This is a genomic window from Neomegalonema perideroedes DSM 15528 (genome assembly GCF_000374145.1).
GTDB lineage: Bacteria > Pseudomonadota > Alphaproteobacteria > Rhodobacterales > Rhodobacteraceae > Neomegalonema > Neomegalonema perideroedes.
This window is the reverse complement of sequence record NZ_KB893654.1, coordinates 1,057,430-1,169,734: the sequence shown is the minus strand read 5'-3', so window position 1 is coordinate 1,169,734 and position 112,305 is coordinate 1,057,430. Positions and strand designations below refer to the sequence as shown.

General features: G+C 65.9%; 104 protein-coding genes and 1 pseudogene (1 of these 105 running past the window's edge). 51 read left to right on the top strand and 54 right to left on the bottom strand.

Translation table 11 applies throughout. From position 1 onward, the window contains the following. Positions 1-103 precede the first annotated feature (103 nt). The 7 genes from paaB to B161_RS0112595 all read left to right on the top strand — a co-directional run bounded on the left by paaB (position 104) and on the right by B161_RS0112595 (position 6,362). Positions 104-388: a 1,2-phenylacetyl-CoA epoxidase subunit PaaB gene (paaB, locus tag B161_RS0112625; protein ID WP_018633783.1), complete on the top strand. Its 285-nt coding sequence runs from the start codon at positions 104-106 to the stop codon at positions 386-388. Beyond that, a complete protein-coding gene (gene paaC, locus B161_RS0112620; RefSeq protein ID WP_018633782.1) occupies positions 388-1,164 on the top strand; it encodes a 1,2-phenylacetyl-CoA epoxidase subunit PaaC in 777 nt (258 codons plus the stop codon). The genes paaB and paaC overlap by 1 nt, the downstream gene beginning before the upstream one ends. Before the next feature lie 5 nt (positions 1,165-1,169). Next, the gene (gene paaD / locus B161_RS0112615) at positions 1,170-1,694 is read left to right on the top strand and encodes a 1,2-phenylacetyl-CoA epoxidase subunit PaaD (RefSeq protein ID WP_026310406.1); all 525 of its coding nucleotides are present in this window, start codon (positions 1,170-1,172) and stop codon (positions 1,692-1,694) included. A 28-nt stretch (positions 1,695-1,722) separates the two neighbouring features. Beyond that, positions 1,723-2,799: a 1,2-phenylacetyl-CoA epoxidase subunit PaaE gene (gene paaE, locus B161_RS0112610; protein ID WP_018633780.1), complete on the top strand. Its 1,077-nt coding sequence runs from the start codon at positions 1,723-1,725 to the stop codon at positions 2,797-2,799. A 10-nt stretch (positions 2,800-2,809) separates the two neighbouring features. Next, positions 2,810-3,580 carry a Phenylacetic acid catabolic protein gene (locus B161_RS0112605; protein ID WP_018633779.1) on the top strand — a complete coding sequence of 257 codons (771 nt, stop codon included), beginning with the start codon at positions 2,810-2,812 and terminating at the stop codon, positions 3,578-3,580. A gap of 92 nt (positions 3,581-3,672) precedes the next feature. Further along, complete coding sequence (gene paaZ / locus B161_RS0112600; protein ID WP_018633778.1) at positions 3,673-5,742, top strand: phenylacetic acid degradation bifunctional protein PaaZ; 2,070 nt, start codon at positions 3,673-3,675, stop codon at positions 5,740-5,742. Further along, positions 5,742-6,362: an acyltransferase gene (locus B161_RS0112595; protein WP_018633777.1), complete on the top strand. Its 621-nt coding sequence runs from the start codon at positions 5,742-5,744 to the stop codon at positions 6,360-6,362. Before paaZ ends, B161_RS0112595 begins: the two co-directional genes overlap by 1 nt. Here B161_RS0112595 and B161_RS0112590 read toward each other — a convergent pair. The 4 genes from B161_RS0112590 to paaG form a co-directional block, all read right to left on the bottom strand. Next, positions 6,346-6,945, bottom strand: a complete 600-nt coding sequence (locus tag B161_RS0112590) for a TetR/AcrR family transcriptional regulator (protein WP_018633776.1) — start codon at positions 6,943-6,945, stop codon at positions 6,346-6,348. The two genes, B161_RS0112595 and B161_RS0112590, sit on opposite strands and share 17 nt — an antisense overlap. A 155-nt stretch (positions 6,946-7,100) precedes the next feature. Next, on the bottom strand, positions 7,101-8,414 hold the full coding sequence (gene paaK / locus B161_RS0112585) for a phenylacetate--CoA ligase PaaK (protein ID WP_018633775.1): 1,314 nt from the start codon (positions 8,412-8,414) through the stop codon (positions 7,101-7,103). Between the two features lie 35 nt (positions 8,415-8,449). Beyond that, a complete protein-coding gene (paaI, locus tag B161_RS0112580; RefSeq protein WP_018633774.1) occupies positions 8,450-8,914 on the bottom strand; it encodes a hydroxyphenylacetyl-CoA thioesterase PaaI in 465 nt (154 codons plus the stop codon). Continuing rightward, positions 8,911-9,705, bottom strand: a complete 795-nt coding sequence (gene paaG, locus B161_RS0112575) for a 2-(1,2-epoxy-1,2-dihydrophenyl)acetyl-CoA isomerase PaaG (RefSeq protein ID WP_018633773.1) — start codon at positions 9,703-9,705, stop codon at positions 8,911-8,913. The genes paaI and paaG overlap by 4 nt, the downstream gene beginning before the upstream one ends. A 389-nt stretch (positions 9,706-10,094) precedes the next feature. Here paaG and B161_RS0112570 point away from each other — a divergent pair, with 389 nt between their 5' ends. The 6 genes from B161_RS0112570 to B161_RS0112545 all read left to right on the top strand — a co-directional run bounded on the left by B161_RS0112570 (position 10,095) and on the right by B161_RS0112545 (position 16,643). Next, entirely contained in the window at positions 10,095-11,240 is a 1,146-nt protein-coding gene (locus tag B161_RS0112570; protein ID WP_018633772.1) for an ABC transporter substrate-binding protein, read from the top strand. A gap of 104 nt (positions 11,241-11,344) precedes the next feature. After that, positions 11,345-12,217: a branched-chain amino acid ABC transporter permease gene (locus tag B161_RS0112565; protein WP_018633771.1), complete on the top strand. Its 873-nt coding sequence runs from the start codon at positions 11,345-11,347 to the stop codon at positions 12,215-12,217. Between the two features lie 2 nt (positions 12,218-12,219). Continuing rightward, positions 12,220-13,176, top strand: a complete 957-nt coding sequence (locus B161_RS0112560) for a branched-chain amino acid ABC transporter permease (RefSeq protein WP_018633770.1) — start codon at positions 12,220-12,222, stop codon at positions 13,174-13,176. Further along, on the top strand, positions 13,173-13,979 hold the full coding sequence (locus tag B161_RS0112555) for an ABC transporter ATP-binding protein (protein ID WP_018633769.1): 807 nt from the start codon (positions 13,173-13,175) through the stop codon (positions 13,977-13,979). Before B161_RS0112560 ends, B161_RS0112555 begins: the two co-directional genes overlap by 4 nt. Continuing rightward, positions 13,972-14,673: an ABC transporter ATP-binding protein gene (locus B161_RS0112550; protein WP_018633768.1), complete on the top strand. Its 702-nt coding sequence runs from the start codon at positions 13,972-13,974 to the stop codon at positions 14,671-14,673. Before B161_RS0112555 ends, B161_RS0112550 begins: the two co-directional genes overlap by 8 nt. 2 nt (positions 14,674-14,675) lie before the next feature. Then, positions 14,676-16,643 (top strand): FAD-dependent oxidoreductase, encoded by a 1,968-nt coding sequence (locus B161_RS0112545; protein WP_018633767.1) that lies wholly within the window; start codon positions 14,676-14,678, stop codon positions 16,641-16,643. Positions 16,644-16,648: 5 nt separating this feature from the next. Here B161_RS0112545 and B161_RS0112540 read toward each other — a convergent pair whose 3' ends face one another. The 5 genes from B161_RS0112540 to aroQ form a co-directional block, all read right to left on the bottom strand. Next, positions 16,649-17,302 (bottom strand): 3-oxoacid CoA-transferase subunit B, encoded by a 654-nt coding sequence (locus B161_RS0112540; RefSeq protein WP_018633766.1) that lies wholly within the window; start codon positions 17,300-17,302, stop codon positions 16,649-16,651. A gap of 11 nt (positions 17,303-17,313) precedes the next feature. Beyond that, on the bottom strand, positions 17,314-17,970 hold the full coding sequence (locus B161_RS0112535; protein ID WP_018633765.1) for a CoA transferase subunit A: 657 nt from the start codon (positions 17,968-17,970) through the stop codon (positions 17,314-17,316). Positions 17,971-18,104: 134 nt separating this feature from the next. Beyond that, complete coding sequence (locus B161_RS0112530) at positions 18,105-19,349, bottom strand: saccharopine dehydrogenase family protein (RefSeq protein ID WP_018633764.1); 1,245 nt, start codon at positions 19,347-19,349, stop codon at positions 18,105-18,107. Positions 19,350-19,387: 38 nt separating this feature from the next. Further along, on the bottom strand, positions 19,388-20,500 hold the full coding sequence (locus B161_RS0112525; protein WP_018633763.1) for a carboxynorspermidine decarboxylase: 1,113 nt from the start codon (positions 20,498-20,500) through the stop codon (positions 19,388-19,390). Positions 20,501-20,912: 412 nt separating this feature from the next. Further along, entirely contained in the window at positions 20,913-21,359 is a 447-nt protein-coding gene (aroQ, locus tag B161_RS0112515) for a type II 3-dehydroquinate dehydratase (RefSeq protein WP_040789991.1), read from the bottom strand. Positions 21,360-21,625: 266 nt separating this feature from the next. Between aroQ and B161_RS0112510 the strand changes: the two genes are divergently transcribed. Next, positions 21,626-22,150 (top strand): DUF2076 domain-containing protein, encoded by a 525-nt coding sequence (locus B161_RS0112510; protein ID WP_026310405.1) that lies wholly within the window; start codon positions 21,626-21,628, stop codon positions 22,148-22,150. A 348-nt stretch (positions 22,151-22,498) separates the two neighbouring features. After that, complete coding sequence (locus B161_RS0112505) at positions 22,499-24,346, top strand: discoidin domain-containing protein (protein WP_157755625.1); 1,848 nt, start codon at positions 22,499-22,501, stop codon at positions 24,344-24,346. Positions 24,347-24,527: 181 nt separating this feature from the next. Here the strand turns inward: B161_RS0112505 and B161_RS0112500 are convergent, their stop codons facing one another. The 4 genes from B161_RS0112500 to B161_RS0112485 all read right to left on the bottom strand — a co-directional run bounded on the left by B161_RS0112500 (position 24,528) and on the right by B161_RS0112485 (position 29,378). Next, positions 24,528-25,388 carry a hypothetical protein gene (locus B161_RS0112500; RefSeq protein ID WP_157755624.1) on the bottom strand — a complete coding sequence of 287 codons (861 nt, stop codon included), beginning with the start codon at positions 25,386-25,388 and terminating at the stop codon, positions 24,528-24,530. Then, on the bottom strand, positions 25,385-27,889 hold the full coding sequence (locus B161_RS0112495; protein ID WP_018633757.1) for a fimbria/pilus outer membrane usher protein: 2,505 nt from the start codon (positions 27,887-27,889) through the stop codon (positions 25,385-25,387). Before B161_RS0112495 ends, B161_RS0112500 begins: the two co-directional genes overlap by 4 nt. 3 nt (positions 27,890-27,892) lie before the next feature. Continuing rightward, on the bottom strand, positions 27,893-28,513 hold the full coding sequence (locus B161_RS0112490) for a fimbria/pilus periplasmic chaperone (RefSeq protein ID WP_205619244.1): 621 nt from the start codon (positions 28,511-28,513) through the stop codon (positions 27,893-27,895). Between the two features lie 253 nt (positions 28,514-28,766). Next, positions 28,767-29,378 carry a hypothetical protein gene (locus B161_RS0112485; RefSeq protein ID WP_018633755.1) on the bottom strand — a complete coding sequence of 204 codons (612 nt, stop codon included), beginning with the start codon at positions 29,376-29,378 and terminating at the stop codon, positions 28,767-28,769. 317 nt (positions 29,379-29,695) lie between these two features. Here B161_RS0112485 and B161_RS0112480 point away from each other — a divergent pair, with 317 nt between their 5' ends. Both B161_RS0112480 and B161_RS0112475 read left to right on the top strand, forming a co-directional pair. Then, positions 29,696-30,502, top strand: coding sequence for an AraC family transcriptional regulator (locus B161_RS0112480; RefSeq protein WP_018633754.1), 807 nt, complete (start codon positions 29,696-29,698; stop codon positions 30,500-30,502). 75 nt (positions 30,503-30,577) lie between these two features. Beyond that, positions 30,578-31,189 carry a LysE family translocator gene (locus B161_RS0112475; protein ID WP_018633753.1) on the top strand — a complete coding sequence of 204 codons (612 nt, stop codon included), beginning with the start codon at positions 30,578-30,580 and terminating at the stop codon, positions 31,187-31,189. A 78-nt stretch (positions 31,190-31,267) separates the two neighbouring features. On the opposite strand, the gene B161_RS0112470 is transcribed toward B161_RS0112475, so the two are convergent. Then, a complete protein-coding gene (locus B161_RS0112470; protein ID WP_040789990.1) occupies positions 31,268-31,939 on the bottom strand; it encodes a type II CAAX endopeptidase family protein in 672 nt (223 codons plus the stop codon). A gap of 203 nt (positions 31,940-32,142) precedes the next feature. Between B161_RS0112470 and B161_RS17985 the strand changes: the two genes are divergently transcribed. The 5 genes from B161_RS17985 to B161_RS0112445 all read left to right on the top strand — a co-directional run bounded on the left by B161_RS17985 (position 32,143) and on the right by B161_RS0112445 (position 36,005). Next, positions 32,143-32,778, top strand: a complete 636-nt coding sequence (locus B161_RS17985) for a TetR/AcrR family transcriptional regulator (RefSeq protein WP_018633751.1) — start codon at positions 32,143-32,145, stop codon at positions 32,776-32,778. 103 nt (positions 32,779-32,881) lie between these two features. After that, positions 32,882-33,343: a MaoC family dehydratase gene (locus tag B161_RS0112460; protein WP_018633750.1), complete on the top strand. Its 462-nt coding sequence runs from the start codon at positions 32,882-32,884 to the stop codon at positions 33,341-33,343. A gap of 138 nt (positions 33,344-33,481) precedes the next feature. Beyond that, positions 33,482-33,991 (top strand): Spy/CpxP family protein refolding chaperone, encoded by a 510-nt coding sequence (locus tag B161_RS18980; RefSeq protein WP_018633749.1) that lies wholly within the window; start codon positions 33,482-33,484, stop codon positions 33,989-33,991. An 87-nt stretch (positions 33,992-34,078) separates the two neighbouring features. Further along, complete coding sequence (locus tag B161_RS0112450; protein WP_018633748.1) at positions 34,079-34,774, top strand: response regulator; 696 nt, start codon at positions 34,079-34,081, stop codon at positions 34,772-34,774. A 4-nt stretch (positions 34,775-34,778) separates the two neighbouring features. Continuing rightward, positions 34,779-36,005 (top strand): HAMP domain-containing sensor histidine kinase, encoded by a 1,227-nt coding sequence (locus B161_RS0112445; protein WP_018633747.1) that lies wholly within the window; start codon positions 34,779-34,781, stop codon positions 36,003-36,005. A gap of 42 nt (positions 36,006-36,047) precedes the next feature. Here B161_RS0112445 and B161_RS0112440 read toward each other — a convergent pair whose 3' ends face one another. From B161_RS0112440 to ssuD, 4 genes are all read right to left on the bottom strand, one after another. Beyond that, entirely contained in the window at positions 36,048-36,920 is an 873-nt protein-coding gene (locus B161_RS0112440) for an ABC transporter permease (protein WP_018633746.1), read from the bottom strand. Continuing rightward, positions 36,917-37,753 (bottom strand): ABC transporter ATP-binding protein, encoded by an 837-nt coding sequence (locus tag B161_RS0112435; protein ID WP_240471610.1) that lies wholly within the window; start codon positions 37,751-37,753, stop codon positions 36,917-36,919. The genes B161_RS0112440 and B161_RS0112435 overlap by 4 nt, the downstream gene beginning before the upstream one ends. Positions 37,754-37,757: 4 nt before the next feature. Continuing rightward, a complete protein-coding gene (locus tag B161_RS0112430; protein WP_018633744.1) occupies positions 37,758-38,777 on the bottom strand; it encodes an ABC transporter substrate-binding protein in 1,020 nt (339 codons plus the stop codon). Positions 38,778-38,904: 127 nt separating this feature from the next. Then, positions 38,905-40,074 (bottom strand): FMNH2-dependent alkanesulfonate monooxygenase, encoded by a 1,170-nt coding sequence (gene ssuD, locus B161_RS0112425; RefSeq protein ID WP_018633743.1) that lies wholly within the window; start codon positions 40,072-40,074, stop codon positions 38,905-38,907. 57 nt (positions 40,075-40,131) lie between these two features. On the opposite strand from ssuD, the gene B161_RS19640 reads away from it, so the two are divergent. The 4 genes from B161_RS19640 to B161_RS0112410 are packed head-to-tail and all read left to right on the top strand — an operon-like array spanning position 40,132 to position 42,948. After that, positions 40,132-40,326: a hypothetical protein gene (locus tag B161_RS19640; RefSeq protein ID WP_157755622.1), complete on the top strand. Its 195-nt coding sequence runs from the start codon at positions 40,132-40,134 to the stop codon at positions 40,324-40,326. Next, positions 40,323-41,315 carry a taurine ABC transporter substrate-binding protein gene (gene tauA, locus B161_RS0112420; protein ID WP_018633742.1) on the top strand — a complete coding sequence of 331 codons (993 nt, stop codon included), beginning with the start codon at positions 40,323-40,325 and terminating at the stop codon, positions 41,313-41,315. The genes B161_RS19640 and tauA overlap by 4 nt, the downstream gene beginning before the upstream one ends. Next, complete coding sequence (locus tag B161_RS0112415; RefSeq protein WP_026310404.1) at positions 41,312-42,100, top strand: taurine ABC transporter ATP-binding protein; 789 nt, start codon at positions 41,312-41,314, stop codon at positions 42,098-42,100. Before tauA ends, B161_RS0112415 begins: the two co-directional genes overlap by 4 nt. Continuing rightward, complete coding sequence (locus B161_RS0112410; RefSeq protein WP_018633739.1) at positions 42,097-42,948, top strand: ABC transporter permease subunit; 852 nt, start codon at positions 42,097-42,099, stop codon at positions 42,946-42,948. The genes B161_RS0112415 and B161_RS0112410 overlap by 4 nt, the downstream gene beginning before the upstream one ends. A gap of 25 nt (positions 42,949-42,973) precedes the next feature. Here B161_RS0112410 and B161_RS0112405 read toward each other — a convergent pair whose 3' ends face one another. The 6 genes from B161_RS0112405 to B161_RS0112380 all read right to left on the bottom strand — a co-directional run bounded on the left by B161_RS0112405 (position 42,974) and on the right by B161_RS0112380 (position 49,603). After that, positions 42,974-43,912 (bottom strand): ABC transporter permease, encoded by a 939-nt coding sequence (locus tag B161_RS0112405; protein ID WP_018633738.1) that lies wholly within the window; start codon positions 43,910-43,912, stop codon positions 42,974-42,976. Between the two features lie 2 nt (positions 43,913-43,914). Continuing rightward, positions 43,915-45,018, bottom strand: a complete 1,104-nt coding sequence (locus B161_RS0112400) for an ABC transporter permease (protein ID WP_018633737.1) — start codon at positions 45,016-45,018, stop codon at positions 43,915-43,917. Continuing rightward, entirely contained in the window at positions 45,005-46,534 is a 1,530-nt protein-coding gene (locus tag B161_RS0112395; protein WP_018633736.1) for an ABC transporter ATP-binding protein, read from the bottom strand. Before B161_RS0112395 ends, B161_RS0112400 begins: the two co-directional genes overlap by 14 nt. 91 nt (positions 46,535-46,625) lie before the next feature. Then, complete coding sequence (locus tag B161_RS0112390; protein WP_018633735.1) at positions 46,626-47,633, bottom strand: BMP family protein; 1,008 nt, start codon at positions 47,631-47,633, stop codon at positions 46,626-46,628. 64 nt (positions 47,634-47,697) lie between these two features. Continuing rightward, complete coding sequence (locus tag B161_RS0112385; protein WP_018633734.1) at positions 47,698-48,480, bottom strand: 5-formyltetrahydrofolate cyclo-ligase; 783 nt, start codon at positions 48,478-48,480, stop codon at positions 47,698-47,700. A gap of 136 nt (positions 48,481-48,616) precedes the next feature. After that, complete coding sequence (locus tag B161_RS0112380) at positions 48,617-49,603, bottom strand: LysR family transcriptional regulator (RefSeq protein ID WP_018633733.1); 987 nt, start codon at positions 49,601-49,603, stop codon at positions 48,617-48,619. 239 nt (positions 49,604-49,842) lie between these two features. Here B161_RS0112380 and B161_RS0112375 point away from each other — a divergent pair, with 239 nt between their 5' ends. The 6 genes from B161_RS0112375 (at position 49,843) to B161_RS17970 (ending at position 55,183) form a co-directional block, all read left to right on the top strand. After that, positions 49,843-50,367, top strand: coding sequence for a hypothetical protein (locus tag B161_RS0112375; protein WP_018633732.1), 525 nt, complete (start codon positions 49,843-49,845; stop codon positions 50,365-50,367). A gap of 100 nt (positions 50,368-50,467) precedes the next feature. Further along, complete coding sequence (locus B161_RS0112370) at positions 50,468-51,706, top strand: DUF4384 domain-containing protein (RefSeq protein ID WP_018633731.1); 1,239 nt, start codon at positions 50,468-50,470, stop codon at positions 51,704-51,706. A 66-nt stretch (positions 51,707-51,772) separates the two neighbouring features. After that, complete coding sequence (locus B161_RS0112365; RefSeq protein ID WP_157755621.1) at positions 51,773-53,161, top strand: serpin family protein; 1,389 nt, start codon at positions 51,773-51,775, stop codon at positions 53,159-53,161. A gap of 12 nt (positions 53,162-53,173) precedes the next feature. Continuing rightward, entirely contained in the window at positions 53,174-53,698 is a 525-nt protein-coding gene (locus B161_RS18975) for an OmpA family protein (protein ID WP_018633729.1), read from the top strand. A gap of 30 nt (positions 53,699-53,728) precedes the next feature. Further along, positions 53,729-54,313: a hypothetical protein gene (locus tag B161_RS0112355; protein WP_018633728.1), complete on the top strand. Its 585-nt coding sequence runs from the start codon at positions 53,729-53,731 to the stop codon at positions 54,311-54,313. A gap of 12 nt (positions 54,314-54,325) precedes the next feature. Then, on the top strand, positions 54,326-55,183 hold the full coding sequence (locus tag B161_RS17970) for a S1 family serine peptidase (protein WP_018633727.1): 858 nt from the start codon (positions 54,326-54,328) through the stop codon (positions 55,181-55,183). Between the two features lie 48 nt (positions 55,184-55,231). Here B161_RS17970 and B161_RS18970 read toward each other — a convergent pair whose 3' ends face one another. After that, positions 55,232-56,842, bottom strand: coding sequence for a caspase family protein (locus B161_RS18970; protein ID WP_169338279.1), 1,611 nt, complete (start codon positions 56,840-56,842; stop codon positions 55,232-55,234). A gap of 156 nt (positions 56,843-56,998) precedes the next feature. On the opposite strand from B161_RS18970, the gene B161_RS20210 reads away from it, so the two are divergent. Continuing rightward, on the top strand, positions 56,999-57,133 hold the full coding sequence (locus B161_RS20210) for a hypothetical protein (RefSeq protein ID WP_018633725.1): 135 nt from the start codon (positions 56,999-57,001) through the stop codon (positions 57,131-57,133). After that, a complete protein-coding gene (locus B161_RS0112335; protein ID WP_018633724.1) occupies positions 57,130-57,849 on the top strand; it encodes a caspase family protein in 720 nt (239 codons plus the stop codon). Before B161_RS20210 ends, B161_RS0112335 begins: the two co-directional genes overlap by 4 nt. 68 nt (positions 57,850-57,917) lie before the next feature. Here the strand turns inward: B161_RS0112335 and B161_RS0112330 are convergent, their stop codons facing one another. The 11 genes from B161_RS0112330 to nhaA all read right to left on the bottom strand — a co-directional run bounded on the left by B161_RS0112330 (position 57,918) and on the right by nhaA (position 72,322). Then, entirely contained in the window at positions 57,918-58,646 is a 729-nt protein-coding gene (locus B161_RS0112330) for a formate dehydrogenase subunit gamma (protein ID WP_018633723.1), read from the bottom strand. Continuing rightward, a complete protein-coding gene (fdxH, locus tag B161_RS0112325) occupies positions 58,643-59,650 on the bottom strand; it encodes a formate dehydrogenase subunit beta (RefSeq protein WP_018633722.1) in 1,008 nt (335 codons plus the stop codon). Before fdxH ends, B161_RS0112330 begins: the two co-directional genes overlap by 4 nt. Continuing rightward, positions 59,647-62,730: a formate dehydrogenase-N subunit alpha gene (gene fdnG / locus B161_RS0112320; RefSeq protein WP_276202282.1), complete on the bottom strand. Its 3,084-nt coding sequence runs from the start codon at positions 62,728-62,730 to the stop codon at positions 59,647-59,649. The genes fdxH and fdnG overlap by 4 nt, the downstream gene beginning before the upstream one ends. A 154-nt stretch (positions 62,731-62,884) precedes the next feature. Beyond that, complete coding sequence (locus B161_RS0112310) at positions 62,885-64,882, bottom strand: sensor histidine kinase (protein WP_018633719.1); 1,998 nt, start codon at positions 64,880-64,882, stop codon at positions 62,885-62,887. Continuing rightward, complete coding sequence (locus B161_RS17960; protein ID WP_018633718.1) at positions 64,875-66,080, bottom strand: sigma-54-dependent transcriptional regulator; 1,206 nt, start codon at positions 66,078-66,080, stop codon at positions 64,875-64,877. The genes B161_RS0112310 and B161_RS17960 overlap by 8 nt, the downstream gene beginning before the upstream one ends. Before the next feature lie 56 nt (positions 66,081-66,136). After that, positions 66,137-67,027, bottom strand: a complete 891-nt coding sequence (locus B161_RS17955; RefSeq protein WP_018633717.1) for a LysR family transcriptional regulator — start codon at positions 67,025-67,027, stop codon at positions 66,137-66,139. A 16-nt stretch (positions 67,028-67,043) separates the two neighbouring features. After that, the gene (locus B161_RS0112295; RefSeq protein WP_018633716.1) at positions 67,044-67,511 is read right to left on the bottom strand and encodes an OsmC family protein; all 468 of its coding nucleotides are present in this window, start codon (positions 67,509-67,511) and stop codon (positions 67,044-67,046) included. After that, complete coding sequence (locus B161_RS0112290; RefSeq protein WP_018633715.1) at positions 67,504-68,685, bottom strand: cobalamin-independent methionine synthase II family protein; 1,182 nt, start codon at positions 68,683-68,685, stop codon at positions 67,504-67,506. The genes B161_RS0112295 and B161_RS0112290 overlap by 8 nt, the downstream gene beginning before the upstream one ends. Before the next feature lie 3 nt (positions 68,686-68,688). Then, entirely contained in the window at positions 68,689-69,522 is an 834-nt protein-coding gene (locus tag B161_RS0112285) for a phosphate/phosphite/phosphonate ABC transporter substrate-binding protein (RefSeq protein ID WP_018633714.1), read from the bottom strand. 85 nt (positions 69,523-69,607) lie between these two features. Continuing rightward, positions 69,608-70,717, bottom strand: a complete 1,110-nt coding sequence (locus tag B161_RS0112280; protein ID WP_018633713.1) for an acyl-CoA dehydrogenase family protein — start codon at positions 70,715-70,717, stop codon at positions 69,608-69,610. 423 nt (positions 70,718-71,140) lie between these two features. After that, entirely contained in the window at positions 71,141-72,322 is a 1,182-nt protein-coding gene (gene nhaA / locus B161_RS0112275) for a Na+/H+ antiporter NhaA (protein ID WP_018633712.1), read from the bottom strand. Between the two features lie 270 nt (positions 72,323-72,592). On the opposite strand from nhaA, the gene B161_RS0112270 reads away from it, so the two are divergent. Beyond that, a complete protein-coding gene (locus B161_RS0112270) occupies positions 72,593-73,147 on the top strand; it encodes an SMI1/KNR4 family protein (RefSeq protein ID WP_018633711.1) in 555 nt (184 codons plus the stop codon). A 54-nt stretch (positions 73,148-73,201) separates the two neighbouring features. Here B161_RS0112270 and B161_RS0112265 read toward each other — a convergent pair whose 3' ends face one another. Continuing rightward, entirely contained in the window at positions 73,202-74,398 is a 1,197-nt protein-coding gene (locus B161_RS0112265) for an acetate/propionate family kinase (protein ID WP_018633710.1), read from the bottom strand. Next, positions 74,395-75,777 carry a bifunctional enoyl-CoA hydratase/phosphate acetyltransferase gene (locus tag B161_RS0112260; protein ID WP_018633709.1) on the bottom strand — a complete coding sequence of 461 codons (1,383 nt, stop codon included), beginning with the start codon at positions 75,775-75,777 and terminating at the stop codon, positions 74,395-74,397. The genes B161_RS0112265 and B161_RS0112260 overlap by 4 nt, the downstream gene beginning before the upstream one ends. 403 nt (positions 75,778-76,180) lie before the next feature. On the opposite strand from B161_RS0112260, the gene pstS reads away from it, so the two are divergent. The 5 genes from pstS to B161_RS0112230 all read left to right on the top strand — a co-directional run bounded on the left by pstS (position 76,181) and on the right by B161_RS0112230 (position 82,583). After that, positions 76,181-77,260, top strand: coding sequence for a phosphate ABC transporter substrate-binding protein PstS (gene pstS, locus B161_RS0112250; RefSeq protein WP_205619242.1), 1,080 nt, complete (start codon positions 76,181-76,183; stop codon positions 77,258-77,260). 65 nt (positions 77,261-77,325) lie between these two features. Continuing rightward, positions 77,326-79,062 carry a Na/Pi cotransporter family protein gene (locus B161_RS0112245; RefSeq protein ID WP_018633706.1) on the top strand — a complete coding sequence of 579 codons (1,737 nt, stop codon included), beginning with the start codon at positions 77,326-77,328 and terminating at the stop codon, positions 79,060-79,062. A gap of 241 nt (positions 79,063-79,303) precedes the next feature. Beyond that, positions 79,304-80,905: a vWA domain-containing protein gene (locus tag B161_RS0112240; protein WP_018633705.1), complete on the top strand. Its 1,602-nt coding sequence runs from the start codon at positions 79,304-79,306 to the stop codon at positions 80,903-80,905. Continuing rightward, entirely contained in the window at positions 80,902-81,498 is a 597-nt protein-coding gene (locus tag B161_RS0112235; RefSeq protein WP_018633704.1) for a 5-bromo-4-chloroindolyl phosphate hydrolysis family protein, read from the top strand. The genes B161_RS0112240 and B161_RS0112235 overlap by 4 nt, the downstream gene beginning before the upstream one ends. Before the next feature lie 20 nt (positions 81,499-81,518). Continuing rightward, positions 81,519-82,583, top strand: coding sequence for a substrate-binding domain-containing protein (locus B161_RS0112230; protein ID WP_018633703.1), 1,065 nt, complete (start codon positions 81,519-81,521; stop codon positions 82,581-82,583). A gap of 124 nt (positions 82,584-82,707) precedes the next feature. Here the strand turns inward: B161_RS0112230 and B161_RS20300 are convergent. Beyond that, a pseudogene (locus B161_RS20300) lies at positions 82,708-82,779 on the bottom strand (hypothetical protein); the annotation flags it as partial. A 179-nt stretch (positions 82,780-82,958) separates the two neighbouring features. Here B161_RS20300 and B161_RS18965 point away from each other — a divergent pair. Continuing rightward, the gene (locus B161_RS18965) at positions 82,959-84,296 is read left to right on the top strand and encodes a caspase family protein (protein WP_169338278.1); all 1,338 of its coding nucleotides are present in this window, start codon (positions 82,959-82,961) and stop codon (positions 84,294-84,296) included. Positions 84,297-84,549: 253 nt separating this feature from the next. On the opposite strand, the gene B161_RS0112220 is transcribed toward B161_RS18965, so the two are convergent. Next, positions 84,550-84,978 carry a hypothetical protein gene (locus B161_RS0112220; protein WP_157755619.1) on the bottom strand — a complete coding sequence of 143 codons (429 nt, stop codon included), beginning with the start codon at positions 84,976-84,978 and terminating at the stop codon, positions 84,550-84,552. Between the two features lie 30 nt (positions 84,979-85,008). Then, a complete protein-coding gene (locus B161_RS0112215; protein WP_018633700.1) occupies positions 85,009-86,160 on the bottom strand; it encodes a hypothetical protein in 1,152 nt (383 codons plus the stop codon). A 439-nt stretch (positions 86,161-86,599) separates the two neighbouring features. Here B161_RS0112215 and B161_RS18960 point away from each other — a divergent pair, with 439 nt between their 5' ends. Next, positions 86,600-87,814, top strand: coding sequence for a caspase family protein (locus B161_RS18960; protein ID WP_083922962.1), 1,215 nt, complete (start codon positions 86,600-86,602; stop codon positions 87,812-87,814). A 20-nt stretch (positions 87,815-87,834) separates the two neighbouring features. Here B161_RS18960 and B161_RS20295 read toward each other — a convergent pair whose 3' ends face one another. From B161_RS20295 to B161_RS0112180, 7 genes are all read right to left on the bottom strand, one after another. Further along, positions 87,835-88,125: a YkgJ family cysteine cluster protein gene (locus B161_RS20295; protein WP_083922961.1), complete on the bottom strand. Its 291-nt coding sequence runs from the start codon at positions 88,123-88,125 to the stop codon at positions 87,835-87,837. Further along, positions 88,122-89,765: a GTPase gene (locus B161_RS0112205; protein WP_018633698.1), complete on the bottom strand. Its 1,644-nt coding sequence runs from the start codon at positions 89,763-89,765 to the stop codon at positions 88,122-88,124. The genes B161_RS20295 and B161_RS0112205 overlap by 4 nt, the downstream gene beginning before the upstream one ends. Next, positions 89,762-91,534, bottom strand: coding sequence for a dynamin family protein (locus B161_RS0112200; protein ID WP_018633697.1), 1,773 nt, complete (start codon positions 91,532-91,534; stop codon positions 89,762-89,764). The genes B161_RS0112205 and B161_RS0112200 overlap by 4 nt, the downstream gene beginning before the upstream one ends. Continuing rightward, entirely contained in the window at positions 91,531-92,145 is a 615-nt protein-coding gene (locus tag B161_RS0112195; RefSeq protein WP_018633696.1) for a hypothetical protein, read from the bottom strand. Before B161_RS0112195 ends, B161_RS0112200 begins: the two co-directional genes overlap by 4 nt. Positions 92,146-92,199: 54 nt before the next feature. Next, the gene (locus B161_RS19260) at positions 92,200-93,153 is read right to left on the bottom strand and encodes a GTPase (protein WP_083922960.1); all 954 of its coding nucleotides are present in this window, start codon (positions 93,151-93,153) and stop codon (positions 92,200-92,202) included. Between the two features lie 334 nt (positions 93,154-93,487). Next, a complete protein-coding gene (locus B161_RS0112185; protein ID WP_018633693.1) occupies positions 93,488-93,670 on the bottom strand; it encodes a hypothetical protein in 183 nt (60 codons plus the stop codon). A gap of 21 nt (positions 93,671-93,691) precedes the next feature. Further along, positions 93,692-94,357 carry a DsbA family oxidoreductase gene (locus tag B161_RS0112180; RefSeq protein WP_026310401.1) on the bottom strand — a complete coding sequence of 222 codons (666 nt, stop codon included), beginning with the start codon at positions 94,355-94,357 and terminating at the stop codon, positions 93,692-93,694. Between the two features lie 376 nt (positions 94,358-94,733). Between B161_RS0112180 and B161_RS0112175 the strand changes: the two genes are divergently transcribed. The 8 genes from B161_RS0112175 (at position 94,734) to B161_RS0112140 (ending at position 103,555) form a co-directional block, all read left to right on the top strand. Then, positions 94,734-96,362, top strand: a complete 1,629-nt coding sequence (locus B161_RS0112175; protein WP_240471609.1) for a TIGR04028 family ABC transporter substrate-binding protein — start codon at positions 94,734-94,736, stop codon at positions 96,360-96,362. A 73-nt stretch (positions 96,363-96,435) separates the two neighbouring features. Then, on the top strand, positions 96,436-97,380 hold the full coding sequence (locus B161_RS19855; protein WP_018633690.1) for an ABC transporter permease: 945 nt from the start codon (positions 96,436-96,438) through the stop codon (positions 97,378-97,380). Next, positions 97,377-98,243: an ABC transporter permease gene (locus B161_RS19850; RefSeq protein ID WP_018633689.1), complete on the top strand. Its 867-nt coding sequence runs from the start codon at positions 97,377-97,379 to the stop codon at positions 98,241-98,243. Before B161_RS19855 ends, B161_RS19850 begins: the two co-directional genes overlap by 4 nt. After that, positions 98,240-99,868, top strand: coding sequence for a dipeptide ABC transporter ATP-binding protein (locus B161_RS0112160; protein WP_018633688.1), 1,629 nt, complete (start codon positions 98,240-98,242; stop codon positions 99,866-99,868). Before B161_RS19850 ends, B161_RS0112160 begins: the two co-directional genes overlap by 4 nt. A gap of 18 nt (positions 99,869-99,886) precedes the next feature. Beyond that, on the top strand, positions 99,887-100,939 hold the full coding sequence (locus B161_RS0112155; protein WP_018633687.1) for a putative FMN-dependent luciferase-like monooxygenase: 1,053 nt from the start codon (positions 99,887-99,889) through the stop codon (positions 100,937-100,939). Positions 100,940-100,954: 15 nt separating this feature from the next. Continuing rightward, the gene (locus tag B161_RS0112150) at positions 100,955-101,530 is read left to right on the top strand and encodes a CMD domain protein (RefSeq protein ID WP_018633686.1); all 576 of its coding nucleotides are present in this window, start codon (positions 100,955-100,957) and stop codon (positions 101,528-101,530) included. Between the two features lie 18 nt (positions 101,531-101,548). Further along, positions 101,549-102,157 (top strand): alkylhydroperoxidase domain protein, encoded by a 609-nt coding sequence (locus B161_RS0112145; RefSeq protein ID WP_018633685.1) that lies wholly within the window; start codon positions 101,549-101,551, stop codon positions 102,155-102,157. A gap of 63 nt (positions 102,158-102,220) precedes the next feature. Next, entirely contained in the window at positions 102,221-103,555 is a 1,335-nt protein-coding gene (locus tag B161_RS0112140; protein WP_018633684.1) for an LLM class flavin-dependent oxidoreductase, read from the top strand. A 264-nt stretch (positions 103,556-103,819) separates the two neighbouring features. Here B161_RS0112140 and B161_RS0112135 read toward each other — a convergent pair whose 3' ends face one another. The 6 genes from B161_RS0112135 to B161_RS0112105 form a co-directional block, all read right to left on the bottom strand. Continuing rightward, positions 103,820-104,671, bottom strand: a complete 852-nt coding sequence (locus B161_RS0112135; RefSeq protein WP_157755618.1) for a hypothetical protein — start codon at positions 104,669-104,671, stop codon at positions 103,820-103,822. Continuing rightward, a complete protein-coding gene (locus tag B161_RS0112130; protein WP_157755617.1) occupies positions 104,668-107,169 on the bottom strand; it encodes a fimbria/pilus outer membrane usher protein in 2,502 nt (833 codons plus the stop codon). Before B161_RS0112130 ends, B161_RS0112135 begins: the two co-directional genes overlap by 4 nt. Positions 107,170-107,177: 8 nt before the next feature. After that, positions 107,178-107,861 (bottom strand): fimbrial biogenesis chaperone, encoded by a 684-nt coding sequence (locus tag B161_RS0112125; protein WP_205619241.1) that lies wholly within the window; start codon positions 107,859-107,861, stop codon positions 107,178-107,180. Positions 107,862-108,005: 144 nt separating this feature from the next. Then, on the bottom strand, positions 108,006-108,626 hold the full coding sequence (locus tag B161_RS0112115) for a hypothetical protein (RefSeq protein ID WP_018633679.1): 621 nt from the start codon (positions 108,624-108,626) through the stop codon (positions 108,006-108,008). 445 nt (positions 108,627-109,071) lie between these two features. Further along, a complete protein-coding gene (locus tag B161_RS0112110) occupies positions 109,072-110,481 on the bottom strand; it encodes a sensor histidine kinase (RefSeq protein WP_018633678.1) in 1,410 nt (469 codons plus the stop codon). Then, on the bottom strand, positions 110,474-111,148 hold the full coding sequence (locus B161_RS0112105) for a winged helix-turn-helix domain-containing protein (protein ID WP_018633677.1): 675 nt from the start codon (positions 111,146-111,148) through the stop codon (positions 110,474-110,476). Before B161_RS0112105 ends, B161_RS0112110 begins: the two co-directional genes overlap by 8 nt. 175 nt (positions 111,149-111,323) lie before the next feature. Between B161_RS0112105 and B161_RS0112100 the strand changes: the two genes are divergently transcribed. Beyond that, a protein-coding gene (locus B161_RS0112100) for an ArnT family glycosyltransferase (RefSeq protein WP_051085769.1) crosses the window boundary here: on the top strand, positions 111,324-112,305 show its 5' portion. Its footprint extends 491 nt past the window's final position; only the first 982 of its 1,473 coding nucleotides appear in the window; the start codon lies at positions 111,324-111,326; its stop codon lies beyond the right edge, outside the window.

Below are 112,305 nucleotides of genomic sequence, written 5' to 3'. Positions count from 1 at the left end.
AAGCGCGACCAACGCTCTCCGGCTCCGATCTTCGCAAGCAATCACGGGCGCGGTCCAACGCGCCCGGCCCTCAACGCTATCCAGCTTCGGGAGGAAGCCAGAGATGTCCAGCGAATGGCCCCTGTGGGAGATCTTCATCCGCGGCCAGCACGGCCTGAATCATCGCCATGTCGGGAGCCTGCACGCTCCTGACGCCGAAATGGCGATCCGCAACGCCCGCGACGTCTACACCCGCCGCAATGAAGGCGTCTCCATCTGGGCGGTGAAGTCCAACGACATCGTCGCCTCCTCGCCTTCGGACAAGGGCCCGCTCTTCGAGCCCTCGAACGCGAAGGTCTATCGCCACCCGACCTTCTTCGACATTCCGGAAGAAGTGGGGCATATGTGATGGCGGATGCGGCTCCTGCGGTCGATCAGGCCGCTTTTTCCGAATGGCTCCAGAGGATGGGCGATAATTGCCTGATCCTCGGACATCGGGTCTCCGAGTGGTGCGGGCATTCCCCCGCCCTTGAAGAAGACATCGCCCTCGCCAATCAGGCGCTGGATCTGATCGGGCAATGCCAGTTCTGGCTGGGGCTCGCCGCCGAAGTCGAGGGGAAAGGCCGCACGGCCGATCAGCTCGCCTATCTGCGCGACGCCGGCGCCTTCCGCAACGTGCTGCTCGTGGAGCGCCCCAACGGCGATTTCGGCCAGACGCTCATGCGGCAATTCCTCTTCGACGCCTTCCATCACGAGCTTTTACGCGCGCTGAAGAGCTCTTCCGATCCGCGCGTGGCGGAGATCGCCGCCAAGGCTGAAAAGGAAGTCGCCTATCATCTGGAGCGCTCCGCCGATCTGGTGATCCGCCTCGGCGACGGCTCGGAGGAGAGCCGCGACCGCATGGAGAAGGCGTTGAAGGCGCTCTTCCCCTATAGCGGCGAGCTTTTCACGGACGACGCCGTGGATCAGGCCATGGCGGCGGCGGGCGTCGCCCCCCTGCCCTCCTCGCTCAAGCCCGCCTGGGACCGCACGGTCTCCGAGATTTTGGCGGAGGCGACGCTGGCCCATCCCGGCGAGGTCTATCAGCATAAGGGCGGCAAGCGCGGCGTCCATTCCGAATATCTCGGCTACATCCTCGCCGAGATGCAGTTTCTCCAGCGCGCCTATCCCGGCGCGACCTGGTGAGCGCCATGGAGAAGACGCCGCATCCAGACATCCCGGAGATCTGGCGTTGGCTCTCCGAGGTGCCCGATCCCGAAATTCCCGTCATCAGCCTGACGGATCTGGGGATCATCCGCGAGGTCGCATGGCGGGAGGACACGCTCGTCGTGACGGTGACGCCCACCTATTCGGGCTGTCCGGCCACGACGATCATCAATCTCGACATTGAAAAGGCTCTGCGGGACCGGGGAATCGAGAAGCTGCGTCTTGAGCGCCGCCTCTCGCCGCCCTGGACCACCGACTGGCTCACCGAGGAAGGCCGCGAAAAGCTGCGCGCCTACGGCATAGCTCCGCCCATCGACGGCACGAACGCCGACGGGCGTCTGGCGGGCCGGGTCTCGCGGCTGATGAACGGCTCGAACCTGACCATCGCCTGTCCGCGCTGCGGCTCGGCGGCCACCGAGAAGATCAGTCAATTCGGCTCGACGCCCTGCAAGGCGAGCTATCGCTGCACGGACTGCCTTGAGCCCTTCGATTATTTCAAATGCATCTAGCCAGTTCTAGGATGCCGAGGACACCCACATGGCGCGCTTCCATCCTCTGAAAGTCACGGACGTCCGGCGCGAAACCCGCGACGCCGTGGTCGTCACCCTCGCCCCGCGCGACGAGGACAAGACGCTCTTCGATTTCACGCAAGGCCAATATCTGACCTTCCGCCGCGATTTCGACGGCGAGGAGCTTCGCCGCTCCTATTCCATCTGCGCGGGCCGCGACGAAGGCTTCCTTCAGGTCGGGATCAAGCGCGTGGAGGGCGGCGCCTTCAGCACCTGGGCCAATGAGAATCTCGCGCCCGGCGACGAGATCGAGGCCATGCCTCCCATGGGCAAATTCTTCACGCCGCTCGATCCGGATTCCGAAAAGCAATATCTCGGCTTCGCGGGCGGCTCGGGGATCACGCCGGTGCTCTCCATCGTCAAGACCGTGCTGGCGCGCGAGCCCAAAAGCCGCTTCACGCTGGTTTATTCGAACCGCCAGATCAACACGATCATGTTCCGCGAGGAATTGGAGGATCTGAAGAACCTGCATCTCGGGCGGTTCTCGGTGATCCATATCCTTGAGCAGGAGGGTCAGGAGATCGACCTCTTCACCGGCCGCGTCGACGCCGAGAAGATGAAGGGCCTCTTCACCCATTGGCTCGACGCCACGGCGGTGGACACGGCCTATATCTGCGGCCCCGAGCCCATGATGCTGGCCATCGCCGCCAGCCTGCGCGACCATGGCCTGCGCGACGATCAGATCAAATTCGAGCTCTTCGCCAGCGGCCAGCCGGGCCGGGCCAAGGCGAAGGCCGTCTCCAAGACCGCCATAGCTCCGGGAACCGGCGTCGAGGCCACGGTGACGCTCGACGGCGCCACCCGCAGCTTCGCCATGCCCCGCACGGGCCAGACCATCCTCGACGCCGCCATCGAGGCCAAAATGGACGCGCCTTACTCCTGCAAGGCGGGCGTCTGCTCGACCTGCCGCTGCAAGGTGGTCGAGGGCGAGGCCGAAATGGCGGTCAACCACGCCCTTGAAGATTACGAAGTCCGCGCCGGCTACGTGCTGTCCTGTCAGGCGACGCCGCTGACGGACCGCATCGTCGTCACCTATGACGAGTGAGGGGAAAGCCATGTCCGACGTGACGCAGCCCGATACGATGAAGATCGAGGATTACCTCGCGCAGGGCGGAGTTCTCACCGCGCCCGGCAACGTCCCGGCCCGCTATCGCGGCGAGCTGATGCGGCTGATGTCCAGCTTCGTGGACAGCGAGCTGGCGGCTTCGGCGGGCTTCGCCCAGTCGATCAACTTCGCGCCGGGGATCAAGGAGCGCATCGCCGCCAGCCGGATCACTCTGGAGAAGGCCGACCACGCCGAGCGCGTTCTGAACGTGATGGGCGGATTCGGCACCGACACGGGCCGCTATCAGTCTCAGCATGACTGGGCGGCGCGGGTGCCGCGCGAAGCCGATCTCGGGGCGGCCCGCCGGGCGGGCGACATGCGCCTCTCGGTCTTCCATTATCCGCTGAACGGCTGGACCGACGCGGTGGTCATGAACGTGCTTCAGGGCCTCGCGACCGGAGTCCAGATGACCGAGCTCACGCGGGTCTCCTATGCGCCTCTGGCGGAGGTCTTCCGCGAGATCGCCCCCCGCGAGGCGCGTCACGCCGAGCTGGGGCTGGAGGGGCTGGAGCGCCTCGCCTCCTCGCCGGAGGGCGTGGTGGGGGCTCTGACCTCCCTCGCCTATTGGCGTCCGCGGGTGGCGGCGGGCTTCGGCGTCGCGGGTTCGGGGCGTTACGACGTCCTGCGCAAATTCGGCCTGCGCCACAGGCCGAACGAGGAGCTTCTCGCCGATTGGGAGGGCCTCGTCTCTCAGCGTCTGAGCGCCTTCGGCCTCGGTTGATTGAAAGCCGCCGGGTCGGGAGGCCCCCTGATCCGGCGAGATAAGAATTTCAGCGCCAGATTCTCACGCCAGATTTCCCAGAAGGAAACGCCATGAACGCCCCGCTTCGTCAAACGCGACGCCTCGAAAGCTACGTCTCCGGATCATGGGTGGCCGGAATCGACGAGGGCCAGACTCTCGTCGACGCCGCCACCGGCGCGGATCTGGCGGTGATCGACTCCACCGGCGTCGACTTCGCCGCCGCGCTGGAGCATGGCCGCCGCAAGGCCGGGCCGAAGCTGCGCGCCATGAGCTTTCATGAACGCGCCGCCATGCTCAAGGCTCTGGGCCTCGAATTGATGAAGCATAAGGAGGAGTTCTACGCGGAGAGCTTCCTCACCGGCGCCACCCGCGCCGACGGCTGGGTCGACATCGAGGGCGGCATAGGCACCATGCTCACCTTCGCCTCCAAGGGCCGCCGCGAATTGCCGAACGCGCGGCTGCTCACCGACGGCGAGGTGGAAGTCCTCTCGAAAGACGGCAGCTTCGTCGCGCAGCATGTCCTCACGCCGATTCAGGGCGTGGCGGTGCATATCAACGCCTTCAACTTCCCCGTCTGGGGCATGCTGGAGAAGATCGCCCCGACGCTGCTGGCGGGCGTGCCCTGCATCGTCAAGCCCGCCTCCCAGACGGCCTATCTCACGGAATTGGTCGTGCGCCGCGCCATTGAGAGCGGCCTCTTGCCGGAAGGCGCGCTGCAATTGATCTGCGGCTCGGTGGGCGATCTCCTCGACCATGTGACCGAACAGGACGCCGTGACCTTCACCGGCTCCGCATGGACGGGCCGCAAGCTCAAGACCCATCCGGCCATCGTCGCGAATTCGGTGCGCTTCACCATGGAGGCCGACAGCCTCAACGCCTCGATCCTCGGGCCGGACGCCGCGCCGGGAACGCCGGAATTCGACCTCTTCGTGAAAGAAGTCGCCCGCGAGATGACCGTGAAGGCCGGGCAGAAATGCACCGCCATCCGCCGGGTCATCGCGCCGCGCGCCCATGTTCAGGCGCTGATCGAGGCTCTGGGGGCGCGTCTGGCGAAAACTCCCGTGGGCCTGCCGAACGACGAGGCCACCCGCATGGGCCCCCTCGCCAGCATGGACCAGCGCGAGGAGGTGCGGGCGCGCATCCGCGATCTTCAGGCCGTGGCCGAGATCGTCGCCGGAAATCCCGACGAGGTTCGTCTTTCCTCCGGCGATCCGGAGAAGGGCGCCTTCCTCAATCCGGTTCTGCTCTATGCGGACAAGCCTTTCGCGGCGCAGGCGGTCCATGACGTCGAAGCCTTCGGCCCCGTCTCGACCGTGCTGCCTTACGAGGACATCGGCGAGGCGGTGGAGCTGGCGAAGCTCGGCAAGGGCTCGCTGGTCTCCTCGGTCTTCACCCATGACAAGGCCGTCGCTCAGGAGGTCGTCCTTGGGCTCGCGCCCTTCCATGGCCGCGTGCTGATCGGAGACCGCGAGACGGCGAAAAGCTCGACGGGCCACGGCTCGCCTCTGGCGCCTCTGGTCCATGGCGGGCCGGGACGCGCGGGCGGCGGCGAGGAGATGGGCGGAATCCGGGGCGTGAAGCATTATCTGCAACGCACCGCCGTTCAGGGCTCGCCGCGTCTGCTCTCGGCGGTCACGGGCCGCTGGATCGAAGGCGCCGAAGCGACGCAGGACGTCCATCCCTTCCGCAAATCCCTCGCGGAATTGAAGATCGGCGACCAGCTCGTCACCGCCAGCCGCGAAGTGACCAAAGAGGACGTCGAGCATTTCGCCGAATTCACCGGAGACACCTTCTACGCCCATATGAACGAAGAGGCCGCCAAGGCCAATCCCTTCTTCGACGACCGGGTGGCTCATGGCTATCTCATCGCCTCCTTCGCGGCGGGGCTTTTCGTCGAGCCGAATCCGGGTCCGGTGCTGGCGAATTACGGCGTGGATCATCTGCGCTTCCTGACGCCGGTTTATTTCGGCGACACCCTGCAAGTCCGTCTGACCTGCAAGGAGATCAATCCGCGCGAAACCGCCGATTACGGCGAAGTCCGCTGGGATTGCCGCGTGACCAATCAGGAAGGCGCCGTCGTCGCGCAATATGACGTGCTGACCATGGTCGCCAAGACCTGGCCGCCCGCCGGGGAAGCCTGATGAGCCGCATCTACAGCTATGACGGGATCGTCCCGGCCATAGATCCCGCCGCCTTCGTGCATCCGGAGGCGGTGGTGATCGGGGACGTGATCATCGGCCCGACGGTTTATGTCGGTCCCTGCGCGGTGTTGCGCGGGGATTTCGGCCGCATCATCCTGCATGAGGGCTGCAACGTGCAAGAGACCTGCGTGGTGCATTCCTTCCCCGGCAAAGACGTGATCGTCGAAGAATCCGGCCATATCGGCCATGGGGCGGTGCTCCATGGCTGCCATATCGGACGCAACGTGCTGATCGGCATGAACGCCGTGATCATGGACGAAGCCGAGATCGGCGAAAACTGCATCGTCGGGGCCATGGCCTTCGTGAAGGCCGGGACCAAGGTTCCGCCCAATTCGCTTCTGGCGGGCTCTCCGGCGAAGATCCTCCGCACGCTCTCCGCCGAGGAGATCGACTGGAAAAGGCGCGGAACAGGGGTCTATCAGCAATTGGCCAGAGAAGCCGCAGGCAAGATCGCCCCCGCCACGCCTCTGACCGCGCCCGAGCCGGATCGTCGCCGCGCCGAAGCCCCGGTCTATGATCCGCTGATTCTGGAGCGCCGGAGATTCACCGAACGGCCTTGATCCCTTCGAGGATCAGGGTGGTGGCGACGTCGGCGTAATCCTCGCGGCTGATGCGTCCGCCGTCCTTGAACCACATATAGACCCAATTCATCATGCCGAAGAGCGACATGGTGACCGGCATGAGCAAAGGCCGCTCCGCCGAGTTCAGTCCGGGATTGATCTGCTCCAGCACCACCGAGAAGCGGCGGATGATCCTGCGCTCCAGCGCGGTGATCTCCGCCCTTTGCGCCTCGGAGAGCGCGGCGGCGGCGTTGAGCTGCACCTTATGCTGATCATCGGCGCCGCGATAGCTCTCCAGCACCGCCCCGACGAGGCGGCGCAGGCGCTGCTGCGGCTCCATCTCCGCGTCGTCCGCCGAATCTATGGCGGCCTCCAGCTCTTCGAGATGCGTGTGGATGATCGCGTAGATCAGCGCGTCCTTGCTCGGATAATAATGATAGAGCAGGGCCTTGGAGACCTGAGCATGCGCGGCGATCTGGGCCATGGAGGCTTTGTCCATGCCCTGCTCGGCGAAAACGGCGGCCGCGTTGTCCAGGATGGACCGCCGTTTCTCCTCGAAATCCTGAGCCCGCCTCCGAGCCATGATCTTCGCTTCCCTTCGCGCTGCAAACGCCTCCGGCCCCCTCCGCGCGCGGAGAAGGCCGAGAGGTTTCGTTCGCTTTAACCTCTGGGCGCGCGGCTGTCATCCCTGATGCTGCTGCGCAACATCGGGTTTTGCGGCTCCGCGCCCTTCAGGGCTCACTCTTTCGGGCGATTATCCACCACGCGTTTGGCCTTGCCTTCGGAGCGGGCGAGGGAGTTCGGATCGCGCACCTCGATCTTCGTCGAGACGCCGACCACGGATTTAATGTGATGCGTCAGTTCTTTAGCGGATTTATCCCGGGCGGATTCCTCCGCATGGGCGGGGGCGCATTCCACATGGACGGTCATATTGTCCATGCGGTTGGCGCCCCGGTTCAGCTCGATCTGGAAATGCGGAGCCAAACCGGCGCATTTCAGAATCTGCTCTTCGATCTGGGTCGGGAAGACGTTCACGCCGCGCAGGATGATCATATCGTCGCTGCGGCCGGTGATCTTCTCGATGCGGCGCATGCTCCGGGCGGTGCCGGGCAGGAGGCGCGTCAGATCTCGGGTGCGGTAGCGCACCATCGGCAGAGCTTCTTTGGTCAAGGTGGTGAAGACCAATTCGCCCATCTCGCCGTCGGGCAGAACCTCGCCGGTGACCGGATCGATGATCTCCGGGTAGAAATGATCCTCCCAGACATGGAGGCCGTCTTTCGTCTCCACGCATTCCTGCGCCACGCCCGGCCCCATGATCTCGGAGAGGCCGTAGATGTCCACGGCGTGCATGTCGAAGGCTTCCTCGATCTCCTGACGCATGGCGTTGGTCCAGGGCTCGGCGCCGAAGATGCCCACCTGAAGCGAGGATTGGCGCGGGTCCAGCCCCTGACGGCGGAATTCGTCGAGGATCGAGAGCATGTAAGAGGGCGTGACCATGATGACGCGCGGCTTGAAGTCGTTGATCAGCGTGACCTGACGCTCCGTCATGCCGCCCGACATGGGCACCACCGTGCAGCCGAGCCGCTCGGCGCCGTAATGCGCGCCGACGCCGCCGGTGAAGAGGCCGTAGCCATAGGCGTTATGCAGGATGTCTCCGGGACGCCCGCCCGCCGCCCGGATCGAGCGCGCGATGAGATTGGCCCAATGGTCGATGTCGGCGGCGGTGTAGCCCACCACGGTCGGCTTTCCGGTGGTGCCCGAAGAGCCGTGGATGCGCGCCAGCTTGTTCTGAGGCACGGCGAACATGCCGAAAGGATAGGTGTCGCGCAGATCCTGCTTCACGGTGAAGGGGAATTTCGCGATGTCCTTCAGAGTCTTCAGATCGTCGGGATGCGCGTCGTGCTCGATGAAGCGCTTGCGGTAGAAGGACGAATTCTCATAGGCGTGGCGCAGGCTGCGCTTCATCCGATGGAATTGCAGCGCCTCGATTTCGTCGCGCGAGGCGGTTTCGATGGGGTCGAGCGTCTGTCTGCTCGGAGCCAGATCTTCCATGATGCGTCTCCTCCCTGGAGATGAACGCGGCGCCTTCAGCCTTCGACGGGCAGATGAACGCCTTTGACGACTCGCGAATGGCCGCGGAATTCGGCCACATGCTCGCCGTTTTGGTTGGTGATGCGGATGTCGTAGAGGCCGGAGCGTCCCTTGCGCGAGACCTCCCGGGCTTCGGCGGTCAGCCGGTCGCCGATGCGGCCGGGGATCAGAAAGCTGATGGAGCAATGCTGCGCCACCGCCGCCTGATTATAGCTGTTGCAGGCGAAGGCGAAAGCCGAGTCCGCCAGAATGAACATATAGCCGCCATGACAATTCCCATGGCCGTTGGACATGGCCTCGGTGATCGTCATGGAGAGCCTCGCCTCTCCGGGCGCGACGCGCTCAAGGCTCATGCCGAGCCTGCGGCTGGCGGAATCGCCGCTCCACATGGCTTGCGCCGAGCCTTCGGCGATCTCCTGCGGCGTCATCTCGGAGACGGGCTTGCTGAGATCCGCGCTCATTTCCCCTGAAACTCCGGCTTGCGCTTTTCGAGGAAGGCGGTCACGCCCTCGGCGTAATCGGCGCTGAGTCCGGCGGCGCGCTGACAATCGCGCTCCATGTCGAGCTGCGCGTCGAGGCTGTTGACGGCGGCGGCCTGAATCAGGCGCTTGGTCAGGCCGAGGCCGAGGGTCGGCCCGGCGGCGAGGGCGCGCGCCAGCTCCGTCGCCTGAATCATGAGGGATTCGTCCTCGACCGCCTTCCAGATCAACCCCCATTCGGCGGCCTTCTCGGCGGGGAGGGGCTCGGCGGTCAGCGCGAGGGCCTTGGCGCGGGGCTCGCCGAGGATGCGCGTCAGGCTCCAGCTGCCGCCCGCGTCGGGGATGAGGCCGATCTTGGCGAAAGCCTGAATGAATTTCGCCGATTTCGCCGCCAGAACGATGTCGCAGGCGAAAGCGATGTTCGCCCCCGCCCCCGCCGCCACGCCGTTCACCGCGCAGACGACCGGTTTTTCAAGGCTGCGAATCAGGCGCAGATTGGGATTGTAAAAGGTCTCCAGCGTCCGCCCGAGATCCGGCGCGGGTCCGCCTTTGCGCGGATCGCGGTCGCCGAGATCCTGTCCGGCGCAAAAGCCCCGGCCCGCTCCGGTCAGCAGCACCGCGCGCGCCTGCGGATCCTCATGCGCGCGCTGGAGCCCCGCCCGCAAGGCGAGATGCATCTCTTCATTAAAAGAATTCAGCTTGTCCGGGCGATTGAGCGTGAGCGTCAACACCCCTTCGGCGAGCTCTGTCGAAACAGTCTCGGAACCGGTCATCTGGTCCTCCCTCGTCTATTGGCCTAGCCTCTTCGGACTTATTCGTTGGATCGGCGCAAATTTGCGTTGCATAAACCGACCGGCCGGTCAATTATAAACATAGATCTGGGGAGAACGCCAGAGAAGAAGGGAGGCTCTCAAGCCATGTTCCTCGACCTTTTCAGGCCGATGTCGGGCGATGTTTCCGCTTTTGCGCGGCTATGGGATCTCCGAATCTCCTCCCCCCGGAAAATTCAGGACAACCTTCACGAAGACGCCCTCGGTCGGATCGCCTCGACGGCGAATCCCGCCTCGCGCGTCGCGCGCCCCGCCCGGCCCCGAAGGTCCGCGGCCGGGACGCGAACGAATCAAAAAACCGGACTTCAGGCCGGACTTCAGGGAGGACAGCCATGACCAAGACCACCGCCGGAGCCCTTTGCGCGCTCCTGACCGCCTTCAGCCTCGCCCCGGCGGCTCAGGCCGAAATCAGATTGGGCGCCAGCATCTCGGCGACCGGGCCCGCCGCCTTCCTCGGCGATCCCGAGGCCAAGACGCTGGAGCTGCTCGTCGAGGAGCTGAACGCCAAGGGCGGAATCGACGGCGAGAAGATCAAACTCGTCCTCTACGACGACGGCGGAGATCCCAATAAGGCCCGCACCTTCGCCACCCGCCTCATCGAAGACGACGAAGTGGTCGCGATCATCGGCGGCACCACCACCGGCGCCTCCATGTCGATTCTGGCGGTGGCCGAAGACGCCGAGGTGCCCTTCATCTCGCTGGCGGGCGCCATCGAGATCATCAAGCCGGTGCGGCCCTTCGTCTTCAAGACGCCCCACACCGACCGCATGGCCTGTCAGAAGATCTTCGAGGACATGCAGAAGCGCGGCTTCACCAAGATCGGCATGATCTCCGGCACCGACGGCTTCGGCGCCTCCATGCAGGCGCAATGCAAGGACGTGGTCGGGGATTACGGAATCGAGATCGTTTCGGACGAGACCTATAATCCCACCGACGCCGACATGACCGCCCAGCTCACCAAGATCCGCAACGCCTCCGGCGTGCAGGCGGTGCTGAATCCGGGCTTCGGACAAGGCCCCTCCATCGTGACGCGCAATTATCGTCAGCTCGCCATCGACCTGCCGCTCTATCAGTCGCATGGCGTGGCCTCGAACGGCTTCATCGAACTGGCGGGGGCGCAGGCCGCCGAGGGCGTGCGTCTGCCCGGCACGGCCCTGCTGGTGGCGGATCTCCTCGCCGAGGAGGATCCTCAGCGCGAGGTGGTGGTCGCCTATCGCGACGCCTTCGAGGAGAAGACCAAGACTCCGGTCGGCACCTTCGGCGGCTACGCCCATGACGCCTTCCTGATCTTCACCGACGCCGTCGCCCGCGCGGGCTCCACGGAGCCGGGCGACATCCGCGACGCCATCGAAGCGACTGCGGGGCTGGCCGGAACCACGGGAATCTACAACTTCTCCGCCGAGGACCATCTCGGCCTCGACCTCTCCGCCTTCCGCATGCTGGAGATCAAGAACGGCGCCTGGACTCTGGTCGAGTAAGACCCGGCTCCAGCCTGACCCTCCGCCCGGCCCTTGCGGGCGGAGGACGCCTTCGCGCGCGTCTCGACGCGCCTCCCGCAGCATGAGCAGGAGCCGGAGACTCCATGTCGGAACTTTTGCAATTCCTTTTCTCCGGGGTGACGGTCGGCGCGGTTTATGCGCTCGTCGCGCTCGGATTCACGATCATCTACAACGCCTCCGACGTGGTGAACTTCGCGCAAGGCGAATTCGTCATGCTGGGCGGGATGATCACATGGTTCGCCCATCAGGCGGGGATTCCCCTGCCCATAGCGGCCTTCCTCGCGATTTCGATCACCGCCGCCATCGGCGTGGCGATGAACAAGCTCGCCATCGAACCGGCGAGAGGCGCGCCCATCGTCTCGCTGATCATCATCACCATCGGCGCCTCGATCTTCCTTCAGGGCGCGGCGCAGCTCGTCTTCGACAAGCAGATTCATGATTTCCCGGCCTTCTCGGGGAACACGCCGATCCGCGTCGGCGGGGCGACCATCCTGCCGCAAAGCCTTTGGGTGATCGGCGGCGCCTTGGCGGTCTTCGTGGGACTCTGGATCTTCTTCACCCGCACGCTGCTTGGGCGGGCGGTGCTGGCGACCTCCAATAATCGGCTCGCGGCGCAACTGGTGGGCATCAACACCAATTTCGTGATGACCCTCTCCTTCGCCTTGTCGGCGGGGATCGGGGCTCTGGCGGGCGTTCTGGCGACTCCCATCACCCTGACGGCCTATAACGTCGGCATCGCCTTCGCGCTGAAGGGCTTCGCGGGCGCCATGCTCGGCGGGATGGGCAATCCCAAAGGCGCTTTGGTGGGCGGCTTCCTCATCGGGCTGATCGAGGCCCTGACGGCGGGCTATCTCTCCTCGCAATATAAGGATGCGGCGGCCTTCGTGGTCATCCTGCTGGTGCTGTTCGTGCGGCCTCAGGGCCTCTTCGGGCGCAAATCGACGGATCGGGTGTGACCATGAAGATGACCCCGAAACTCGCGACCCTGCTCATCTTGGCGGCGCTGGTCCTGCTGGCGCCCTTCCTCTTCCCCTCCAACTTCTATTACCGCGTCGGAGCCCTGATCTTCGTCAACTCCATCGCGGTGACGGGAATCGTGATCCTCACCGGCTACGCGGGGCAAATCAGCCTCGGACACGCCGGATTCGCCGGAATCGGCGCTTACGCCTGCGCTTTGGCGCCGGCGCATTTCGGCATTCATCCGGCTTTGGCGGTGGTTCTCGGCGCGGCGATCTCGGCGCTTCTGGCTTGGCTGGTCGGGCGCCCCATCCTGCGGCTGAAGGGCTATTATCTCGGCGTGGCCACCTTGGGGCTCGGCATCCTCATCTCGATGATGCTGAACAACGAACGCCAGCTCACCCGCGGCCCCGACGGAATCGAAGTGCCGGAGCTTGGCCTGCGCGCTCTGCTGAAAGGCTGGGGGCTGGATCTGACCAACGGCCAATTTTGGTATTATTTCTGCGGGCTCTGCATGATCCTCGGGGCTTGGCTGGCGCTGAACCTGCACAACAGCCCTTCGGGGCGGGCCCTGCGGGCGCTGCACGGCTCGGAGGTCGCGGCGCGCACGGTGGGCGTGGACGTCGCCCGCATGAAGCTGCAAGCCTTCGTGATCTCGGCGGTCTACGCCTCGGTCTCGGGCTCGCTGCTGGCGTTGCAGAATAAATTCATCACGCCGGACGTCGCGGGCTTCATGCATTCCATCGAGATGGTGACCATGGCCGTTCTCGGCGGGGTGGGCTCGGTGCTGGGCGCGATCTTCGGCGCGGCCATCCTGACGCTCCTGCCGCAAGTCCTGACCGTCTTCGCGGAATATGAGCAGCTCGTGCTCGGCCTCGTGATGATGCTGGTGATGATCTTCCTGCGCGAGGGGCTTCTGCCCTCGATTCTGCGCAAGCTGAGGAGGAAGGGCGAATGACCGCATCTCGCGACACGCAGACCACGCTCCTCTCCGTCGAGGGCTTGGGCATCTCCTTCGGCGGGCTCAAGGCCGTGAACGACGTGAGCTTCGCCGTGAAGCCCGGAGAAATCGTCTCGGTGATCGGGCCGAACGGCGCGGGCAAGACCACGCTCTTCAATATGATCTCGGGCGTCTATCAGCCGGGCGCGGGCCGCATCTCCCTCAGCGGCGAGGAGGTCACGGGCATGGAGCCTCATCTCCTCGCGCGGCGCGGCATGAGCCGGACCTTTCAGAATCTCCAGATCTTCCAGAGCATGAGCGTTCTGGAAAACGCCATCTCCGGCTTTCATCTTCAGGAGCGCGGTTCGGTTCTGGCGGATCTCCTCAGCCTCCCCGGCTCGCGGAGGCGGGCCAAGGCGGCGGAGGAAGGCGCGCGCAAGCTTCTGGCGCGGGTGCGTCTGGCGGAGGCCGCCGACCGGGAGGCCGGGAATCTCTCCTATGGCTCGCTGAAGCGGCTGGAGATCGCGCGGGCCATGGCCTCGCAGCCGAAGATCCTGCTGCTCGACGAGCCCGCCGCCGGATGCAACGCCGTCGAGACCGAGGAGATCGACCATCTCATCGCCGAGATCGCGGCCTCCGGCGTGGCGATCCTGCTGGTGGAGCATGACATGAAGATGGTCATGCGCATCTCCAACCACATCGTGGTGCTGGATCATGGCGAGAAGATCGCCGAAGGCGATCCGGCGACGGTCAGCCGCGATCCGGCGGTGATCGCGGCCTATCTCGGCGCGGAAGCCCAGACGGGAGGAGACCATGCTTAAAGTCGAAGGCCTGCGCTCCCGCTACGGGCGCATCGAGGTTCTGCATGGAATCGACCTTGAGGTCTCGCAAGGCGAGATCGTCACGGTGGTCGGAGCCAATGGCGCGGGCAAGACCACGCTGCTGCGCTGTCTTTCGGGGATTCAGCCGGTTTCAGCCGGGACTATCTCCTTTCAGGGCGAGCCTCTGACCGGCATCCCCGCCTATAAGCGCCCGGCCAAGGGCCTGACGCAATCGCCGGAGGGGCGGCAGATCTTCGGCAATCTGACCGTCGAGGAGAATCTGCGGCTCGGCGCCTATAACTTCCATGACGAGCGCGTCGGAAAGGATATGGAGGACGCTTTTCAGATGTTCCCCATCCTCCGCGAAAAGCGCAATCTCGCGGCGGGCGGGCTCTCGGGCGGACAACAGCAGATGCTCGCCATGGCTCGCGCGCTGATGGGGCGTCCGGCCTGTCTGCTGCTGGACGAGCCCTCCATGGGGCTCGCGCCGATCATCGTGCAGCAGATCTTCGACGTGGTGGAGAGCCTCAAGGGGCGGGGCGTCACGGTGCTGCTCGTCGAGCAAAACGCCTTCGGCGCCCTGCGCATCGCGGATCGGGGCTACGTCATGGAGAACGGCAAGATCGCCATGCAGGGCGCCGCCGCCGATCTCATCGCCGATCCGCGCATCCGCGAAGCCTACTTAGGGATTTGAACATGAGCGAACCTGTCGTGAGCATCGGGCGCGAGGGCGAAATCGCCCTCGTCATCATCGACAACCCGCCGGTCAACGCCCTGTCTCAGGCTCTGCGTCAGGAGCTTTGGGCGGCGGCGGATCGCCTCGACGCCGATCCGGAGATCAAGGCCGTGGTCCTGCTCTGCGCGGGCCGCACCTTCATCGCCGGAGCGGACGTCTCCGAATTCGGCAAGCCGCCCATGGAGCCCCATCTCCCGGATCTCGTGGACCGCATCGAGGACGCGACGAAGCCGTGGATCGCGGCGATTCACGGCTCGGCTCTGGGCGGCGGCTTCGAGGTCGCTTTAGGCTGCCGCTTCCGCGTGGCGCTTGAAAGCGCCTCCGTCGGGCTGCCCGAGGTGACGCTTGGGATCATCCCCGGCGCCTCCGGCACGGTGCGCACGCCGCGTCTGGCCGGAGTCGCGGCGGCGGCGGAATTGATCACGGGCGGACGGCCTCTGAAGGCCGCCAAAGCCAAAGCCGCCGGGCTGATCGACGCCGTGATCCATGGCGAGGATCCGGGCGAGGATCTGCGCGCGGGGGCCCTCGCCTTCGCCCGCGAGGCTCTCACGCGGCCCCTGCCGCCGAAAACCTCGGAGCGCCCCGTGGCCGCTCCGGAGCCGGGCTTCTGGGCGGAGCAGGAATCCGCCGCAGCCAAGCGCGCCAAAGGCGAGGCCGCGCCTTTGCGGGCTCTGGCTTCTCTGCGCAAGGCGGCGGAGGCTCCCTTCGCGGAGGCCATGGCTTTCGAGCGCGCGACCTTCCTTGATCTGCGCGGCTCGGAGCAGGCGGCGGCTTTGCGGGCGGTCTTCTTCGCCGAGCGCGCGGCGCCGCGTCCGGTTCATCTGAAGGGCGTCGAGCCGAAGGCTCTGAAGCGGGTCGGCGTGATCGGCGGCGGCACCATGGGCGCGGGCATCGCCGCCGCTCTGCGCGACGCCGGATTCTCCGTCACGCTGATCGAGCGCGACGCCGAGGCTCTGGCGCGGGGCGAGGCCAATCTGCGCGGGATCTTCGCGGGCGGCGTCAAGCGCGGCAAGCTCACCGAGGCCCAGGCCGAGGCGCGCATGGCGGGCGCGAGCTTCTCCACGGATTACGCCGCGCTCGCGGAGGCGGATCTCGTCATTGAGGCGGTCTTCGAGGAGATCGGCGTCAAACGCGCCGTCTTCGCGGAGCTGGCGCGTCATTGCCGCCCGGAGGCGATCCTCGCGACCAACACCTCTTATCTCGATCCGCGCGCCGTCGCCGAGGGCCTGTCCCATCCGGAGCGCTTCATAGGGCTGCATTTCTTCAGCCCGGCCAATGTCATGAAGCTTTTGGAGATCGTGCCGATCCCCGAAACCGCGCCGGAGGTTCTGGCGACCGGATTCGCTCTGGCGCGGGCTTTGGGCAAGATTCCGGTTCAGGCGGGAATCTGCGAAGGCTTCATCGGCAATCGGATTCTCAAGCGCTATCGCGCCGCCGCCGAGAATCTGGTGCGTCAGGGCGTCGCCATCGCGGAGATCGACGCCGCCATGCGGGATCACGGCTTCGCCATGGGGCCTTTCGAAGCGCAGGATCTCGGCGGGCTGGACATCGCCTTTCTGCAACGCGAGGGCGCAAGGGCGGCGGGCCGGAACGTCCCGGAGACCCTCGGCGACCTTCTCGTCAAGGCGGGGCGCAAAGGCCAGAAGACCGGCGGCGGCTGGTATGACTACGCCCCCGGCGAGCGCAAGCCTCAGGCTTCGGCGGCGACGACGGAGCTTCTGGCGCCGCGGATCGCGCTGGGCTCGCCGCTGGACCGCAAGACCATCGCGGAAAGGCTCGTCGGCGAGATGGCGGCGGAAGGCGAGGCCATCCTCGCGGAGGGCGTGGCGCTTCAGCCTTCGGACGTGGATCTGGTCGAGATCCACGGCTACGGCTTTCCCCGCTGGCGCGGCGGCCCCATGTTCGCCACGGGCCGCCGCTCTTCCTGAAAGCTTTACGCTAACTCCATCTCCGGGACTTCCCCGGGGATGAGGAGATCCGCCTCCGTGGCGTCGCGGATCTCCTTCAGGCTCACGCCGGGGGCGCGCTCCAGCAGGACGAGCCCTTCCTCCGTGGGCTTGAGCGCCGCCAGCTCCGTCACCACCAGATCCACCCGCCGCAGAGACGTCAGAGGCAGATCGCAGCTTTTGACGACCTTGGATTCGCCCCGCGCCGAATGCTGCATGGCCACCACCACCCGCGCCGCGCCCGTCACGAGATCCATGGCGCCGCCCATGCCCGGCACCATCTTGCCCGGCACTTTCCAATTCGCGAGCCTTCCGGCTTCGTCCACCTGAAGCCCGCCGAGGACGGTCATGTCGAGATGTCCGCCCCGGATCAGCCCGAAGCTCATGGCGCTGTCGATGGAGGCCGCCCCCGGAACCGCCGAGACGAAGCCGCCTCCGGCGTCGGTGAGGCCGAGATTCTCCATGCCCTCGGGCGGGCGGGCGCCAAGCCCGATCACGCCGTTTTCAGCCTGAAAAAAGACGCCGAGGCTCTGGGGCACGTAATTGGCCACCAGAGAAGGCAGGCCGATGCCGAGATTCACCAGCATCCCCGCCCGGATCTCGCGCGCCACGCGGCGGGCGATGAGTTCTTTCGCATCCATGGCGTTTCTCCTCAACGGCCCGCGCGGACCAACAGATGATGCACCAAAACCCCCGGAGTCTTCACCGCGTCCGGCGGGATGACTCCGACGGGGACGATGCTTTCAGGCTCCGCTATGACGGTCTTTCCCGCCAGCGCCATCACCGGATTGAAATTATGCGCCGTCAGCAGATAGCTGAGATTCCCGACGTAATCGGCCTGCCAGGCGGAGATCAGGGAGAAATCCGCCTTCAGCGGCGTTTCGAGCAGGAAGCGCTTCCCCTCCACCTCGATGATCCGCTTGCCCTCCTCGACCTCCGTGCCGAGTCCGGTGGGCGTCAGCACCCCGCCGAGCCCCATGCCGCCCGCGCGGATGCGCTCGACCAGCGTGCCTTGCGGGACCAATTCGCAGTCGATTTCGCCGGAGATCATCTTCGCCTGCATCTCGGGATTCAAACCGATATGCGAGGCGATCACGCGCCGCACGGCGCCCGCCGAGATCAGTTTCCCGACGCCCTTGCCGGGCATGGCCGCGTCGTTGCAGATCAGCGTGAGGTCGCGCAGCCTGCGCGCGACGAGGGCGTCGATCATGCGCTCAGGGCTGCCGACGGCCATGAAGCCGCCGATCATCAGACTCGCGCCGTCGGGGATCAGCTCCGCCGCGGCTTGCGGGGTCATCGCGCCTTTCATTCATCCACGCTCCTCTCCGGGGACGTCGCATATCGCGCCGCACAATCGGAAATTCGCATAGGCGAAGGCCGGAGAACAAGGCTGAAATCCGCGCGCCGCCCTCCGATTTTCGGACGGCGGCGCGGCGGAAAGCGTCAGGCGCTGGCGGTCAGAGCGCGGTCGCCCTGCTCGTCGCGGATGCGGGTGGGCAGGCCGAGCCGGTCGAGCAGCGCGAGGAAAGGCTTGGGCGGCAATTCCTCGATATTGGCCATCGTCTTGACGTCCCATTCGCCCGAGGCGATCAGCAGAGCCGCCGCCACGGCCGGAACCCCCGCCGTATAGGAGATGCCCTGACTCCCGACCTCCTCGAAGGCCTCCTTATGATCGGCGACGTTATAGATGAAGACCTCGCGGTCGCGGCCGTCCTTCACGCCCTTGACCACGTCGCCGATGCAGGTCTTGCCGCTGTAATCCGGCGCCAAAGAGCCCGGATCGGGCAGAACCGCCTTGACCAGCTTCAGCGGGATCACCTCCAGCCCTTCGGCGGTCTTCACCGGCTTCTCCGAGAGAAGCCCGAGGTTTTTCAGCACCGTGAAGACGTTGATGTAATGATCGCCGAAGCCCATCCAGAAGCGCACGTTCGGCACGCCGAGGATCTGCGAAAGCGAATGCACCTCGTCATGTCCCGTGAGGTAAGCCTTTTGCGGGCCGACCACCGGCAGATCCCAAGTCTTGCCCACCTCGAACATGGCGTTCGAGGTCCAGGCGCCCTCCTGCCAGGACCAGACCTGTCCGGTGAATTCGCGGAAATTGATCTCGGGATCGAAATTCGTCGCGAAATAACGCCCATGCGAGCCCGCGTTGATGTCCACGATGTCGATGGAGTCGATGCGGTCGAAATATTCGTCATGCGCAAGCTTGGCGTAGGCGTTGACCACGCCCGGATCGAAGCCCGCCCCGAGAATCGCCGTGACGCCCGCTTTCGCGCAATCCTCGCGGCGGCGCCATTCGTAATTGGCGTACCAAGGCGGCGTCTCGCAGACCTTCGCCGGATCCTCGTGAATCGCCGTGTCGAGATAGGCCGCCCCGGTCTCGATGCAGGCCGACAAGACCGACATGTTCAAAAAGGACGAGCCGACGTTGATCACGATCCCCGCGCCGGTCTTGCGGATGAGGGCCGCCGTCGCCGCGACGTCCATGGCGTCGAGCTGATGGGCTTCGAGCTTGCCTTCGGTCTTCAAAGCCCGTTTCTCATGAACGGAGGCGAGGATGGCTTCGCATTTCGACAATCTGCGCGAGGCGATATGGATGTCGCCGAGCAGATCGTTGTTCTGCGCGCATTTATGCGCGACGACTTGCGCCACGCCGCCGGCGCCGATGATGAGCACGTTCTTCGTCATGCCGATGGGAACCTCTTGAGTTTTGAGTGCGATGTTCTTCAGGACAGGCTGGATTCGTAATCCGCGTAGCCGAATTCACGGACGACCCGGATGGAGCCGTCCGGCTCGCGAATCGCGATGGAGGGCATGGCCACGCCGTTGAACCAGTTCTTCTTGACCATGGTGTAGCCCGCCGCGTTCAGCACCGAGAGCCGGTCGCCGGGCTTCAGAGGATGCGGAAAGCGGAATTCGCCGAAGACGTCTCCGGCGAGGCAGGATTTGCCGCAGATCATGACCTCATGATCGCCCGTCCCGTCGCCGATCTGCGCCTTTTCGCGATAGATCAGCAGATCCAGCATATGGGCCTCGATGGAGGAATCCACCATGGCCAGATGTTTGCCGTTATACAAAGTGTCGAGGACCGTCACCTCCAGGGTGGCGCTCTGGGTGACGGCGGCCTCGCCGGGCTCCAGATAGACCTGAACGCCATAGCTCTCGGAGAAGCGCTTCAGCCGCGCGCAGAAAGCCTCCAGCGGATAGCCCTCGCCGGTGAAATGGATGCCGCCGCCGAGGCTCACCCATGAGGCGCGCTTCAGAAGCTCGCCGAATTTCTCCTCGATCTGGGTCAGCATCCGGTCGAAGAGGGCGAAATCGCCGTTTTCGCAGTTATTATGAATCATGAAGCCGCTGATCAGATCCATGACCGGCAGAACCCGCGCCGCGTCCCATTCGCCGAGGCGGCTGAAAGGCCGCGCCGGGTCCGCGAGGTCGAAGGTCGAGGAGCTGACGCCCGGATTCAGCCTGAGGCCCCGCGCGATCCCCTGCGCGTTTCCGGCGAAGCGCTCCAATTGGCCGATGGTGTTGAAGATGATCTTATCGGCGTAGCTCACCGCCTCGTCGATCTCATGATCCGCCCAAGCCACGCTATAAGCGTGGGTCTCGCCGCCGAAGCGCTGACGCCCCAACCGCACCTCGTTGAGCGAGGAGGAGGTGGTCCCGTCCATATGTTCGCGCATCAGATCGAAGGCCGACCAGGTGGCGAAGCATTTCAGCGCCAAAAGGGCCTTGGCGCCAGATTTTTCGCGGACATAGGCGATCTTCTCCATGTTCCGCAGGAGCTTCGCCTTGTCGATCAGATAATAGGGCGTGCGCGGTTCGAGAGCTTGGGACATGCGGAATCCTGATGTGCGCGGCGGCGAAAACGCCGAAGCCGCCGGAGCGGAGCCTCTGGCTCCAGTCCCGGCGCGACGATAAGAAAGGGTCTTCCTCACAGGAGGATGACGGAGGGGAGATTTACAGACTTCTGGTCGGCGCTGGCGCGCCGCTCCCCCTATGGCCGTCAAAAGTGCAAGAGGCGGCGCCCGCGTCTTGCGGACGGAAAACGCCCCGAAGGCCCCGCAAGGGGCTCGGGCGCAAAAGGTCTTCCGTTTGGGCGGCGTTCAGCAAGGCTGAGCCCATCCCCAATTGGAAGAGGGCGTCGCTTGTCATGGCGTCCTCCCCAACCAGCAGATGCGGCCTGCTCCGGCAGGCGGGGCCCTTATAGCACCTCCGGCGAGGGGCTCAACATGAGATTGCGCAAGCGCCTCAGCCCGCGGCGGCCAGCAGCGAGGCGACGCGGCGGAGGGCCAGCCGATAGCCCTCGGTCCCCAGCCCCGCGATCACCCCGTCCGCCCGCAGAGAGACGTAGGAATGACGCCGGAAGGACTCGCGCTTATGGACGTTGGAGATATGCACCTCGATCACCGGCCCCTCAAAGGCGTTGAGCGCGTCGAGCACCGCGACCGAAGTATGGGTCAGCGCCGCCGGATTGATCACGACGCCCGAGCCCTGATCGCGGGCCTCATGGATCCAATCCACGATCTGGCCCTCCCAATTGGATTGCAGAAAGCGGATCCCATGGCCCAGCTCCCGCGCGAGGGCGACGCAATCGCGCTCCACGTCGGCGAGGGTCTCATGGCCGTAGATCTCGGGCTGACGCTTGCCCAGCAAATTCAGATTCGGCCCGTTCAGCACATAGATCGGTTTCGGCATGTCCATCTCCGGCGACGCTCCCGAGGAAGATCGGGCGGCGGCCCCGGATTTCGGAGATTTCGGGCGCGCGGGTCAAGACGCCTGCGCGGTTTTCGGCCCGGAAGCGCAGGAATCGGGCGAATCCTCTGACGAGAGATCACAAACGCGCGAGTCGAGGAAACTCCGTCGTGCATTCCGCGCTCCCGTTCTATCTGACCATCCGTCGCCTTCTCCTCCGGCTTCCGGCGGGCGGCGATCAAGCAACGCAAAACAGGGACGTCAGAGGCATGGACCAGAACGACAAGCACGCCATCGAAGGGCTCTTCGGCAAGCTCGCTCAGGTGGAGCGGCAGAATCCGCAGCGCGATTCTCAGGCCGAATCCTTCATCTCGGAGGCCGTCGCGCGGCAGCCGGGCGCGCCCTATTACATGGCCCAGACCATCGTCGTGCAGGAGCATGCGCTGAACTCCGCTCAGGACCGCATCGCGCAGCTCGAATCCGAGCTTTCCGCCGCGCGTCAGGCGCCTCAGGGCGGCGGCGGATTCCTCTCGCGCATGTTCGGCGGACAGCCCTCCGCGCCCCAGACGGCGCGCCGTCAGCAACCCATGGCTCCGGCTCAGGGCGGCGGCGGAGGCGGCTTCCTCGCGGGCGCGGCCCAGACGGCGGTCGGCGTGGCGGGCGGCGTGCTGCTCGGCAACGCCATCGGCGGCATGTTCGGCGGCGACGAAGCTCAGGCCGCCGAGCCTGAAATCCGCCCCGAGGCCGAGCCCGAGGCCGACGACGGCGGCGATTTCGGCGGCTTCGAGGAGTGACCTGCGGCGGCCCGGCCGGCGTCGCCGCCGGGCCTGCCCTCGCGCCTTGGAGGCGGGCCCGGACGGGGCCCGCCGCTGCGACTCCGGGCGCAGCGGGTCAAGCTGGCGCCGCTTTTCATCCTGCGCTAAATTCCCGCCGTGGATCGAACCGGCGACGACGTCTCAGCCTCGCCTCTTAGAGCGCCGTCCGAAAGGTCGAAACGACCGCCCGGACGGATCGCGCGGCCACACGAGAGGTTCAGGCGTTTCTCACAGATCCGATTCGATCGGGGGCGCCGTGAACCGTGAGGATGGACCCATCGCCGCGTCGCCCGAAGGCGGCGGGCCTGTTGAATTCGGAGCATGGACTTGGCCGCGGACGATCTTCAGAACGTCGCCTCAGGCAAAGAGGCGTGGCAAAGCTCGACGTCGAAATGGTCGAAGCCGCATGAGGCGAAAAGGGCTCTCGCCGATGACGGCGAACGGGATTTCGCCTTCCACACCGGCCTTGAGGACAAACCTTGGTGGAGGGTCGATCTGGGCGAGATCTATCCGATCCACAGCATCGTCGTCGGCAATCGGCGCAAGATGAATCAGGAGCAGGCGCGCACCCTCAAAGTCGAGATCTCCCGCGACGGCGAGACATGGACCGCCATCCACAGCGGCTTTCTCGTCTGGTCCGGCGATCTGGTCCTGCCGCTCGGCGGCGCGGCGCTCGCCCGCCATCTGCGCCTTTCGCTGCAGGAGAAGGCTTATCTCCATCTGAGCAAGGTCGAAGTCTGGGCGAAGCGGCCGAAGATCAAGGTGGCGGCCAATCGGCCCGACGGCTTCGGCCTGCGCATGCAATGCCTGCTGAACGGCCTTTATCTGGCCAAGGCCCTGAATTGCGAGTTCAAGCTCGTCTGGCCGGACGGCATCGCCGGACCCGCCAAGGATTTCGAAAAGAGCAAGGAGAAGGACGCCTCCAATCTGATCGGCCATTCCGTCGAGCCGCTCGCGTCGATCTTCGCCGACGAGCGCATTCTCGGCGCCCAATCGGCGGGCAGGCTCGCGATCCGATCCCTCATCGCCGAGGAGACGGGGCTTTCGGCGGCGCAGCTGCTGCAGAGCAAGCTTCACGACGAGCCGAACACCCTCTACGCCCCCTCTGGAGATCTCGGCGAAACCCTCGCGCCCGAACTCGCGCCCAACGCCGAATTCGGCTTGCCCGACATCTTCGAATCCCTGAAGTTCTCGCCGTCGATGGAGAAAGCGATTCAGGCGGCGCGCGCGGTCGATCTGGAGCGGAATTTCGCCGCGCTGCATATCCGCAGCGGCGACATCGTTTACGGCCCCTATCGGCTGCAAGGCACGCGCTTCGCCGGAAAGGCGGTTTCCATGCCGCTGGCCAGAATGGCGATCGAAAATCTGCAAGGACGCGGCCTCGACGTCCTCGTCTTCGGCGAAGACGGCGCCTCCATCGCCGAGCTGGCGCGCGCCTACAACGTTCGTCCGGCGGCGGCCTATCTCAAAGACCTGAATTACGTCGGGCCGGAGCGGTCGATCTTCGAGATCGTCCTCATGTCGCGGACCAGCGAGATTTGGGCGGCCTCCAGCGGCTTTTCGCGGCTGGCCCACAGCATCAGCCGCAGCGCTCAGGACGTCAACATCCACAAGGCTTTCTCCTCAGCGAAGAAGATCGCCTTCTTCACGAAGGATCTCGCCGAGAACGCCGGCGTCTATCACCCGATGCAGGCGGCCTACGCCTATTGGCAGCTTTACGTCGCTCATCTGGCGCATAAATCGCCCTCGGCGGAGAAGATCGCCGCGCTGGAGGCGGCGAAGCGCCATGACCCTGAAAACGTCATGTACGACATCGCTCTGGCCTCCGAACTCTACGCCGCGAAACGACATGAGGCCGCCGAAGGGATCCTTGAGCGCGCCTTGCTGCAGGATTTCTCGCCGGAAGGCGTCTGGGACTCCACCTTCGGCCTCACGGTGTTGCTGAGCGGCCCGCAGAAGAAGCCCTATCTCTCGAATTTGGCGGCCAAGATCCAGCAAAGCGCCGCTCCGCCTTATAAATACGCTCTGCTGGCTGCGGCCCTGATCGCCTATCGGAAGAAGGAGTTCGCCAAAGCCGCCGCCCTCCTCAAAGATTGCGTGATCGCGAATAAGAATCCGGCGGATCCGCGCATTCAGCGGATCGCCGAGCAGATCGGGGATAAGCTCTCCGCCTGAAGCCGACCGCCCGCCGGAGAGATGAGCATGGCCTCTCTCCGGCGCGACGACGGGCGGCGCGACAAGAAAATGGCCCCAAGCGCCGCCTCCTCAGTCACAGTTCACAATTTCCGAAATCTGAAGAATAGACTCAAATAAACATCTGGGGATTCCCGCAAATCAACTTGAATTCGGCCTGAATTTAATCATGTCCGACGATGGACACCGTCAATCTATCCGCATATTTGCCCGCATAGCGCATGCCGATGTTTTCAAGAGTCACCTCGATCAAGCCGGTTCCCTGAGCTCCCGGCTTCAAATCCACTTCCCGCCTCACGCCCAGAGCCATGGGCGCGCCATTGATCGTCACGCTGTAGCGGATCGGCGTGAACTCCGCGCCGCGCTCATGAATGAGCCGCCCATCGCCATCGGATTTGACGATCATCGTCGCGGAGCTGGTGGCCTGATACAGAAACTTGACGTTTCCGCTCACGATGACGGGCCGCCGCTCTTGCGCCGGGCCGCTCGACAAGGATCCGAAGTCGATCTCTAGAGGAATTTCCGTCGCGCGGAACAAGGCCGCCGGAGCGACGAAAACCCGAAGCTCCGGATTGAAGGCGCCTTGCGGCTTTCCGTCGATTAAAAGCTGAAAGCTCTCCGCGTAAACGCCGCTTGGCTCGAATTGATGCGGCGCGATCCGAAAAACAGGAAAGGATCGCGCTCCCCCGACGCTGCGGCCGGAGCGGGAGCCGTGAGGGGCGTCGCCGTTCGCCTCAAGCCGCAACATGCGGCCTCCCGCCCCGACGAGCCGCGCGCTTCGGCTTCGATAGGCCGCCGCAGGCGCGTCCGTCGCCGGGACGAGCGAAACCGAAGCTCTCGCGCAGGCCTCCTCATCCTTGAAGCCCACCTCCAGATAAACCGGCGAAGCCTGCGCGGAGGTGGCGTCGTAATCGCCCAGAGCTGCGAACTCCGCCCAACTCGCTTCGCAGGCTTGCGCCGCTCCCGCAGCCAGCACGCCGGATCCAAACGCGAAAGCGACGCGCAGCCGTCGAGCGCATGTCATGGGCCGCCCTCCAAAATCATGGTTCCCAAGTCGATCAGGGCGCCTTCCGGGGGCGCTTGAATCTCGATCTGTTTGCTCGCTCCGGCGATCTCCATGCGATAGGCGCCGGGCGATAAACCGCCGACGAAGAATAAACCAACCGAGTTCGTAAAGAGATCCAAGGTCGCGCCGCCCTCCTTGAGGGAGGCGAGCCGGCCATATCGCAGCGCGATGGGCTGGCCTTCGGCGTCCTGCGCCAAGCCGCGCGCCGAGTAAAAGGCGTCATGGCCGACGACGACCGACGCCCCGACCCGCGCTCCGCCCTGCACCGCATAGAGGCCGGAGCCGAAATCATATCCGAGCGGCGCTTCTTCGATCTCCAAAGCGACTTGCGAGAAATTATAATCGCCGTTGATGGGCGCGACCATAGGCCCGAAGCCGTCCGTGCGGACGATCGGCTTCCGATCGCTGGCGCTGTCGCCGATGGCGAGGGAGGCGCCCCGCAGCGTCGCATGAGGCGCGACGAGGATGAAGCCGTCTCCGACGCGCCTTCCGACGCCTACGCGCCCATCGGCGACGGCGAGGCCCGAGGCGAGGCGCAATTCGCCGACCAGCGGCGCGTCGCTGTCGAACAGACCGTCAAGGCCGTTCGCCACGTGATTGAGAGACGCGGCGGCTTCGAAGCGGTTGCCGATATAATCGGCGCGCCCGTAAATCTCCGCAGAGGAATCGCTGTGCTCCACCTGCAGAGCATAGCCATATTCCCCCACCCCGCCGCGATGACGCTTATCATATTCCAGCATGGCCCTATTGCGCGTCGTCGCGTAGGAGCCCCGGACGCGCCGATCCTCTCCGAGCGGCATGGAGCCGGAGATCAGGAAGCGCGTTTCGTCGTCGCGCCCTTGATTCCGAAGGACATGTTCGAAGGCGGCGGAAATGGTGAGCCTCTCGAAGCTCTGCGAGGCGCCGAGGCGAAGGCCGACGTCTTGGGCGTCTCCGCGGCGCGCATAGCCCGCGCCGAAACTGACCGCTCCGCGCGGGCTCAGAGCCATGCGGTAAGCGCCTGATGCGGAGAGGCCGTCATCCTCCCGCCCTCCGCCCCCATAGCCTGCGTTCGCGTAATCCTTGGAGGAGTAATCGGCGCGGAGGCTGAGCTGATCGCGTCCATGAAACGCGCCTGTGAAATCGACGTCGTAGGAGGCGGAGAGCGCGTAGCCGGACCGGTTCTCTCCGCCTTCGCCCTCGCTCCTCGACCAAGCGGCGTCCAGTTGCCCGACGCCGTAAGGCAGAGAAGCGACCGCATTCCCCGTTATGGAGAAGGATCCGTCGTCTGTGGCGGAGACCCCGGCGCCGAGGGTCAGACGCCGCGTCACGCCCTGACGATAATACCCCATGGCTCCGAAATCTTCGGCGCTCCACCCCGCCCCGCCGCCCCAGGCGCCGGTTTGCAGAGCGCCGCCCGCAAGACCGAACTCCGAAACCCCCGGCGCCAGCAGAGTCTCCCGCGAGGAGAAGGTGAAGGAATCGATCTCCCGCCTTCCCGTTTCGTCCTCGACGTAGATGCGCACGTCGTTGCCGAGATCCACAAAGGGGATGTCGTTGAGGTTGATTCTGCCCGCAGGCGCATGGAACCGACGGATCGTCGCGCCGTTCACCTCGACTTCGACGGTGGCCGGGCGGTCCAGCATGATGGAGTGTCGGCCGAGGGCGCGCGTGGAATCATAGGGGCGGATCTCGCCGTAACGCCGCTCGACGCTCAGGCCGAGGAAATCAGGCGCGACCATCATCGGCAAAGAATCCAGCCGCACGTCTCCGGCCGAATAGCGAAGGGCGCGTTCGCGGTCGTCTTTGAAGAGCGTGAGCCTTTCGCGGTCGAAAACCTCGCCGTCTCCGGAAGCGGAGAAATTCACCCTTCCTGCGAAATCCACATAAACGCCGTCCACGCCGCCTAAATTGGCGAAGCCGTCGAGATGAAGCCTGACGTCCGGAGCGCCGCCGCGATCGAAGCTCTGCGAGACGAGGAGGCCGCCGTCCACCCCGAGGGCGTAGCGCGCGGGCTCGATCAGCCGATAGCCGCTGTAATCCGCGCTCCGCGTCAGAAAGACGTCGATGTCCCGGAAAGACGAGGCCTCCGTCTCCAGCTCAAGAAGCAGGGCGTTCGGATTATAGGACACGCGCAATCCGGTTGAGGCGATGGTCTCCGGCGCGACGTAATCCGCTCCCAACCCGCGCAAACGGCTGAGCAGATCCTCGCTCATGATCTGCTCAAGGGCCTGAGCCAGACGCGAAGGATCCACGCCGAGCAGCTCTTCGCCCAGCAAACGGGCGGGCGCCTCTCCAACGGAGATCCCGCGCAGCATGAGCGGCAGGGGAAACTCGACCTGACGAGGCTGCGGGGCGAATTCCTGAGGCGCAGGCGCCGCGGAGCTCGCCGGAGCAGGAGGCGGCGTCCCCGGAATTTGCGCCGCGGCCGGAGCGGCCGAAGAAGCCGCGAGGCAGGCGAAGGTCCAAAGCCGCCGCATCGCCTACAGCCCGCCGGGCGGCGAGACGGCGGGCGCCGGAGACGGATCGACGACGAAGCGCCGCACAGAATAGGGCGGGATGATCGGATTTCCGTAATCGCGCGTCATGGCCTCGCCATAGGAGGCCAGCGCGCCCCTCGCGCCGGGGACGGAGAGCAGGCCCTCCACGCCTAAAACGGCGTGACGGCCGCCCTGATTGCGCACCAGCACCTCGACGCGCCCGTCGGGCAGAGGATTCGCTCCCTCGAACCGCAGATCCGCGGTCGCGCCGGGCGGATAAAGGTAGACCGCCGCGCCGAGCTCGTAAATCATCTGTATGCCGACGCCGAGCTCCGGGTTGATCACCGGCGCCTCGGTCACGAACAGCACATAAGCGCGGCTTCGATCCTGAAGCGCCGGGCCGAGATAACGAAATTGAATCGTCTGGGCGCTTCTGGGCGGCACGATGAATTGAGGCGGAAAGACGAGGAAATCCGCGTCGGCGGGCTCATATCTGGTTTCGCCGCTTTCGGTCACGATGCGCTCCGCCACGCGCGTTTCGATGGGCAGAGCCGTATTGCGCGGATTGCGCAGCGTCATGCGCCCTGAGGTCGTCCCTGCGGAAGTCTCCAGATGATGCCCCATGGGCGTGAGCTCGAACGCCGAAGCGGGAGAGGCTTGCGCTGCGCAAAACAGAAAAACCGCCGTCAATAAAGCTCGCATATTCTTGTAAGCCCTCAGTGATTGAAATCCAAAGCGCCGAATATCTTCACAGATCAATCTCTTTGATTTGGCGAATATTCAGTTCGGAGGCGCATCAGCCTCTCAAAGAGCCGCGCCTCAACCGCGACGTCAGCCCGGCGACGGGCTGACGCTTCTCCATCTCCCCGAACCGCTCTCACTCAAGGGCGGTGAGGGTGGCTTTGTAGACGGAGTCATAGAAGCCGGCGTGCTTGGTGTAGGCGCCGCTGGAGGTCTTGACGGCCTCCACATGGAAGCTGCCCGCGACCGAGGTGTCGAAGGCCTGATTGATGTTATGGGTGGCCTCGGCCTGATTATAGCCGATCGTGTGATGGGCGTAGCCATGCGCGAAAGGCGCCGTCTGCGCGCGGTAGTAGAAAGCGCCCCGCACCGGGATGAGATCCTGCGGCGTCAGATCGGCGGCGGCGACGCCCCTGCGGGCCAGAGGCGCGCCTTCATATTTGAGCTCGGCGCCTTTGACGGAGTTGCAGAAGGCGCGGAAAGAGGCGCTGGGCGCCTGCGCGCCGTTGGACCAATGAGTGGGGCCCACGGTCGGCGTGGCCTGAATCTCGCCGGAGGTCGCCTGAGTGAGGTCGAATTTGGCGGCGCGCTCGATGTCGTAGGCCGCAGCGGCCCCGACGTCGCCGAAACCGCAGCTATATTCGACATAGGCCTCCAGCTCGACGTTCAGAGAGCCGTTCTTATCTTCGGCGGCGAAGGCCGAGGTCGAGAGAGCCGCCAGAGAAGCGGCGATCAACAGCTTTTTCATCTTATGTTCCTTACAGAATTCACAAGGGTTCGAACATTTGCGAATGCGCTCCCATCCGGCCGCGCAGGCTCACCTTGAATAATCGTTAAGATTTTTGCAACCTTTAATTTATATGAACTCTTAATGCATATATTTAACGTTATTAAATCTCGACACTCTCCCTTTCATTGCGAAACCATAGGGAGATTTTCCCTCGAACAAATCCCAAAAGTTGATCGTTCCGGGAATTTTTCTTGACGAGCGCGATCGCGTCCCAATCCCGTCCTTGAGGTTTGCGGCCCGTTCAGCGAGATTTCGCCTCGCGAAGGAGCCGCGCGATGGCCAGAGGACGATTCAAAACCACCCGATGCGGCATGAACGGCGTGGAGGCCGTCTTCGCGGACAGCCCGCACGCCTTCGGCCGCCACACCCATGATCAATTCGGGATCGGCGTCATCCTGCGCGGCGCGCAAAGATCCTTGAGCGGGCGCGGCGTCGTGGAGGCGGAGGCCGGCGACGTGATCACGGTCAACCCCGGAGAGGTCCATGACGGCGCGCCGCTCGACGCAAGGGGCAGAATCTGGCGGATGCTCTATTTCGACCCGGCCGCCTTGGCCGATCCGATCTGCGCCCTGACGGAGGGCGGCGCCCGCAACGCCGAACTCGCGCATCCTGCGCTGCGCGACGCGGCCGCGGCGACGCGTTTTCTGTCGCTCTTTCGCGCGATGATCGATCCGCATGGCGGCCGGAGCGAGATCGAGAGCCGGGAGAACCTGCTTCTGCTGCTCGCGCGGCTCGTCGAACGCCGTCATCAGGAGCGCGCCGGAGCGCCTCGGGCGATCCGGCGGGCGCGCGAACGCATCGACGACGATCCCGCCGCGCCGCTCTCGCTTGGCGAATTGGCCGAGATCGGCGGCGTCAGCCAATTCCAGCTTCTGCGGGGCTTCTCGAAGCTGACCGGCCTCACGCCGCACGCCTATCTCGTGCAACGCAGGCTCCAGAGGGCGCGGAGAATGATCGCCGGAGGCGAGGGCCTCGCCGATGCGGCGCAGGCCTCGGGATTCGCGGATCAAAGCCATATGACCCGGCTGTTCGTCCGCGCCTACGGCATGTCGCCCGGGGTCTACGCCGCCGGGATGAGCTGATCCGCAATTTCCTTCAAGACGCGGCGCTCCGCCGCCCGGCATATGTCCCGAAAAGGCGAGAGGAGCGCATCCGTCATGACTCTGGAGTTTTTTCTGACGTCGCTGGTCATCGTCGCCTCGCCCGGAACCGGCGCGCTCTACGCCGTGGCGGCCGGGCTTTCAGGCGGCGCGCGCGCAAGCCTCGTCGCGGCCCTAGGCTGCGCGCTCGGCGTGGTCCCGCATATGCTGGCGGCGATCAGCGGGCTCGCGGCGCTGCTGCATACGAGCGCGCTGGCTTTTCAGACGCTCAAATATCTGGGAGTCGCCTATCTGCTCTACATGGCCTGGGGGATGTTCCACGCGCGCGGAACGCTCAGGCTGAACGGCGAGCCGACGGCCAGAAACGCCCGAGAGACGATCCTGTCGGCGATCCTCGTCAATTTGCTGAATCCCAAGCTCTCGATCTTCTTCTTCGCCTTCCTGCCGCAATTCGTGCGGCCGGAGGATCCGGCGCCCGTGCGGCGCATGCTGGAGCTGAGCCTCGCGTTCATGGCGCTGACCTTCGTGGTCTTCGCCGCTTATGGAGCCTTCGCCGCCGCCGTCCGACGGCATGTCGTCTCCAACCCATCGGCCCAGAGCTGGATGCGGCGAGGCTTCGCCGCCGCTTTCGCCGGACTCGCCGCGCAATTGGCCCTCGCCCAGAGATGAGGCGGCGCGGCGATCCGCCCAAGGCGAATTCGGGCTGTCGCGGACGATCTTCTCATCCTTGACCGGCCGCATGCGCCTTCATTGGAGGCTGTAGACGACAAGCCAGATCGCGTTATAGACGACATGCGTCAGCAGGCCGGGCCAGAGGGAGCCCGTCTTGCGGAAGAGCCAGCCCGTCAGAATCCCCGCCATCAGGGCGTTGAAGAAAATCACGCTGGGTCCGTGAGCGGCGGCGAAGACCGTCGCGCTTCCCAAGATTCCGGCCCAAGGGCCATAGCGGTTCAGCGAATTCGCGATCACGCCCCGAAACGCCAACTCCTCGCCCAGCGGAGTCAGGAGCGCGCCCGCGAAGATCAGCGCGAGCAGGGAGAAGGCGCCCGCCTGCGCCGCCGCCTGAAAATCGGCTTGGTTGTTGATCTCCGTGATGAACGAAAAATAGACATGTTCAATGATGAGGCTCAGGCCGAACGCGACGACGCCCAAACCCGCGCCTATGGCCAGCCATCGCCCGTCGACGGCGCGGAATCCGAAGGCCCGGAGATCGCGGATGCGCAGAGAAAAGGCCGCAAGCAGGGCGACGACGCCGACGGCTCCGTTCAACCCCATCCCGAGGATTCCGCGCCAGGCGGCTTGCTCGTCTGGAATGCGCAGCAGCCACAAGACGCTGAGGCCCAAAATCAGCGCCATATAGACGATCAGCGCGACGGCGAATTCAGGCCATCCGGGCGCCGTCAGACGTTTTTCAGGCATTCGAGCCTCCATCGCTCCCTCCTCGACGCCGCTCTTCGGCTCTTGCGGATCCCTCGGCGGGCCGCAGGGCGCTGAAGAATTCTGGCCTCCTGACTTATCTTCATATAGCATCTAAATGGCACTTTGTGCCTTTTACAAGAGCCATGACGTCGAGGGCGAGGAGATCCGTCCATGTCCGCCAAGTCGCCGGAACACGGAGCGCGATGAGCAGATCAATCCGTCCGGATGCGCTTTTAGAGGCGTCGCGATGCGCGGCGCGCCTGTTCGTCGAGCGCGGAGTCTCCGGGACCAGCGGAGAGGACATCGCCGAAGCCGCCGGAATCTCGAAACGCACGCTCTGGCGGTATTTCCGGAATAAGGAAAGCTGTCTGGCGCCTTTGCTCGCCTTGTCCTGGAAGCGCTTCTCCGAGGAATTGCGCGCCTGGCCTGCGCAGACCTCGCTTGAGGATCATCTGGCCGACTGCTTCGCTCTTGAAAATCAGACGCCGGACTTCGTCCGGGACGGCCTGCTGATCGCGCAGATCGTGGCCCGAATCTCCGAAGAGCCGGATTTAAAGGCGGTCTGGCTGACGTCCTATTTCGACGGCGAGGCGGATCTCGCCGCGATCATCGGCGACCGGCTGGGGCGCTCGGCTCAGGATTTCGACGTGCGGCTCTGCGCGGCCTCCGTGATGGCGGCGACGCGCGTCGTGGACGAGGCCCTTTGTCGGGCGGCCATCCGTCATGGCCGGTCCTACGGCTCCGGCGAGGTCGCCGCGCAGATGGCCCGCGCGATCCGCGCCGCCAGCGTCCTGCCCTTCTGCGATCCTGTGAAGCCGGGATTCCGCCATGAGGAATGAGCCCTCGGTCTCGCCGACCGGCGGCCCCGCTTGAATAGATGTTCATCATAATCTATTCTGACGCCGCCCGCGACGGGGCCGAAACATCATGGGGAGATCTTTCATGCCCTTGGAAGGAAACAAGGCTCAGCTCTATCTGGACGATCTTGCGGTCGGTCAGGAATATCTCAGCGGCGAGCACCCGCTCGACGCCGGGCAGATCATCGCCTTCGCGCGGGAGTTCGATCCCCAGCCTTTCCACACCGACCCCGAAGCGGCCAAGGAGACGTTCTTCCAAGGGCTGGCGGCCAGCGGATGGCATACGATGGCGATCACGATGAAGCTGCTGGTGGCCAGCATTCCGCTGGCTCAGGGCGTCATCGGGGCCGGGGGCTCGGTTTCATGGCCCCGCCCGACCCGACCGGGCGACGTCCTGCGCGTCAAAAGCACGATTCTCGGCATAACTCCCTCGCGCTCCCGCCCGGAACGGGCCTCCGTGGAGACCCGCAGCTTGACGCTCAATCAAGCCGACGAGGTCTTGCAGGATTTCACCGCCCGGCTGGTGGTCTTTAAAAAGCGGAGCTGAAGACGGGCCGAGCCTCAGCCGCAGACCCCGGCATGCGGCTTCACAAATCTTCACAGAGCGCAGGAACAGGCGAAAAGCGGCGGCGTCATCTTCTCCTCATCGCGGCGGACAAGCCGCCCCTCATCAGGAGACAGCAAGATGACGCAGGAAAACGCCTCCGCCCGGAGCCCCGAAGCTCCGGCCTCCGAAGCTCCGGCCCCGAAGCGCCGCGCGCGCCGATTCTGGCTGGCCGGCGGCTTCGCCCTTCTGGGCCTCGGCGCGGCGGCGGGCGCCCTCGCGGGCGGAGGCCATGGGCGCGACTTCGCAGGCCGCGGAATCGAGCGGGTTCTGCGCTCCGTCGACGCCTCCGAGACTCAGCGCTCGGAGATCCGGGCGATCTATGAGGCGACGCGCGGCGATCTTCTGCCGCTGCGCGCAGAGATGGGCGCCCGCCGCGAACAGGTCGACGCCCTGCTCAAAGCCCAGACGCTCGACCGCGCCGCCTTCGAAACGCTCCGTCAGGAGGCTCTGGCCAAGGCCGACGCCGCCTCCGCCCGCGCCCTGACCGGCTTCCTCGACGCGGCGGAGAAGCTGACTCCCGAACAGCGCGCCGAACTTCTGGAGCGGCGCGCGGGCTTCCGCCACGGCCCGGGACCGGGCTGGAGGTGACGTCCGAAGGCGCCGGAGCCCTGACCGTCTCCGGCGCTCTGCGATGTGTTAGGATCGCGCGACGAGGCTGAACGGAGGAATCCGCGCATGGCGGAGCGGCTGCTGATCATCGACGACGACGCGCGGCTCTCGGCCATGCTGAAGGATTATCTCTCTTCGGCGGGCTATGAAGTCCGGACGGCCCTGACCGCCGGGGCGGGTCTGACGGATCTGGCCCGCCATCCGCCCGAGGCCGTGATTCTCGACGTGATGCTGCCGGATCTCGACGGGCTGGAGGCTTTGCGCCGCATCCGGGCGGGCTCCGGGGTTCCGGTGCTGATGCTCACCGCGCGCGGCGACGAAGCCGACCGCATCGTCGGGCTGGAGATCGGCGCGGATGATTACCTGCCCAAGCCCTTCAGCCCGCGCGAGCTTCTCGCGCGGCTGCGGGCGGTTTTGCGGCGGCGCTCCGGCCCGGCCAGCCCTGAGATTCTGCGCTTCGGGCGTCTGGAGATCGACAAGGGATCCCGCGCGGCGCGTCTGGACGGCGCCTCCTGCGACCTCACGGGGCATCAGTTCGACATCCTCGCGGTTCTCGCGGAGAACGCGGGGCGCATCCTCTCGCGCGAGCGGATTCTGGATCTGGTCCGGGGCGGCGGCGGCGAGGTCTTCGACCGCTCCATCGACGTCCATGTCTCCCGCATCCGGGCCGCCATAGAGGAAGACCCGAAACATCCCCGGCGCATCCTCACCTTGCGCGGCGCGGGCTATCTCTTCGCCCGCCGACAGGATGAGGAGAGCTGACGCCATGAGTCTTTTCCTCCGGATTTATCTGTCTTTTCTGGGCGGCGTGGCGGTGCTGGCTCTGGCGGGCGCGGCGGCGGCGGTTCTGGCCTTCCACGGCGGACGCGACGACGACCGCGGCCTTCTGAGCCGCCGCGAGGAGATCGCCGCGGCCATTTTGCCGCCCTCCGGAGATCCCGCCGAAATTCAGGCGCTTCTGCGTCGGCTCGGCGCGGCGACGGGCGCGGAATGGAGCCTGACGGACGCGCGGGGAGATCTGATCGCGGCCTCTGGGCCTCAGGAGGACCGGCGGCGCAAGCCTTTCCTCACCGCCCTGCCGGACGGCTCCGTCCTCGCCGTGCGGCTCGACGGGGGCGTCTTCGGCGGAGGGGCTCCGCCGGGGGGGCCTCTGGCGGTGCTGCTGCTGGCGGCGGGAGGAATCGCGCTGATCGCCCGGCCTTTGGCGCGGCGCCTGACGCGCCGTCTGGAGCGGCTGCGCTCCGGCGTGGAGGCCTGGGGCGCGGGCGACCTCTCCCGGCGCGTTCCGGCGGAGGGTCAGGACGAGATCGCCGCCGTGGCCGCCAGCTTCAACCGCGCCGCCGCTCAGGTGGAGGCGCTCATGGCCTCCAGACGCGCGCTTCTGGCCAACGCCAGCCATGAACTGCGCTCGCCTCTGGCGCGGCTGCGGATGGGGATGGATCTTTACGAGGCCGATCCGAGCCCCGCCCGCCGCGCGGAGATCCTGCGCAATCTCGCGGAGCTGGACGATCTCGTGGAGGAGATTTTGCTCTCCAGCCGTCTGGAGCATGGGGCGTCGGAGCCCTTTCAGCCTCTGGATCTGCTGGCGCTGGTCGCCGAGGAGGCCGCCCGCGAGGGTCTGGAGGCGGAGGGGGAATCCGTCGAGGTCATGGGCGACGCGCGGCTTTTGATCCGTCTGACGCGCAATCTGATCCTCAACGCCGAACGCCATGGAGCGCCGCCCGTCGCAATCTCGGTCAGGAGGCGCGGGAGTTTCGCCGAGCTGGCGGTGCGGGATCACGGCGCCGGAGTTCCGGCCGGAGAGGGCGAAAAGGTCTTCGACCCCTTCCACCGTCCCGGCGGCCATGGCGAGGCCGCCGGAGGCTGGGGCCTCGGGCTGGCGCTCGTCCGGCAGATCGCGGAGCGTCATGGGGGCTCGGTCCGGCATGAGACGCCGCCCGGAGGAGGCGCGCGCTTCCTCGTGGCGCTGCCGCTGGCCTTCGCCGCGGGCTGAGCCCCCCGCCCCGCCTTGCTCGACGGCGCGCGATAATCCTCCCTAGCGCGCCTGTCCCCAGCGGCGGATGGTGAAGCGCTCCAGCGTGGCGAAGACGAGATTCTCCATCGCCAGCCCGATCAGGATCACCAGCGCCAGCCCCGCGAAGACGCGATCCGTATAAAGCTCGTTGCGGTTCTGGAAGATGAACCAGCCCAAGCCTCCGCGCCCCGAAGAGGCCCCGAAGACCAACTCCGCCGCGATCAAAGTCCGCCAGGCGAAGGCCCAAGCGATCTTCAATCCGGATAAAATCGAAGGCAGCGCCGAGGGAATGAGAATCTGAACCACATAGCGCCAGCCCCTCAGCCCGTAATTGCGCCCCGCCATGCGCAGAGTCTCGGGCACGCCCTGAAATCCGGCGAAGATGTTCAGCGCCAAAGGCCAAAGCACCGAATGAATCAGCACGAAGATCAGGCTGCCCGACCCCAAACCGAACCATAATAAAGCCAAAGGCAAAAGCGCGATGGCGGGCAAGGGATTGAACATGGCCGTCAAGGTCGAGAGCAGATCCCGCCCGATCTGCGTCGAAACCGCCAGAACCGTCAGCAGAAAGGCCAGAGCCACCCCCGCCGCATAGCCTTGCAGCAGGACGATCAGAGAAATCCGCGTGCGCGCGATCAATTCGCCGCCGGCCATATCGGCGAAGAAGGCGCGCGCCGTGGCGGTGAAGCTCGGAAGCAGAAGGTCGTTGTCTTGATAGCGCGCCGCGAGCTCCCAGAGCAGCGCCAGAACCGCGAGGATCAGCCCTTTGCGCAGCCAGCCTTGACTCCAAAGCCGCTGAGACAGCGGAAGGCGGCGCTCCACCGGCGCTTCGACGAAGGGCGGCAGGTCGCGTTCATATTCCGGCCTGACGGGCGGAAGCGGCGCGGCGGTCATGCGGCTCTCCGCGACGAGGCTTCCGCCGAAGGCTCCTCTTCGAAGAGCAGACGATGAATGCGCCGCGCCGTCGATTGGAAGCCCTCGCCGCCCGCACTGGAGAGATCCCATTCATGGCTGTTGATCTCGGCGCGCACCCGTCCCGGACGCGGCGTCAAAAGCGCGACGCGGCTTCCCACCACCAAAGCCTCCTCGATGGAATGGGTGACGAAAAGCAAGGTGAAGCGCGCCTCCTCCCAGAGGCTCAACAGCTCCTCCTGCATCTTGCGGCGAGTCAGGGCGTCGAGCGCGGCGAAGGGCTCGTCCATGAGCAGGATCTTGGGCCGCATGGCCAGAGCCCGCGCGATGGCCACGCGCTGCTTCATGCCGCCCGATAATTGATGCGGATAGGACTCCGCGAAGCCCGCCAACCCCACCTTCTCCAGATAATGCGCAGCGCGTTCGCGCGCCTCGCGCCGGGGCAGAGAGCGGGAGGCGATCAGAGGAAAAGCGACGTTCTCCAAAGCCGTCTTCCAGGGCGGCAATTGATCGAATTCCTGAAAGACCACGACGCGATCCGGCCCCGGCTCGGTCACGGGGCGGCCTTCGAGCAGGATCTCGCCTTCTATGGGCTTAAGGAATCCCCCGACCGCCTTCAACAAGGATGATTTCCCGCAGCCCGAAGGCCCGAGCAGCACGAAGCGATCCGCCTGATAAAGATCAAGGTCGATCCGATGGGCCGCCCGCACGACTTGTTTCTGCGCGGCGTATTCCAGCGTGACGCCCTTGACGCGCAGGAGGGGCGAAATCTCGCCCGCTCCGCGCGCTTCGCCCTTTTCAGGGAGGATTCTCACCCCCTCAGCTTCCATTGGAGGAGATGCGCGGATCCGCGAAGAAATAATCCGTCAGAGCCTTGGGCTCGGTCTTGATCGCGCCCACCCGATGCAGGAACTGGCCGAGGCCCAAAGTGTTTTGCGGGGTGATGGTGAAGGTCACCTCCGGATTCGTGATCACGCCCAGCAAAAGATCGCGGTCGATCTTCGCGCCGCTGGTTTTGACGTAGATGTCGGCGGCCGCTTCGGGATTCTCGCGCACGAAGCGCGCCGCCTCCTCCAGACCGTCGAGGAAGGCCTTATAGGTCTTGGGGCTCTCCGCGACGAATTTCTCGGCGGCGTAGAGCACCGTCGAGGAGGCCGGGCCGCCTTGCACGTCATAGGATTTCAGGGCGATGCGCGCGTTCGGATTCTCGGCGAGGATCTGCTCCTGAAAAGGCGGATTGCCGAAATGCGCGGTGATCTCGGTGCCGCCCTTGATCAGCGCGGCGACGGCCTCGGGATGGGGCAGCGCGACGGTGAACCGGTCGAGCCGGTCGAATTCCTCATCGCCCCAGAGCTGCGCCGAAGCCCATTGCAGAATCCGCGCCTGAACCGAAACGCCCACCGCCGGAAGGGCGATGCGGTCCTTGTCGGTGAAATCGGCGATGGTCTCCACATCGGGGTTATTCGTCGTCAGGTAATAGGGGAAATTCCCCAGAGAGGCGACGCCCTTCACGTTCTGACGCCCCTGCGTGCGGTCCCAGATGGTGAAGAGCGGCCCGACGCCCGCGCCCGCGACGTCGATGCTTCCGGAAAGCAGAGCGTCGTTCACCGCCGCGCCGCCGGAAAGCTGGACGAACTCCACTTTCAGATCGACTCCGGCCTCTTTGGCGTATTTCTCGAAGAGCCCCTGCTCCTGCGCGACGTTCAGCGTCAGATAGACCACGCCGAATTGCTGCGCGATGCGCAATTGACCCTCGGCGGCCTGAGCCGCGCCCGCGCCGAGCGCCAGAAAAGCCGCTCCGGCGAGGAGGCCGGAGACTCGGGAGATATGGAGCTTCATAGCGGGAGCCTCTTGTGTTTTGGGCGGCGTTTCAAAACGCCTGATGCGGAGACCTTAGGCGCTGAATCCGTAATTCATAAATAAGATGAAATGCTTGGCATATGCTTGGAGCGGGATTGCGGGGGTCTCAGCCGCCCGCGGCGAGCTTCGCAACCGAGGAGAGGCCCACCGAAAACTCATTGGCGATGGCGTCGCGCAGACCCTGCCGCCGCGGCTCGATCCCGAGCAAAGGAAAGAGCAGTTCGGCCACGTGATAGGCTTCTTCCAGATGCGGATACCCGGAGCCCACGATGGTCTCGATTCCCAGCGCCTGATATTCGCGCAGCCGCCCGGCGATCTGCTCGGGCGTCCCGACCAGCGCCGCCCCGACGCCCGTCCGCACCAGCCCGACCCCCGCCCAGAGATTCGGCGCGATCAGCAGCTTGTCGCGACGGCCGCCATGCAGCGCGGCCTGTCGGCGCTGGCCGACGGAATCCATCTCCTGCGTGAAGCGGCGCCAAGCATGTTCGATCTGCTCGTCGGTGACATGGGCGATGAGCTTTTCGGCGGCGCGCCAAGCCTCTTCCTCCGTCTCCCGGACGATGAAATGCAGGCGCATCCCGAACCGCAGCTTGCGGCCGCGCGCGGCGGCCTTGCGGCGCACGGACTCCAGTTTCTCGGCCACGTCCGCCAGAGGCTCGGCCCAAGTGAGATAGAGATCCGTCGCGTCGGCGGCGAGATCCTGCCCCGCCTCCGAGGAGCCGCCGAAATAAAGCGGCGGGCGCGGCGATTGCGCCGGAGGAAAATCCACCCGCGCGCCTTGGAGCTTGTAATATTCGCCGTCGAAATCCACGGTCTCGCCCGTGACGAGCCGCGTCCAGATGTCGAGGAACTCCCGGCCCTGCCGGTAACGCTCGTCATGGGAGAGGAAGATCCCGTCTCCGGCCAATTCCTTGGGGTTGCCGCCCACCACCACGTTGAGCAAAAGCCTCCCGCCGCTGAGCCGGTCCAGCGCCACGGTCTGACGCGCGGCGAAGGCCGGAGAGGTCACGCCCGGACGCAAGGCCACCAGAAACTTCAGCCGCTCGGTGAGCGCGGCCAGCCCCGTGGCGGTGATCCATGAATCCTCGCAGCTCTGGCCCGTCGGCAGAAGGACGCCCTCGAAGCCCAGCTCGTCGACCGCCGTGGCGATCTGCTTGAAATAGCGGAATTCCGGACGTCGGGCGCGCTTCTCCGTCCCCAGATAGGCGCCGTCTCCATGGGTCGGGATGAACCAAAAGAAGTTCAGCGGCGCGGATTGAGGCGGAAGACTCGTCATGGGGCGGGATCCTGAAAGGTCGGAAGACTCCAGGAACTATTCAGGAGGGCGGGCTTCGTGTCCAAGATCATCATCAGATTTATTTTTGCGATTTTGAGATATGCGCAAAGCCGGAGACGGATCGGCCTTCCGGATCATTATTCAAAATCCTCAAATAGATGGAAGGAGAAATCACTAGGGGATCGCCTCCCGGCGCGAGATGCTTCGGCCTCCGGCGAAAGCGCCGCATCGGATAAGGAAACCTCTCAATGACTCGCAGATTCGCCGCGCTCGCCGTCCTCTTCGGCGCCTCTTTCCTCACGCCCGCCGCCGCTCAGGATCTGCGGATCGGCTGGCAGCAGATCGTCGAGCCGAGCCGCGTGGCTCAGGCGACGGGCGCCTATGAGGCGGAGACCGGCGCCGAAGTCTCCTGGAGCCTCTTCGGCGCGGGCGCCGACGTCATCGCCGCTCTGGCCTCGGGCTCGGTGGACGTGGCTTATATCGGCTCCAGCCCGATCACCGTGGCCGCCAGCCGCGAATTGCCCATCGAGGTGATTTATGTGGTCGGCAACATCGCCTCCGCCGAGGCCCTCGCGGCGCGCGACGTGGCGGAGCCGAAGGATCTCGCCGGCAAGACCATCGCCACGCCTTTCGCCTCCACGGCGCATTATTCGCTGCTGACGGCTCTGGGGCATTGGGGCCTCAAGCCGAGCGATCTGCGGCTGGTCAATCTGCGCCCGCAGGAGATCGCCGCCGCCTGGGAGCGCGGAGACATCCAAGGCGCTTATGTCTGGGATCCGGTGCTGAGCCAGATCAAGGGCTCGGGCGGAAAGGTGCTCGCGGATTCGGCCGACGTGGCCGGATGGGGCGGCCCGACCTTCGACGGCTGGGTGGTCCGCAAGGAATACGCCGCGGCCCATCCCGAGATCGTGGCGGGCTTCGTGCGCGCGACCGGCGCGGCCACGGACGCTTATCTCGCCGATCCCGAAGCCTGGAGCGCCGAATCCGAACAGGTCAAGGCCATCGCCGAATTGACCGGCGCTTCGCCGGAGGAGATCCCCGCCCTGTTGAAAGGCTATGAATTCGTCGGGCTGAAGGATCAGGCGGGCGAAGCCTTCCTCGGCGGCGGCACGGCGAAGGCCGTCGCGGACACGGCGGCCTTCCTCGTCGAGCAGGGAAGCTTCCCGAGCGCCCTCGCCGATTACGCGCCCTATGTGAACGCGGCCTATGCGCGTCAGGCCGCTCAGGCGGATCAGAATTGAGCCTTTTGCGCCTGCGCCGCGCCTCGCTGAGCTATCCGGCGGGCGGGGGCGGCTCCGTCGAGGTTCTGCGCGACGTCAGCCTGACGATCCGGCGCGGCGAATTCGTCACGGTGCTGGGGCGCTCGGGCGCGGGCAAGACCTCGTTGCTCAACCTCGCGGCGGGCTTCGTCGCCCCGAGTTCGGGCGCGGTGGAGGTCGACGGGCGTCCGGTCTCCGGGCCGGGCGCCGACCGCGCCGTGGTCTTTCAGAACGACGCCCTGCTGCCTTGGCTCGACGCGGCGGAGAACGTCGCTTTTCCCTTGCGGCTCAAAGGCGTGGGGCGGGCGGCGCGGCTGGAGCGGGCCGCCCGGCTCTTCCGGCTGGTCGGGCTGGAGGGCCATGAGCGCAAGAACCTCTGGGAGCTGTCGGGCGGCCAGCGCCAGCGCCTCGGCATCGCGCGGGCCATCGCCGCCGAGCCGGAGTTTCTGCTCATGGACGAGCCCTTAGGCGCCCTCGACGCCATGACCCGCGACCGCATGCAGGAGCTTTTGCTCAAGGTCTGGCGGGCCAGCGGCGCCGGAGCCCTGCTGATCACCCATAGCGTCGAAGAGGCTTTGTTCCTCGGAACGCGGGTGGTCGTGATGGAGCCGCATCCGGGGCGGATCGGGCTTGAGGAGCCGCTGGATTTCTCATCGCGCTTTCTGGAAGGCGCCTCCGCGCGCGCCCTGAAGGCGGAGCCCGCCTTCATCGCCGCCCGAGAGCGCCTGATCGCGGCCATTCACGTCGAGGAGACGGCCCTGTCATGACCATCAGCGCGACGAATCCTCCTGAGCGCGAAGCCTCCCGCCCCCGAGGTCGGGCGGGCGGCGCGCTCTCCTCCGCCTTTCTCAAGCGCCTGCCGATCTTCGCCGCGCTCTTCACGCTGACGGCGATCTTCGGCCTTTGGCAGATCGCTTCGGCGCGCGGATGGGCGCCTCCGGTCTTTCTGCCCTCGCCGGAACGCGTCTGGAAGGCGGCGCGGACCGCCATGGAGGTCGGATACGCCAACGCCACCCTCGGCCAGCACGCCGCCGCGAGCCTCGGGCGGGTGATGGCGGCTTTGCTCGCCACCCTGTTGATCGCGGTTCCGGTCGGCTTCGTGCTGGCGCTGAGTCCCGTCGGGCGCGGGCTGCTCGATCCGATCATCGAATTCATCCGGCCTTTGCCGCCTCTGGCCTATCTGCCGCTGGTCATCATCTGGTTCGGCATCGGCGAGGGCAGCAAGATCCTCGTCATCTCGGTGGCCATGTTCGCGCCCATCGCGATCTCCACGGCTTTCGGAGTCGGAAGCGCCTCGGAATCGCAAATCCGGGCGGCGCGCTCCTTCGGGGCGAGCCGGATCCAGACCTTGCGCCATGTGCTTTTGCCCGCCGCTCTGCCTTCGATCCTCTCCGGCGTGCGGATCGCGCTCGGCGCCGGATGGACGACCCTCGTCGCCTCGGAGCTGGTCGCCGCCTCGCGCGGGCTGGGCTATATGATTCAATCAGCGGCGCAGTTTCTGGTGACCGACATGGTGATCGTCGGGATTCTCGCCATTTCGCTCTTCGCCTTCGGCTTCGAGATCCTCTTTCGGCTGGTCGAACGGTTCTGGTCGCCATGGTCGCGGCGCCGCTGAGCTCCGCGACCGGGCGATCCGGGCCTCATTCGCGGGAATAGGGGACCATGAGCGATTCCGGCTGATCCGCCTTGCCGATCAATCCGGACATGGCGAGGATCGTCACCAGATAAGGCAGAGCCAGCAGCAATTGCGGCGGGACGCCCGAAGTGAAGATCTGCAAAGTCAGCTGCAGAGCGTCGGCCGCGCCGAAGATCAGCGCCGCGATGGCCGCGCGCAGAGGATCCCAGCGTCCGAAGATCACGATGGCCAGCGCGATGAAGCCTTGTCCGGAGACCACCGTCTCGCGGAATTGCCCCACCTGCGCCAGCACGAGATAAGCCCCCGCCGCGCCCGCCGCCACGCAGGAGATCAGCACCCCCGCATAGCGGTAAGCCGTCACGTCGAGTCCGGCGGTGTCGGCGGCGCGGGGATTCTCGCCCACCGCCCGCAGGTTCAGGCCGAAAGAAGTCCGCCGCAGCACGAACCAAGCCCCCGCCGCCACGAGCGCCGTCAGATAGACCAGCGGCGTATGACGAAAGAGGATCGGCCCGAGGAAAGGAATCTCCGACAGCAGGGGGATCGGCAAAACCGAAAACATGACCGCCGTCTGAGCCCCCGAAGCGCCGCCGAGGATCAGGCGATAGGCGTAGCTCGCCAGCCCCAGCGCGAAGATGTTGAAGATCACCCCCACCACCACCTGACTCGCCTGAGCGGTCACATACATGAAGCCGAGGAAGCCGCCCGCCGTCAGCCCCGCCGCCATGCCTCCGAGCATCCCGAGCCAGAGGGAGCCGGTGCTCCAAGCCGCCCACCAAGCGACCAGAGCCCCCAGCAGCATCACGCCTTCGATGCCGATGTTCAGCACGCCCGCGCGTTCGGCGAACAACTCGCCGAGGGCCGCCAGCAGCAAAGGCCCCGCCAAACGCACCGTCGCGGCCAGCCAGCCCGTGAGAAAAGCCGTCAGAGCGAAATCCACATCCATGATCAGACTCCCTCTCCGGCTGAGGCGGTCCGGCGCCCCGGCAGGCGCAGGCGATAGCGGCGGAAGAATTCTCCCGCGAGGATGAACAGCACGATCAGGCTCTGAATCATGAAGACGATGGAGGAAGGCAGGCCCGCCTGACGCTGCATGGCGTCGGCGCCGACGGTCATTCCGGCGTAGAGCGTCGAGGCGATCACCACGCCCAGAGGATGAAGCTTGCCTAAAAGCGCCGCCACCATCCCCACGAAGCCCACGCCGCCCGACATGCCGTCGATCAGCCGGTGATGGAGCCCCAGAACCTCGACCATGCCCGCCATGGCCGCGAGGCCCCCGGCGAGACAAGCCGCCATGAATTGCCTGCGCCCGACCTCCACGCCGCCGAAGCGGGCGGCTTTGGGGTTCAGCCCCGTCACGACCATCTCATAGCCGATCCGCGAGCGCAAAAGCAGCGCCCAGACCACGAGCGCCGCCGCCAGAGCGATGAGAATCCCGGCGTTGGCCCTCATGCCGTCAAAAAGCTGCGGGAGCCATGTCTCGCGCGGCAGACGCGGACTTTGCGGCAGGCCGCCCGGCTCGCGCAAAGGCCCTGAAACCAGATATTGCACCAGCAGCAAGGCCACGTAATTCATCATCAGCGAAGTGATGACCTCATTGCCGCCGAAACGGCTTTTGAACAGCCCCACGATCCCGGACCAAATTCCCCCCGCGATCAGCGAAGCCAGAATCGCCAGAGGCAGAAAAGCCGCGAAAGGCAGACCCGCGAGAATCTGCCCCTCGCGGACCATCAGCGCGACCCAGGTCGCCGCCGCCGCGCCGATCATCACGCAGCCCTCGAAGCCGAGAAAGCCGAAGCCCGTCCGCCAGGCGACCACCGTCCCGAGCCCGATCAGGATCAGAGGCGCCGCCTTGAGCAAGGTGAAGCCGAAGCCCCGCCAAGTGAGGAAGCTCTCGCCGAAGAGGGCCGCATAGGCGCTGAAGGGATCCGCGCCGAAAGGCAGAAAGAGCAATCCCCCCACCGCCAGAGCCGCCAGAATCGCCAGAGCCGTGGAGAGGGCCGCCGCCGCCGCGCCTTCGGCCGGCGCCGCCCGACGCTCAAAGATCCGCATGGCCGTCTTCCTCTCCATGGCTCCCGGCCATCATCAGGCCGATCCGACGCAAATCGGCTTGAGCGGCGGGAAGCTCGCCCATGATCCGCCCTTCGTAGATCACCGCGATGCGGTCGGAGAGATTCAAAATCTCCTCCAGCTCCGCCGAGATCAGCAGAATCGCCTTGCCCGCCTCGCGCAGCCGCAGAAGCTCGGCCCAAACGGCCTCGATGGCCCCCACGTCGAGGCCCCGCGTCGGCTGCTCGACGATCAGCGCCCGAGGATCCGAGGCGATGGCCCGTCCCAACTGCACCTTTTGCAGATTGCCGCCCGAGAGCTTGCCCGCCGGATAATCCGGCTTGCGCGGACGAATGTCGAAACGCTCCATCAATCCGGCGGCGAAGCTCCGGCCGCGCTTGCGGTCGAGCAGCCCGAAGCGGGCGTAGGCGCGCTGATCGCCGAGGATCGCGTTCTCCGCGATGGAGAGCGCCCCCACCGAGCCCACATGTCGGCGGTCGGCGGGCACATAGGCCACGCCCGCGCTCCGGCGTTCGGCGGGAGAGGCGCGGGTCAGATCCCGCTCGCCGAGCAGAACCCGTCCGCCCGAGGCCGTCCGCAACCCCGTCAGGGCTTGGGCCAATTCGGATTGTCCATTGCCGTCCACGCCCGCCAGCCCGAGGATCTCGCCTTCGCGCAGATCCAGCGACAGCCCTTCGAGGGCGCTGCGTCCCTGATCGCTCATCACCGTCAGGCCCTCGACCCTCAGCACCGAAGGCCCCGCCGGACGGGTCGAGCGCCGGGCGGTCAAAGCCACCTCGCGCCCGACCATCAGCCGGGCCAACTCCGCCTCGGAGCTTTCGGCGGTCTTCACCGAGCCCACCACGCGCCCGTCGCGCATGATGGTCACGCGGTCGGCGGCGGCCATGATCTCATGCAGCTTATGCGTGACGATCACCACGGCGTGGCCCTGATCGGCCAGCGTCCGCAGCACCTTCAGCAGGGCCTCGGCCTCGCCGGGCGTCAGGACGGCGGTGGGCTCGTCGAGGATCAGCAGCTTCGCCTTGCGATAGAGCAGCTTCAGGATCTCGACGCGCTGCTGCGTCCCCACCGGCAGATGCTCGATCCGGGCGGCGGGATCCACCTGAAGCCCGTAGCGGCGGGACAGCTCCGCGATCTCGCGGGCCGGGCCCTCCAGATCCAGAGGCTTCAGAGCGCCGCCCGCCTTCAGCCCGAGAACCACGTTCTCAGTCGCGCTGAAGCGCCGGACGAGCATGAACTCCTGATGGATCATGCCGATTCCGGCGGCGATGGCGTCGCGGGTGGAGCGCAGATCCAGCGGGCGGCCCTCTATGAGGATTTCGCCCGCGTCGCGGCCGTAAAGCCCGTAGACGATCTGCATCAGCGTGGATTTCCCCGCGCCGTTCTCGCCGAGCAGGGCGTGGATCTCCCCGGCGTTCACGTCGAAATCCACGTGGTCGTTGGCGAGGACGCCGGGAAAGCGTTTGACGATTCCGCGGGCGGAGAGAAAAGGCGTCATCAGGCGGCTCTCCGGGCTGGCTTGCGGAAAAAAAGGGGCGAGATCGCGACTCCGGCGCGCAGGGTGGGCGCGCCGGAGCCCGGTCCGAAGCTCAGGGCGCGAGCTTCGACACCTCGATCTCGCCCGAGCCGAGCCCGCTCCAGATCTTCTGGAAGGCCGACCAGGCTTCCTCGGAGATCAGAGCGGAATCGTGGTCGCCATGCTCGCCCGCTTTGAGCGACCACATCTCAGTGACCTTCGGCCGCCATTCCTCTCCGCCTTTGAAGGCCCCGGCGGCGACGGAGTCGCCCACCTGTTCGACCATCCAACCGAGATTCATGACGAAGCTCGCGCCCACCGTTCCGGGCGCGACCGAGGTCTGATCCGAATAGCAGCCCAGCGCCTTGGCGCCGCCCGCCACGGCGCCCTGAATCGCGCCGAGCCCAGTGACGTTGGCGCCGTGCCAGATCACGTCCGCGCCGTTGGCGATCATCGCCGAAGCCGCCTCCGAGCCGCGTCCGGCGTTGTCGTAATCGCCGGTGATCACGCCGAGCCCCTTGACGCCCTCGCGGGTCAGCTGGGCCCCGGCGACGAAACAGGCCATCATGCGCTGCTGGGTGGGATTGTCGCCGCCGCCCACGAAGCCGACCGCCTTGCCCTTCTCCGAGATCAGCGCCGCCAGAGCCCCCGCGCCGTAAGAGGCGTCGTAATAAGCGAGGTCGATGAAGCCGAGATTCTCCGGGGCTTCGCCCTCGGGCTTGAAGGTCGAGGCGAAGAATTTCTGATCCGGATATTCCGGCGCGATCTCCAGAAAGGCCGAGCCGAATTCATAGCCATGGCCGATGATCAGGTCATAGCCGTCGTCCGCGTAGCCCTCGACCACCTGAACCAGATTGGCCTGAGCCACGTTCTCGGCGTAGGCCGTGACGAAGCCTTTCGCCTTCAGGGCCTGAAGCCCCTCGTAAGCCAGCTGAGCCCAACCGCCGTCGGTGATGGGGCCGGTCATGATCAGCGCCACGCGGACCGGATCGGCGGCGCGCGCCGCGCCGATTCCGGAGAGAAGGGCCGCCGCCGCCGTGGCGGCGGTCAGCCCGAAAAGGAAAGCTCGTCTGTTCGGCATGGAAAGGGCTCCGGGTTGGGGGAGGATCGCCGCCCGCCCGGCCCGCCCGGGACGGACGCGAGCTTTAGTCCTTGCGATCCTGAAGATCGGCCTTCAGGCGCTTAAGGAAAGGGATGTCCTCCAGCTGGTCGGGCTGGACCGCGTCCCAAGACACGCCCTTGGGCTGCGGATAAGGCGAATGGGTCTCGATGGCTTCGAGCTCGGTGAAGATCCAGTTCAGCGCGGAATCATGCGGCAGCATGACGATGCGCGGATTATCCACCACCTGCGAGGAATGAACCGTGGTGACGATGGGCGCGCCCTCCGGCACTTTGCCCAATTCGCGGAAGATCCCCAGCTCCAGATCGGCGAAGCCGCCGCCTTTGCCCGTGCGCCCGCCCTCGCGGGTGACCGCCACGCAGCCCACCACGATGACGTCCATCGGGAGCATGTCCTCGAAGGCCACGGGCTCGCCATGCTCCACCGCGCCCTGAGACGTGGCGGCGAGCTCGAAATGAACGCCCTTGGCCTCCAGCTTGGCGGGGTCGAGCAGCACGAAGGGGAAACCCTTCACCAACTCGGGAACCGGCGTATAGAGCAGCTTGCCGTCATAGAGCGCCCGCAGCCGGACCGGAATCTGCGGCGGATCGGGATTGCACTTCACAACCTTGGCCGAGGCCCAGAAAGGGGTCTGCGACAGCCGCTTGGCGGCGACGTCGGCCCCGACGAAATTCGGGATGCGGCTCCAGGCCGGACCGACGTTCACGCCGGTGGTCTCCAGCGCGTTCCAGACTTCGTCCCGCAGCCCGTCCTTCTGGACGTTCCTTCCGGCCCAGCGGCCCAGCTTCTCCGATTCAGCGACGCTCATCGTCGGCCTCTCGTCTTCCCCTGCATCCGCCGTCCGAGGTTACGCCCGAACGACCGCAGTTCGTGATCAGAAGCCTAAGAACCCGAAGACGCCTTCGGCAAGAGGTCGGGCGCGCACAGAGTCTATATGGATTCGCTTATGCCGCCGCGCCGGAATCGGCGGCGATCTCCGCCGCGACCCGATGCGCCACCTCCACGACCCGCTCGCGCAGCCAGCGATGGGCCGCCGAATGCTGCATGCGCTCATGCCAGAGCAGATAGAAGCGCATGACGCCGAACTCCTCCGGGGCGGGCAAGGCGCGGATGGGCAGAATCCCTTGATAATGCCGGGCGAATCCGCGGCTGCTCGTGAAGACGAGATCCGTGTTGAGCAACACATAAGGGATGAGGTTGAACTCCGGGGCCATCACGCGGATGTCCCGCGTCAGCCCGAGTTCGGCCAGTCTGCCGTCGATGGGGCCGGGCGCCGTGGCGGAGAGCGGCGAAGGCGCGACATGCCCGAGGCGCATGTAGTCGCTCATGGAGATCCGATTCTTGCCGCTCAGCGGATGCGCGGGGCCGAAGAGGCAGACCATCCCGTCGGACATCAGCCGCGTCATGCGCAGATTGCCCGGCGGGCTCGGCCAATTGGCGATGACGGCGTCGATCTCGCCCTTCTCCAGAGCGGCGACGTAGTCGAAGCCTGAAACCACCGCCCGCAGCATGATCCGCGAGCGCGGCGAGGCCGAGCGAATGCTGGAGATCAGCCGAGGGGCGAAGAAGGCGCCCATGCAATCGGCGGAGGCGATGCGGAATTCATGATCCTGCGAAGCGGGGTCGAAGACCTGAGAGGGGCGGATCGCCTCCTCCAGATCGGCGAGGGCCCGGCGCAGAGGCTCCATCATGGCCTGAGCGCGCTCGGTCGGCACGAGCTTGGAGCCGCTGCGCACGAGCAGCGGATCGCCCGTCGCTTCGCGCATGCGGCGGAGGGTCTGGCTGACCGCCGGCTGAGACTGCCCAAGCGCCGCCGCCGCCGCCGTGACGCTGCGACGCTCCAGAATCGCCAGCAAGACCCGCAATTGCCGGGTGTCCACGTCCACGCCGACGCCCTCCAAGGGCCTTTTAGGCTGACCCCAATTGTCCATGCATCCCTCCATCAGGACCGCGCGGGGTCCGGCCCTCCGTCATCATCAGGAAAAAAGCGTTTGGATTGCAAGATCCTCCTATGGACTCGCCTCATTTATGGCGTGGATTTGTTTGATCTTGTCCTGATCGGGGCGTTTTCCCCGTTCTTCTCCTTCTTCGTCCTTTTTGTTCTCTTCGTCGATCTTTGGGCTTGTCATACCGACAAGCCGGGCGAGGGTCGTTCCGAAGGGAGAAGAAGATGGGCATGCGCGCCTCGCGTCCGGGTCTGGCTCTGGTTCTGGGAGCGGTCCTTCTGAGCGGCTGCGCCGCGACGGGAGCCGCGCCTGCGGGAGGAGGAGCCTCCTCCTCTTCCTCCTCCTTCTCGGTGGCGCTCGCCGCCGATCCCGCGCCGCCCCTGCGGATCGGCCAGGCCGTGAGCCTGCGCCTGAGCGCCGCCGCCCCCTCCTACGGCGCGCTCTATCATCTGCGCTCCGACGGCGGCGTGGCCGCCCTCGCCGAGAACATCCGCCTCGACCCCGCCGCGCGGCGCTTTCCCCCCTCGGAGGCCGGATACGTCTTGCGCGCCGCCCCGCCCGCAAGCCTCGAGCGCCTCCTCCTCGTCGGAGCCCTGCGCCCGATCCCCCCTCTGGGCTTCGCGCCTCAGCCCTCCCCCCTCTCCCCAGGCTTCGGCCACGCCGCCTTCGCCCAAGACCTCGAACGACGCATGAACGCCTCAGGAGCCCCCTGGAGCCGCGCCGAGCTCCTCCTCGAAATCCGCCCGTGAAGCCCGGGAAAAATCTTCACGCCCCCCCGCGACCGCCCCGCCCAAACCATACCGACAATCCCCCCAAGCACCGCCTCAGCCCTTTAGAAAGGACCGCGCCATGCGCAAGCTGCCTCTTCTTCTCGCCCTTCTGGGCGGCGTCCTCCCCCTCGCCTCCCTCCCGCTCGCGCAGGCTCAGACCTTCCCCTCCGAATTCGGCCCATTGGGAGCCAAAGCCCTCATCGTGGAGCAGGCTCAGGCGCCGCTGGTCTACGCCGCCCCCGCGCCGGGCGCGGAGCGCATCGGCGTGGAGGCCTTCCTCAGCCGCCCCGACGGGCGTTATGCGCTGGGCGAAGAGGTGGAGCTGCGGGTGCGGGTGGATCGCCCGAGCCACGTCACGGTGCTGAACGTGGACCCGGACGGAACGGTGCGCGTCCTTTATCCCAACCGCTTCAATCAGGCGGCCTTCCTGCAGCCGGGTCAGGAGCTGGCCGCGCCGGGACAAGGAGCCGCGCTGCGCGTGGCGCCTCCGGTGGGGCGCGAGATCATCAAGGTCATCGCCTCCGAGGCCCCTCTGCCGCTGACCAATCTGACCGACTTCCGCCAGACCGGCGCCTTCCTCTCCTCTCAGCCGGGCGCCGCGGCCTCTTTCGCCAAGGCTCTGGTGGTGGAGGCCGCGCCGCCGCCCGCTCCGGCTCCGACCTTCGCTCCGGCTCCGCCCCCTGCGGCCGGCTTCGGGCTCTGGGGCGAGAAGCTGCTCGTCATCGAGACCTACGAGCCGACCGTCGCCGCCCCGCCGCCCCCCGCCTCCTTCGCGGGCGCGCCCGTCGGGGCGGTCCCCTTCGCGGCCGTTCCCTTCGCGGCGGTCCCCTTCGCGGGCGCGCCGGTCGGGGCGGGCCCCGCGGGCGTGGTCTTCGCGCAGCCCGCCTCCGGCTTCACCCTGCGCACCGATAAGGCCAGCTATCGTCAGGGCGAGGCGGTGAGCTTCCTCGCGACCACCGACCGCCCCTGTCACCTGACCCTGCTGGCCGCGCCTCCCTCGGGCCCGAGCCAGGTGATCTTCCCCCGCCATCCCAATGAGCTGCGCCGGATCCTGCCCGGCGGAGAGATCCGGATCCCCGAGGTCTCCGGAACCAGCCTCTTCGTCAACGGCCCGCCCCGTCAGGAGACCGTGATCGGGCTCTGCGCGACCGAAGACCGCCCCGCGCCCGTCTCCGGCGCGGCCGCCCTCGGCCAGCAGGGCCTCGTTCTGGCCCAGAACGCGCCCTTCCTCGGGGCTCAGGCGCTGGAGGCTCTCTACGCCGGGGCTCCGCCGGCCGCGACCGCTCAGGCGAGCGTCTCCTATCTCGTGACCCCGTGACCTTCCGGCTCTCTTTGGGCGTCGTCCGTCCGGCCGACGCCCTCTCTTCCGCCTGAGGAGGCGTTCATGCGACCATCTCCCACTCTCGCGCTTTTGGGCGCGGCTCTGCTCTGCGGAGCCTGTCGAGAAGAGGCCGCGGCTCAGATTTCCGCCGCCCCCCCGATCTCCCTGACCGCGCCTGCGGCCGCCGAAGCCCCCGTCCCGACGCCAGAGGGCCCGGCCGCGGACGGGGCGCAGGCGGTCCGGCCCGCCCGCGCGCCGCTGCCCGACGACGCGCCCGCGCAGGCGGCCGAAGCGGCCCCGCTCCCCGCCGCGATCTCCGCAGAGGCTCCCCAAGCCTCCGCCGACGCCCCCGCCGAGCCCGGCGCCCAATCCCGCGCGCTGGACCTGACGGCCGCGCCGCTGGACGGCGAGGTCCTGACCATGCGGCTGCTGGAGGCTTTGGGCGCGGGCGGATCGGCGAACGTGCTGCTCTCGCCGGAGAGCGCCCGCTTCGCTCTGGGCATGACCGCCGAAGGCGCCTCCGAAGAGGCGGCGAGCCCCTTGCTGGCTCCGCCCGCCCTCCCCTCGGAGGAGGGTTCGTCCTTAGCCTCGGCCAACGCCCTCTGGCTCGACGAGGAGGCCGAGCCTCTGCCCGGCTTCACGGAGCGGCTGGCGCAGAAGTGGGGAGCCGAACTGCGTCGGGTCCGCTTCGCCGACGGCCCCGCCGCCGCCGCCCAGATCGACGCCTGGACCTCGGAGAAGACGCAGGGGCGGATTCCGCGTCTGCTGGACGTCCCGCCCTCGGCGCAGACCGAATTGATCCTGACCAACGCGCTGGTCTTCAAAGCCGACTGGAGCAAAGCCTTCGATCCGGCGAAGACCGTCGAGGGGCCTTTCCGGCCGGCGGGCGGGGCGCGGAGCGTCGCGGTTCCGCTGATGACCTCCGCCGCGGTCCCGGTCTTCGGCTCGGCCGAGGGTCTGGAGGCGGCGGTGCTGCCCTTCGCCGATCCCCGGCTTTCGCTGCTGCTGGCTTTGCCCCGCGAGGACGCGCCGCTCGCCGCGCAGCTTCACGCTCTGGAGCGCCTCGCGCGGCCCGAGAGCCGGGAGCCCTCTCAGGCTCTGCGCATGACGGCGCTCGTCTTGCCCAAGCTCCGGCTGGAGGGCGGGGCCGAGCTGAAGGAGGCTTTGTCGGCGGTCGGCTTCGGGCCTCTGCTGAACGCGCCTCTGAGCCGCGCCTCCAAGGCCGCGCCGCATCCGAGCGCGGTGACGCAGAAGGTCTCGGTCGAATGGGACGAGGAGGGCGCGACGGCGGCGGCGGCCACGGCCGTGGCGGCGACGCGCTCTCTGGCGCTGGCTTCGGACGCGCCTCTGCGCTTCGATCGGCCGTTTTACTTTTTGATCCTGCGGGAGGGGGCCCGGGCTCCGCTCTTCGCGGGCTATGTGGCCGACCCGCGCCCCGCTCCGGCGCGCTGAAGGAGAAGAGCCATGACGACGACGAGAACCCGCGCCGCCTTCTGCGCTTTGGCCTTTCTGACGGCCTCTTCGGGGGCCTGGGCTCAGGAGCAGGCGGTCCGGCGCAGTCTGGACCTGGCTCCGGACGCCTCCCAATCCCGGGCTCTGGCGGTGGTGGAGGAGGCCGTGGCCGCCGCCGCCCTCGCGCCGATCGGCCAGGAGGTTTCGATCAGCACCCGCATCGCCTTCGACTTCGATTCCGCGCGTCTGACGCCTGAGGCTCAGGCTCAGTTGGCCCATATCGCGGCGGCCATGCTCGGGCCCGCCGCGCAGGGCGCGCGGTTTCTGATCGAAGGCCATACCGACAGCCGGGGCGCGGAGGCTTACAACGCCGCCTTGTCCCGGCGTCGGGCCGAGGCGGTGGCGGGCCGCCTCGCGGCCTATGGCGTCCACCCGCAGAGGCTCGGGGTGGTCGGCTTCGGAGAGGCGCGCCCTTTGCCGGGGATCGACCCCGCGGCGGGCGTCCAACGCCGCGTCGAGTTTCTCATTTTGCGCTGAGCCCATCCAATCAACAGAGGAGCGCCGTCCATGAACGCCCGTTTCACCATGATCTGCCTCGCCCTGCTGAGCGGGCTCGGCTCCCCGGCCGCAGCGCAGCAGGCGACGCCGCGCGACCTGGAGGTGGAGGTTTCGCCCGATCAGGGCCTGCCCGGGGTGGCGCTGGAGGCCGCTCTGGAGCCGGTCGGCTCGGCTTCGGGGGTTCGGGTCGGGCCGGGCGCTGAGATCGTGCTGCGGGACGGGGATCTGGCGCGGGTCTGCGTTCAGGCGGACCAGCCGGGCTACGTCTCCATCTGGTCGCGGACGCAGTCCCGGCTCGGGCAGGTCCGCATCTATCCCAACGACCATACGCCGCAGGAGCGGGCTCTGAAGGGCGGCCCTTTGCCGGCCAACGAGCGGCGCTGCTTCGGCGCGGGGGAAGGGGGCTATGTGTTCCGGGTGCGCCCGCCTCTTGAGAGGGCGGAGGTCTATGTGCATTGGAGCCGCAGCCTTGCGGAGCAGTTCGAGCCGAGGGATTTGCCCTGGCTCACGGAGGAGCCCAGCGCCAAGAGCCTGGAGACCTGGCTGACGCGTCCATACGCCTCGGCGCGCCTGCGCTATCGAATCGCGCCTTGAGGGAGGACGGAGATGGGTTGGGGGAAAATCGTCGCGGCGGCGGTCTTATGGACGGCGAGCGCCGCGGGGGCTTGGGGGCAGGAGCGGTTTCTCTGCACGGAGCCCGGCACGCATCGGTCTCAGAGCAAAGTTCTGGGGGGCCGGAGCGCCCGGCCGGCGGAGGCGCCTTATCAAGCCGCGTTCAAGGCGGGGGGCGGGCTCTGCGGCGGCTCCTTCATTCAGCCCGGGCATGTGCTGACGGCGGCGCATTGCCTCTTCGACGAGTTCGGGGCGCAGACTCCGGCTCATCTGATCCGGGTTCAGCATGGGTCTTTGGAGCTGGACGGGGCGGATCGCCGGGAGATCGCGGTCGCGCGGGTCCATATCGCGCCGGGCTATGATCCGGGGGGCCATGAGCATGATCTGGCGATTTTGGAGCTGGCGGAGAACGCGCCGCTTTGGTTCGACGAGTTGGCCGCGCCGGCCACGCCGGGTCTGGAGCGGAGCCTGACGCGGACGGGCACCTGCGCGCAGGCTTCGGGCTTTGGGGAGAGCGTTTCGGGCGGGGGGGCGGCGACGAAGGCTTTGCAGATCGTGGAGCTGCCTTTGGTCGATCAGAGCCTCTGCGCGCAGGCGATCTCCGCGACGGGGGGCGGGCTCAAGGCGGGGATGCTCTGCGCGGGCTACGCGCAGGGGGGGCGGGACACCTGCCGGGGCGACAGCGGGGGGGCTTTGGTGGCGTCTTCTCCGGGGGGCGTGGTGCCCTGGCTGCAGATCGGGGTGGTGAGCTGGGGCGTGGGGGCTTGCGGCCGACCGGGCTCTTACGGCGTCTACACCCGCGTTTCGGCCTATGTCGACTGGATCCGCGGGGTGGTTCAGGGGGGCGGATGAGCGCGGAGGGCTCGGGAGGAGGAGCCTCCCGAGCCGCGGCGACCCAGATCACTTCCCCCTGAGGCGGTCGAGCGTCCTCTGCGCCCATTCATGTTGCGCCGAATCCTCGGAGGCCAAGGCCCGCTCATACCAGCGCCGCGCCTCCGCGAGATCGCGCGGGACGCCGCGCCCCTGCTCATACATGAGGCCGAGGTTGTTCATGGCTGTGGCCTGTCCCAGCTCCGCCGCCCGCCGATAGAGCCGCACCGCCTCGGCCTCGTCCTTCGCCAGATCGCCGCGCCCCTGCTCAGACATGAAGCCGAGGTTGAACATGGCTGTGGCCTGTCCCAGCTCCGCCGCCCGCCGCCACCAGCGAACCGCCTCGGCCTCGTCCTGCGCCAGACCGCCCCGCCCTTGCGCATGCATGAAGCCGAGACCGGTCATGGCTTCGGCCTNTCCCAGATCCGCCGCCCGCCGATAGAGCCGCACCGCCTCGGCCTCATCCTGCGCCACGCCCCACCCGTTCCTATACATGAGGCCGAGATTGAACATGGCTGAGGCGTCTCCCAGCTCCGCCGCCCGCCGCCACCAGCGAACCGCTTCGGCGTCGCTCTGCGGCGCGCCCTCGATCCCGCGGCTATAGCGAAAGCCGAGATTGAACATATCCGCCGCGTTTCCGGCTCCGGCGCGCTCCAGAAATTCGGCCGCCAAGCTGCCCGGCGCGGGCAGGAGAGGGGCGGGGGTTCCAGCAGAGGCGGGCGCGGGGGGCGGCGCAGGAGCGACGTGAACCGGAGCCGCCGCAGGGGCGGGCGCGGGAGCCGGCTGCGGCCTTGGAGCCGGGGGCGGCGCAGGGGGCGGCGCGATCGCCAGATCCCAGCCCGGACAGGCGCCCGAGAGGCAGAAATAACCGTCCACCCCATCCGAATAATCAGGATTTTGCGCATGGCCGACGCTCGACGCCAGAGAGGACACCCGTCCCTGCGTCAGCTTCATCGCATGGGAGAGCGGGAGATTCTGCTCCAGATAGGGCAGAAACACCCGCGTGAAGACCGAATAGCGCTCCGTCTCGCCGGGGCGCAGGAAATCCCGCGCCTGCTGGCCCGGACTCGCCGAATAGGCGATGAAATTCCCGTTCGACCGCTGATCGCGCGCCAGACCCCGCGTCCCAAAGCTCTTGCTCCCGTCGGAGAAGGGATTGTCGCGGCAGGCGTCGATGATCGCGATCCGCACCCGAGCCCCCCGCCGCGTCAGACGGTCCAGAATTCCATTCGCTCCGTTGATCAGCGGCAGGGAGCGGTCCTCCGCCTCGCTCGGCGAGCCCGAGCGCGGCATGTCCACCGGCATGAGGTAGTTCACCCCGCCCGAACTCCAGCCATGGCCCGAGAAGACGAAGGCCGCCACGTCGCCCGGCTCCACGCTCTCCACGAAGGCGCCCACCGCGCTGCGCGTCCGGCTCTCGTCGAGGTCCGTCAGCAGCGTCACCGCGAAGCCCTGACGGCGCAGGACCGCCGCATAGCCCTCGGCGTCCTCGATGGTCTTCTCCAGCGCGCCGAGGTTCGCATAGCTCCGATTGCCGATCACCAGAGCCGCCGACTTCGCCCAGGCTCCGCCCGGAGACGAGACCGCGCAGACCAGAACCGCGATCCTGAACCCTCGCCATGAACGTCTCTCCCGCGCCATCGTCTTCTCCTCCCGGGGCTCCGCCGCGCGAAAGCCGCGCGCCTGCGTCTGGAGATGTCGGTATGGTTTGGCCCAAACCATACCGACAAAGCGCGTGAAGGGCCGTCGGACCGGCGGAGCGGACAGGAGAAGGACCGAAATGACCGAGAAATTCCAATGCGCCATGCCGCCCTGATCGCCGACGTGCTGGAGCGCATCGGCTTCGAGGTCTGGCCCAAAGGGCGACGCGGCGCCCGCCGCTCCACCACCTCCCCCTCTTCTCGCTGCACTCCTTCAGGAGAACTCTCATGAAACGCAAAATTTTGACGGCCCTCGCTCTGGCCGCGACCGCCCTCGCCGCCCCGCCGCCTTCCCAAGCCGGCCTTAGCCTCAGCCAGACCGCCGCCCCCCAGGCCTCGGTCACGCTGACCCTCTCCAGCATGGATCGCGATTGCGAAGATCCTCAGGCCGCGACCTGTTTTCCTTCGCGCCTCGCCGCCGCCATCGCCGCCGCGCCGGACCCCGCTCCAGCGGCTGAAGTCCTCGCCGCGGCCGCCCAAGGCCTCCGCTTCGCCAGACTGGAGGCCGATCTGAGGGGAGGCGAGGCCCCCGCCTTCCGCAGGCCGCAGACGAAGACCTTCGCTCTGCTCGTCGGAGTCTCCGGCTATAGCGCGCAGCCCTTCGCCGGAACCGCCGTCAATCTCCGGCTCATGGAGAGCGCCTTGCGGAAGGCGGGCTTCGAAACCCGCGTTCTGCTGGATCCGACCATCGAGGATTTCGCCAGAGCGCAAAGCGCATGGCGCCAAGACCTCGCCGACGCGTCGCGAAACGCTCAGGCTCTGGTCTATCTCTATGGGCTGGGTCTTGAGGGGGAGCGGCGCTTTTGTCTGCAAACGCCGACTCCGAGCCTTACGCCTGATTTCTGGCGCGATTGTCTGGCTCTGTCGAGCTTTTCAGCGCAGGATCTCGCCCCCTCGCTCCTCATCGTCGACGCGGAGTTCGTATCCCTGCGCCCGCAATCTAAATGACGCCGGGGAGATCCCTATTCGACGCCGAGATCAGGATCTCCATGAAGGGCTGAAGCGCCTCCGGGCGTTCATCGCGGCTTTACGGCGGCGCCGTTCGCTTCCGCCGCCCCCTCCGAAGGCTCGTCGCGTTTGCGGCGGGCCAATTCCTTGAACCATTTGCGGTGATGCCGGAAGGCCCAGCCGCCCGTCACCGTGCCGCGAGTCATGGCGCTGATGGTACCGCGCGTCCAGATGGCCGCGTAGACATGGGCGATGAAGATGAAAAGCGAGCCCAGAGCCGCCAGAGCATGGACCACCACCGCCGCGCGACGCACCGGAATCGAGACGAGATTGGGGAAATACTCCTCCCAGATCATCACGCCGCTCACGATCAGCACCATGATCAGCCCGGACATGCCCCAGAAGACGCCTTTTTGTCCGGCGTTGTATTTGCCCAGCTCCGGCAGGTTCTCCTCATTGCCCTTGAGCACGTCGCCGATCTTCAGGCTCCATTCGACGTCCTCGCGACGCGGCAGATTCAGCCGCCACATCTGGAGGAAAAGCCCCATGAAGCTGAAGAACAGCAGCACCCCCACCAGAGGATGCAGCCAGCGCGTCGTCTGGCCGCCGCCGAAGAGTCCGGTCAGCCAGAAGAGCGAAGGATGGAAGAAGGCCGCGCCCGACAGCAACAGCACGATCATGCAGCCGGCGGTCAGCCAATGGTTCGCCCGCGTGAAGCCCCGATAGCGGAAGACGCGCAAGGGCGCTTCGCTCTCGATCTCGTCGCCCGGCGCGGAATCGACGCGTTTTTCGGTCATCGAGCCGCCTCGCCTGAAGCTTCGGCGGCTTCGGGAGCTTCATGGACGATGTCCTCGTAAAGCTCCTCGGCCTCCTCCTCCTCATGCTCGCTGACCTCATTGGGCTTGGCGAAGATCCCATGCAGCGCCGAGCCCAGAAAGGCCGCGCCCGCCGCCATGAGTCCGAGCTTCTTCGCCGGGCCTTTCCAAGCCTCGACCAGAGGCGAGATGCGAGGATCGTCGGGAAGGCCGGAATAGATCGAGGGCTTGTCCGCGTGATGCAGCACATACATCACATGGGTTCCGCCCACGCCCTGAGGATCGTAAAGCCCGGCGTTGTCGTAACCGCGCTCCTTGAGATCCTCGACGCGCTCGGCGGCGAGGGCCTTCATCTCCTCCTTGGGGCCGAAGGTGATGCATTGCGTCGGGCAGGCTTTGGCGCAGGCCGGGCCCTGCCCCACCGCGATGCGGTCGGAGCAGAGGGTGCATTTCTTCGAGACATGCGCCGTCTTATGGATGCGGGGCACGTCGAAGGGGCAGCCCTTCACGCAATAGCCGCAGCCGATGCAGTTGTCCGAAATGAAGTCCACGACGCCGTTGGTGTATTGCACGATGGCGCCCGGCGCCGGACAGCTTTTCAGACAGCCCGGATCCTCGCAATGCATGCAGCCGTCCTTGCGGATCAGCCATTCGAGTTCGTTGGTCTCGGGGTTCTCCCATTCGGCGAAGCGCATCAGGGTGAACATGTCCGGCGTCAGATCATGGGGATTCTCATAGATCCCCACATTCTCCTCGACCGCCGGATGGGTGTCGTTCCACTGGATGCAGGCCGATTGGCAAGCCTTGCAGCCGATGCATTTGGACACGTCGATGAGCTTCGCCACCTCGGTGAGCTGGCGCGTCGGCGGCGGAACATGGGCCGTCGCCGAGATGCGCCGCACGTCGGTCGGCAGGAGATTGCTCTCCAGAGGCTGGGTCGGCGGATTGGAGGCCGCCGTCAGAGGTTCGGGCGCGAGGGTCGTCATGCGATGAGATCCCCTGAAGCCGGCTCGATGTTCACGAGGAAGACCTTGGATTCCGGCGTGTCGATGTTGGCGTCTCCGGCGAAGACGGTCAGGCTGTTCGGGCCGAAGCCCTTGCGCGCCGCCCCCATGAAGCCCCAATGCAGCGGAACGCCCACCACATGGACCTCCTTGCCGTCGCAGAGCAGCGGCTTGATGCGTTTGGTGACCACCGCCTTGGCCCAGATTTCGCCGCGCTTATTCCAGATCCTCACCCGGCCGCCCTTGCGGATGCCGCGCAGTTCGGCCAGCTCCACCGAGATCTCCACGAAGAACTCCGGCTGGAGGACGGCGTTGGTCTTCGAGTGTTTGGTCCAATAGTGGAAATGCTCGGTCAGGCGATAGGAGGTCCCGACGAAGGGGAATTCCTCGCTGGTCCCCAGCTGCGCGAGATCCTGCGGGAAGATCCGCCCGACGGGATTGCCGCGCATCTCCTTATTGAAGGGATTCTGAATCGGGCTCTCCCAAGGCTCCATATGGGTCGGGAAAGGCCCGTCCCGCAGGAGTTTGCGCGAGAAGAGCCGCGCCGTGCCTTCGGGATTCATGATGAAGGGCATGACCTCTTCGGGCTTGGCGGTCGGCGAGATGTCGGGCACGTCGAAGCCCTCCCAGCGCGCGCCGTTCCACTCCAGAAGCTTGCGCTTCGGATCCCAAGGCTTGCCCTGAAGATCGCAGGAGGCGCGGTTATAGAGGATGCGCCGATTGGCGGGCCAGGCGAAGGTCCAGCCGAGATAGGTGCCCACGCCGCCTTCGTCGTGATTGTCGCGACGGGCCATCATGTTTCCGGCCTCGGTCCAGGATCCGGCGTAGATCCAGCAGCCCGACATGGTGGAGCCGTCGGCGCGGAGCTGGCCGAAATTGTCGAGCAGCTCGCCCGCCTTGCGGATCGCTTTCGTCGGATCGTTCGGATCCGGCAGATCCGCCAGAGCCCGGCCGTTCATCTCCTTGGCCAGCTCCTCGGGATGAGGATTCTCCGGCTCATGGTAATCCCATGAGAGGCTCATGATGGGCTCGGGATTGGCGCCGCCTTCCTCCTCATAGAGCTTCTTCACCCGCAGGAAGAGCTGCGCCATGATCCATGTGTCGTGTTTGGCGCTTCCCGGAGGCGTCGCCGCCTGCCAATGCCATTGCAGCCAGCGTCCGGAGTTCACCGTAGCGCCGTCGTCTTCGGCGAAGCAGGTCGAAGGAAGCTCGATGACCTCGGTCATGATCTTCGTGGGGTCGACGTCGTTGTAGATCCCGTGGTCCTGCCAGAAGTTCACCGTCTCGGTCTGGAGCGGGTCGATGGAGACCAGAAGCTTCAGCTTCGAGAGCGCCGAAGTCAGCTTCGCGCGGTTCGGGAAGGAGAGAAGCGGATTGAACCCCTGACAGATGTAGAGGTTGACCTCGCCGCGATCCATCATGTCGAAGACGCGCAGGATGTCGTAATAAGGCACGTCCAGCTTAGGCAGCCAGCCATAACCCCAGTCGTTTTCAGCCTGAGCCTTCTCGCCCCAAAGGGACTTCAGGAAGGAGACCATGAACTTGTCGGTGTTCCGCCAGAAGCTGGTCTGACCGGGGAACATCGGCTTGTTCTCGCGGGCCTTGAGCCAATCGGCGAGTTCGGGCTCGCGCTCCGTGGGGAGGTTCATGTAGCCCGGCATCATATGCGACAAAAGCCCGATGTCGGTCAGGCCCTGAATATTCGCATGGCCGCGCAGAGCGTTCACGCCGCCGCCCGGAAGCCCGATGTTGCCGAGGATCAATTGCAGCATCGCCATGCCGCGGATGTTCTGAGCCCCCTTGGAATGCTGCGTCCAGCCCAAGGCGTAAAGCGAGGTCATCACTTTATCCTTGGCCGAGGTCTCGCCGATCATGCCGCAGATTTGCAGATAGCGATCGATGGGCGTGCCGGTCAGATTCGAGACGAATTCCGGCGTATAGACCTCGACATGCTCCTTCAGCAGATTCCAGACGCAGCGGGGATGAGTCAGCGTGGGATCGGTCAGGGGCTGGCCCTGATCGTCCATCTGATATTCCCATGAGCTGCGGTCGAAATCGCGCTTCTCTTCGTCATAGCCGGTGAAGAGCCCTTCGGACCAGCCGAAATCCTCACGGATCAGATAGGTCGCGTTGGTGTAGGCTTTGACGTAATCCCACTGCACCTTGTCGTTCTTCAGGCAATAGCGGATCACGCCCATCAGCCACGCGATGTCCGAGCCGGGGCGCACGGGCGCATAGACGTCCGCCACGGAGGCCGTGCGGGTGAAGCGCGGATCCACCACGATCAGCTTGGCGCCGTTATGATGTTTGGCCTCGGTCACCCATTTGAAGCCGCAAGGATGGGCTTCGGCGGCGTTGCCGCCCATGACGATCACGAGATCCGTATTTTTAATGTCCGTCCAGGCGTTCGTCATCGCTCCGCGGCCGAAGGTCGGGGCCAAACTGGCCACCGTGGGGCCGTGTCAGACGCGAGCCTGATTATCCAGAGGCAACAAGCCGAGCGCGCGGGTGGTCTTCCACGTCAGCCAGCCGGTTTCATTGGTGCCGCCCGAAGCCGCGAGGAATCCGGCGGTGGTCCAGCGGTTCACCGTCACGCCCGCGTCGTTCGTCTCGACGAAATTGGCGTCGCGGTCGTCCTTGATGTGGCGGGCGATCTTATCGAGGGCGAAATCCCACGAGACTTCGCGCCATGCGGTCCCGCCCGGCTCGCGATAGCGCGGAACCGTGGTCCGGGTCTCGGATTTGATGAAGTCCTTGAGCGCCGCGCCCTTGGGGCAGAGCGTGCCCCGATTGGTCGGGTGGTCGGCGTCGCCCTCGATATGGACGAGCTCGGCCTGCTCCCCGGCTTTGAAATCGCCGTTGGAGTACATGATGATTCCGCAGGCGACCGAGCAATAGGTGCAGATCGAGCGGGTTTCGGTCGTCGTGACCAGCTTGAAGGGTCGGACGCGCGCGGCGACCGCCGCTTCGGCCGCGCCGAAGCCCATGGCCCCGAGCGACGTGGCCGCCGCTCCGGCGCCCGCCAGTTTTAGAAAACTGCGGCGAGACAGGTTGACGTTCACGAAACCCCCCTTTGGCTGGCTTGCCTTCGCGAGCGATGAGGCGGGAGCGGAAACCTCCCTTGATCAGCGAAATTTCATCTTCCCTGAGGCTGAGGCTCAGACAATGCGCGCTTCAGACGCATGGAAACGCTGATGACATGATCAGCATCGCTTATCAGCCGACGGAGGGGGCTTCCTCAGGCAGCCAGAGCGTGAAGCTCGACCCCTCTCCCGGCGCGCTCCGGGCGCGGAGTTCTCCGCCGCGCCGGGCGACCAGAGTCTGGCAAATCGCCAGACCTAAGCCCGTTCCGCGCAAGCCCCGCGTGGTGAAGAAGGGGTCGAAGATCCGCGCGAGGACTTCGGGCTTCATGCCCGGGCCCTGATCCCGGATCGTCAGCGCGACTCCGGGGCGGCCGTCCTCCGAGGCGGAGTCTTCGCTGAAGAGTCGCACCACGCCGCCCCGGGGCGTGGCCTGAACGGCGTTGGAGAGCAGATTGACCAGAATCTGCCGCAATTCATGGGCGCTCATCGCGACCCGCCGCGCAGAGCGCGGATCCAGCGCCAGATCCACGCCGCCCGCCTCCAGCAGATGGCGCAGCAGAGGCCGGATCCCCTCCGCCACCCGACGCGGATCGGCGTTCACGGCGCCCTCGGCGAATTCCTCCGGCCGGGCGAATTGCAGAAGCTGGCGCGCCAGAGCCTCCATGCGGGACACCTGCTCCTCGATCAGATGAAGCTCCGTCCCGACCTCGCCGAGGCGATCCTCCAGCAACATGCGCAGAACTTCGAGATTGCCCTGCATCACCGCCAGAGGATTGTTGATCTCATGCGCGACGCCCGCCGCCATCTCGCCGATGGCCGCCAGCTTCTCCGAGAGGATGAGACGCCGCGTCGCGGCTTCGAGCGCCTGATTGGCGCGCAGAAGCTCCGCCGTGCGGGCCTCCACGCGGGCGTTGAGATCGCCGTTGAGCCCGCGCAACTCCTGATCCCGCGCCTGAAGCTGATCGAGCAACCCATCGAAATGCCGCGCGAGCCGCGCGATTTCATCCGCGCTCGGGCCGGAGGCGGCGCGGCTCCGCGCGGCCATGTCTCCGGCCTCGACGCGCGAGATGGTCGCGCCCATGGCCTCCAGCGGCCGGAAGACGCTCCGCGCCCAGCGCAGGAACAAGGGCAGAGTCAGCAAAGCCACGGCGAGAAAGGCCGCCCCGCTGATCGCCCATGTGATCCGGCGGGCGGCGGCGTAAGGCGCCTTGGGGACTCCGGCGTAGAGCATCCCGACGCGGCGGCCTTGGGCGTCATGGATCGCGTCATAGGCCGAGAAATACCAGGCGTCGACCACGAAGGCGAGATCGCGCCAGCCTTCGCCCTGCTCCAGAACCTGCGCGCGCACCGCCTCGGAGGCGCGGGTGCCCAAGGCGCGCGCCCCGCCCGAGGGGCGCAGGGTGGTGGCGACGCGCAGATCCTCCAGAAACAACGTGACCACGCCGAGATCCAGCCCCTCGCGGGCTTCCGGCGGCGTCTCCGGGCGGGTGGCCGGATAAACGAGATCGCCGATGCGGTCCACGAAGCCCTCGTCGCGGTTCAGCAGAAGCCCGCCCGTCAGCAGGCCCGCCGCCCCATCCGCCAGAGGCGCGCGGCTCGTCGCCCGGACGATCAGCCCGCGCCTCTCCTCGCCGGAGGCGTCGCTCAGGGGAATGCGGGCGCGCTCGGCCAGAGCGGGCGAGAGCGCCGCCAGATCCTCCGGCCCGATCAGCAGGATTTCGCCGCCGCTCCGCTCCGGAGCGAGCAAGGGGCTTTCCGGCGCCGGATGCGCCTCCGGAGGGCTGGCGGCGAGAATCCGCCCCGCTTCGTCGGTCAGGAGCAGATAATCAAGGCCGAGCCTTGCGCGGCTTTCGGCGAGCAGAGCGGCGGAATCTCCGGCGGCGAGGCGGCCCTGAAACTCCGCCGAAAGCCCCAGAGCCTCCACGGCCCGGCCCGCGCCCTCGACGCGCTCCAGCAGATAGCGCCGCGCCACCGCCAGATCGCTGGCCACACGGGCGATGAGCACCTGATCCATGCGCCAAGTCCAGCGCGTGGTCGTCACGCCGATCAGCAGAGGCGTCAGAAGCAGCGTCGGCAAAAGCGCGAGGAGGAGCAGCCGGAGCCGGACGGAGCTTCCGGCGGCTTTAGCCATGAGCGGAATCGGCGGGGAGACGCCCGAGGATCAAAGCCCGCTCGATGAAATTGCGCAATTCGCGCAAGTTCCCCGGCCAGTCCTGAGCCTTCAGAGCCGCCTCGACCTCGGGCGGGATCGGCAGGGCGGGACGATTCAGCCTCTGCGCCAGCTGCGCCATGAAGAGCCGCGCCAATTCGGGGATGTCCTCGCGGCGCTCCCGCAGAGGCGGCAAATGCAGCCGCAGCACATTGATCCGGTGATAGAGATCGGCCCGGAAGAGGCCCTCGGCCGCCCGCGCCTCCAGATCGGCCTTCGCGGAGAAGATCAGCCGCACGTCGACCGGAAAGGCGCGCTCCGCTCCGAGGGGCCGCACCCGGCGCTCCTCCAGAACCCGCAGGAGCTTCGCTTGCGTCGAGAGCGGCGCCTCCGCGATTTCGTCGAAGAAGAGCGTCCCGCCCTGAGCCTGAAGAAAAAGCCCCTCGCGCCGCCCTTTGGCGCCGGGGAAAGCGCCCTCGACATGGCCGAACAGCTCGGATTCCGCCATCTCCTCCGGCATGGCCGCGCAATCGACGGGGATGAAGGGGCGATCCGCGCGGTCCGACAGGCTGTGGATCATCCGCGCCGCGACCTCCTTGCCCGTCCCGGATTCTCCGGTCAGCAGCGCCGAGCTCGGCGAGGGCGCCGCCTGAGCGATGGCCGCGCGGATCTCCTCCATGGCGGGCGAAGCGCCGGTCAGACGAGCCGTCTCCTCCGAGGCGCGGCGGATCTCGCGGCGCAAGAGGGTGTTTTCAGCCTTGAGGCGGCTCCGCTCGACGGCGCGCAAGGCGGCGTTGAGGATCTGGTTCGCCCGGAAGGGCTTGAGCACCAGATCGGCGGCGCCCGCCTGCATGGCCTCGATGGCCATTTCGAGATCGCCGAAGGCCGAGATCAGCACCACAGGCGGCGTATGGCCCTTCTCCCGCTGGCGCGCGAGCCAGTCGAGGCCCCGCGCCTCGCCGAGCATATTGTCGAGGACGATCAGGTCGAAGGCCTCGACGGCCAGCCATTCCTCCGCCTCCTCCAGATCGGCGGCCTGTTCGACCCGGCGGCAGCGCGGCCCGAGAATCCGCCAGAGGAAATTGCGCATCCCCGCTTCGTCGTCGACGATCAGCACGGAGCTCCGGCTCAGAAGCCCCGCGTCGGAGGACGCGTCCTGAAGGCTGGCGGCGGTCGACAAGACGGCTCCTCCTCTTCCCGAACCGGGCATGTCTTGGGGGATAGGCTCCGCCGCGCTCAGGCGGAGGGGGCGGCCTGCGTCCACTCCTCGCGCAGCGCGGCGACGCAGTCAAGCAGCGCCTGAGCCATGGGCGAAGGCGGCTCGCGCGCCGCCGTGAGCAGGCCGAGGCTCGGGGCCGCCGACTCCTCGTCCAGCGGATGCAGAAGAATCTCATCCTCCGCGCCGAGCAGATGGCGGAAAGCCTCCGGGACCACGGCGCACCAGAGCCCCTCCCGCAGATGGGCCAGCACGCCGTCCAGCCCGGAGCAGACCACCGCCGCGCGGATCTTGCGCGGAGCGAACTCCCGGCGCGCCGTCTCCTCCGTCGCGCAGAGGGGCTGACTGGCGGCGTCGCTCCAGCCATGGGCGAGGCCCGAGGCGAAGGGGTGGTCCTTGCGGCAGGCGAAGAGCGGCGCCTCGCGCCAGAGCGGCGTCCAGACGAGCCCTTCGGCCTCCTCCTCCGGGGCGCGCGTGAGGCCGCCCTCCAGCGCGAGGCCGCGCAGCCCTTCGAGGATCGCCTCCGGCGCAAGCTGGCTGATCGAGACCCGCGCCAGAGGATTGCGCGCCTCGAAGCGGGCGGAGAGCGCCGGGACCAAAGGCGCCGCCGCCGAAAGGACGCCCAGCCGCAGAGCTCCCGTCAGGCCGCCCTTGCGCCGCCCGTCGAGCGCCGCGCGGAGGTCGCCGTAATCGGCGAGGATGCGGCGCCCCCAGATCAACACGCGCTCGCCTTCGGCGGTGAGTCCCATGAAACGCTGTCCCCGCAGGATCAGCGTGACGCCGAGATCCTCCTCCAGCTTGCGCAGGGCCAAAGATAAAGCGGGCTGGGTCACGCCGCAGAGATCCGCCGCGCGGCCGAAATGCCGCTCCTCGGCGAGGGTGACGAAGAAATCCAGATGACGGATGAGCAAATCGGCTCCTCTGCGGCTAATCCAGCGGCTTGAAGAGGACCGCGACGTCGGCGCTTCTCGCCAGCGTCTGATAGACAGGGCAAAGGCGCAGCGCCTCCTGACAGAAATCCCCGAAGGCTTCCGGCGTCAAGCCTGTGTACGCGTAGATCCTCGCCCGGATGCGGCTGAAATGCGGAGTCCCCCCGGCGCCCCTCACGCCGACCAGCGGCAGAGGATCGGCCAGTTGCAGCGACAAAGATCCCTCCAGATCCTCGACCGGCACGCCGCGCCTGCGGCCATGGGCGCGCAGAGTCAGCATGAGGCTGCTCAGCAAGGCGCCGGCGAAATAATCGACGCTGCTGATCTCCGCGCTCTCATTGTCGAAGCTGATCGCGGAGCCCACGGCGAAGGAAGTTTTATCCGTGAAGACCTTGACCTCGCCGGAATCGCGGGCGACGGCGCGAAAGCTCATGTCGTGGAAGCGGGATTCATAGACCTCAGCCATGGCGCCGCCTGAGGATCCGCGCGGCCTCGGTCATGGCCGAGACCTTGCGTCCGATGACCTCTTCGACGTTCATCGGGCGATTGGCGAAAGTGGCGAAGCCGCAATCGGGCGTCAGCATGAGGCGCTCCGGCGGCAGCCAGCGCAAGGCTTCCTCAGCGCGGTTCAGGATCTCCCCGACGCTCTCCACATGGTCGATGCGCGGATTGACGACGCCAAGCCCCAGAATGGTCCCGGAGCCGAGCCGCCCGTCCTCCAGCAAGGCCGAAAGCTCGCCCGCGCGGGGCGTGGAGCATTCCAGCTCCAGCAGAGGCGCCCGGACTTCGGCGAAGAGATCCAGCAAAGGCGTATAGGGGCCGCTGAGCAAGGTGCTTTCGTCGCGGCTCCAGTTGCCGCGGCAGACATGCAGCGCCGCCAGAGAGCGGGAGGCGTCGACATGGGCCAGAACCGGCGCGATCAGCGAAGCGGCGAAGGCCAGCTCTTCGGCGGGGTCTTTGCGCTCGGAAAGGGCGGCGCACATGAAGGAGCGCGGACGGCCCTCGGTGAAGATCACCTCGGTGAGCACGGGCTCGTCGAACTGGATGACGGCGGCGCCCGCCTCCTGAAGCCGGGAGACCTCCTGCTGGAGCAGAGCCACGACGTCGCGGCCCAATTCCTCCTTATCGGCGTAGGCCCGCCCCGAGAGCGGCGCCAGCCACATGGAGCGGGTCAGCAGATAGGGGCCGGGCAGCGTGACCTTCAGCGGCGCGGAGCTATGGCGCTTCATCAGCTCCAGTTCCGGCAGAGCGATTCCGCCGCGATCTCCGAGCCTTCCCGTGCAGATGGCGTTGCGGATGCTGACCGCGGGCACGTCCAGAATGGCGAGGATCTGCTCGAAGGCCTTCTTATCCTCGATATGATCGAGCAATTGGCCCATATCCATCATCTCGACGCCGGAAAGCCGATCCGCGACGAAGGAGACGTAATTATCGCGGCCGAATTCGCCGCTCGTGAGGAGGTCGAGGCCCCAGTCCTCCTGAAGGGCGAGCGCCCGCCGCGTCTCCGCCTCGACCAAAGCGTCGAAAGCCTCGCGGGCCAGCGCGCCCTTGCGCAGGCCCCGCAATCCGTCGAGGATCGCCTTGGGGCGGGGCAGACTGCCCATCAGGGAGGCGGCGAAGAGCGGCGGGCGGGCGGCCATGGCTCAGGACTTCCCTGCGGAGGCGCCGAAGAACTTCAGATAATCGCAGGCTTCCTGCAATTGGGCGAAGCCGCTGGTCCGGCCCGGAACCCAAGCCTTCAGCCCCTCCATGTCCATCATGGTCTTATGGTCCGGGTTCTTATAATCCATGCGGTTGAGCACCTCCATCCAGCGCTCGAAACGCTCCGGCTGAAGATCCGGGCGGCCGACGAAGATGCAATGGTCGAATTCCGGCGTGGCGGCGATGACGGCGATCTGATTGGCGTCGAGCGTTCCATCCTTGCGCCAAGCCTCGACATTCAGATCCAGAGCGGCGGCCGCGTCGACTTCGCCCGCTTGCAAGGCTTTGACGGCGTCCAGCTCGCCGCCGACGTGATCGCCATGCAGCCCCACGCCGACGTCGAAGCGCTTCTCGACGTAATCGCGCCCGAACTCCAGACCATGGCGGCGCAGCAGATTGATCGGGATCAGCCGCGCCTGAGGCGAATCCGAGGCGCCGAGCCCCACGGTCTTGCCTTTCAGCTCGGCCAAGCTGGTCGGGCCGCCGTTCTTGCGCGCGAGGATATAGGTCTTGCGGTCGCGATCAGTGTCGCGCATCGCGCCATAGAGGCAACGCCCCTCCCCGCGCAAATGGCAATCCGCCCAAGCGAGCGGAGAATTCCAGGCGACGTCGATCTCACCCGCGAAAAGGCCGTCCACCTGGCTCTTGTAATCGCTATAGAATTCGCATTGCGTCTCCAAGCCCTCGCGCCGGAAGAAATCGGCGATGATCCCCCAGATGACGGTGACTTTGGGATCGTAGATGACGGCTCCGACCTTGATCGCTTCGCTGCTCATGGCGTCAGTCTTTCCTGAGATGAATCTGGGGCTGAATTCGGAAATCCGGACGGCGCGGAGAACCCCCTCCGCGCCGCCCGTCGCGTCAGGGGATCGGCTGGTCGGTCAGGATCTTGCCGAGCCACACGTTCAGCACGTCCACGCCGGGCGCCATGACTTGGCCGGCGTAGGCGTCGCGCAGGAAACGCTCGATGGGGAGCGCCTTGTTATAGGCCTTGCCGCCGCCCACCCGCATGGCGAGCCGTCCGCATTCGATGGCGGATTCCGCCGAGAAGACGCGGGCCGCGAGGATCTTCGGCAAAGCCTCGGCCTCGGCGCGGGCGGCCTCCAGAGTCAGGCTGCGGGCCGCCGCCGCGCGGACGTAGATCGCCGCGAGGTGGTTCTGCACGGTTTCAATATGGCTGAGCGCCGAACCATCGGGATATGTGCGGGATTTGGCGTGTTGGGCGGCGAGGACGCCGAGAGTCGAGCAAACGCCGCTGTAGATCGCCGCGAGGCCGGTCACGAAGAAGATCGACACCACGCCGAGAAGCTGATCCTGCCCCGAGCCCGCCGCGCCGATCCGGGCGTCGAAGCCGAGCTTCACGTCGTCGAGCAGCATCGGACAAGAGATGTTGGAGCGCATGCCGAGCCCGTTCCAGGCGCTGCTCTGAAAGCTCACGCCCGGCGTGGCGAGCGGCAAGGCCCAGTTGTCGAGCTTGCCCTCCTCCTCGGAGCGCGTGATGATCATGTAGGTGGAGGCTTTGCCCGCCGAGGTCACCATGCTCTTGGCGCCGTTGATCGTCACGCCCTCGGGGCCGAAGGCCGCTTCGATCTGCGGATTGTAGAAATGCGTGCCGGAACCGAACTCGCTATAGGCGAGCGCCATGAATTTTCCGTCCAGAACGTCCTTGCAGATCCGGCGCTTCTGCGCCTCGGAGCCGTGAGTCAGGGCGCATCTCAGCGCCACGTTATGCATCATATAGCAAAGCGCGGCGCTGGGATTGGCCTCGGCGAAGGCGAGGCAGGCTTCAGCGTGCTCGGGAAGGCCGCCGCCTTTTCCGCCGAGCTCCTCGGGGATCAGCAGCGCGAACCAGCCATGAGCGGCCATCTGCCTGAAGGCTTCGTCCGGAAAAGACGCCGTGGCGTCGCATTCGGCGCTCGTGGGCAGGATATGCGCGCGGGCGAAGTCCTGAGCCTGCTCATAAACGGACATTTCTGTTCTCCTCTGGCTGATGCGCTGTTTCCTGAAAAAACGGGCTGCGGTTCGGCGCCGGGCTCTTTCTTCGAAAGGCCGGCCGCAACGCGAAATTCGGGCGCAGCCGCGCCGCGATCCGTTTCGCGCCGCGGCGTCGAAGCCGCAGGGCGAAGACGTCATCCGAGGCGCGTCTCCGGCGCGTCGGACGGGATCCGGGGGCCGCAGCCTCCGACAGAGGTCGGGAGGTTCGGGCGCGGGGCGAATTGGGAGATGGGGGAAAAAAGACGGAGGACGCTCATGGGGGCGTTTCCCTGTTCGGGGCGGCGCGGACCCTCCGCAGCCGCAACCACGCCCCTCTCTTGCCACCTCGCCCCACGTCGGGCAAGGATTTTAGGCTCCGCGCAGACGCTCCTGCTCGAAGAGGAGCGCCTGCGGGAGGTCTCAAGCCTCGCGGCTTCGGCCTGCGAAGCGCAGCACGAGATAGCCGCCGAGGCCCGCGACGAGCGATCCGGCGAGGATGCCGAACTTCACCCGGTCCTGAAGCAGAGGATCGTCGAAGGCCAGAAGCCCGATGAAGAGGCTCATGGTGAAGCCGATGCCGCAGAGCAGCGACAGGCCGAACATCTGCGTCCAGTTCGCGCCCGCCGGAAGCTCCGCGGCTCCGCTGCGGACCATCAGGACGACCGCGCCGAAGACGCCGATCAGCTTGCCGAGCACAAGGCCGCCCGCCACGCCCAGAGACAAGGGCTCCGTCAGCACCGAGGGCGAGACCCCCGCGAAGGAGACTCCGGCGTTGGCGAAGCCGAAGATCGGCACGATCAGGAAGGCCACCGGCAGATGCAGGGCGTGCTCCAGCTTGCGCAAAGGAGAAACCTCCCCGGCGCCGGAGAGCGCCTTCAGCGGGACGGTCAGCGCCAGCAGCACCCCCGCGACCGTCGCATGGACGCCCGAGCGCAGCACGAAGACCCAAAGCGCGAGGCCCAGCAGCAGATAAAGCGGCAGAGAAGCGACGCCCCGCAAATTCAGAGCGACCAGAACGCCCAGAACCGCCGCCGCGCCCGCCAGATCCCAGAGCGACAAAGAGCTGGTGTAGAACAACGCGATGATCACGACCGCGCCGAGATCGTCGATGATCGCCAGCGCCGCCAGAAACACCTTCAGCGAAGGCGGGACGCGCGGCCCCAGCAGAGACAGCACGCCGAGAGCGAAAGCGATGTCGGTCGCGGCGGGGATCGCCCATCCTCGGGCGGTCGCCGGATCCGAACCGTTGAAGGCGAGGTAGATCAGCGCGGGCGCGGCCATGCCGCCCGCCGCCGCGACGCCCGGCAAAAGCCTCCGCGCCCAGCTGGAGAGCTCGCCCTCGGTCATCTCGCGTTTGATCTCAAGCCCGACGAGCAGGAAGAAGACGGCCATCAAGGCGTCGTTGATCCAATGCTGAACGCTCAAAGGGCCGAGATAGGCGTGCACGGCGGAGAAATAGGTTTCGGCTAAAGGCGAATTGGCGATGAGGATCGCCAGCAAGGCGACGAACATCAACAGAAGCCCGCCGGAAGCCTCGCTGTTCAGAAAACGCCGCAGCAGGGAGCGGTCCTGAGCGGACGGCGCAGAATGATGTGAAGACATGAGTCCGTGAACCTCGAAACAGGTTGCATCTGGTTCTCCGTATTGAGGGGGAATCCTCGGCGCACGCAGCACACGCCTGCAGGATCATAACCTGATCGCCGGTCGGATCCGAGAATTTTCCAATCGCGCGGAGGCTAAAGAGCGCCCGCCCCCCGTCGCGACGACGGCGCGGAGCGGCCTTATTCATCAAAACGACCCGGAGGAACGCTTAATCAGGGCTGAGAGGGCGAAGGCTTCCCCCTCATGACGGAGCAGCGAGGGAGAACGGCGATGAACTGGCTGGACGAACTTGAAAAGATCGCGCCGCCGCCTGCGGCGGAGCGGCGAGGCCCGGTCCCCTCGCCGGAGGACTGGGCCGCCGCCGAGCAGGCTCTGGGTCTGCGGATCCCCGGCGACTACAAGGCATTCGTCGCGCGCTACGGCTCCGACGGCGCCTTCGCCGAGGAGTTTTCCTGCTATTCGCCGGTTTCGGCGTATCAGGCCCTGTCTTTGCCCCGGGCGACCGAAGGTCAGGCTTGGGCCTATAGCGAGATGCAAAGCAGCTCTCCGCGTCGTTTCCCGATGCCTCTTTTCCCGGCTCCGGGCGGCTTCTTCGCCATAGGCGTCTCAGGCAACGGCGATTATTTCGGCTGGATCGTCGGCGCGGGCGCGCCCGAAACCTGGCGGGCCGCCTGGCTGGGAGACGAGGAAGGCGAGGCCGACGTCTACGACATGTCCCTCACGCAATGGCTGGTCGCCTTCGTTCAGGGCCGGATCAGAGGCAAGGCCATGTGGGTTCCCCCGCCTGAGGATCTGCCCATGCGGTTCTTCGGGCCTCGGACCTGACCGCTTCGGGAGAAGCGCCCGCCGAAGGGCGGGCGCCGCTCTCAGTCTGAAGCCTCAGCCTTCGGAGACTCCCGCGACGGCGCGGGCGGCCCGGGCGATCACCAATTCCTCCTTCGTGGGCACGATCATCGCCGTGGTGCGGGCGAATTCCGAGGAGATGACGGTGGCGTTTTTGGCGTTGAGCCCATGGTCGATCTCAACGCCCATCCAGCCGAGCCTTTCGCAGATCCGCCGCCGGATCATCCGCGAATTCTCGCCGATGCCGCCGCAGAAGACCAAAGCGTCTATGCCGCCCATCACCGCCGCCATGGCGCCCAGCTCGCGCTGAGTCCGGAAGACGAAGTAATCTATGGCGCGATGAGCCTGCTCGTTATCGGCGGCCTCCAGCGTGCGCATGTCGTTGGAGAGCCCGCCCGAAAGGCCCAGAAGCCCGGATTCGTTATACAGGATCTGGCGGATCTGCGCGGTGTCGAGCTTCTCCTGATCCAGCATATAGAGCAGAACCCCCGGATCCACCTGACCGCAGCGCGTGCCCATAGGCAGGCCGTCCAGAGCCGAAAAGCCCATGGAGGAGGCCACCGAGCGTCCGCGATAAATCGCGCACATCGAGGCGCCGTTGCCTAAATGCGCCACCACCACCCGTCCCGCCATGAGATGCGGCGCGAGGCGCGCGAGCTCGCCGGTCACATATTCATAGCTCAGGCCGTGGAAGCCGTAGCGGCGCACGCCCTTCTCGTAATAGCGGTGCGGAATGGCGAAGGTGTCGTTCACGAAGGGCTGGCCGCGATGAAAGGCCGTGTCGAAACAGGCGACTTGCGGAGCCTCGGGGAAAGCCTCCATCGCCAGACGCACCCCCGCCAGATTATGCGGCTGATGCAGAGGCGCGAAAGGCGAAAGCTTCTCCAGATCCGCCATCACCTGCGCGTCGAGCCGGACCGGGGCGGTGTAGTCCGCGCCGCCATGCACCACGCGATGCCCGATCGCCGCCAGACGCAGATCCGGGTAAGCCGCCCGCAGACTCGCGATGACCGCCGCGAAGGCTCCCGCATGGCTGCTCAGATCCGCGCCCTCGGGGAGCGGCAGGATCTCGCCCGCCGCCGTCTTGAGCTTCAAGGCGCCCTCCGGGCCGATGCGCTCGGCCTGACCCGAGACGAGGGGATCCTCGCCGGAGGCGCCGTAAAGCGCCGCCTTCAGAGAAGAGGAGCCCGCATTGAGCACCAGAAAGGCTTGATGCGCCGGATCCCGCGTCATTTCGCTTCTCCCGAACGCGCGTGATGCAGCGCGGCCACCGCGCAGGAGGCCAGACGCGCCATAGGGCTGTCCGAGCGCGAATTGAGGATCACCGGCGCGCGCGCGCCCAAGACCAGACCCGCGCCCTCGGCGTGGCTGATGAAGGAGAGCTGCTTCGCCAGCATGTTGCCCGCGTCGATGTCGGGCGCCACGAGGATGTTGGCCCGACCCGCCACGCCGCCTTTGAGGCCCTTGGTGCGGGCGGCGCCCATGTCGACGGCGTTGTCCATGGCGAGGGGGCCTTCGACCAGCCCGCCTTTGATCTGGCCGCGATCCGCCATCTTCGAGAGCAAAGCCGCGTCCAGCGAGGATTGAATCGCCGGATTCACCGTCTCCACCGCCGAAAGCACGCCCACGCGCGGCTCCATGCCGAGCGAGAGGGCGAGATCTATGGCGTTCTGGCAGATGTCCACCTTGGCCGCGAGATCCGGCGCGATGTTGATCGCGGCGTCGGTGACCATCACCGGCTCGGGACGCCCCGGAACGTCCATGACGAAGACATGGGTGAAGCGGCGTCCGGCGCGCAGGCCGGTCGTCTTGTCGAGCAGCGCCCGCAACAGGTCGTCGGTGTGGAGGTGGCCCTTCATCACCGCCGCCGCCCGGCCCTCATGCACGAGGCCGCAAGCCGCCGTCGCGGCTTCGGCGTCGCCCCGGACGTCGAGGATCTCGAAGCCCGAGAGATCCGCGCCCAGAGCCTCGCCCGCCGCGCGGATCGCCGAAGCCTCGCCGACGAGGATCGGACGGATGATCCCCTCTTTCGCCGCGAGCAAAGCCCCGCCGAGCGAATTGGCGTCGTCCGGGCAGACCACCGCCACCGGCGCCGTCGGCAAAGCGCGGGCGCGCTCCACCAGAGCCTCGAAATGGCGGTGGCGCTGCACGATCAGCCCCGGCACCTCCACGTCGTCGCGGTCGAATTTAAAGCGCGGCGCCCGCACCTCCGCCACGCCCTTCAGAATCGGCGCGCCGTCGGAGAGCCGCGTGGCCGAGACCGCCAGACGCGCCAGACCCTCCGGCAGCTTCTCCAGCACCTCGACCCGACAGAGCAATTCGTCGCCGGGATGGGCGGAGCCGAGGAATTCGAGGCTCTGGCGGCGGTAGAGCGTGCCGGGGCCGGGCAGCTGGCTTCCCAAAACCGCCGAGATCAGCGAGGCCACGAACATGCCCGGCGCGATCTGCTCGGGATGTCCGTCGCCGTCCGTGTCGGCGTTGGGCAGATGCATCGGGTTGAAGTTCCCCGAGCTGGCCGCGAAGACGTAAAGATCGTCGGGCGTCAGCAGCCGCCGCAACTCGGCGGAATCGCCGGGCTTCATCTCGTCATAGGTGCGGTTCACAAGACGCATCAGGATCAGACCTCGTTCAAAGCCGCGACGGGGAGCGGCGCGGCGGGGAGCGCAGCCATGGATAGAGGATTTTCAATCACATCCTCAAGACCGGCGGGCTCAAGACCGGCGGGCGAAGCGAGAGCATCCGCGCGGGGGCGCCTCCCCCCTGAAGCCGCCCCGAATCCGCCCCTAAGCCGCGCGCGGAACGGCTCCGGGCGCGATCTTCTCCGCCTGTCGTCGTTTTGACGGAGATCCGTCGCGGATCCTTTAAGGGCCAGTGCTAGCCAGAGGCCGGATGGAGCGGGATTAATCTTTTTTTAAGATCTCTTCCTTGGGGGCGAGTTCCTCCCGTTCGATCTCCGGAAAGATTTCGTCCTCCGCAGGCCCTTGGCCTTCCCGGCGACGCAAGGAGAGATCGGCCATGACCGAAGCCCACGGCCTCCGAACATCAGGCGCGAGAATCATGCTGACGGGGGCCTTGGGCCTCGTCGCGGCTCTGGCGGCGACGAGCCTTCAGGCCGCGCCGATTCAAGGCGCCGGCTCCACTTTCGCGGCGCCCGCGATTCAGCGCTGGTCGCGCGATTACGAGGCTCTGCGCGCCGACGGCGGAGATTTCGTCTCGCCGGACTGGCGCGTGGATTACGAGCCCGTCGGCTCGCTCTCCGGGGTGATGCGCCTTGCTCAGCCCGAGGTGGACTTCGCCGCCACCGAGGCGCCGCTGACCGCCGAAGAATTAGAGGCGCGCGGCTGGATTCAATTCCCCATCCTCATGGGCGGCGTCGTGGCGACGGCCAATCTGGAGGGCGTCCCCTCCGGCGAGCTGCGGCTGTCCGGCCCGGTTCTGGCCGGGATCTATCTGGGCGAGATCACGCGCTGGTCGGATCCGGTCCTCGCGGGGATGAACCCCGGCCTGAGCCTGCCGGACGCCGAAATCGAGGTTCTGCACCGCGCCGACGGTTCGGGCTCGACGCAGGTCTTCACGAGCTTCCTCTCCGAGACGAGCCCGGAATGGGCCGGGAAGGCGGGCTCCGATCTGCTGATCGCCTGGCCGGTCGGGCGCGGAGAAAAGGGCTCGGGCGGTCTGGCGGCTCGGGCCGCCGCGACGCCGAACAGCCTCGCCTATGTGGAGTATGGCCAAGCCCTGCGCCAAGGGCTCCCCATGGCGGCGCTTTTGAATCAGGCGGGCGAATTCGTCGCGCCGAGCCCTGAGAGCTTCCGCATCGGCCTCGACGGCGTGGAGTGGAGCGCCGAGCGCGGCTTCCTCGCCGACACCACCAATCTCGCGGGCGCGGGCGCCTATCCCGTGGCCGTGGCGACCTACGCCGTTCTGCCGAAGGATCGGGGCGCCCATCGTCTGCGCCGCGTCTTCGACGTCTTCCACATCGCCTTCAGCCAAGGCGCCGACGAAGCCGAAGCCCTCGGCTTCATCCCGGTTCCGCCGCGGCTCGCCGAGCGGATCGAAGCCTATTGGGCGAGCGTCGCGCCTCCTGCGGTCCGCTGACCTCCCCTCTCTTCCGCCTTTTGCCTCTTGGCCTCTCCGGGCCGCTCTCAACAGCGAGAGACTTTATGGAAATCGACATCTTCAAGGACATCCTCGTCCCGGTCATCGGAGGGCTCGGGCTCTTCATGCTCGGCCTCGAGTTCATGGCCAACGGCATTCAGGCCCTTTCGGTCAACCGGATGCGCGCCTTCCTCGCCAAGGCGGCGGGCACGCCGATCAAGGGCGTGATGGCGGGAACGCTGATCACGGGCGTCATCCAGTCCTCCACCGCCATGACGGTGATGGTGGTGGGCCTCGTCAACGCGGGCGTGGTCGCCCTGAGGCCCGCCATCAGCGTCATCATGGGCGCGAACATCGGCACCACGCTGGGCAACGGCCTGATCGCCTTGCCGCTGGGGCCTTTGGGGCTGATCTTCGCGGGGATCTTCGCGCTGGTCTATTGCTTCGGCAAGAAGGAGAAGACCCGCAACATCGCCCTGACCTGCATGGGCTTCGCGCTGATCTTCTACGGCCTGAACCTCATGACCGGCGGTCTGCGCCCCCTGCGCAACATGCCTGAAGTCATGGAGCTGCTTCAGACGCTCCATGCCGATTCCTATCTCAATCTGATCAAATGCGTGCTGATCGCGGCCAGCATCACCGCGCTGATCCACTCCTCTTCGGCCACCATCGGCATCGTGATGGGCCTCGGCGCGGCGGGCGTGCTGGACTGGCAGACCGCCGTCGCCTTCTCGCTGGGCGCGGATCTCGGCACGACCATCACCTCTTGGATGGCCTCGCTGAACCTCTCCAAAAACGCCAAGCGCGCGGCCTATGCGCATATCTCCTTCAATCTGATCGGCGTCTGCATCACGGTGCCTTTGTTCTTCGTCTCCATCGGAATTCTGAAATGGGGCATGGGCGCGCTGGGGATGGGGGATCCTTCGGTCGCGGTGATGGTCAATGGCCATGAGACCTTCCCGCTGGTGCCGGTGGCGGTGGGCCTTTACTCGACGGTCTTCAACATCTTCAACACCCTGCTGCTCTTCCCCTTCGTGGGCGTCTTCGAGCGGGTGCTCTCCAACGTCGGGCGCACCGACGAGGAGGACGTCGAGGATTATTCGGTTCCGAAATTCCTCAGCCGTCAGGTCGCCGACGATTTCGCCAAGGCCGTTCCCGCCGTGCAGCAGGAGACCGCGCGTCATCTTCAGGCCGGCGCCATGTTCCTGAACATCGCCCGCGGCGACCGAAAAGCCCCCGCCGACCCCGGCGAACATTACCTCGCGACCGACATCCTCAGCCGCGACATCCGCGCTTATACGGCCAACCTCATGAAAGAGGATCTGCCCTATGAGCAGCTCGACCTGATCGCCAGCCTCATCGAGGAGGCCGACTTCACCGCCGCCCTCGCCGAGTCGATGCATCAGGTGGCCCGCCGCGTGAAGCGCGAGAAATTCGGCTCTCATGCTCAGGTGATCGTGGACGCCGCGCTGAATCGTCTCGACGCCGCGCTGCGCCCGATCCTGCCGACCTACGGCGTGCCGGATCCGGTGATGCCTCCGGGCCATCACGGGAGCTTCCCGGAGATCGAGGAGCTGCGCGCCCGCACCCTGAACCTCGGCCCCGACGCGGGCGCCGGAGAGCGCGGCACCATCCTCGCGCTTCTGGGCTCGGTGGAGCGCGCGGAGCTTCTGATTCAACGCATCGCCGCCGAGCGCGCTTCGGTGAATCGTCAGGCGATCCTGACGCGGGCGCAGTCCCGGCCGCAAAGCGAGCCCCGCCGCGACGAGGATCCCGGCTTCGGCGCCGTCCCCGCCGAGTGATCTGAAGCTCCGCCTTCCGCGATGACGCGCCGCCCGTCTCCGCAAGGAGGCGGGCGGCTTCATGTCGCCCCTGTCACGAAAGCGTCGCCGGCCTGTCGCATGATCCCGCCATGAAGTCTGAGAACATGAGGACGGCCGGACCCCGCCCGATCTCCCGCGCCGATCCGCGCCGGGCTCGGGTTCGCTCTTTCGATCGCGCGGGCCTCCGCCGGAAGCCTTCCGCGTCCTCCGGAGATCCGTCATGAAGAAGCTTCTCCTCCTTCTGGGCCTGCTGGCCGTCGCCGGAGCGCTTTACGTCCTCTCCGGCCGCGAGCCGAAACAGGAAGGCGCCTTGCGCATCCTCGCGGGCTCCGAGGCCGAGAGCTTCAAGCCCTTGCTCGACGACTGGTCGCGTCAAAGCGGCGTGAGGGTCGATCTGGTCGCGCGCGGCTCGGTGGAGATCGCTCAGGCGCTCGGGGCGGGACGCGCCATGGAGTTCGACGCCGTCTGGCCCGCCTCTTCGCTCTGGATCTCCTTCGGCGACGAATCCCGCGTCACGCGCCATGCGAAATCCATTGCGCGCAGCCCGGTGGTCTTCGGCGTGCGGCGCTCCATCGCCGAAAAGCTCGGCTGGACCGGGGGCCGCGAGGTCTCGGTGGCGCAGATCGGCGCGGCCGTCTCCTCCGGCGAGATGCGGCTGGCCATGACTTCGGCGACGCAGTCCAATTCCGGCGCTTCGGCCTATTTCGGCTTCCTGCACGCCTTCGCGGGCGGGCCGGACCTCATTGAAACGAAGCATCTGCGCGATCCCGAGGTTCAGGAGCGGACGCGCGAATTCCTTTCAGGGGTGGATCGCTCCTCCGGCTCCTCGAATTGGCTGAAGGACAGCCTGATCGCCAGCTACGACGCCTACGATTCCATGGTGAATTACGAGGCGCTGATCCTCGACGCGGATCGTCAATTGACCGCGCGCGGCGCCGAGCCGCTGCATCTCGTCTATCCCTCGGACGGCCTCGCCATCGCCGACAGCACTCTGGCTTATGTGGATCGCGGCGACGCCGCCCAAGAGGCGCATTTCCTCGCGCTTCAGGAATTCCTCCTCTCGCCGGAAGCGCAAAAGCGCATCGTCGAAACCGGATGGCGCGCGGGGCTGATCGGGGTTCAGGCGCCGGAGGGCGGAATCTGGCGGCGGGAATGGGGCGTCGATCCGGGCCGCGCGCTCTCGCCCATCCCCTTCCCCCGGGGCGAGGTGGTCGGCGAGGCCCTGCGGCTCTATCAAAGCGAACTCCGCAAACCCTCTCTGACCATCTGGCTCGCGGACGTCTCCGGCTCGATGCAGGGCGCGCCCCTCGCGGAGCTGAAGCGGGCCATGACCATGGCGCTCGATCCGGAGCAGGCGGCTTTATCGCTGCTTCAGCCCTCAGCGCGCGACGTGACCATCGTCATTCCCTTCGCCAGCGGCCCCGGCGCGCCTCTGGAGGCCGAAGGCGACGACCCCAAGCTTCTCGGGGCGCTGCTCGCCGAGGTGGAGGCCTTCGAGGCGGGCGGCGGCACGGATCTTTATGGGGCGCTGATCATGGCTTGGGGCCTCCTCGACGCCGCGGAGAAAGAGGGCTTGCTGAAGACTCATCTGCCCGCCGTGGTGGCCATGACCGACGGCGCCGCCGATCCCGCCAACGCCCCGGAGTTCATGCGCCTTCTGGCCTCCGGAGGGCCGGAGGCCAAGGCTCCGATCCATTCCATCGCCTTCGGGAGCGCCGATCTCGCGCAGCTGAACGAACTCGCTCAAAAGACCGTGGGCCGCGTCTTTCGCGCCGACCGAGGGCTTGCGGAGGCTTTGCGCAGCGTGAAGGGCTATAATTGAACCGGGGTCTTTCAGACGGGGCGCGTCATGTTCTGGCCACGGCCGCGGCCGCGGCGGGCTTCCTCGGTTTTTATCTGGGGCTGAAGCTTTCGCCATGGGCGGCTCTGGCTCTGGCGGCGGGGCTCTACGCCGGATTTCTGGCGCTCATCCCGACGCGCAAGACGGCTGCGGAGATCCTCGCGGCCGATCCGGAGGCCGATCTTCTGGAGGCGCGGCGAAAACTGAGCGAGGCGACGGAGCGTCTGCGCGCCGCCGCCTCGGGCGCCGCCCGCGCCGAAGACCGGAGCCTCGCCGAATCCCTCGCGGGCAGAGTGGAGGAGCTGGAGCGCATTTTGCGCGAAGACCCCTCCGATCTGCGCGCCTTGCGCCGCTTCGTCGCGGTTTTCCTGCCCCGCATGGTGGAGAGCATGGAATCCTTCCTGCGGCTCGGACGCTCGGGAGATCCGGCGCTCGAAAGCCGCATCTCGGCTCTGCGCGAGCAGATCGCGGCCTATCCCGCCGCCGTAGATTCCCTTGGCCGGGCGGCCCTGAGCAAGGATCTCGCCTTGCTTGAGGCCGAAGTCGAGGCCTTGTCCTTCCAGATCAGGCGCTGACGCGGCGCGGAGGCTCTTTGATGAAACGCACCCTTCTCGGCCTTCTCATCCTCGGACTCGTGGCGGCGGCGACGGTCTTTCTGACCCAGCGGCGCGGCCCGGAGCCTCTCGCGGTCTCAATGGTCTACGGCGGCGAGAAGACGGCCTTTCTGGAGAATCCCCGGCTGAAGGAGATCCTCGCGCGGGAAGGCGTGACGCTTGCGCTGCAAAGGGCGGGCTCCATTGAGATGGCGACCACGCTGGACGTGGCCGGCAAGGACTGCATCTGGCCTTCGAGCGCGGTGGCGGCGGATATGGCCCGCCTCTCCGGCAAGCGCCCCGTGGCGGTGGAGACGATCTTCTCCTCGCCCATCGTGCTCTTCGGCTGGGATGAGGTGGCCGAAGCCATGTCCGCCGCGCAGCTCCTCCGCGAACGCGAGGGCTTCCTCTATGGCGATACGGTCGCCATCGTCCGCAAGATCATGGAGGGCGCCCGCTGGCGCGAGGATTTCAGCCTCCCGATCTTCGGGCCTTTCCGGGTGCTCTCGACGGATCCGGCCATTTCGAATTCAGGGAATCTCTGGGCGGGGCTGCTGGCCATCGGCATGAACGGCGGCGAGCCCCCCGACCGCGCCCGCATGCGCGAGCTGACTCCGGCCATCAAGACCTATTTCGACGCCATGGGCTATATGGAGACCTCGTCCGGCCCGATGTTCGAGGGCTTCCTCACGCAAGGCATGGGCGCGCGGCCTCTGATTTCGGGCTATGAGAACCAGCTTGTGGAGTTCGTGGCGCAGAACGCCGCCGCCGCCGATCTGATCCGTTCGCGGATCCGGGTGATCTACCCGGAGCCGACGGTCTACGCCTCCCATCCGATGATCGCGATGACGCCCGCCTGTCAAAGGCTGATCGAGATCCTGCGGAGCAAAGAGGTTCAGGACGTCGCCTGGTCCGATCACGGCTTCCGCACAGGTCTGATCGGCGTGACGAACGATCCGGCGGCCTTGCGGCTCGCGCGCCTGCCGGAGACCATCGCGGCGGTGGCGCCCACGCCCTCGGCGGAGGCGACGCTGGATCTCGTCGAGGCCCTGCGCGACGCGCCCTGACCGCGCGAAGCTTGGATCTCGCGGTCTCATGAGGAGGGCGCAGATCCGCTCGACGCGCGCCTTGGGCGTCCAGCTCCGCCAGAGCCGCGCGAGCCAAGGGCGCCGCCACCTGATCGCCTGAAGCCGCCGCCTGCGTGAGCAGACGCCGCGCTTCGCCCGGATCGCGCGGAATCCCGCGCCCCTGCGCATATCTCATGCCGAGATTCGTCACGCCCATGGCGCCCCCCAGATCCGCCGCCCGCCGATAGAGCCGGATCGCCTCGGCTTCGTCCTATGGTCCGCCTCCGGCATACCGACAAAGGAGGATAGCGCGGCTCCGTCTCCGGCGGAGCGCGGGCGCGGCGCGGTCGGGAGGCGAGCGAGGAGATGAAGGCGATGAGGTTCTGGCGTCTGGCGGCCGTGATCGTCACGAGCTTCTCAGGGATGGGGGCTCCGGTCTGGGCGGCGAGCCATGTGGCTCTGGTGATCGGCAACGGCGCCTATGCGACGACGCCTCTGAAAAACCCTCGCCGCGACGCCCAGCGCATGGCGGCGCTGCTGAGCGGTCAGGGCTTCGACGTGGAGGTTTTATATGATCTGGACAAACCGCTGCTGGAGGCGGCTCTGGGGCGGTTCGGCCTGCGGAGCCTGAACGCCGATACGGCGGTTCTCTATTACTCCGGCCATGGGATCGAGGTCGGAGGCGTGAACTACCTCATTCCGATCGGCGCGCAATTGCAGAGCGAGGCCATGGCGCCCTTTCAGGCGGTGCGTCTGCACGACGCTCTGGGCGCCATGCAGGGGGCGACGCGCTTGCAGCTGGCGCTCATCGACGCCTGCCGCAACAACGGCTTTCTGCCGGTCAAGAGCGGCTCCAAGGGGATGGCGCGGGAGGCTTCTCCCTCCGGGCGCCTGCTGATCTCCTTCGCCGCTCTGGCGGGACAGGCGGCGCAAGACGGATCAGGGGATTTCAGCCCCTATACGCAGGCTCTGGCGGAGCTTCTGGAGCGCGATCCTCAGGAGGATCTGCGGCTGGCTCTGACGACGCTGAAGGAGCGGGTGGGCCAATTGGCGGGCGCGCGGCAGGAGCCGAGCGTGGAGATCGGCACGGGCTTTTCTTTGGGCGAAAAGCTCTCGCTCACCGGGCGGGCGGTTCTGGCGACGGCGCCGCCTCCCGCACCCGCGCCCGCGCAGCGGTTCGCTCCGCCTCCCGCCCCTGCGGCGGCTCCGGTTCGCGTCGCCCCGGCGGCCCCGCAGCCCGCGCCTGTCGCCGAGGAGACGCCCGCCCATCTTCTGCCTGAGCCGGGCAGCGTCGCAGCTGGATATCTGGGGCGCGCTCAGGCCGGAAGCGCGGCGGATATGTTTAATCTTGGCAATGATTATGTGAGTGGAGTCAACGGCGCGCCGCAGAGCTACGTTGAAGCTGCGCGTTGGTATCGGCGGGCGGCGGATCGGGGGCACGTCTTCTCCATGTACTATCTTGGAGAAATATACGAACACGGGCGCCAAGGTTTGGCGCAGGATAAAGTCGAGGCGGTTCGATTTTATCAGCAGGCGGCGGATTTGGGAAACGTCTACGCCATGCTTCGCCTTGGTACGATATATGAGAGTGGTTTTGGCATTCCGCGTGATCTTGAGGAAGCCCGACGCTGGTATGAACAGGTGTTGGATGAAGGGGATCTGATGGAACGGCACTGGGCGCGCGAAGCTATCAAACGCCTTGACGGGAAATAAACGCCATGAGGAAAGTAACTCATGAGATAGGGCGTTGGGGAAGATCGGCTGCTGGCCTTCTGGCCTTCGCGGCTCCGACGCTCTGGAGCGCAGGCGTCTGGGCCGCCGGGCGCGTGACTCTGGCGATCTGCAACAGGACCCATGCGCCCTCGACCGCCTCGACGGGAAATGAGCGCGCTTAGCCCTCGCTCTTCGGCGTCTCAAGGGGGCGAGAGGCGGCGCAAGCCCGCCTGCGCAGGCCCCTGCCTGAAGATCATCCCTCGTCGATCTCGACGTCGAACCCCTGCGCCAAGCTGGATTCGATCTCCGATTCCGCGCTTAGACTCAGCCGCGCGCGGCCATAGGGATCGAACCGGAAATCATAGCCCACCCGTCCATCCGGCGTGCTCAGATGCGCCCGACGCTCGCGCAGACGCCGAATGGAGGGCGCTCCCTGCGCCTCCAGCGTCACCGCAAGAGCCGCCGTCGCGCGCCCGAACTCCGCTTGCAGCCGCCAGCCCTCGCGGACGTGCAGAGCGTGAGGAGGCAGACGCCGAGCGCCGCTTGCAGCCGCCAGCATCCCGAATCTCAGACGGCGCGGCTCCGCCAGAGAGGACTCCGCCGCGTCTTCGTCCTCTGCGCGCGCGCGCGCCAGAGCCGCGACCAAACGATCCCGGATCTCTTCAAGCGTCCTTCTGTCCATCTTCCCTTGCGCCACGTCGCACCTCTCATCTCATCGGTCTTCCGGGCCCTCCTCGTCGAAGGCGGCGATCTCCCGGTCGATCTTCTTGACCAGCATGTCGGTATGGTCGATGAGGCTGTCGAAGGTCGGAAAGGCCTTGCGGGCCCAAGGCAGGCCGTGGATATCCTTCAGAGCGCGCTCTTTGAGCAGAGCGTCGTAGATCTGCAGATCCAGATCGTCGATCACGGCGCGGGCGCGCAGGATCTTCAGATTGCGCCGGAGGGTTTCATCGTCGAGCGTCAACCGGCTCTCTTCCGCGGGGATCTCCGCATCGCGCGCCTCGTCGAAGGGCGTCAAGCTGGGTTGAGAAAAGCCGGCGAACAGCTCGCGCCCGACCGGGTCCGCCAGAAAAGCGTCGAGGCTGCGGAAATTGGTGACGGGAGACTTCGCCCAAGCCGCCTCCAGCGCCGCGCGTTCGGGGCGCGCGCGCCTTCCGCCGGCGGCGGCGACGAAGGCTTGCAGGCTTTTGATCTGATTGACGCTCAGATCATGATCCTTGGGAGAGAGGCCGAGCGCCACCGAACGGCCCCAGAGCACGTTGGCCGTCTCCATCGCGCGGATCATGAGGTGGAAGAAGGGATCTTGTTCGGCGGGCGTGGCCAGAACCCGCATGAGCGGCGGCGCATGCTCCAGAGCCTCCCAGACCGAAAGCTCCGGAGGAACCGGCAAGGCCGCGCCTTCGACCTCCAGCCGGAGAGGCGCGCCTTTGATCTCGCGCGCCGCCGCGAGGCGTCCGAGCCTCACGGCCAAATCCGCGAGAAGGGCGGGAGGTTCGCCGTCCGGCGGCTCGCCGCCCCGCATGAGCCGGGCGCCCTCCATGCCCGGCGCCCGGCGGATCAGGGCCTCCAGCAGCAGATGCGCCTGCTGAGCCTGACGTCCGGCCCGGATCCTGAGCGGCCTTTGCAGCACCTCCCGCATCCAGGTCTCCGCCGCCTGTTCGGCGTCCTCGCCCTCGGAATCCAGCCCCATGAGGTGCGCCCCGAGGATGCGCCGACGATGTTCGCCGTCGCGGCCATGGGCGAGGGTGCGCATGAGACGCATCCACAGCGCGAAGGGTCGGACCCGCACCCAGCCGTCCGGACCCGGGGTGTTGAGGATCTTGGCGACATGCGCGCTGAACCCCACCAGATGACGATTTTGCATGAGCGCCCGCTCCTGAGCTTCATGGGCGGGGCATGGGAAAACGGGGCGTCCCGCCGCAGAGGCGGCCGCCTGATCCGCGCTGAGAGAAAGAGGCGGCGTCCGGACCGCTTCTCCCTCCCTGCTCCGCATGACCCTCACAGACTAACCTTAACGGCTATAGATCAAGCACGGAACAACCTGAAGAGGGAAGGATAAAAACGTCTTGGGCGGAGAAGAAATCATCCCCCTGCGGAGCATTCGCGGAAGGCCCTCGCCCCGGACCATCCGCCTCAAGTCCGACGCCCAAGGGAGAGCGGAGCATACCGACAGAAAGGATCGAGAGATCGGACGTCGACGCTGTGGTCCGCGGCGATCCCGATCTGGAGCGAAGCCCGACAGGCGCGCTCCGGAGAGCGGGCGCGGTCCGAAATCCGAGCGAGCGGAATTTAAGGAGCGAGAGATGCGGAGGCGGGCGTCGAAGACGAATGGAGCGAGGTTCCGGGCGATATTGCTGACGGGGCTCTGCCTCATCTGGGGCGCTCCGGCTGGAGCGGCGACCCATGTCGCCCTCGTCATCGGCAACAGCGCCTATACGGCGACCTCGGCCCTGAAGAATCCGGGCGCCGACGCCGAAGCGATGCGGAGCGTGTTGAAGGCGCTCGGCTTCAGCGTGACTCTGCTCCTAGACGCCAATCAGAGCCAGATGACCGAAGCGGTGAAGGATTTCGCCGAGGACGCCTTTGGGGCCGAGGTGGCGGTGGCCTTCTACGCCGGACATGGCATGGAGCTGGGGTCAGGCGGGAATTATCTGATCCCTGTGGACGCGCGTCTTGCGGACGACCGGCGCGGGCGGGCGGAATCCGTGTCCTTGCAGGCTTTGCGAGACGCGGCGGGCGGCGCGCGGCGGCTGTCTCTGGTGATCGTGGACGCCTGCCGCACCAACAGCTTTCCGGCGTCGCGGCGCGGTTCGCGCGGCATGGAGCGCGTGGCTCAGCAGCCGCGCCAGATCGTTTTATTCTCGACCCAGCCCGGCGTGATCGCCGAAGACGGCGAAGGGCGCGCCTTGAGCCCCTTCACCGAGGCCCTGACGGAGCGTCTGCGCCGCAGGCCCGACGACGACGTCCGGATGATCGTGAGCAGTCTGGCTTTGCGCGACTCCGAGCAGACCCCCTATGTCGTCCTCAACAGCAGCTTCCGCGAGGGCGAGCAGCTTTCTCTGCGCGCTCCTCCGCCTCCAGCAGACATCCCCTCCGGGGCGCAATATCCCTCGGATGCGCTCGCGGACTTATTCGCCGCTGCGAACGCCGCCGCGGCCAGAGGCGAAGGCGCCGTGAGCCTCGGACCCGGCGACGACTCGGATCTGACGCCCGAAGAAAGAACAAGGATGCTCAATGCGATCAGGGCGTGCTGGTCCGGAGAACCGGCGAGCTTTGGGGATCGCTCGACAAACGTGACGATCGCTTTCAATCTGCGACCGAACGGCTATGTGGATCAAGATTCTTTGCATGTGATCGCTCCTGTTCCGACGCCGCCTGAAGCGCGGGATGCGGTCGAGGCCGCACGTCAGGCGCTGCAGGACGTTCGTTGCCAGCCCTTGCCTGCGCCGCTGCGGAAATATTCCGCCTGGAGATGGATGCAGCTTACTTTCAATGCGAAAAACATGCATGAGCCATAGCTCTGATCCTCCAACGAACGTCAATCTCCAGCAGGATTTGCAGACGACGAAGAAGAACGCTTGAGTTCGTCGCAAGCTTGCATATTCAGATCTACGAAACTCTCCCAGCTCATGAGCGCGCGATATTTCCGCATATATTGCAAATCAACTCTGCAAACTTCTGGTCGCTCGTGATAAATCATGCATTGGCGGCTCTGATCGTCGAAATGTCTACAGACTCCGTCGCCCCGATCCAGAGATCTGGTCTCCGCGATCAGACCCGCTCTTTTGCAGCATTCTCCGCATTGATCGCAGGGGAACGGCTTCCTCACAGCAAGTTCCTCAGGAAGATATGTTTCTCCGTCAGATGCATGCGATCTTCGCTGCGCTCTCTCTGAAGGCCCGATAGATCGGAGCGGATTTCCCGGATTTTCTCCCTGATCGCGCCGAAATCCTCATCTATGGCGTCGTCGGTCGCCTTTAAGATCGCCGCTTTGAAATCCCACGCCACATTTTGGGCGGCCTCCTGAATCGCCGCCTTTCGACGCTCCTCCTGCTGCTCCTGCAAACGGATCTTCTCCCGCAAGAGCTTTTCCTCCGGATCCTCGCGCATGAGCGAGGAGTAGAGTTGATACGCCGCTCCGATGAGGGGAACGAACTTCCCGACGACCTGCTCGCCGATCTTGCCCATGGTGACGGGGCCAATGCCCTTAAAGAGAGTCGGCGCGTAATGTTTTCCGAGCTTGAGAAGCGATACGACGCTCCCCGTGTTCACCAGAGGAGCGAGCTGCGTGGCGCTCTTCTCTAACAGCTCCCCATAATCGACGCCCCCGCCGCCCGAAAAATCTCCATGCGCGGCTTCGTCCCCGCCGGGGATCCGCGCCAGCGAGACATTCAGATCCGGCGCGGCGCGCTCATTCTCCTTCATCATCTCGCCGATCAGAAAGGTGGCGTCGGCGTGCAGACGCCGCGACTCGTCGTTGAATTGAGCGATGATCTCGTCGCTGCAGGCGTCCACCAGTCTTTTGGCCGCCGCCCCGACGTCGCCTGAAGCCGAGTTCAGAAGCTTTAAAACCCCCTTCTCGATGAAGGACGCTTTGACGTCGACGCTGAGCTTCAATCCTTCGCGCAGCTCCGCCTGTCGGTTCGCCATCTTGGCGCTGAAATCGTCGATCCGCCGCAAGGCGTCGGAGCGGCCTTCCGCATCGAGCGAGGCGAGCATATGCGCAAGCCATTGCTCCAGTTCATGGGCGAGGCTGCGCCAGACCTCCTGATTTTCCGGGGAAGTGAGGAATTTATGAAGCTCCTCCTCCAGCCTCACCACGCCCGAGCTGGCCAGAAGCGCTTGTTTTTTCTCGACCTTGGCCTTGAGCGCCGATTTGGCGTTGATCTCCAGAATGGGGATGTTCTGGAGGAACTCGCCGCGCAGGCCGCGCCGCGACGCCAGATCCTGAAGGCTTTTGCGGATTTGCTCCTTGAGGCGAAAGGCGTCCTCCGGCTCCAGCCTGTTCTTGCAGTTGAGGACGATCAGGACTTTCTTGCCCCGCTCAAGCAGCTCCGTCAGAACGCTTAAGGTCTTCTCCTCTTCGGCGACGCCCAGCGGATTCAGGACGAAGATCACGATGTCCGCCGAATGGAGCTGCGTGCGGGTGACCTGCTCATGTTCATGCGGCGCGTCGATTCCGGGGGTGTCCAGAATCTCGAACTCGCGCCAGCGATAGGACGTCACTTTCGCGGTTTCGGGGGCGTCTCCCACCTTCGCCCTGTCCTGCTCTCCCAGCAGCGCGTTGATCAGCGTGCTTTTCCCGGCGTTGTAGACGCCATAGATCATAATGCTTGCGGAAGGAGTCTTCCGCTTTTCGGCGACGACTCTGCGCATCCGCCCCAGACCTTCGGGGTCGTATTTCCCGCCGATCGGCTCGATCTCGTCGAAGGCGTCGAAAATATCGGATAAAATCGCCGAATTGCTCATGGCGTCACCTTCGTCAGCGCTGCGAGTTTCGCTTTCAGCCCTGAGACGTCTTCATCAAGGCCGGAGATGTATTTTTGATTCGCCTCCCGAATCTGGGCGTAGAGGCGATTGACGTGCTCTTTGAGCAATTCGGGAAAGCCGTCCGCATATTCCGCCATGGCCATGCGCTGCCGCTCGTGCAGATTATCCCCGACGACGACGGAATGTTTGCGCCTCTCCTCTTGCGCGCTGTCGCCCGCCGCCCCTCCGACGCCGCCGCCAAGCGAGGCCCCGAGCGCCGCGCCCCCGGGCCCGCCCAGAACGAAGCCGAGCGCTCCGCCCGCCAAGGCGCCCCAAAAGCCGGTCTTTTTCTTATTGCCGCTCTTGATGACGGAATATTCCCTGTCCTCGCTGATCTCCCGATATTCCGGGAGGCGCGCCAGCCGGCTGCCGTCGAATGCGGCGGCGAGGCTTTTTTTCTGCATTTCGCCGATCGCTTCGAAAGCTTCGCCGCTCATCTCCAGAGCCAGCTCCTGAATCGCCTGACGAAGCGCCGCCTCCTGATCGCCTCTGGCGGCGCCCTCGAACTGCGCCCGCACCAGCTTGCGCATCCGGTTCTGACCTTCGAAGCCGAGTCTGCCCAGCTCTTGCTGCAGCTTGAGGTCTTGCGCCCGCATGCCGTCCATCAGCTTTCGGGAGAAATCCCGGATCGCCTCGACGTCGTCGGCCGTCTTGTCGATCGAGGCCCGCAGGTTGTTCATCGGCGTGTCCAGCTTGAGCCTCACGCCCTCCCCGGCGCAAATCGACTGCATCGCCTCGCAGAAGCGCGCCAAACCGCTCTCGGCCAGTCCTTGCGCCGTCGGATGGGCGTCAGCGTAGCGCGCGGAGATCGGCAGCACTTCGGCGAGGATGTCGCCTTGACGGCCAAGCTTCGAAAGCTCGGCGGAGACATGTTCGATCTGTCGTTTCCGGTCCGCCGCGGGCTTCATGACGATGGCGGCGACCAATTCGCCGTTCTCGTCTTCATCTTCCTCGGTGGCGTCGCTGCCGGTGAGCAGGACCATCACCTTTTTACGCCCGGAGAGCAGAATCTCCAGCTCCTGCATGTCCGAAGCGCGGCCGGGCGCCTGAGAACTCATCGCATAGACGATGAGATCGGCGTGATCGACGTAGGATTTGGCCAGATCGCCGTTCTTCCTGTTGACGGAATGAAGCCCCGGCGAATCCACCCAGGTCAGCCCCGGAACCCTGAAGCCCTGAATCGAACTCGTCGCCTCCGTAGCCCCGACGCGGAACGCTTGTTTTTTTTCAGCCTCCTTTTCGGCGTCTCCGCCGACCACGTCCGTTTGCGCGGCGGTGAAATAGGTCGGCTGGATCTTCGACGCGCGTTTTTGCGCCTCAGTCGGCTCTACGCGTCCCCAGGCCACGTAATTGCCCAGAGAGCTCTTGCCGGACTTCACCTTCCCAAAGACGAAGACCAGCATGGAATCGTTGAAGCCTTCGCGGAATCTGGCGCCCTCGGCGCGCCTCTGAGTCTGACGCTCCCATTCCTCGAATTTATCCTGAATCTCCCGCATGAGATTCTCGGCGTCCTTGATCAGGGGATTGCGCGCGTCGATGTTGCGCAACAGCGCCTCGCCGCGCTCGCGCAGGCGGCGCTCGAACTCAGCGCGCAGCTGGTCGAACTCCCCTTCCTTGACGCGGATGTCGTCCTTGCGTTTCTGGAGCTCGCTCTGCAAGGGGGCCAAAGCCTCCATCAGCGTCTCGCGCGAAGCGATCCCGGCGCTCATTGAATTCCCTCCAGACCCTCGACCCTCGCCTGCAGGTCTTGCAGGCGCTTCAGCCTCTTGTTCGCATGATCCAGTCGAGCCGCCAGCTCCTTGTCGGCCTCGCTGGGCGACGCCGGGCCGTAAAATTCTTCTAAGATTCCCAGTTTTCTTTCAAAATCACCGGATTTTAAGTAAAAATCCCAAGCCTGCTCGAATAAAGGGTCAGGAATTTCGTCGTATTCCTGGTTTTCAAGACAATCTTCAAAATCCTTCAGAATTTTTTGAGCGAGGATCGCGTAATCCGAGGCGGAGGTTTCGGCTGAAAATATCTCCGCCAAGGTCTCCTCCGTCACCTCCCGCATCGGATCGGCCGTCGAAAGACCCATCACGTCGGCGGCGCTCTCCAATTTTTGGCGAGCGGCGCGCACCATGTCGCCCCTCAGCATCTCCACGCTTTCCTGATGACGACGAATCTGGCGCTGGCGTTCAGCCTCTTGCTGTTGCCTCTCACGCTCTTTCGCAGCGCGCGCTTCTGCTTCGCTCTGAGAATTTGAGGAGCTGTCGTCGCTGGAGCTCGCGACGGCCGCCACGAGCGCAACCGCCGCCGCGCCGATCAACCAAGGAAGAGGCATGTCACATCACCATGAGATTGGATTTTATTGAAGCTAATCTTCAGTATTAAATTCTTACATAAATACAGAAAATTCCTTTTTCATTAAATCGGAATTATTTCTCATATATTCAGACTCAAATTCAGAAATAATATTTGATAAATGGGTTATTTTATCATGAAAAATAATCATAGAATTGTTTATAACATTCCTATCCTCGTTAATTTCTTTGATTATCTTTTCACTTATCTCAATTTTCATTTTATTTAATTTAATTGATTTAAATGACTTTATCTCAGATTCTAATTTCAGAGATAGGTTTTTAAGGTGATTTCTTAATTCAAGAACGCCGCTTTTCTCCGCGAGAACGGATTTATTCTCAAGAAACCCCTTCTTATAGCGGCTGTTCGAGACCTGAAAACATTGGGGATGCAAGTCCAGCTGATCACGCACTTGCGAAAGGATCTTCTCCCGAACGGCCTCCGCGCTTCCGTTCTGATCCTTATCAAGCTGCGTCAGAACCAGAACCAGCCGCTGAGACGCATCCTCTCCCAAAACATCCTTCATTCCGCTCAGAAAGCGCATTTCATCCTGATCCAGCTCGCCGGGAGGGGCGTGCACGAAGAGGATGATGTCCGCTTGTTTCATGCCTCTGAACGACCGCTCTTGCGCCTCCGGATCCACATCCAGCCCAGGCGTGTCCATCAGGATGTAAGACCCGGCGTCCATGTCCAGATTTTCCGTGGTGGTGTGCGTGACGCCGGTCCTGAAAACCTCTTCCTGAACGGAATCCGCCAGCATATTCAGCAGAGAGCTCTTCCCCGCCTTGACGATCCCCCAAGCGACGACACGCGGCTTGTCATGAGCAAGAGCGTGCAGATTCCTCAGTTCCTGATATTCTCTCTCAAGATGATGGAGAGCTTCATCTTTTGCGCGGCTTTTCTCAAATTTAAGATTTTGAGCGCCTGAGCCGCCTTTAAATTCTTTGAAGCCAGACGTGTCGTCTAATCTTGATTTCTGCATCGACATTGTTTTCACCGCCCCACCTCAATGCACATCGCAACCACAAATGGTCGTTAGCATTAAGAAACCGCACTCAAGGTTGAGCTATAATCGCCCAATGGTTGCTAAATCATTTGAGCGCATCCGAAAAATGACGCGATTTTTCGGCTTATCGCTCGCCTGATCGTTCAGGGGATGAAGTCCCTCTGCGGCTGCGATGGGCGCTCCCGGCCCGGAGGTCTGAGGCGGCGTTCATACGGTTGGTCGGATCGCGCCCGACGCTTCGGCGAGGCGGATCCCTCCGGCCTCGCCGAGCATCCGGCCGTCCAGCTTCAGGGCTCAGGGGCCCTGCGCCGATCCGTCAGGATCCGTCGCCCTTCGGCGCCGTGGCGGCCTCCTCCTTTGCGCGCATCGCCTGATCTTCGGCCTCCTGCGCGGGGGCCTCGCCAGTCTGCGGCGGCAGGGCGCAGAAACCATCGACGCAAAGGCCCGCCTCCGGAGAATCCCCGCCGATCTTCACCAGTCCGTTCAACATCTTGCTCATGTCTGCTGCTCTCCCATCCCTTCAGACTTCGGCGGAGGCTTTGGCCAGCGCCTGCTCGAAAACCTCCCGGGGCTGAGCCCCCGAGACGGCGTATTTGCCGTTCAGAACGAAAAACGGAACGCCGGAGATCCCCAGCCGACGAGCCTCCTCGACGTCGGCGTCGAATTCGGCGGCGAAGGCGTCGGTCTTCAGGGCCTCCAGAGCGGCGGCGCGGTCCAGACCGACCTCAGCCGCCAGATCGGCCAGCACCTCGTGATCGCCGATGTTGAGGCCGTCGGTGAGATAGGCCTTGAACAGCTGCTGCATCAATTCATGCTGCTTGCCCCGTTGCTTGGCGAAATGAGCGAGCCGATGGGCCGACCGCGTGTTCGTCGCGATGGCGTCGTCCATATTATAGACGAGGCCGACCTGAGCCGCGCGGGCCGCGACCTGACGATTCATCGCGAGCGCCTGCTCGCGGGGGAATCCGCGCTCGCGTTCGAGAAGGTCGTTGACGTTGACCGCGCTGTCGGCGGGCAGATGCGGCATGAGCTGATAGCTGTGGTAACGGATGTCCAGCTCATGCCCCGAGGCTTCGGCGGCCTGCTGAAGCAGGGTTTCCCCCATCCAGCAGAACGGACACATGACGTCGCTCCAGACGTCGATCGTGACGGCGTTGGAGGAGGTTTTCTGAGCGGCGGGAGCCATGTCTGCGTTTCTCCAGTCTGAGGGGGCCCGGATCAGGCCGTTTGAATCGGCGGAGGCGACGGCGAGCGGAAGCCGGCCGCCGCCTTGCGGCCCCGGCGCGCGCCGCAAGACGCCTCCTCTCCGTCAGTCGGAATATAAGAAAAACTTCAAAGCAAGTCAGATCATGATCTTGGACGCTCTCAGGCGCGGTTTGTAGGTTTTGGGACGCGCGATCGCTCGATGATCTCTGTCGGGGGTCTCTGTCGGGCGGCGGCGCGCGGCGAATCCGCCGATCTCCACAACCAGATCCGAGCCGAATACGCGCGCCTCGCGCCCGAGAAGATTTCAGGCCCCGGTTCAAGAAACGACGCCTCGGCCGAGGCTGGAGAGAATGTCCATGACGTTGAATCTAACCCGCCGCATCTTCGCGGCCGCGAGTTTGAGCGCGGCCCTTCTGGCTTCGACCGCTTTGCTCGCCGAAACGCCCAAACAGGGCGGAATCCTCGTCTATCTGGAGCAGCAGCCCCATACGGTGCTTTATCCTCCGGCGGGCGGATTTTATCCCAATGGCGGGATTCTGAACCAGATCACCGATAAGCTGACCTATCAGAATCCCGAGACTCTGGAGATCGAGCCCTGGATCGCCGAATCCTGGGAGGTCAACGAGGACGCCACGCAATACGCCTTCAAATTGCGCCCCGGCGTGACCTTCTCCGACGGCTCGCCTCTGGACGCGGCGGCGGTGGTCGCCAATTTCGACGCTTTCGGTCTGGGCGATCAGGCGCGCAATTTCCCCGTCTCCGAGGTGGTGAATAATTACGAGCGCGGCGAAGTCCTCGATCCGCTCACCGTGCGGTTTCATTTCAAAGCGCCCAGCCCCGGTTTTCTGCAGGGAACTTCGGTGATCGGCTCCGGCCTCGTCTCTCTGGCGACGCTGGGGCGCAATTACGCCGAATTGGGCGACGCCAGATTGATCATCGGCTCCGGCCCCTTCCTCGTGAAGAGCCAGACCACCGGTTCGGAAGTGGTTCTGAGCGTGCGCGAAGACTACGCTTGGGGGCCGAAGCTCCATCCGCATCAGGGCCGCGCGCCGCTCGACGGGATCCGCTATGTGATCACGCCGGAGGACGGCGTGCGCATCGGCGCGCTGCTCTCCGGACAGGCCGATTTCGTGCGTCAGATTCAGGCCTATGACGAAAAACAAGTCACGGATCGCGGCTATGCGCTTTACGCGCCCTCCACGCGGGGCGTGAATAATTCGGTGGTCTTCCGCCCGGATAATCCATTGGTCGCGGATATTCGAGTGCGTCAGGCGCTGCTGCACGCCACCGACGCCAAGGAGATCGTCGAGACGCTGTTTTCAGCGAATTATCCGGTCGCCACCTCCATCATCGCGGCGAACGCCCAAGGCTACGTCGATCTCTCCGACAAGCTGACCTATGATCCCGAACTGGCCGACAAGCTGTTGACCGAAGCGGGCTGGATCGTCGGGGCCTCCGGGCTGCGCGAGAAGGACGGAGCGGTTCTTGAATTCACCGCCTATGAATCTCCGCCTCAGCCGCAGAACCGCGCCACCTTGCAGCTTGTGGCGCAGCAATGGGGGCGACTCGGGGTGAAGCTCAACGTGCTGGCCGGAGATTCCGGAAGCCGCACGCAGGATAATCTCGATCCGGAAAAGACTCCCGTTTCGCCCGCCATGGTGGGCCGCGCCGATCCCGACGTGATCAAGAGCCAATATCACCCCACCAACCGCAACGTTCTGCTTCAGCTCGGAGGCGTCGCCGAGAAGGTGAAGAGTTTCCGGGACGACCGGCTCAATGGGCTTTTGGAGGCCGTCGCCGCCGAAACCGATCCCGCCAAACGGCTGGCCCTGACGGCGGAGGTCCAGAATTACGTGATCGATCAGGCCTACGCCATTCCGATCTTCGAGGAGCCGCAGGTCTTCGGCGGCGCGCCCTATCTGAAGGGCGTCGGCTTCGAGGCCGTCGGGCGGCCGAGCTTCTACGGCGCCTGGCTGGATCGCTGATCCCGCCGCCCCGGCGCGCGGCCCCCTTCGCGCGCCGGATTTTCTCCTCGCCGAGGATTCCCGGAGTTTCCGAATGACGCGTCGTCTGCTGGAGCGCTTGGGTCAGGCTCTGCTCGTGCTTTGGGCGGCCTTCACCATCGCCTTCGTCTTATTGCAGCTCATGCCCGGCGACGCCGTGCTGATCAAATTCGTCGGCGGAGATCTGGGCCTCAGCCCCGAGGCCGTGGCGGAGATCCGCGCCTTCTACGGCGCCGACGCGCCCGCATGGCGGCGCTATCTCGATGCGCTGGCGGGCGTCGTCACGGGGGATTTCGGCTATTCCATCGCTTCGGGCGTGCCGGTGGCCGAGGAGATCCGCACAAACCTCCCCGCGACGCTCTGGCTGGCCGGACTCGCCTTCGCTCTGGCCGTCGGGCTGGCGCTGCTGGTCGCCTTTCTCGCGACGCTCGGGCCTTTCGCCTGGCTGCGCGGCGCTTTTCAGGCTCTGCCGGGGCTGATGGTCTCGATTCCGGTCTTTTGGCTCGGCGTGCTGCTGATTCAGATCTTCTCCTTCAAGCTGGGCTGGGTCTCGGTGATCGCGCCCGGACCTTGGGAGAGGCTCGTTCTGCCGGTGATCGCCATATCCATACCCATCGCGGCGCCTCTGGCGCAGATCCTCATCCGCAATCTCGACGCCGTGTCGACCGCGCCTTTCGTCCATGTGGCGCGGGCCAAGGGCGCTTCGCGGCGCTGGGTCATGCTGCGCCATGTGCTGCGCAACGCCTTGCTGCCCGCTCTGACCATCGCGGGCGTGCTCTTCGGCGAGCTTCTGGCCGGGGCCGTCGTCACGGAGACGGTTTTCGGATTGAACGGAATCGGCAGGCTCGCCGAGCAGGCCGTCCGGGCTCAGGACGCCGCCGTGCTTCAGGCGGTGGTGCTGATCGCCGCTTTCGGATTCGTGGCGATCAATCTGATCGTCGATCTTCTCTATCCTTTGTTCGATCCGCGGCTGCGCCGCGGCGGGAGGGCTCCGGCGTGACCGATATTCTCAGAAGCTTTCCCTCCGCCGCTTCGGCGAGGCTTGCGCCGCCGCGCTTCGGCTGGAGCCGCAGACCGCCCTTAGGGCTTTTGCTCGCCTGGGCCGTCCTCCTCGTGGCGGCAGCCTGGGCCGTCGCGCCGGAGATCTTCACCAGCCAGAGCGGCGTGGTCGGAATCCCGAGCGAGAAGCTTCAGGCGCCGAGCGCCGCCCATTGGCTCGGAACCGACGAGCTGGGCCGCGATCTGCTGGCGCGGATCATCCATGGCGCGCGCTATTCGCTCTCAGGGGCCTTTCTCGCGGTGGGGGTGGGGCTGGTCTTCGGCGCGGCCATAGGTCTGACGGCGGGTTCGGTCGGCGGGAGGGTCGAGGCGATCCTGATGCGGATCGTCGACGTGATGCTCGCCATTCCGAGCCTGCTGCTGGCGCTCTCGCTGATCATCATTCTGGGCTTCGGCCATGCTCAGGCGGCCATCGCCGTGGGCGTCACCTCCATCGCGAGCTTCGCGCGTCTGGTCCGTTCGGAGGTGGTGACGGTGCGCCGCTCCGATTACGTCGAAGCCGCCTTCGGCTCCGGAGGCCGCTTTCTCCAAGTGATCTGGCGGCATGTGCTGCCCAATTCCCTGACCACCGTTCTCGCCTACGCCGCTTTGCAATTAGGGTGGGCGATCCTCCAGATTTCGACTTTGGGCTTTCTCGGCTATGGCGCGCCGCCGCCGACCCCGGAATGGGGCCTGCTCATCGCCGAAGGCCGCAAATATATGATGGCCGCCTGGTGGCTGACGGCCTTTCCCGGTCTCGTCGTGATCCTTGTGGTTCTGGCCGCCAATCGGGTCGGCCGCGCGGCGGAGAGGGCGACGCGATGACCAACGCCTTGCTTGAACCTCGCGCCGTGGGGGCCGAAACGCGCCCCTTGCTGCGAATCTCCGGACTGGAGGTCGCTTATGACGGCGTTCCCGTCACCCATGACGTCGGCTTTGAGATGGCGCCGGGCGAGGTCGTCGCTCTGGTCGGCGAATCCGGCTCGGGCAAGACGACCACGGCTCAGGCGGTCATCGGACTGCTGCCGCCGAACGGCGAGATCACGCGCGGCGAAATCCGGCTCAACGGCGAGGAGGTTTCCCGCTGGAGTCCCCGCCGTTTCGATTCCATCCGGGGATCGGTGGTCAGCCTGATTCCACAGGATCCCGGCGCCTCGCTGAATCCGGTGCTGACCATCGGCGCGCAGGTCTCCGAGGTCTTTCGTCTGCATGGCCGCCGCGACCGCGCGGGAATCCGCGCCGAGGTTCTGGCGCTGCTGGAGCGGGTGGGCCTCTCGCAGCCTGAATTGCGCTTCCGGCAATATCCGCATGAATTATCCGGCGGCATGAAGCAGCGCGTGCTGATCGCCATGGCTCTGGCGCTCAAGCCCGCCCTCGTCATCGCCGACGAGCCGACCAGCGCCCTCGACGTGACGGTGCAGAAGCGCATTCTCGACCTCATCGACGAATTGCGCGCCGAAAACGGCACGGCGGTGCTTCTGGTGACGCATGACCTCGCGGTGGCCGCCGACCGCGCGGACCGGATCGTCGTGATGCGCGGCGGGCGGATTCAGGAGCAAGGCCCGGCGCGGGAGCTGCTCGCGGCGCCCAAGGAGGCCTATACGCGGCGGCTTCTGGCGGATGCGCCTTCGCTGTCGGCGCCCGCCCTCGCGCGCCCCGGAAGGCTGGGCGGCGAGACGGCTATTGAAGTCCGCGGGCTGGTTCAGAACTTCCCGACGGATCGCGGCGGCTCCTTCCGCGCGGTTTCAAACGTCTCCTTCAGCGTGGCGCGGGGCTCGACTCATGCGCTGGTCGGCGAATCCGGCTCGGGCAAGACCACCACGGCCCGGGCGGTGGTCGGGTTGAGGCGTCCGGACGGCGGAAAGATTCTCGTGAACGGCCAAGATCCCGCCGCCCTGCGCGGCGAGGAGCTGCGCCAGTTCCGCCGCAGGATTCAGCTCGTCTATCAAAATCCCTTCGCCTCGCTGGATCCGCGCCAGAGCCTGCGCGCCGCCGTCGAGGAGCCTTTGCTCAATTTCGAGCCTCTGGCCAAGGCCGAACGCGAGCGCCGCGTGCATGAAGTCTTCGCGCGGGTCCAGCTTGCGCCGGAGTTGCTGGAGCGTCGCCCCGCCGCGCTCTCCGGAGGCCAGCGGCAACGCGCGGCCATCGCCCGGGCGCTGGTTCTGAAGCCTTCGATCCTCGTGCTGGACGAAGCGGTTTCGGCTCTGGACGTGACGGTTCAGGCGCAGATCCTGCGGCTGCTGGACGAGCTTCAGCGGGATCTCGGGCTGACCTATCTCTTCGTCAGCCATGATCTGGCGGTGGTGCGGGCGATCTCCGACACGGTTTCGGTGCTGCAAGGCGGCGAAATCCGGGAGAGCGGCCCCGTGGCGCAGGTCTTCGAGGCTCCGCAGACCGAATACGCCCGCCAGTTGATCGCCGCCATTCCCGGCCGTCTGCGGCGCGGCTGAACATCAGGGAGAAGCCTCATGAGCGGCCCTAAGAAAAGCATCGGTTTTTTCACCCGCCTGCTGGACGACGCGACCCCGGCCGAGCGCTATCGCCTCGCCGCCGAGCAGATCGCGACGGCGGAGCGTTTCGGCTATCGCTCGGCCTGGGTGGCGCAGCATCATTTCCACCACGCCGAGGGCGGATTGCCTGCGCCTCTGGCCTTCCTCGCCCATGTGGCGGCCAAGACGCGGCGGATCCGCCTCGCGACGGGCGTCGTGACTCTGCCGCTGGAGAATCCCCTCCGCGTGGCGGAGGACGCCGTGGTGCTGGATCTTCTCTCCGGCGGACGTCTGGAGCTGGGGATCGGCACGGGCGGGACGCCCGGCTCCTACGCCGCCTTCGGGCTGGAGCATGGACGTCGCGCCGAGATCTACGACGACGCCCTCGCCAAATTGCGCGCGGCCTTGCGCGGCGAGGATCTGGGCGGCGGAAACCGCCTGTATCCCGCAGCGGGCGACTTGGATCAGCGCATCTGGCAAGCGACTTTCTCGGTGGCGGGCGGTCTGCGCGCGGGCCGCGCCGGAGACGGGCTGCTGCTCTCGCGCACCCAGCCGCGCGCCAAGGAGAATCCCGCCGCCTCTCTGGCGGAGATCCAGCTCCCCATCGTGGAGGCCTATCTTAAGGCTTTGCCGCAGGGCGTCGCGCCGCGGATTCTAGCCTCGCGCTCGGTCTTCGTCGCCGACGACCGCGCCGAGGCGCGCCGTTTCGCGGAGATCGGCCTGCGTCGGGCGGCGGCGCAATTCGCGAAATCCGGCCATATCCTGCGCGGCGAGACGCTGGACGACCTCATCCTCAGCCTCGACACGCATGTCGGAACGCCGGAGGAGGTCGCCGAATCCCTTCGGACGGACGCGACCCTGACCCATGCGACGGAGATCGCGGTTCAGGTTCACTCCATCGATCCGCCGCCCGCGCAGATCCTGCGCTCCATCGAGCTTTTCGCGACCGAAGTCGCGCCGGCCTTCGGCTGGGGCGCCTCCCCCTTTTCCGCCTCCCCCTCCCCTGCGGCGTCTCTGGCCGCCGCAGGCTGATCAGGAGTTTCCGATATGACCGACCTCATCGACCAATGGGCGGGGATCGCGCCCGGCTCCAAACTGGACCTCCTGCGCGCCAAGCGCCCGCAAGCCCGCGCCTCGGCTCAGGAGAGCTATCGTCTGCTGCTCCATCCCGATCAGCCCGGCGAATTCAGCCTTGAGGACCGCCATGCGGTCGCGGCCTTCGTGGCGGGGCTGCATGAAGAGCCGGAGACCCGCGCCCATTATGAGGCTCTGCCGGGAGCGGGCGCCCGTCTTGAGGCGATCCGCGCCGCCGTGGCGGCGGGCGCCGCGCAGGGGCCTTACGGCGCCTATCCGGAGGGGCCGCTCAGCGCGGAGAATCTCGACGGCCCGGAATTCGCGGTTCCGGCGGAGGTCGCCGCCGCGCTGGGGGCGAAGCTCTCGCGCGGGCTGGAGCATGCGCATTTGCTGACCTTCCATCCCCGCGACGCCGATCCCGCCGCGCTTCAGCGCCTGCTGGACGCGGGATGGACGCCGGATTCCATCGTCGGGCTGTCGCAGCTCGTCTCTTTCCTCGCCTTTCAGATCCGCGCCGTGATCGGCTTGCGCGCTCTGGCCGCCGCCTGAACAACCGGAGTCCGCATCATGACCATCGCGACTGTGATTCTGCATCCTGACAACGCCGAACCTAAAGCCTTCACCCAAGAGGAATTGGGCTGGGCGCCCTGGCTGCCGCCTCTGGAGGAGGCGGAGCTGACCGAGCGCCATTATGAAGGCCTCGTCGATCGCTCGCGCGCGAAATCGCCCTATTTCCGCCTGCTGGCCCGCGAGCCGGAGGCTCTGGCGGCGCGCACCCGCACGGATAAGGACATCTTTTACAACACGGAGGGCGGCCTCCCCCGCGCCGAGCGCGAATTGGCCGCCACGGCGGTTTCGCGCGTCAACGGCTGCATTTTCTGCGCTTCGGTGCATGCGCGCTTCGCGGCTCATCATTCGAAGCGCGGCGCGGAGGTTCAGCGCCTGCTGGACGAAGGCGTCTCCGCCCGGATCGATCCGCGCTGGGACGCCGTAGCCGCAGCCGCGACGGCGCTGACCCGCACGCCTTCGGCCTTCGGCGCCGCCGAGATCGCCGCTTTGCGCGCAGCGGGCCTCGCCGACGACGAAATCCTTGACGCGGTCTTCGCGAGCGCCTTCTTCAATTGGGCCAATCGCCTGATGCTTTCGCTGGGCGAGCCGACGCCGCCTGTGAAATAAGATGGAGGCGCGTTCCCTGGCGTTCGGGCGCCCCCTGTGACGAAGGATCAAGAAGGAGCCGACATGACCGGAACCGGAAAACGCCAGCTTCATCTGGGCGCCTTCATGCGGCCCGTCAGTCTGCATACGGGCGCATGGCGCTGGCCCGGCGCATGGAAGGACGCCAATTTCAGCTTCCCGAAACTGGCGAAGCTGGCGCAAAAGCTCGAAGAGGGGAAGTTCGACGCCTTCTTCATGGCCGATCATCTGGCGGTGCTCAACATGCCCCTCGAGGCCCTGAGGCGCAGCCAGACGACCACCTCCTTCGAGCCCTTCACGCTGCTCTCGGCGCTGGCGGCCGTGACGGAGCGCATCGGGCTGGTGGCCACGGCCTCGACCACCTTCGACGAGCCTTTCCACATCGCGCGGCGCTTCGCCTCGCTCGACCATATTTCAGGCGGGCGCGCGGGCTGGAACGTCGTCACCACCGCCAATCCCGACGCGGCGCTGAACTTCGGCCGCGAAGAGCATGTCGCCCACGCCGAACGCTATGACCGCGCGCGCGAATTCTACGACGTCGTGACGGGGCTCTGGGACAGCTTCGCCGACGACGCCTTCGTTCAGGACGCCGAAAGCGGGATCTTCTTCGATCCGGAGAAGATGCATGTTCTGGATCATAAGGGCGCGCATCTGTCGGTGCGCGGACCGCTCAACATCGCGCGCCCCGTGCAGGGCTGGCCGGTGATCGTGCAGGCCGGAGCCTCCGAACCGGGGCGGCGGCTGGCGGCCGAAACCGCCGAGGTGGTCTTCGCCGCCCCCCGCACTCTGGCCGAAGGGCGGGCCTTCGCCGCCGATGTGAAGGGGCGAGCCGAGCGCGCGGGCCGGTCGCGCGACGCGATCAAGATCCTGCCCGGCGCTCTGGTCCTCGTCGCGGACAGCCTCGAAGAGGCCCGGGACCGGCGGGCGCGGCTGGACGCTCTGGTGAATTACGAAAGCTCCATCGCCTCGCTTTCGGTGGCGCTGGGCGTCGAGGCTTCGGGCTTCGATCCGGACGGCCCCTTGCCGGAGATCCCTGAGACCAACGACAGCAAATCCAGCCGTGAGCGGGTGATCGAACTGGCCCGCGCGGAGGGGCTGACCGTCCGCCAATTGGCGCAGAGGCTCGGCGGCTATGGCGGGCTGGCCTTCGTCGGCACGCCGCGGAGCATCGCCGACGAAATGCAGGAATGGCTGGAGACCGAGGGATCCGACGGCTTCAATCTGACCTTTCCCTATCTGCCGGACGGGCTGGTCGATTTCGTCGATAAGGTGGTTCCCGAACTCCAGAGGCGCGGGATCTTCCGCCGCGACTACGCGGGCGCCACCCTGCGCGATCATCTTGGTCTGCCGCGCCCGGCCAATCGCTTCTTCCCGAGCTGAAGAACGACTGATGGATATTGGACGCCGCCGCCCCGCTCTGCGACCCGGATTTTTCAACTTCTCCGCTCGCCGACCGCCTTCGGATCCGATTCTCCCTCCTGCTTCGGGATCGCCTATGCACGCGTTATGGCTGAACCTGAGCGAGGGAGGAGGCGTCAGGCCGAGGCGAGCAGGGCCTTGGCGTCGTCAGGGCGTTTCGCCAAGATGATGAAACGCCAGAACCAAGAACAGATCTCCGCATGGCGGACATCATATGTTCGAATATCAATAATTCGGCGTGAACACCACGGTGAGCTGATCGCTATAAGACCCGGCCGACAACCCGACCACATCGCCTAAGAGCACGCTGATAGTTCCTGATTTATTTTGCCCCAGCCCCAGATCAAGCGCTTTCTCATGCTCAGGCCCGATCCTGACAGGCGCGTCGTTTATTTTGACCGTATAGGGAATCGGCGTCAGATCGGGCCGCCCCTCCAAGCGAAGATGCCCCCCGCCCAGAGATTCGAGCGTCACCTTTACAGGCATATTCGCCTGATAGATGAAATCCACGGTCTTCTCCAGAATCGAGCTGTCCAGCCGCGGCTGGATCTCGCCGTCGCCGATCTGCCCGAAGTCTATGCTTGTCGAAAAGGCTCCATGCACGAAATGCGTGATCGGCGTCGCCGTCGCCTGAAGCTCAAGATTAAGGGCGTTCAGAGGATCCGCATCTAAATAAACTCGAAATCTCTGGCGATAATCGCCCGCCAAAGAGAATTGATTCCGCAGAATCTCCATGAAGGGTCGGCCAGAGGTTATTTTCCCCTGATTCAGGAAACGCATACTCAAGGCGCCGCCGCCTCCGTCCCTCGCCAGCGCATGAACTCCGGCGGTCTCCAGCTCAATGGTGATCGACTCTTGGGCGCAGAGCCCCGGATCGATCTCCCCGTCGAACTCCGCCTTCAGAAAAACGCGGAAATCTTCAGGCGAGCGAGGATCATACTCCAAATTCGTCGAATGCGCCGAAGTCGTCAGCTCGGCCGCCGTCAGCGCGCAGGCCCGCGCGTCCTGAGCAGACAGCGCGAAAACAGGGAAGGCGGCGAGGATCAAGAGCAGTCGGTTCGATGGTTTCTTCCTCATAGGCCGCCTCCCAGAGATACTTCGCCTAATTCGATCAGAGCCCCTTCGCGGGGCGCTTGAATCTCCACCCTGAGTCTTTCTCCGTCCACCTCAAGCTCATGAGGCCCAGGCGCAAGGCCGCCCGCAAAAAACACCCCGGCGGCGTTGGTGAAGAGATCCACCGCCGGATGGCCGCCTTGGAGAGGGATCAATTTTCCATAACGCAGAGTCAGGGGCTCGCCTTGAGAATCCAGCAAGACGCCGCGCGCAGAATAAAAGGCTTCGCCGCCGATCAGAATGACGCCGCCGCCTCTCGCGCCGGTCTGCATCGCATAGACGCCCGGACCAAGGTCATAGCCGATCGGCGCCTCCTCCACGCTCAGAGCGACCTCCGACACGCGATAGCCGCCAGAGGCGGGCGCAAGAATCGGCCCCCATCCGTCCGTTCTCACGGAGACGCTTTGATCCGCGCCGCGGCCTATGGCGAGGCGCGCCTCGTCTAAAGTGGCGTGGGGCTTCACGAGGAAGAAGCCCTGACCGACGCGTCGGCCGACGCCGAAATGACCGTCCGCCACGGCGACGCCCGATCCCACCCGCACGGCGCCGACCAAAGGCGCATCGCGCCCGAACAGCGAGTCGACGTCTGGCGCAAGATGATCGACGCTCGCAGAGGCCTCGAAGCGGTTGCCGATGTAATCCGCCCGCCCATAGAGGCTCATGGAGCCGTCATCGCGCTCCGCCCGCAGATTATAGCCATAATCTCCGACGCGATCCTGATGGCGCTTGCGATAATCGAGGGTCGCCCGCTCCCGCGCGCTGGCGTAGGAGGCGGAGAGCGTGGAATCCTCGTCTATGGGCATGGAGGCCGAGAGGAGGAGACGCGTTTCATCTTCTCTTGCGTCCCTCTGGACATGCTCGACGAGCAGAGAGGTCGAAAGCGCCCGGAAGCGATGCGAGATTCCAGCCCGCAACGAGAATTCGTCCAGACCGCCATGGCTTCCGTAGCGGGCTCCGAGATTCAGGCTCGTGCGCTCGTTCAGGCCGAGATGATAGGCGGCCGATCCGGAAAAACGCTCCATGTTCTCCAAGCCGCTGAAATTCGAGAAGCCGTCGGAGCGATATTCGACCCGCAAAGCGATTTGATCGCGCCCGTGGAAAGCGCCTTCAAAAGAAGCGTCGTAGCTGGCGGCGGCGGCGAAGCCGGAACGCCGCTCGCCTGAATCGCCCTGACGGGTCGACCATGCGGCGTCGAGTTGGCCGACGCCATAGGGCAGCGCCGCCACGGCGTGCAGGGAGGCGGCCAGAAATTCGCCTTTCCCGGCGCCCGCGCCCGCGCCGAGCGTCAAATTCGGGGTCACGCCGCGCCGGTAATATCCCTGAGCGCCGAAATCATCGGTCTCCCACTCCACGCCCGCCGTGAAATCCTGTTGCCGGGCGCCCGCCGCAAGACCGAACTCCGAGAGGCCGGGCGCCAGCAGGCTGTCTCCCGAGGAGAAGGAGAAGGAATCGAGCTGGCGGCGTCCGAGTTCGTCTTCGACGTAGATCGTCACCTCATTGCCCAAATCCACGAAGGGAATGTCGTTCAGATTGACGCGTCCGGACGGCGCCCGAAAGCGGCTGACGAGCGCGCCGTTCACCCAGACCTCGACCACGGCCGGGCGCTCCAGCAGGATGGAGCGCTGACCCAGAGACCGGATGAGGCGGTTCGGGTCGATCTCGGAATAACGGCGCTCCACGGAGACGCCCAGCCAATCCGGCGCGCCGATCAGGGGAGGCGGATCCAGAGAGACGTCGACGGCGGAATATCGCGTCGCTCTTTCGCGGTCGTCTTTGAAGAGGGTCAGCCGGTCGCGATGCAGGCGGTCGCCCGCAACCTGCGGCGACAGGTCGACGCGTCCTGCGAAATCCACATAAACGCCGTCTGGACCGCCGAAATTGGCGAAGCCGTCGACATAGGCGCCTATGTTCGGATCTCCGCCGCGATTCAGGTTTTGCGTGAGGGAGAGGGAGCCGTCGACGCCCAGCGAGAAGCGGGCCGGCTCGATCAAATCGAGATTCGAGAAATCCGCGCCGCGTGAAAGGAAGAGGTCGAGATCCTGAAAAGCGGACGCCGCCGCATCCGCCTCCAGCGTCAGCGCGCCGGGATCATAGCTGAGCCGCAATCCCGCCGCGGCCAATTCCTCAGGCGTGGCGTAATCCGGCCCCAAGGCGCGCAGACGCTCTAAAGTCTCCGCATTCAGAACCTCCGCCAGAGCCTCGGCCAATTGCCGCGGATCCGCGCCGACTAGAATTTCTCCGCGCAGGCGGACCCGCAGATCTCCGGCAAGGACTCCGCGCATATGCAGCGGAAGCGGGACTTCCGCCGCGCGTCGCCCCGGATCGAAGCCTTCCGCGTCATATCCCGCCTCCAGAACCTCCCGGACTTCAGGCGAAAGAGGATCCGGCGTCTGCGCGGCGCCCGAACCTCCACAGAAAACCGCGATGAGAAAGGCCGCTCCTGAGGCTGCCCCCCGTCCCATCGCCTGCGTCATGGCCTTTGCGCGGAAGCGCCCCCGATCACGAAGCGCCGCACGGAATGCGGGGGCACGATCGCGCTTTCCGGCGCGGTTCGGGCGGCCTGACCATAAGCCGCGAGAGCCGTCTCCGCGCCGGGCACGGCGATCAGGCCGTTCAGCAGGACGCCATGGCGCGCGCCTGAATTGCGCACCCGCACCTCGGCGCCGCCGCCCGGCAGGGGGGTCACGCTTTCAAGCCGGAGATCGGTTTGCGCGCCGGGCGGATAAATATAGATCGCGGCGCCCATCTCGAAGACCATCCGCACGATTACGGAGCCCGTCGAGGCGACCGGAACCTCGCTCACATAGAGCACATAGGATCTGCCTTCGGCGAGCGGCTCGCCGACATACTGGAATTGAATCGCCTGCGCGCTGTTGGGGCGCACGAGCGCCTGAGGCGGAAAGATGAGGAAATCCGCATCGGCGGGCGTCAGAGTCATTCGGCCGTCTTCGGCCACATGGCGCCGCATCACGCGAGTCTGGACGGGAAGGATGGCGTCGCGCGGATTGCGCAAGGTGAGGCGTCCCCGGACTCCGGGGCCATGGGCTTCAAGATGCTGGCTGATCGGAGAAATCTCGAAAGCCTGCGCTTCCGGAATCGCCCAGCCCGTCAGCAGGGCGACGAAGATCATCGCGCGCATTGTTCTTTTGATCATGGCTCCGCCCCTGGCCGATTTTCATGAAGCCGCGCTCCGACGGGACCGGGGGCTTCATCTTCATGATGTCGGCGCGGTCTGAAACGCCTCCAGACGAAGAATCGAGCGGCGGAACGCAAGGCTCCGCCGCCCGAACTTCGCAGCTTACTGCCCCGCGAGGGAGATGGTGAAGGTGTCGGCGTAATCGCCGACCTGCTTCGTGACGGAGCCGTTGTAATCGAGGAAATTCGAGATCTGGAATTTCAGCGCGATCGCCCGATTGGCGGCGACGGCCATATCGGCGCCGGTGATCGTGGTGGTGTCTCCGTCGACTTTATTCACAAACTCCTCAGAGCCGCCCACCTTGACGAGGGCGCTGTAGGGGATCCTTTTCGCGGCGGTGTCGCCGCCGTCGGTGATCAGATGCGTGCCCCGGTTATAGGTCAGATGAGCCGCGGCGCCGGGGTTGCAGTAGACGAAGAACGCGTAGCTGTCGCCATGATCCGCAGCGGGGTTCAGGCCGTTGAGATTGAGGGTCTTGATCTGAGCGAGTTTCGTCACGCTGGTGCCGCCGCCCTGATAGGTGCTCGTCAGGGTGCCGAAATCGGCGGTGCCGCTGAACCGCACCCGCGAGGAGGTGTCGGAGGTCGTGAAGCGGCAGGAAGGGGCGACCTTGGCGGCGAGCGAGAACACGACGGTCTGCTCCGGGGCGGTCTGGGCGTAGCCCGGCGCGGCGAAGGGCGCGGCGAGGAGGGCCGCAACGGCGGCGAGGGTTTTCTTGTTCATGACGGACTCCCTAGAGGTGGTGCGGCTAAGCAGGAATCAGATAGGACGCTTCGCAGCGCTCCATATACGAAAATTTAACAAATCATAAATTTTATGCAACCTATGATTAGGACGCACACGTTGATCCACCTTTGAGACTCCTTCGCCGAGGGGAGCCGCGCCTTGAAGGATATTGGCCGCCCCCTCAAACTTTGGATATTTTTTGAGGATATTCAGTTTCCTACCTGAAAATTCCGCGCAATTCCGACGCGGTTGAAGCCTCCCATGGCGGGAGGCCGTCCGCCATGGGAGGCGCGGCCCCGGACGCCGGTTTCGCGGAGGATTCCTGCGGATCATCCTCTTTTGGACGGAGCTTTCCGCCTCTTTTCCGGTCCGAATCTCGCCGCAGGAAAACCGGCGGCGGCGAAGGGACGCGCGGCGGGAGGCGGCCTTCAACCGCCCCCGCTCAAGGGAGCCGCCGGGCGCCGCTCCTCTGCACAGGCGGGAAACGGATCTCCAGCCGCAGGCCGGGGCGGAGATTCTCAAGCCCGACCTGAGCTTCATGCAGATCGGCGACCGCCTTGACCAGAGCCAGCCCGAGGCCGTTGCCGGGGGTGGTGCGGCTGCGCTCCACGCGATGGAATTTCTCGAAGACCTTCTCCATCTCCTCAGGCGGAAGGCCGGGGCCGTCGTCGGAGATCCGCAGGAAGGGCGCGCCCTCCGCCTCTCCGACCTCACATTCGATCTGCGCGCCGGGCGGGCAATGGCGCAAGCCGTTCTCCACCGCGTTCACCGCCGCCTGAGCGATCAATTCGCCGTCGCCGAAGACTTGCGCGGGCCGCCCGGGAAGCTTCAGCCGCAGGATCTGGCCGTTCTCCTCGGCGACGGGCTCATAAGCGTCATGGACGCGCGCGGCGATCTCCGCGAGATCCGCAGACGCGAAACGGGCGCGGCGGCGATGATCCTCGATCTCCGCGATTCTCAGGATCGCCTGAAACACGCTCATCAGATGATCGACGGATTCCAGAGCCTGCTCGATCTCCGCGGCCTCCGGAGATTCCGGAGCGAAGCCCAGACCGAAGCGCTCCAGACGCTGGCGCAGACGCTGCAAGGGCGTCTTCAGATCATGGGCGATGTCGGCGGAGATGCGCTTTTGCCTCTCCATCAGCTTCTCCAGTTCGCCGAGCGTCGCGTTGATCGAGCCGGAGAGCCGCAGAAGCTCGTTCGTCTGGCGCGGGTCCTCCGGGATGCGCAGGCCGATGCCGCCGCGTCCCACGGCGGTCAGGGTCTGGTCGATCTCCTGAAGCCGCCTTTCCGTCCGCCGCCCGATCGACAGGCCGAAGACCAGCCCCGTGGCGGCGATCAGCGCGAAGCCCACCGCGAGCGCCGCCGCGAGCGCCTCCAGAATCTCCATGCGCATATGGTCGCCCACGCCGAGGATCAGTTGGTTCGGCCCCAGCGCGATCCGGCGCAGCTCATAGCCGGACATCTCCTCGTCGGAAGGCGCGATCCGGGCCTTCTCCTTGCCGATGAAGCGGCCCGGAGCCTCCTCCGGAGTTAAAGGAGTATTGGCGAAGAGCCTTTCGCCCTTCGGCCCGACGAAGAGCGCGAAGCGGCTTCCCCGGGCGCTGAAGGAGACCAGAGCCTCTAGAGTTTCAACCACGCCCGGAACGCCGAAATCCTGATAGCGCTCCCGCAGGATTTGGGCTTCGCCTTCGAGCTGGTCGCCGAGCATCTCGGAGACCTCCCTCCGCATCTCGACATAGGCGAAGGCGAAGACGAGCAGCGTCACCGCCGTATACAACGCCGAATACCGCAGCGAGAGATGCAGCGCCGTGGAGCGCGGCGCCGCCTTGCGCAGAAGACGCCTAAGCATGGAGGCTGTATCCCGCGCCCCGGATGGTGTGGATCAGGGGAAAGGGGAAATCCTTGTCGATCTTGGCGCGCAGACGGCTGATATGGGTCTCGACGACGTTGGTCCGGGGGTCGAAGTGGAAATTCCAGACCGCCTCCAGCAGCATGCTCCGCGTCACCACCCGCTCGCTATGGCGCATGAGATGCTCCAGCAGGGCGAATTCCCGGGGCTGAAGATCGATGAGGCGTCCGGATCGCGTCACCTTGCGGCGGATCAGATCCATCTCCAGCCCGGCGACCTTCAGCACGGTCTCTTCTTCGGGGCGCAGAGGCGGACGGCGCGTCAGGGCGCCGAGCCGAGCCGAAAGCTCCAGAATCGAGAAGGGTTTGGTCAGATAATCATCGGCGCCCGCCTCCAGCCCCTCGACGCGGTCGTCGATGCCGCCGAGCGCGCTCAGAAAGATGACCGGCGTCCGGCAGCCCGCGCTGCGGATGGACTTCACGAGGCTCAGGCCGTCCAGACCGGGCAGCATCCGGTCGATGATCAGCACGTCGAAATCCTCGTCCAGCGCGCTGAGGAAGCCCTCGCGGCCATTGGCGCGGACCTCCGCCTGATGGCCCGCCTGAGCCAGACTGGACCGGATATAGGCCGCCGTTTCGGCGTCGTCCTCCACCACGAGAATGCGCATCTTCTTCGTCGTCTCCGTCCTCTGGGGCTCTTCAGCATCCCCGAAAGCCCTATCCGGCGCCACCGGGCTTCTCATTACGTTTTCGTATAATCCGGACAATCTTCCGGCCATGCGGTCTGGTCCATGGTCCGGCCTTCGGATCCTCAGGACCAAGAGCAAGATGACGAGCCGAGACTTGACCGGAGACGCTTCCCCCCTCTCCGAAGCCCCGCCCGCGAAGGCCGTCGCCTTCCGACGACGAATCTGGACGCTGCTCGCGGCCTTATTGGCGCTGCGCCTGATCGCCATGGCGGGATTGCCGCTCGTCGACACCACGGAAGCCCGCTACGCCGAGATCGCGCGCAAGATGGTCGAGACGGGAGACTGGATCACGCCGCAATTCGACTACGGCCTTCCCTTCTGGGGCAAGCCGCCGCTCCATACTTGGCTTTCGGCGCTGGGGATGGAGGCTTTCGGCGTCCGCGCCTTCGCGGCGCGTCTGCCGGTTCTGGCGGTTTCGCTGGCGATTCTGGCGCTCGTCCATGGCTGGACGGCCCGAATCCTCGGGCCGAACCGGGCTTTGGCGGCGACGGCGATCCTCTCCAGCATGGCTTTGTTCTGGGGCGCCTCGGCCTTCGTCATGACCGACATGCCGATGGTCCTCGGGCTGGTTCTGGCGATGGTCGGATTCTGGCGGGCGACGCAGGAGGAGGAATCCGCGCCGCTCTGGGGATACGCCGTCTTTCTCGGGCTGGCCATGGGGCTGATGGCGAAAGGTCCGGTCGCCCTTGCGCTTCTCCTCGTCGCGCTGGCGCCTTGGCTGACGATCCGGCGGGCCTGGGGCGATCTGCGGCGGCTCCCTTGGGCGGGAGGAATGCTTCTGCTGATCCTGCTCGTGGTCCCCTGGCATCTCGCCTCTGAGATCTCCACGCCCGGATTCCTGCGCTATTTCCTCTGGGGCGAGCATGTTCAGCGCTTCCTCGTCCCCGGCTGGAGCGGAGATCTCTACGGCTCGGCGCATCTGCGGCCCAAGGGTTGGATCTGGCCCATGGCGCTGATGATCGCGCTGCCCTGGAGCCTGCTCGCGCCCGCGCTGCTCTGGCGCCGCCGCTCCTGGGGCTTGGCGGGATTGGCCGCGCTTCCCTCCGGCTTCGCCTCCTATCTGCTCTGCTGGGTTC

What these genes read in the sequence shown, in the direction of transcription:
- B161_RS0112410 (WP_018633739.1), top strand. Translation starts at nt 42,097, where the DNA reads ATGACCATCAGCGCGACGAATCCTCCTGAGCGCGAAGCCTCCCGCCCC.
- B161_RS0112550 (WP_018633768.1), top strand. Translation starts at nt 13,972, where the DNA reads ATGCTTAAAGTCGAAGGCCTGCGCTCCCGCTACGGGCGCATCGAGGTT.
- B161_RS0112590 (WP_018633776.1), bottom strand. Translation starts at nt 6,945, where the DNA reads ATGGCTCGGAGGCGGGCTCAGGATTTCGAGGAGAAACGGCGGTCCATC.
- B161_RS0112405 (WP_018633738.1), bottom strand. Translation starts at nt 43,912, where the DNA reads ATGGATGTGGATTTCGCTCTGACGGCTTTTCTCACGGGCTGGCTGGCC.
- paaZ (WP_018633778.1), top strand. Translation starts at nt 3,673, where the DNA reads ATGAACGCCCCGCTTCGTCAAACGCGACGCCTCGAAAGCTACGTCTCC.
- B161_RS0112240 (WP_018633705.1), top strand. Translation starts at nt 79,304, where the DNA reads ATGAAGAAGCTTCTCCTCCTTCTGGGCCTGCTGGCCGTCGCCGGAGCG.
- B161_RS0112565 (WP_018633771.1), top strand. Translation starts at nt 11,345, where the DNA reads ATGTCGGAACTTTTGCAATTCCTTTTCTCCGGGGTGACGGTCGGCGCG.
- B161_RS0112510 (WP_026310405.1), top strand. Translation starts at nt 21,626, where the DNA reads ATGGACCAGAACGACAAGCACGCCATCGAAGGGCTCTTCGGCAAGCTC.
- B161_RS0112230 (WP_018633703.1), top strand. Translation starts at nt 81,519, where the DNA reads ATGAAACGCACCCTTCTCGGCCTTCTCATCCTCGGACTCGTGGCGGCG.
- B161_RS0112395 (WP_018633736.1), bottom strand. Translation starts at nt 46,534, where the DNA reads ATGACGCCTTTTCTCTCCGCCCGCGGAATCGTCAAACGCTTTCCCGGC.
- B161_RS0112530 (WP_018633764.1), bottom strand. Translation starts at nt 19,349, where the DNA reads ATGACGAAGAACGTGCTCATCATCGGCGCCGGCGGCGTGGCGCAAGTC.
- B161_RS0112450 (WP_018633748.1), top strand. Translation starts at nt 34,079, where the DNA reads ATGGCGGAGCGGCTGCTGATCATCGACGACGACGCGCGGCTCTCGGCC.
- nhaA (WP_018633712.1), bottom strand. Translation starts at nt 72,322, where the DNA reads ATGTCTTCACATCATTCTGCGCCGTCCGCTCAGGACCGCTCCCTGCTG.
- B161_RS0112215 (WP_018633700.1), bottom strand. Translation starts at nt 86,160, where the DNA reads ATGCAAAATCGTCATCTGGTGGGGTTCAGCGCGCATGTCGCCAAGATC.
- pstS (WP_205619242.1), top strand. Translation starts at nt 76,181, where the DNA reads ATGACCGAAGCCCACGGCCTCCGAACATCAGGCGCGAGAATCATGCTG.
- B161_RS0112140 (WP_018633684.1), top strand. Translation starts at nt 102,221, where the DNA reads ATGACCGGAACCGGAAAACGCCAGCTTCATCTGGGCGCCTTCATGCGG.
- B161_RS0112500 (WP_157755624.1), bottom strand. Translation starts at nt 25,388, where the DNA reads ATGACATGCGCTCGACGGCTGCGCGTCGCTTTCGCGTTTGGATCCGGC.
- B161_RS0112535 (WP_018633765.1), bottom strand. Translation starts at nt 17,970, where the DNA reads ATGAAAGGCGCGATGACCCCGCAAGCCGCGGCGGAGCTGATCCCCGAC.
- aroQ (WP_040789991.1), bottom strand. Translation starts at nt 21,359, where the DNA reads ATGCCGAAACCGATCTATGTGCTGAACGGGCCGAATCTGAATTTGCTG.
- paaD (WP_026310406.1), top strand. Translation starts at nt 1,170, where the DNA reads ATGGAGAAGACGCCGCATCCAGACATCCCGGAGATCTGGCGTTGGCTC.
- paaB (WP_018633783.1), top strand. Translation starts at nt 104, where the DNA reads ATGTCCAGCGAATGGCCCCTGTGGGAGATCTTCATCCGCGGCCAGCAC.
- B161_RS0112540 (WP_018633766.1), bottom strand. Translation starts at nt 17,302, where the DNA reads ATGGATGCGAAAGAACTCATCGCCCGCCGCGTGGCGCGCGAGATCCGG.
- B161_RS0112490 (WP_205619244.1), bottom strand. Translation starts at nt 28,513, where the DNA reads ATGGGGCATCATCTGGAGACTTCCGCAGGGACGACCTCAGGGCGCATG.
- B161_RS0112460 (WP_018633750.1), top strand. Translation starts at nt 32,882, where the DNA reads ATGCCCTTGGAAGGAAACAAGGCTCAGCTCTATCTGGACGATCTTGCG.
- B161_RS0112445 (WP_018633747.1), top strand. Translation starts at nt 34,779, where the DNA reads ATGAGTCTTTTCCTCCGGATTTATCTGTCTTTTCTGGGCGGCGTGGCG.
- B161_RS0112220 (WP_157755619.1), bottom strand. Translation starts at nt 84,978, where the DNA reads ATGGACAGAAGGACGCTTGAAGAGATCCGGGATCGTTTGGTCGCGGCT.
- B161_RS18975 (WP_018633729.1), top strand. Translation starts at nt 53,174, where the DNA reads ATGACGACGACGAGAACCCGCGCCGCCTTCTGCGCTTTGGCCTTTCTG.
- B161_RS0112375 (WP_018633732.1), top strand. Translation starts at nt 49,843, where the DNA reads ATGGGCATGCGCGCCTCGCGTCCGGGTCTGGCTCTGGTTCTGGGAGCG.
- B161_RS0112365 (WP_157755621.1), top strand. Translation starts at nt 51,773, where the DNA reads ATGCGACCATCTCCCACTCTCGCGCTTTTGGGCGCGGCTCTGCTCTGC.
- B161_RS0112280 (WP_018633713.1), bottom strand. Translation starts at nt 70,717, where the DNA reads ATGTCCGTTTATGAGCAGGCTCAGGACTTCGCCCGCGCGCATATCCTG.
- B161_RS0112130 (WP_157755617.1), bottom strand. Translation starts at nt 107,169, where the DNA reads ATGGGACGGGGGGCAGCCTCAGGAGCGGCCTTTCTCATCGCGGTTTTC.
- B161_RS0112545 (WP_018633767.1), top strand. Translation starts at nt 14,676, where the DNA reads ATGAGCGAACCTGTCGTGAGCATCGGGCGCGAGGGCGAAATCGCCCTC.
- B161_RS0112195 (WP_018633696.1), bottom strand. Translation starts at nt 92,145, where the DNA reads ATGCCTCTTCCTTGGTTGATCGGCGCGGCGGCGGTTGCGCTCGTGGCG.
- B161_RS17985 (WP_018633751.1), top strand. Translation starts at nt 32,143, where the DNA reads ATGAGCAGATCAATCCGTCCGGATGCGCTTTTAGAGGCGTCGCGATGC.
- paaK (WP_018633775.1), bottom strand. Translation starts at nt 8,414, where the DNA reads ATGGAAGATCTGGCTCCGAGCAGACAGACGCTCGACCCCATCGAAACC.
- B161_RS0112145 (WP_018633685.1), top strand. Translation starts at nt 101,549, where the DNA reads ATGACCATCGCGACTGTGATTCTGCATCCTGACAACGCCGAACCTAAA.
- B161_RS0112330 (WP_018633723.1), bottom strand. Translation starts at nt 58,646, where the DNA reads ATGACCGAAAAACGCGTCGATTCCGCGCCGGGCGACGAGATCGAGAGC.
- B161_RS0112310 (WP_018633719.1), bottom strand. Translation starts at nt 64,882, where the DNA reads ATGGCTAAAGCCGCCGGAAGCTCCGTCCGGCTCCGGCTGCTCCTCCTC.
- B161_RS0112470 (WP_040789990.1), bottom strand. Translation starts at nt 31,939, where the DNA reads ATGCCTGAAAAACGTCTGACGGCGCCCGGATGGCCTGAATTCGCCGTC.
- B161_RS0112160 (WP_018633688.1), top strand. Translation starts at nt 98,240, where the DNA reads ATGACCAACGCCTTGCTTGAACCTCGCGCCGTGGGGGCCGAAACGCGC.
- B161_RS0112110 (WP_018633678.1), bottom strand. Translation starts at nt 110,481, where the DNA reads ATGCTTAGGCGTCTTCTGCGCAAGGCGGCGCCGCGCTCCACGGCGCTG.
- paaG (WP_018633773.1), bottom strand. Translation starts at nt 9,705, where the DNA reads ATGACCGGTTCCGAGACTGTTTCGACAGAGCTCGCCGAAGGGGTGTTG.
- B161_RS0112335 (WP_018633724.1), top strand. Translation starts at nt 57,130, where the DNA reads ATGAAACGCAAAATTTTGACGGCCCTCGCTCTGGCCGCGACCGCCCTC.
- B161_RS17970 (WP_018633727.1), top strand. Translation starts at nt 54,326, where the DNA reads ATGGGTTGGGGGAAAATCGTCGCGGCGGCGGTCTTATGGACGGCGAGC.
- B161_RS0112295 (WP_018633716.1), bottom strand. Translation starts at nt 67,511, where the DNA reads ATGGCTGAGGTCTATGAATCCCGCTTCCACGACATGAGCTTTCGCGCC.
- paaI (WP_018633774.1), bottom strand. Translation starts at nt 8,914, where the DNA reads ATGAGCGCGGATCTCAGCAAGCCCGTCTCCGAGATGACGCCGCAGGAG.
- B161_RS0112200 (WP_018633697.1), bottom strand. Translation starts at nt 91,534, where the DNA reads ATGAGCGCCGGGATCGCTTCGCGCGAGACGCTGATGGAGGCTTTGGCC.
- B161_RS0112150 (WP_018633686.1), top strand. Translation starts at nt 100,955, where the DNA reads ATGACCGACCTCATCGACCAATGGGCGGGGATCGCGCCCGGCTCCAAA.
- B161_RS0112480 (WP_018633754.1), top strand. Translation starts at nt 29,696, where the DNA reads ATGGCCAGAGGACGATTCAAAACCACCCGATGCGGCATGAACGGCGTG.
- B161_RS18980 (WP_018633749.1), top strand. Translation starts at nt 33,482, where the DNA reads ATGACGCAGGAAAACGCCTCCGCCCGGAGCCCCGAAGCTCCGGCCTCC.
- B161_RS0112135 (WP_157755618.1), bottom strand. Translation starts at nt 104,671, where the DNA reads ATGAGGAAGAAACCATCGAACCGACTGCTCTTGATCCTCGCCGCCTTC.
- B161_RS0112555 (WP_018633769.1), top strand. Translation starts at nt 13,173, where the DNA reads ATGACCGCATCTCGCGACACGCAGACCACGCTCCTCTCCGTCGAGGGC.
- paaE (WP_018633780.1), top strand. Translation starts at nt 1,723, where the DNA reads ATGGCGCGCTTCCATCCTCTGAAAGTCACGGACGTCCGGCGCGAAACC.
- B161_RS0112380 (WP_018633733.1), bottom strand. Translation starts at nt 49,603, where the DNA reads ATGGACAATTGGGGTCAGCCTAAAAGGCCCTTGGAGGGCGTCGGCGTG.
- B161_RS0112155 (WP_018633687.1), top strand. Translation starts at nt 99,887, where the DNA reads ATGAGCGGCCCTAAGAAAAGCATCGGTTTTTTCACCCGCCTGCTGGAC.
- B161_RS0112570 (WP_018633772.1), top strand. Translation starts at nt 10,095, where the DNA reads ATGACCAAGACCACCGCCGGAGCCCTTTGCGCGCTCCTGACCGCCTTC.
- B161_RS19260 (WP_083922960.1), bottom strand. Translation starts at nt 93,153, where the DNA reads ATGTCGATGCAGAAATCAAGATTAGACGACACGTCTGGCTTCAAAGAA.
- B161_RS0112560 (WP_018633770.1), top strand. Translation starts at nt 12,220, where the DNA reads ATGAAGATGACCCCGAAACTCGCGACCCTGCTCATCTTGGCGGCGCTG.
- B161_RS0112485 (WP_018633755.1), bottom strand. Translation starts at nt 29,378, where the DNA reads ATGAAAAAGCTGTTGATCGCCGCTTCTCTGGCGGCTCTCTCGACCTCG.
- B161_RS0112370 (WP_018633731.1), top strand. Translation starts at nt 50,468, where the DNA reads ATGCGCAAGCTGCCTCTTCTTCTCGCCCTTCTGGGCGGCGTCCTCCCC.
- B161_RS0112115 (WP_018633679.1), bottom strand. Translation starts at nt 108,626, where the DNA reads ATGAACAAGAAAACCCTCGCCGCCGTTGCGGCCCTCCTCGCCGCGCCC.
- B161_RS0112385 (WP_018633734.1), bottom strand. Translation starts at nt 48,480, where the DNA reads ATGAGCGTCGCTGAATCGGAGAAGCTGGGCCGCTGGGCCGGAAGGAAC.
- B161_RS19855 (WP_018633690.1), top strand. Translation starts at nt 96,436, where the DNA reads ATGACGCGTCGTCTGCTGGAGCGCTTGGGTCAGGCTCTGCTCGTGCTT.
- B161_RS0112605 (WP_018633779.1), top strand. Translation starts at nt 2,810, where the DNA reads ATGTCCGACGTGACGCAGCCCGATACGATGAAGATCGAGGATTACCTC.
- B161_RS0112245 (WP_018633706.1), top strand. Translation starts at nt 77,326, where the DNA reads ATGGAAATCGACATCTTCAAGGACATCCTCGTCCCGGTCATCGGAGGG.
- ssuD (WP_018633743.1), bottom strand. Translation starts at nt 40,074, where the DNA reads ATGACGAGTCTTCCGCCTCAATCCGCGCCGCTGAACTTCTTTTGGTTC.
- paaC (WP_018633782.1), top strand. Translation starts at nt 388, where the DNA reads ATGGCGGATGCGGCTCCTGCGGTCGATCAGGCCGCTTTTTCCGAATGG.
- B161_RS0112400 (WP_018633737.1), bottom strand. Translation starts at nt 45,018, where the DNA reads ATGCGGATCTTTGAGCGTCGGGCGGCGCCGGCCGAAGGCGCGGCGGCG.
- B161_RS0112270 (WP_018633711.1), top strand. Translation starts at nt 72,593, where the DNA reads ATGAACTGGCTGGACGAACTTGAAAAGATCGCGCCGCCGCCTGCGGCG.
- tauA (WP_018633742.1), top strand. Translation starts at nt 40,323, where the DNA reads ATGACTCGCAGATTCGCCGCGCTCGCCGTCCTCTTCGGCGCCTCTTTC.
- B161_RS0112290 (WP_018633715.1), bottom strand. Translation starts at nt 68,685, where the DNA reads ATGGCCGCCCGCCCGCCGCTCTTCGCCGCCTCCCTGATGGGCAGTCTG.
- B161_RS0112205 (WP_018633698.1), bottom strand. Translation starts at nt 89,765, where the DNA reads ATGAGCAATTCGGCGATTTTATCCGATATTTTCGACGCCTTCGACGAG.
- B161_RS18960 (WP_083922962.1), top strand. Translation starts at nt 86,600, where the DNA reads ATGCGGAGGCGGGCGTCGAAGACGAATGGAGCGAGGTTCCGGGCGATA.
- B161_RS0112355 (WP_018633728.1), top strand. Translation starts at nt 53,729, where the DNA reads ATGAACGCCCGTTTCACCATGATCTGCCTCGCCCTGCTGAGCGGGCTC.
- B161_RS0112440 (WP_018633746.1), bottom strand. Translation starts at nt 36,920, where the DNA reads ATGACCGCCGCGCCGCTTCCGCCCGTCAGGCCGGAATATGAACGCGAC.
- B161_RS0112430 (WP_018633744.1), bottom strand. Translation starts at nt 38,777, where the DNA reads ATGAAGCTCCATATCTCCCGAGTCTCCGGCCTCCTCGCCGGAGCGGCT.
- B161_RS0112495 (WP_018633757.1), bottom strand. Translation starts at nt 27,889, where the DNA reads ATGCGGCGGCTTTGGACCTTCGCCTGCCTCGCGGCTTCTTCGGCCGCT.
- B161_RS18965 (WP_169338278.1), top strand. Translation starts at nt 82,959, where the DNA reads ATGAGGTTCTGGCGTCTGGCGGCCGTGATCGTCACGAGCTTCTCAGGG.
- B161_RS0112595 (WP_018633777.1), top strand. Translation starts at nt 5,742, where the DNA reads ATGAGCCGCATCTACAGCTATGACGGGATCGTCCCGGCCATAGATCCC.
- B161_RS0112180 (WP_026310401.1), bottom strand. Translation starts at nt 94,357, where the DNA reads ATGGCTCCCGCCGCTCAGAAAACCTCCTCCAACGCCGTCACGATCGAC.
- B161_RS0112260 (WP_018633709.1), bottom strand. Translation starts at nt 75,777, where the DNA reads ATGCGTCTTGTGAACCGCACCTATGACGAGATGAAGCCCGGCGATTCC.
- B161_RS0112390 (WP_018633735.1), bottom strand. Translation starts at nt 47,633, where the DNA reads ATGCCGAACAGACGAGCTTTCCTTTTCGGGCTGACCGCCGCCACGGCG.
- fdxH (WP_018633722.1), bottom strand. Translation starts at nt 59,650, where the DNA reads ATGACGACCCTCGCGCCCGAACCTCTGACGGCGGCCTCCAATCCGCCG.
- B161_RS0112475 (WP_018633753.1), top strand. Translation starts at nt 30,578, where the DNA reads ATGACTCTGGAGTTTTTTCTGACGTCGCTGGTCATCGTCGCCTCGCCC.
- B161_RS0112185 (WP_018633693.1), bottom strand. Translation starts at nt 93,670, where the DNA reads ATGAGCAAGATGTTGAACGGACTGGTGAAGATCGGCGGGGATTCTCCG.
- B161_RS20210 (WP_018633725.1), top strand. Translation starts at nt 56,999, where the DNA reads ATGCGCCATGCCGCCCTGATCGCCGACGTGCTGGAGCGCATCGGCTTC.
- B161_RS0112125 (WP_205619241.1), bottom strand. Translation starts at nt 107,861, where the DNA reads ATGATCAAAAGAACAATGCGCGCGATGATCTTCGTCGCCCTGCTGACG.
- B161_RS0112105 (WP_018633677.1), bottom strand. Translation starts at nt 111,148, where the DNA reads ATGCGCATTCTCGTGGTGGAGGACGACGCCGAAACGGCGGCCTATATC.
- B161_RS0112285 (WP_018633714.1), bottom strand. Translation starts at nt 69,522, where the DNA reads ATGAGCAGCGAAGCGATCAAGGTCGGAGCCGTCATCTACGATCCCAAA.
- B161_RS0112175 (WP_240471609.1), top strand. Translation starts at nt 94,734, where the DNA reads ATGACGTTGAATCTAACCCGCCGCATCTTCGCGGCCGCGAGTTTGAGC.
- B161_RS0112265 (WP_018633710.1), bottom strand. Translation starts at nt 74,398, where the DNA reads ATGACGCGGGATCCGGCGCATCAAGCCTTTCTGGTGCTCAATGCGGGC.
- B161_RS0112525 (WP_018633763.1), bottom strand. Translation starts at nt 20,500, where the DNA reads ATGTCCCAAGCTCTCGAACCGCGCACGCCCTATTATCTGATCGACAAG.